Consider the following 115343-nt stretch of genomic DNA (forward strand, 5'->3'; position numbering starts at 1 on the left):
CCTTTACACCAGGAATTTCTTGTCTAATCGCATCACCTGTCAGCTCATGAATGAGCTCTCCAAACGCAGTATCCTCCTGCGGCGGGCGGCCAACAACGGTAAATGGCCAAATCGCTCCCGGCTTCGCGTACACTTTATGAACTTTCATGACAGGGAAAGGATGAGTAAGACTGTAATACCCCAAATGATCACCAAATGGTCCCTCGGGTTTCGTCTCGCCTTGATGAATTTCTCCAGTTATAACAAAATCAGCATCGTTGCTAATACAGAACCCATCCAAATAACTGTAGCGAAAACGGTGCCCTGACAGCATTCCGGCAACAGTCATCTCTGTCAGCCCTTCCGGCAGCGGCATAACAGCTGCCAGCGTATGTGCTGGTGGGCCGCCTACAAAACAGCTCACTTTTAAAGGGATACCCTTTTTATTCGTTTTATCTTGATGCACGCCGATGCCGCGATGAATCTGATAATGTACGCCAATTTCTTTGTTCATTTCATAATCATTGCCGCTCAGCTGTACACGATACATACCCAAATTGGAGTTCATTATCCCTGGCTTGTCCGGATCTTCCGTGTAGACTTGAGGCAGGGTTACAAATGCACCGCCATCCATTGGCCAGCTTTGAATAAGCGGCAAATCCGAAATTTGTATTTCCTGCGCGGTTACTGGCAGACTGCCCGACTTCTTAACCGGAAGAGCTTTCCAAGCGGCTAAACCGGTTCTGACATGCTTAAACGGATTTTTTAATGCCTTCATGGGATCATTGCGCAGCTCCATCACACTTTGCACCGATTCCCAAGTGTTGCGGAATATGAATTTGCTGCGCTCTACCGTTCCGAACAAATTAGAAACTGCCCGGAATTTAGAGCCTTTTACATTTTCGAATAGCAGCGCTGGACCGCCAGCCTCATAAACTTTCATATGGATAGCAGCCATCTCAAGATACGGGTCAACTTCTTCTTTTATACGAACCAAATGTCCGTTTTTCTCTAAATCAATGACACATTCTTCTAAATTGCGATACATTTGAAATTCTCCAATCTCAGCCTGGTAGGGTGATCAAAACTCACGCTCTTTTTATTAAAATTAATTCATATTGTTGCCTATTGTCAAACGCGATCAAAAACCAAATGTTACATACGGCCACGCTTTCGCAAATAACAAAAATACGCCATAAATGGCGTATTTTTATCATCTTATTAACGAAGTTTATAGTATTGATTATATACTTACTCTACTACAAAAGTATAGGCAGGCATCCTTTAACAGGCGCCTCTCTTGCCTTACAATTCGCTTTTTGCAGTATACAATACAGGCCATGCTTCGCCCTCGTATATTTCTCCCTCTCTGCCGTTCATCATCTGTGCATTAAAATGATTATTGCCTTTAGCGTCGTATTTATATTTGGTTTCACCCGTCATGAGATGAACCGCCATTGAGCGGCGTGCTTGATCACTCGTATTAGGCCCGCTTCCATGAATGGTCAATGCATGATGAAAGCTTACTTGTCCGGCTTTCATAATAACAGGTACTGTTGAAAACTTTTCGTTTTCCGGAATGTCCATTGCTTGCTGCTGCTTCTCCAAATTTTGCTCGAAGAAATCATTTACATTCAACAAGCCCCACTTGTGGCTGCGCGGCACCATCTGCATACAGCCATTCGATAGATCCACATCCGTAAATGCAACCCAAGCCGTAATGAGCGTCGGCCCCGCGCAGCATTGCCAGTAAGCGTAATCTTGGTGCCAGCCTACATTTGCTGTTTCCTTACCTGTACCTCTTCCTGGTTTATACAGCAGCTGATCATGAAACAACCTTATCGTTTCCGTCTCCATCAGAGCAGCGGCAATTCCTCCGATCGTAGCGTTTACTGCTACGTTACGCAAAGTCAGATCTGACCAATGCGAATTATCTGTTTTCCTCAGAGCCCGCGGATTATCCTGTCCCTCCAGCCAATTGCATACCGGCGCTTTTCCAGTCTCGTATTCGCCGCGATATAGACGATCCTGATGTGCAACGATTTCCGCTAGCTCATCCTCAGAGAAAATAATAGGCGAAATCCAGTAACCATTTTCAGCAAAAAATGTGACATCTTCTTGTGCAGGGAGACAATCTTTACGCAGTTGACCATTCATAGACATATTATGCACCTCATGCATTCATATTTTAAACATATGATCATTATAAACCGGTTAAAATACGTTGTATTTTGCAATTCCATGCATAGATTTAAAGTTTTTGATCATCATTGCTTGTTGTGATTTTGTGCTGAAAAGGTATAATCGGAGGTAATTGTTTTGAAAAGGAGAAGAGGTCATCGCATGAAGGAAATTAAATCATTAAAGAATGAGGTACCCAAACAACATCTTGTTATTGAGAACGAAAGTGAGTTTCGTATTGAATTGCCCTTCGATTCTGATGCGAGCCATATTTATTATCTCGGTGTGAACCATTATGAAAACTGGAGCACATCGATTCATTATCATGATCATTTCGAATTGTGCTACGTGGATGAAGGGTACAGCCAGTACAAAATCGATAAAACGGTTTATGAAATTGAGAAAGGCCAGCTCCTGCTTACTAAGCCTGAAGAAATTCATTTTGGATTAGCAGGAAAACATAAGCCTTTCAAGCTCTATTACATCGGGTTTAGGCTGGAGCGGCTACATTCCTTGTTTCCTGAATTTTACCGGATTGGACTTCAACGAATCGCTCATGATCAAGATAGCCGAGTAAAAGCACTATTCGAGCATATGATTACCGAAATTAAAAATAAAGCTTATTTAAGCTTGCCTATGGTGGAAGGGTTGTTTCAACAGCTGCTTGTGACGACGCTGCGAAATTTTCTTGATCCAGCATTAGCAGCAGAGGCCCCTCCGAGGCCGCTTAACGACGCGATTACTGAAGTAATGAATCAGCTGCATCGTGAGGTTCGTTATAACTATGATCCCGAGCAGCTAGCGAAATCTATCCATATTAGCCGCTCCCATCTCGCAAGGGAATTCAAAAATGCCGTTGGCATTCCCCTTGGTGAATATATTCGTCACTTATGCTTGGATAAAGCGAAGTCTGAGCTTCGAAGCACGTCGAAAGCGATCTCGCAAATCGCAGAAGAGCTGCAATTCTCATCCATTCATACGTTTAGCATATTTTTCAAACGTTTTACTGGGCAAACGCCAACTCTCTATCGTCAATCTACAAAATCTAATCTATAAATAAATGCAGGACTTTTAATCTCATGTCCAGCCCAAAGAAGCCTTCCCGTCGGCATGACAGGAAAGCTCCATCTGGATAAATAAAAGGGACAGCATACAAGTTTATTTCATCCTTACACTATAAAACCTCATTGCACGAGGCACTCCCTTGATTTCTAATTTGCCTGCGTAAATAAGCTCGCGCAATCTAAATTCAAAATATTGATCCCCTACATATTGTTCACAGTAGCCGAGTGCCTGTCCGACTACTCTGGCAGCTTTAATAAATTCGCCTTTAGGCTTTTCACTCAGCAGCTGCTCTACCGTCTCTAATAAATAGGCATCAAAATAATGTTCGTCAACGCCAACCAGTTTGTTGTCGTGCCAAATGCGCAGCACCTCTTGCTGCTCGGCAAGCGTTAACCATTCACGCTCCAGCTGCTCTCTTGTTTCACGGGATAACGGACCATTTTCCTCCGACTCGCCAAATACAGCCTGCAGCTTTTCTATCGGAACTTCTCCTAAATGAATATAATCGATAAATCTATCCGGTGTATTAAACCTTCTGCTGCAAGCATCCTCCGCATTAAAAACAAAAACCTTATTCAAGCAATTTCTGAGCAAATAAATGGTATAGCGCAAACCAGCATAATCATGAGCATTGTTACCAACCCAAAGTACAATGGAGGCTTCTGCTGGAATTTGGGCAATTATACTTTTAGGATAAACTTCCTCTTCTACATCATCTTCTGGACTATCGTAGCCATTATTAATATGATCTCTCAGCCATTCGTATCTTTTCTTTCTTCCCTCCTCCTCATGAAGCTGCCAAATCGGTCCTATCGAGTATCTGTCATTAAATGAGACTACTTTGTTTGTATCCGATAATCCCATCTGCTTTACTGCATATCTCAAACTACCAGCAGCTGAGTCCCCAAATAAAATATGAATCTTAGCGGATTCTGCACTCCATTCTCCAGTCTTCTCATTGTTTTGAGCAAGGAGCAAATCATCGTAAAATCCCTTCAAGTTATGGAAGATATTCTCTTCCAATTGTTTATTTCCGTTAGCTAAATCAATTTGAAACATAACCAGCTTAAGAGCCGTCCTTACATCCTCCGATGACAGCTCATCGATCGCTTTACGTATTTCCATCACTTTTTTCAAAATGTTCAACTCCTGTTCTTCACTTTTTACTAATCAATAAAGCAATCTTCATTCCTTTATTTTGGTGATACACATGGATAAGAATAAGCCAGAAGATCAAAGCCCCTTTTCTTCAAAATAGGAAGACTCATCGGACTAGCATCTACCGTCAGCAAGCGAAATCCATTTTCCCAAGCTGCCTGTGCTCGTACAGCAAGTAAAGAAGTATACATCCCTTTGTTTCGATAAGCCGACAAGGTTGACCCGCCCCATAAGCTTCCAAAGGAAGTTCCATTATGCAAATACATCCAAGCTGCACTGACTGCTTTTCCATCTTCATAAGCTGCATAGATAAACAGGCTATCCGGATCATTTTTCAGATTTCGTATTAATTCCTCTCCAAGCTCGCGATGTGATTCTCCCCAAATTTCTTCTTCCAGTAAGACGATGTCATTGATTCCTGCTTCATCGGCGATTCGAATGATAGAGGATGGAATTTCACAGGATAACATAAAATCACCTTCTGTTAGCTGCATAACCATCAATCCCTCGGGATCTCCAATCGTAAATCCATGCTCACTAAGCTTATCCTTTAAATTGGCAGGCTGATCGTAGTCATATAGCTTCCACTCAAACCGCTGATCCAATTGCTTAAAGTAAGATAGCTGCTCATTAATCGCATGTTGAACCGTTTCATTTGTTAATGCTGAGTAGGTTACATAACCTTCACCGCCTGTAAGGGAAACCTGCCTTATCAGTCCACCTTCTTCTTCACGGCGAAAGCCAGCAATGGTCTGATCTATCCGTTGTTCCTTATTAAACAATGCTATAAGCTGTTCTTTATTCATCGAATGCCTCCGTCGTCCATTTGTCTTACCGTCTTACTTAGGTACGTGACTGCCGGCTAAAAAGATTCATGTCCGTCTTGATCAGTATGCCATAATGAAAGACCAATCAGCAAAACAAAACGAGCCTATAGTATGATTACTATGGCTCGTTTTGTTAGTTTTTGACTGAAAGTCTAACACCCTGTATAAAAAAGCTGCTTCTTATATTTATTGTGATTCACGATTTGGTAGATGAATAATCGCACTTCATTGAAGTCGTGTCTCTTGTATGCAAAGCGGCTATATTAATTAATGGTATCGATTTCATTTTGTAAAAAAGAGATATTCATAATCTGAAATTATGATTGCACTCTTTTGTAATTAGAAGAAGCACGAATGCACAGCTGAGAATCAACAACGACAATACGCTCATCATCGTCCGCCATCTCGCCTTTAATTTTTTTGATCAGCATTTCCGCAGCAGCATAGCCCATCTCAATCTTCAATTGATTAACCGTGCTCAGCTGAGGCACCAAATATCTCGAAACTCTTTCATTGTCTACGCCAAAAACAGCTAGATCCTGAGGGATTCTTACATTCGCTTCTCTGCACGCGGCATAAATGCCTAATGCCATCTCATCATTGGCAGAGAAAACAGCTGTGAACTTCTGCCCTGCATCCCAAAGGCGCTTTAAAGCTGAGTATCCGCCTCTTTTGTTGAAATCGCCATTTTCCACAAGCTCTGGCCGGAAAGGAATTCCGTGTTTTTCTAATCCTTTGATGTAGCCTTCCAGACGATCCAAGCTATCGATCGCATCATTATAGCCGCTTATGAATGCTATATCTTTGTGTCCCTGCTCGATGAGATGCTCAACCACATGCATGGCGACCTCTGTCGTATTCGTTTGGACGTTATAAATTCTGGAATCCAGGATACTGCGTCCAATAGACCCTATGACATAACCTCTTTCAAGCAGCTCCATAACCGTCTCTTTCGGCAGTAACGACTCAATCAGGATCATGCCGTCAACCGTTCTGTTCGTTAACATTTGAAGATAACCGAGCTCAATTTCTCTGCTGTTTTGGGTATCGCAGATAATGACTTTAAATTTCTCCAAATGCGCCTTGTTCTGAATTCCTTTTACTAAATTAGAGTAATAGGCAACCATTATATCAGGCACAATTATTCCAATGGTAAACGTTTTTTGCTGGCGTAGATTTTTGGCTGCAGCATTGGGAACGTAGTTCATTTGCTCAATAACCATGAGAACCTTTTCCCTCGTTTTGTTCTTAACGAGCGGGTTATTGTTTAACACGCGCGAGACAGTAGTCGGTGATACCTTTGCCGCTTTAGCTACATCCACGATATTAACATCCATAAGATTCGACCTTTGCTATAAATTTTGGCAGATATAAACAAATAAAGCGCTATCAAGTTGATATTTAATAATATAGCAAATAATGAAATCGATTTCAATAGTTATTTTGAGCAATATTTCCAGTGTTTCCAGATCCGCCATTGCCATAAGAAAGGTGATCCACACCGCATTTTACGGATAGAATCACCTTGAGCTTTTTTTATGGATAACCTTAAATGAATTATTCTTTGCCTAGAAAACGCCAGAAGTTTTGATTCAGCATATCATCCAGATCCCGCTTGATCTCCTCTTCCGTCACCGTCCATCCACTATGATGCAGCTTCTCGTATTTCGCAGCAAGAACATTGCCAATGATTTTTCTAGAATGCTCCCATTTGTAAATCAATTGTTCAAACACACGGCAATCGGAGTGCTGCGGAATCATTGAAGTGCCTAGAAGCTCTATGCGAAAACGTGTCATTTCCTCAACCATCGATTCAATATGCAGAAACCACCAGCAGCCAAATATCATTAGATTCCGGAACTTACGGGCAAGCACCGTTAATTCATGCTGATTTTCCCTGGCCAGCATCGTGATGAGAAACTTCTGCTCGGGGTAACGTCGGCATAAGGCTTCCACTGCCGATACATCAGACAACATGCTCATATCGCCTGCTAATCTGAGTGATGGGTTCACCCGTCTGCGTACGCCAATCATTAACGCAAACGGAATACTTTTTGCTTGGCATACAGGAATCATAACCTCGTCAATCATCTTGCTTCGATGGTCATCGGCTGGATATTCAAAATCACCAGGCATCGACACTGCAAGATAAAGAGCATCCATCCGAGTAATCCATTCCGAGAGAAAACGTCTCGTTTCTGCCTTTGTCCGCTCAGACCATTCCGCTTGTACTTCATAACCAAGATTTTGCAGCTCTTTCACCGCATGATCCCAATCATTAAGAAGCGCATCAACTCGCAGCGCCGCATAGAAACGGGCATCCGTTTTTCCTTTGCCTGACAGCCAAACGGGACGTTCAACAGGATCAAACGGATCGTTCGTCATGACGATCTTCTCAATTCCAGCGATCTGCATGACCGTATCTACCTGCTGTTCTACCGTACGCTTCGCAAGTGCTTGCCGGTAATCGTCCAGATTGCGTGAGGATACATCGAATCCAAGACGTTTAAGAATCGTAATAAATCCGCTTGCAGCTTCGCTTACAGGAGAATGATCAATGAACAGCAGCTTCCATATCCAGTCCGCCTGCTCGCGCTTTGTCATCGACCAGAATAGGCTGTACTCCTCCTCTGACCATCTGAACGACTCTGAAATTAAATAATGATAAGTTAACAGCTCATCGATGCCCCATAAAAGCAGTTCTCCAAATTCAGGAGCATATAGATGCGTATGCATATCCGTAACAGGCGTGCTCATAGCTAAACGATCAACCGTCGCTTTAATATCTGCTAGGCTTGCAATGGTTTGAGTGCTCATTTTCTTTTCCCCTCTCTTATTGGCTTCAACCGTTTCCCCAAAGCTTTATGCGCCTTATATGTTCAAATGCAGTCGTTGTTGTCCGTTCCTTTAGCTGTAAACGCGGTCATATCGTCATCGCACCAAATCCGCCATCCACGCGGAGGAATGAGCCGGTAACAAATGAAGACGCTTTGGATGAAGCCAAATAAACAACCGCGCCCTTCAGCTCATCCGGGTTTCCGAAACGATTCATTGGCGTATGCTGCATAATCGACTCTACTCTTTCGGGTGAAAGTATTTTTTTGTTCTGCTCCGCCGGGAAAAAACCTGGAATAATAGCGTTAACTCTTACGCGGTCTGGCGCAAATTCGCGTGCTAAAAATTGCGTGATGCTGTTAACTCCTGCCTTCGATGCTGAGTAAGTAAACACGCGAGAGAGCGGTGGTGATGAGGAAACAGAAGAGATATTGATAATGGAGCCGCCGCTGCCCTGTTCAATCATTTGTTTACCGAACACTTGGCAAGCCAGCACGACACTCTTTAAATTGATATCCATAATTCGATCCCATTCATCCATCTCCAAATCAAAAAAAGGTGTGGGGCTGTTTGTTCCTGAAGCATTTACAAGGGTATCTATACGTCCTCCCCATTGAAGAATATCGTTAAGCACCGCTTCTAGTTCATCTTTTTTTGTTGCATCTGCTTGCAAAGAGATCGCCGTTCCGCCGCTGCTATTTATTTGATTGCATACTAATTTTGCTTTCTCCATATCGCGGCCAACGATGGCTACTTTTGATCCTGCTTCAGCCAGTGCAGAAGCCATGGCACTGCCAAGGACACCATTTCCACCGATTACAACGGATACGGTATCGGTTAAATTAAACATGAGAAAACCACCTTATAATCAAAATAACAACGTTGTTATTTTTCATAATATCGCAATAAACCCATACTGTCTACACCAATTATACCGCTTTCATTTGCATAATAATTGGACTATGATAGGATGTATGACTTATGATAATAGTCGTTAAAGTTCCTTTCGGAGGGAAGCTATGGTAACCATCAAAGATATCGCAGAGCGTGCAGGCGTCAGCTTTTCTACAGTATCCAAGGCACTTAGAGACAGCCCACTCGTACAAAATAAAACGAAACAGCATATCCTTTCCATCGCCAAAGACATGGGTTATCAACCCAATATTGCTGCTCGAAGCCTCGTCTCGAGAAAAAGCGGAGCGATTGGCATCGTATGGCCATCAATAGAACGCGCAGCCCTATCATCCCTTCTTACACGGCTTAATGAGGAGCTCGAGAAATACGGCTATATCACGTTGCTGTCTATTAGCAACATCGAATCCGCGATCGAAACTTTTCGCCGCTATCAAGTGGATGCCATACTCGCCTTTGGAGACAGGGAAAATAAACCTAATCCAATCGACTCCAGCGCCATGCAAATCCCAATTCTCACCTATGGTGCCGCTGACTATACGCCCTATTCCGCAGTTGATGTTAACCGTGGTCAAGCCATTCGGCTAGCGGTTCGTCACTTGGCAAATTTAGGACATAAAGAAATAGCATACATCGGGGAACCGAAGTCGCATGACCCGCTGCAAGCTGTAAAAATCGAAGCCTTTCAAGAAGAGATTAGACATCATGGGTTGCTCTTAACGGATGATTCCATTCTCCAAATGAACGGTTTAGAATTTCACGATGGTTATATTGCTGCACGAATGATGATGGATCGTCCTCTTCGACCAACAGCTGTCATAAGCGGCGGAATCGATCTCACTCGCGGCATCCTTCGCGCCGTCAGTGAACTCGGCCTCTCCGTCCCTCATGATGTTTCTGTCGTTAGTTACGACAATCTTCCACAGATGGAGAATCTTGAGGTTCCAATGACCGTCGTAGGTGTTGCCCTCTCCTCCATCGCAGCGGCAATAGCCAAAACTATTCTTGAGCTTATCGATGCTCCAAACATGATTAAGACAGTTCACTTGGAACCCGAACTTGTTTTGCGTGCTTCTACTTCTAAACGGTTTTCAAATGCTGAATAGGGCTGTCCCATAAAGTAGATAACACTACTTGAGGATAGCCCTGTTGTTTGAATATGTATAAACTTTTTCCTCATTCCTCGGCTTAGCGAAATACCGGCAAGCTTCTTAACGCTTTTGCCACAATTCTTTTCGTTTCCTTCGCCTTTGAGCGCTCCAACCAGTCATTACAAATAGCTCTTACCCACTCAGGATTAGTTTTGCTAGCGTCATTCATCCAGTTGCCTACTGAATCCTGAACATATTTGGCTTCATCGCTGTTCACAGCTTCTAATAGGGAAAGAGCCATAGCAGGATTTTCTTTCAGCTCAGCAATATGTTTGGCCCATACGCCTCGCGGTCGAATGGATTCAATGGCAAATCTCCTAATATTCGCATCATGATCACGCACCCAATCTTCGAGTAAATGAAGTGCTCCCACTAAATCATTGGAGATGGATTCCCTTAGAGCCATCCAAGCCATCTCGCGAACGCCAAAATGGTGATCTGCCGCAAAAGGACGAATCGATGCAAGCTTCTCTACTAAACTTAAACGTTGATCCACTCCGATAATAAAAGCAGCCCAGCAGCGAACACTGTCTGAAGGGTGAGCAGCTACTATGTCGTAAAGTTTAGACTGCTCTTCTTCTGCTAGTCGAGCGAATAAGCTAAGCCATTCCTTTGCGATAGCAGGTATGATTTTCATAATTTTTTTCTCGTTCAAATGTTTCAGCCTATCCAGAATGGGATCGGATTCTTGATCCAAACCAAGCTCGTTTAGTACATTTTGCAGCAGTACAATTTGATCGACAACGAGCCATTCCGTCAAATTGACCGTCTCCAGTTTCCCCATATGAATCAGATCTATCACTTCATTTGGAATATCGCTCAACTTTCTTGCACCTTTGCGGTATAAAATGGAGTCAGAAATAACCATCGCTTTCTCATTATTCATAACACGGTTCCCTCGCTTATACGACATTTAAAATTGGAAGTACGCCAATCATACTTCTTATTTATAAGCGAAGATGTAATCTAGTTTACAACTCTTTCGACATGCCCTAGCTTTGCAACAACATTTCTTTATGGATGTAGATGGTTTTAAAACCTGTCTTAATGCGTTTTTGTTCCGAAAGCTCTTGTAAGGCTACTGTTACCGCTTCTCTTGTCGCTCCAACCAGATTTGCAATTTCTTGATGTGAAAGTGGAAAATCAATTTTGCAATACTCATCCCTATCCATGCTCGTAAGTCCAAATTGATTAGAAAGCTTCATGAGAATATGCAAAATTTTATCATGAAGACCTCCTAGAGCTAAATTTTGTGTTAAACGACTCATCGCACTAATTCGATCACTAAGAACCTGTAATAAATTCATCATGAAGCGAGGCCGCTGCATTAGAAAATTTTCAAACCTATCTTTACTCATCAAACAAATATGGCTTTCTTCAATCGTTTCAATATAGTGATCCCGCGTACCAAATGAAATGATATTCATCTCGCCAAATACATTTCCTACACCCAATATATCCGAAGTAAATTGCTTGCCTTCCTCACTCAGCTTATATAAACGTACCTTTCCCTTTTTCACAAAATAAAGCCCTTCTGAAAAAGATTCCGGTGTTTGAATAAACGTCTTTTTCGGGATAACGGTAATAGAGGTCATTTCATCCATCTCTATCAAGTCTTTTATTGTGAGTGATTGAAGCAAATTGAATTGCGATAAATATTGAATATTATCCATTTCTCCTCCAGTTCGTTAAACGAGATGAAAAAATAAAGATTTTAAGACAGCTTCTTTTTAACAAAATGACCAATATGGTCGATAGCCTGCTGCGCTTCCGGAAGCATGTAGGCGAGAAAATGAAATACACTCCACATCTGAACCCATACTTCCAGCGTAACAGCGACACCTGCTGCTCTTGCTTGATCCGTAAACCGTGTAGAATCACTTAATAGAACTTCATGATCGCCTACTTGGATAAACAAATCGGGCAGTCCGCTCAAATTCATCCTAAGGGGGGATAATAGCGGGATTTCATCCGTTCTACTGCCTAAATACATGTCCAATAGCCTGCGATTTCCCTCCAAGCTCCCTGTAGGATCAAGCTCCGATCGAGTCGTATAGGATTCACCATCCAAATGAACTAGATCCGTATGGGCGGAGATGAGAAAAGCACCTGCTGGAAGCGTCTCTCCTTGATCTCGAAGTGAAAGCAAGGTCATAAGCGCAAGGCTTCCGCCTACCGAATCTCCGCCAAATAAGATATTAGCAGCGGAATAACCGTTTTCAAGCAACCAACGATAGGCAGTGAGGCAATCCTCGTTTGCAGCTGGATACGAATGCTCCGGTGCAAGTCTATATTCAATAACAAGCACTTTCACCCCACTGGATTTCGCTATTCTTGCCGTCAAATCACGATAGAATGCACAAGTGCCTGCTATAAAACCACCGCCATGGAAGTAAAGAATGACCTTATTCACATCTACAGTCAAATTGACAGGAGTAATCCATTCACCATATAGGTTTCCGATTACTACCTCTTGGACGATAATATCCGTATTCATTTGCATTGCAGCTGCGGTATTGTTCATTTTAGCTCGTATTTTCTCCACAGGCATTTCGCTAAAATTGCTCGATTGTTTTAAAAATTGTTTAATCGCTGTAAGCTGTTCGGTACTCGTTTTTTCCATGTAATACTCCTCCTACAGGCTTAATAACGTAAGTTTACAGCCTGTAGCATAGTACAACGTCAAGCTAAGATTCCATATGAAGGATGTGAAGTGTTTGCTGAGTTTCCGTGTGCTTTTCTTCTGCTTGCAGATTTATTTTTAAACTTGCGAGCATTGCTAATGTTTGTTCTTGCCGTTCCATATCTAAACGGATTTTAATCATTTTTTTATCGATCACAGCCAAAAAGTCAGCGAGACTAATTTGACTGCTGCTAGACTTTGTTAATGCTTTTTTGATTTCTTTTAATGTAAATCCACAAGCCTTAGCATTTTTTATAAACGTAAGATGACTTAATACTTCCTCAGAGTACATCCGATAACCTGATTCAGAACGCATCGGCGCCGGAATTAGACCGTGATTCTCGTAGTATCTTAACGTTTCGATATTCACATTCGCCATTTTTGCAATTTGTCCTCGCAAATAACCGGTCATTTCAATCCCCCTCTTATGTTGGTTGAAAGATTATTCTGAAGAGACACACAGGTCGATCATAGGTCTTAACGTTTAATTAGAAAATAGCATTGTAGTTATGCCAAAACGAAAATGCTATAATATACTAATTGTGGAACTAAAAAGTAAAAACCGAACAAATTTCAAAGTCGATAAAGGATCAGCCATGAACAAAAAATCTCGTAAACAAAAATTAAAAATCATAATGAAAATCGTAGTGTCCGTTGTTTTCCTTTTATTAATAGGAGGGATTTGGCAATACAATATGATGAATAAAGAATCGCATATGTTTTTGCCGCCAGGAAATCGATATACGATAAACTCGCATGACATGCACGTATACAGTGTTGGTACTGCTGGTAGCCGAACCATTGTTTTTGTTGCTGGGTCTGGAACACCTAATGCTTTTACCGATTTTTACTACTTACAAAACGAACTGCAACAATATGCGAGAACCATAAGTTTTGACCATGCTGGTTTTGGTTGGAGCGAGCAAACACATATCCCTAGATCGATTGATACATTAGTTGATGAACTGCATGAACTGCTTAATAAATCAAAAGAAACCGCGCCCTACGTTTTAATTGGACACTCGCTCGCATCCTTAGAGGTGCTTCGTTTTGCACAACGATACCCTGATGAAGTAGAGCACATCATTTTATTAGATGGCGGCAGCCCTGAATATTATGCAAATGCCGGGGAGCTGCAGCCTTATTTGATAAATCGCTTTATGGCAGGCTTGCGTGTAACTGGGATAGCTAGAGCTTTAGGAAATATAGGCGTTTTACTTCCATTTACCGCTGAGAACATACGTAATCAACGGCTCCCAATCGAATGGAAAGCCATTGACTTAGCCATGTATTATAATCATATTGGAGAGTCCAATAATTTGAGTCTCATAAAAAATATAAATGAGAATGCTCGTGCTGTATTAGATGGCGGTTACTTAAAAGACACCCCGCTGCTTATTTTATCTTCAGATAGCGGAGGCGAATGGGCGAAAGTGCAGCGACAGCTTTTACAATGGTCCAGCCTTAGTAAGCAAGAAACCATTTCTGATTCTGAGCATTACATTCATTGGTCCAATAGAGAAGAAGTATTGCAAAAAATAGTGAACACAATTAATAATAATTAAAGCTATTTTTAATACTATGGCATTCCTACTAGAAACCATCTTCAACTATTTCTCGGGAAATGAATCATCCAAAGCTTCCTTATATTTATTCTCTTTGTAGCCAATAACCTCAGACATGACATCACTTATACTTTTGCCTTGTTCTCTCATCTCGTCGATATAAAAGTCCGCTTTAATTCTGCCCTTATGAACAATAATGGCACGGTCGATGACATGCTCAATTTCTTCTATTAAATGTGTCGTAAGCAGGATCGTCTCATCGCCTTTTAAATTGGAAACCATCAGCTTTAAAAAATCCTTTCTAGTGAACATATCTTTGCCCTGAAAAGGTTCGTCCATCAGCATATATTTTGCTTCCTTAGCAAACCCCGCACAAATTTCAAGCTTCAGCTTTTGCCCTTTGGAGAATGTTTTGATTTTTTGCTGCGGTTCAAGCTCATAGAAGCTGATCAGCTTGTCAAAATGTTTTCTATTGAATCTAGGGAAAAAGCCAGCCAAAAACTCTGCATACTGAACGGGTGTCAGATCAGGAAGGAAGCTGCCTTCCTCCGTAATCAATGCAATGTTGTCATATTGCTCCGTTACTGGTCTGCCTTCTACTGTTATGGTACCATTCTGAATTTCTCCAATTCCCATAATTGCCTTCAGCAATGTTGTTTTCCCGCTGCCGTTACCGCCAAGAATACCAACGATTTCACCTTTGTTTATCGTTAAGCTATCCACGTATAAGTACTCACTGCTTCCAGAATAGCGCTTTTCCACATATTTCAGCTCGATCATCCGTGCCCCTCCTGCCTGCAAACCTTTTATTCAATCTTGAGGTTATCGTAATACCTATACTCTGATTGGCTGTATCCAAACCCGCCTGGCAGCGGCGATAGATTCATCGCTCTAATATTATCGTCATTCAGATCAGTCATAAGCTCGCCTTTGTAGAGCAATGTAGAGGCTTGATACACATAAATTATAAATCGTTTAGGAAGCACAATATCATATTGAAACTGACTTCCTTCTTTAGGCTTGCTTCTCATTGTCTTGACGACATATAACTTATCGTTACGATAGCTCATCGCGAGCATACCGCTGAAATTGTCCTCTTCTCCGTCCGCAAAGCTTTCTTTTATCGTTTCGTTTAATTTCATTTCATTCGATAAATGAAAACTAAACATTGTTTTGTTATTATTATTGGCAGCAGCATCCTCTGCGGAAGAGGACCGGCTAAAACTCAGATTTAGCATGTTCTGATCGTGATCGCTAAATGCTTCATAGTTTTCATAATAGGTATCCCCGCTCGGATTATTGAATGAGCTCGCTCGATCCCGTCCTGCCAAGTAAAAATGAGGAACTATTGTCTCACCTAATTGCTTCCCGCTGACGCTGTCATATACACGAATAATAAGCTCGTTATCTTCAACTGCAATTAATGCCAAGCTGCTGCCAACGGCTTCTAATCCAAGAATTTCAATGCTTGAATTCGGATTATCTTTGTTTTTATCCAGGCTGAAGGTTGCCACGGTACGCGGCTCCTGCCCTTTGTCTCCGGTTATGCCTCGATAACCCCAATTATCTGAAAACTTTAACTCATAGATTCCGTTCTCTCCTGTGTAATGCGTTGTCGTTGGCAATGTAAAATATACGTTATCGCCAATTTTGGCAAGTCCATATTCAAGAGCATTCGTATAAGTGACGCTGTTATCCTTCTGATCCGCTCTATTATAATGAACAGGCGGGTTAACCGTTGCCGTACCGGTAGGAATGGGAATCGTGTTCCTTCGATCACGAGCAACAATTTCAAAAAGCGGACCAGTATTTGAAATATCATATTCAATGCCATTCATTAATTTAGCATTTCCCGGAATAAATCGTTTTGGGGTTTGCTGCTGCATCTGCTCAAATAACACGGTACTCGTATTCACTTGGCCTTTCTCAATACGGAAGCTAGTCCGATGGCTCCCATCCTTCAGCTCTCCACTTATGACTGTATCCTCAATCGCTTGGCGTGAACCCTGCAAATCTTTTAAATAAAATGTCCCTTGATCCTTCTTCGCGTAGATACTGCCGGACATTATCCCTATGACAGCTACCGCTGCAATTAATGCAACGAGAACTGCATGATTTTTCAGCTTTTTCATAGCGATCCCATCCCTTTCTTAAGCGATAGCTGCTTTTTTTATCAGCTTGATGCTGTGCCATATGAAAAATCCGCTTAAAATAAGCATAATTGAACTGCTAATATACAAATGACTTGGTGCTGCATAAGAGTAGGATTCACTCATTCGATAGCTCAGTACTTTAATTGCCACGATAACCGCGGCTCCAATAGCGACAAAACCCCAGTACCTTTTGCTTCGTTCGCATAAAGCACCATAATATAGAGCTGTTGTGATCATAATTAAAATACTTGCTGTTGATAAGATTCTGCTTAGGTTTAATGGCATGATGATTCGAAAAAAATCAGAACGGATAACCGCTAAAAAAAGTCCATTTGTCATCGAAAAGCGGCCTTCACCATAGCTTGCAAACTTCGCCGATACCACATCGTATCCAAGCTTTATGCTAATTAGCTGCGACCCGAGCAGCATGAGCAAGCAAATGACAAAAACAACGATTTTGCTAAAATAAATCGATTCACGCCTTACAGGCAGTGATAAAAACATGTATATACTTTTACTGCCCCAATAACCTGCATAAATCGTCTTTAAGAAAAATCCGCATGCTGCTGCTATGCATAGAAGGAATATGATGATGCAGCCTGAAGAGGCATAAATATTTTCATAACGCTCGTGAACGGTATATTCACCATAGTCTTTGACAAACATGTGGAGCAGATAAAGTGGAATAACGATTACAGCTGTGCAAAGCAGCAAGATCGCTTTCAGCCAGGTTGAAAATTCATATTGCAGCAGTCGATAAAAGGTTCTCATGATACCACCTCAATTGTATTATAGTAGTAGTACAGATACGCCAAAAAAACTATTCCCAACGCTCGCTAATGAGGGAGATGACTTGTTGGAACGACAAATGAATCTCCTTAGCGGAGCCAATAAACGCTTTCACTAACTCATCTGTCAGCTCAGCTTCAATTTGCTTTAAGATCGCCTCATCTACATAAATGACACTGCCGAGCGTACTGCTCGTGCGAACATAACCTTCATCCTCCATAAGCTTAAAAGCCTTTTGCACTGTATTCGGGTTGATGTTCAGTTGTGCAGCTATTTCTCGCCTAGACGGCAGCTTATCTCCCGATTCAGCCTTCCCCAGCAATATTTGCCTCTTCACATACAATGCGGCCTGCACGTATACGGGCTCTTTGTTGTTAAGCTTTAATTCATAAAAATGTAGCACGTACACATCACCTGCCTTATCTCTTGGTTGTATTATTGCACTAGTACAATTTAATTGTCAATATGTAACAAAAAAAGGAGCATGATTTTGAAATCTGCCCCTCCTCTTCAATGATATGAAATAAACCTTTCTAAACCTTTTAAAAATGAAACCGTTTCTTTATTTCCTCTTTAAATTGCCGATCCGAAAAAATAATCATGCCGATGATCGTGAGCAATGAGTACACAATCGCGGCCACACTAGGCCAGATAACATCCGCTAATTGAAAAATAAATAAAATCGCAGGACATAGACTGATGAAAAACATCGCTAATAAATAACCGATATCATTATGCCATAACGATTTTTTTATAATGGCGAGCAGAGTCATCATAAAAGTCGCTGCCATGCCAAAGAGCGGAATGGCATAGGTGGTTGACCACTTCATAAACCCAACAAAAATATCGATTACGAGTAAAAAAAGCGCTAAAATCGCGTAATGAAACAATATCTTTTTTCCGATATGTGCCTTTGACAATATCGTATCTTTTACGATCACCCATGCATAGATTAACCCGGTCGTCACAATCGCAAACCACAATGTAGGATTAAGCTGCAAGGTTAATAAATTAATCGTAATCGAGAGTACAATAGCCGATATCGTTAAAAATAAAAACAGCTTTGTACGTGTAAATACGGCTGTTTCTTGATGTAATTTTGCATAGGAGGGGTACTCTGACGCACTATTCCCGCGATTCCCAAGAGGCCTCGAGCATAACGGACAATAGTCGTGCTGATCGTCAACACTCACATTGCATCGATTGCATAACCTCATCCCTTCCTCCCCCAATCATTTGAATATACTCTCACGTCAAGCCCAGCCTGATCCGCTAAATAAGAGAAAAAACATTGCAGTATATCGGCTTCTACAATACTTCTTGTAAACGTAATCGTCAGCTTATCATTAACCGTACAGACGCCGCAGCTTACTGGGCTTTTATTCGATGGATAGACTACAGCCTCAATAACGTCGATATAGTCATACATTTGCTGCGGCAAAATGATGTTGCCAACATTGGATAACGTCATCGTTCTTCTGCTTTCTCCTAGTGTGCGAAAACCAAAATCAACAAACCAGCTTTTGAGAAACAAAGGAATAAAAAGAGTAGCTTTGTTGCGTTCGAGCGCTACATTGTTATAAATGATATTTTGCAAATTTTCTTTTCCTGTTTTCTGCTTTAACATTTCATTCACTCGAATAATGAGCTCATCAAATGAAGCGTCCTCGGTTACTTTTATTCCGATATTTACAACGCCAAAAAAATTTCGAAGCGTCCGCGACGGGAAGGCTTTGCGTAAATTGGCTGGAATTGATATGACCACCGGCGCATTCTGCTCACTGAATTTAATCCTCGTTTGATAAATAGAGTAAATGAGCAATGTCGTTAAATACGCTGTTATCGTACAGCCCTTTTGCTTGGCAAGTGCATTCAATGCAGAAGCGCTAACAACGCCGTGCACCACATTGTTTCCGAAGTGCTCAAAGCGTGTACCTTTAACATGATAAGATTTGCTCGTTATCACTCGTTCAACATAACAATCCTTGTAATACCTGCGAAAGCTGTCCTCCATATCAAGCACATCCACTCCAGTATCCGCGAGCAAAATTTTTCCTTCAGGATCGATGTTTTTCCCCAAATATATGAGGTAATAGTATAAAAGTGACTTTAAAAATTCAATGGTTCCATTGCCATCCGTAAGGGAATGAAAAACTTCAATCGATACTCTATTTTGATAATATAAAACCTTAAATAAGTAACCGTTATTCGTATTCGGATCAATATCCCGGCATGGATACTGCTCGTCCTCTTCGATCACAATTTTCTCCGTATTTTCATCCAAGTAATTCCAAAACACACCTTTACGTAGTTTAACGGTAAACATCGGAAAACGATCAAATACGGTATCAGCCGCTTTCTGCAAGGCGTCAGCATCTATTCTATCCTTCAATACGGCTGAAATGCGATAAACAGAAGTGTTTTTTGTATTCGTAACGGATGGAAAAAGCTTTGCAGCATTATCGAGCTTATACCATTTGTTCAATTGGAATTTCTTCCTTTCTAGATTCATGCTGTTTAGCTCTTGTTTGTATAATCAATCGAATTTATTTACAATGAAAATCATAAACTCTTGTGTAACATAAGAGTCAATAGGAGCAGATTGACATGAGGACATACTACTCTATCGGAGAAACTGCCAAACGAAGCAGCACGACCATAGAAACCTTACGGCATTATGACAGAATTGGCTTGTTGAAGCCTGCAAAAGTAGATGTTCTCACGGGTTATCGCTATTATTCAGATGAGGAATTGGTTTATCTGAACGTGATCAACTTTTGCAAACAACGAAGTATGCCTTTGAACGATATTAAAGAGTTGTTCGCAAATGACCATTATGAATATATTATTCCTTGTCTGATAGCGACTGAAGATAAAATAGACCAGGAAATCAAACAACTACAACATACTAAAAAATTGCTTTTAGCTTTAAGAGAACAGTATGAAACGCGCACGACACTAGTACCCGAGCAGCTTTCCGATCATATTTTTTCGTGCAAACAAATTCCGAAAAGAATGATCTTAACGTTTCCTTCTATCCAGCAGCCGAGCATTGAAAATTTCCAGCAGCTGCAAGATCTGCTCCTGCAATATAGCAGTGACGGCGAGGGAGATTCATTTATTTTCGAACATACAGCGTTTATATTGACGACTTTAGAGAAAAAGCAGTCTGAAAACCATTCTGTTCTATTTGCTGTCTGTGAAAAGTGGCCTGCTGAGGCAGACAATATGGCCGTATTGCCAGCCGGAACGTATATTTATGGTTATTGCTCCGAAGATCAAAAAGCATTGGCCATGCAAAATATGATAACCGATGCAAAAACGAAATATGATGCTGAACTAGCATTTATTGTCCAATCCGTTATTTTTACAGGCATTTTTCAATGGGTATATGAGCTTCAAGCGTTATTGGTGCCCTGTTCAGAGTAAAAAGCAAACGGGACTGTCTCTCAAGGTCATAGACCTTAAGGGACAGTCCCGTTTTTTGTAAGATTAAATATAGTCCATAATAAGTCCAGCCGTTTCTTCTATCGCTTTGTTCGTCACATTGATAATGACGCAGCCTAATTGCTTCATTAACGCTTGCCCGTATTCCAGCTCTTCTATGATACGCTGAAATGTTGCATATTGAGACCCCGTAGGAAGTCCAAGCACTTTCAACCGCTCCGTACGGATATTAAGAATATGCTCAGCATCCATCGTAAGTCCAATGATGCGGCGGCTTGGAATTTTGAATAGCTCCATAGGTGGGTTGACCTCTGGCATGATGGGCAAGTTCGCGGATTTTATGCCTTTATGCGCCAAATAGATACTTAACGGCGTTTTTGATGTACGGGATACGCCAATCAGAACGACCTGGGCTTGCAGCATGCCGCGGGCATCCCGACCGTCATCATATTTGACCGCAAACTCCATCGCTTCTATTCTCCGAAAGTAATCCTCATTCATTTCATGGAGCAAGCCCGGTTGTCGTTTAGGCGTATTTCCATACGTGTCCACGAACGCCTGAAGCATTGGACCCATAATGTCCACTGCGCGAATTTGAAATCGTGTAGCTTCTGCTTTCATCATTTCCCGCAGTTCAGGCTGGACTAGCGTATAAGCGATAAAACCACCTTTTTCTGCCGTTTCCTTAACAACTTGCCGAACCTCATTTACGCTTCGAATATTGCTGAACCGCCTGACCGTAACTTGCTCTGGGTTAAATTGACGAATGGTCGCCTGAGCAACCGCCTCGGCGGTTTCGCCAATTGAATCAGAGCAAATGACTAAATATTGCTGCTCATTGTGCATCATTGTTTTCCGAATTTCAGCTTGGCTTGAGCCGCAGCTATTCTTGCCAGAGGCACCCGGTAAGGGGAACAGCTGACGTAATCTAATCCCGCGTTGTGGCAGAAAAAGATCGATTCCTTATCCCCGCCATGCTCCCCGCAAATGCCTGTTTTGAGATGCGGTTTAAGCGATCGGCCTTTCTGAACAGCCCATTCGACTAAGAGGCCAACCCCTTCGGTGTCCAGCACCTGAAATGGATTTACGGGTAATATCTCATGGTCAACATAGTAACTGAGAAACTTGCCCTCCGCATCGTCCCGACTATAGCCGAAGGTCATTTGTGTCAGATCATTTGTACCAAAAGAGAAAAAGTCAGCATGCTCGGCAATTTTGTCTGCGGTTAAAGCCGCTCTAGGCACCTCAATCATCGTCCCTATTTTATAGGATATATGTTCATTATCTGGGCCTAGTACCGTTTTAGCGGCACCTTCAACGAGCGATCGCATCACTTTCAGCTCGTTCGCATGCCCCACAAGGGGAATCATAATTTCAGGTAAAACTTGAATGCCTCTATTTTTACAATTCAGTACAGCATGGAATATCGCAATGGCTTGCATTTCGTAAATCTCGGGGAAAAGAATGCCTAAACGACAGCCTCGTTGTCCAAGCATCGGGTTCATCTCTTGCAGATTGCGCACCTTGCGTATAAGAGCATCCAATGCTTGCTTTTCGCTGACATGCTCGTGAACATTTGCAGCTAGGAGTATTTGCTGCTGTCTCACGACCAGCTCCTCCAAATGCGGTAAAAATTCGTGTAAAGGAGGGTCGAGCAGCCTTATTGTTACAGGAAAACCATCCATCGCGGTAAATATACCTTCGAAATCGCTTTGCTGCATCGGGAGAAGCAGATCGAGTGCTCGTTGCCGCTCCTCCTTCGTATCCGCCAGGATCATGGCTTGAACGACAGGCAAGCGCTCCGCGGACATGAACATATGCTCCGTTCTGCATAGACCGATGCCTTCTGCGCCGAATGCTCTTGCTTTCTCCGCATCCTCCGGTGTGTCGGCATTCGTTCGAACAGCCAAATCGCGCACTTCATCCGCCCATTCGAGCAGTTCCTCCAGCTCGACGCTAATTTCTGGTTCTTTGAGCGTCACTCCGCCCAAAATTACGCGTCCAGTGGAACCGTCCAGCGTAATCCAATCGCCTTCACGTACCGTGATTTCACCGGCAGTGAATAACGCCGCATCTTTATCGATGCGAACTTCTTCGCAGCCGCATACACATGGCTTCCCCATTCCCCGAGCCACAACGGCGGCGTGGCTTGTCATCCCCCCACGGCTTGTTAACACGCCTTCGGCAGCGATTACACCGTGAATATCTTCCGGACTTGTCTCTGCGCTGACAAGCACAACCCTTCTGCCTTCGCGCACCCATTCCTCTGCTTTGTCAGCATCAAAAACAACTTGCCCCGTAGCTGCTCCCGGCGATGCTGGCAGTCCCGTTGCCAGCACATCCAGCTTAGCATCCTCATCAATCGCTCGGTGAAGCAATTTATCCAAATGCTCCACCTCTATTCGAGCGAGCGCCTCCTCCCGCTTCAGTATGCCTTCCTTGGCAAAATGAACAGCTAGCTTTACCGCTGCTTGTGCAGTTCTTTTCCCATTCCGTGTCTGCAAAATGAACAGTGAGCCGTTCTCCACCGTAAATTCAATATCCTGCATATCCTTATAATGAGCTTCCAGCTTAGCGGCTGTTTCTACAAGTTGTTTAAATACTGCTGGCATTTCCTGCTCCAGCTTGGCAATCGGCAGAGGTGTTCGCACGCCAGCAACAACGTCCTCACCTTGGGCGTTGATCAAGTACTCCCCGTAGAGCATCTTGGCGCCCGTTGAAGGATTTCGGGTAAACAATACGCCTGTTCCGCAATTATCCCCCATATTGCCGAATACCATCGATTGAATATTTACTGCTGTTCCTTGATAATCTGGAATGTTATATGCTTTCCGATAGACGATTGCCCGGTGATTGTTCCACGAACGAAATACGGCTTCGACGGCTAGCTCAAGCTGGGTGTAAACATTTTGCGGAAACATTTTGCGTGATTTTGCTTCTATTAACTGTTTATAGGAAACAATCAATTCCATCCAAGCTTCTGCCGGCAAATCCTTATCATCTTCTATAGATCTGCTTAGCTTCAATTGATGCAGCAGTGATTCAAAATATAAACCTTCAATATCAAATACGACGTTACCGAACATTTGGATGAGTCTTCTATAACAATCATAAGCGAAACGCGGGTTTCCCGTTTGGCGAGCAAGCGCCTCTACCGTAACATCGTTAAGCCCTAGGTTAAGAATAGTGTCCATCATTCCAGGCATTGAATTAACCGAGCCCGAGCGGACTGATACCAGCAGTGGATTCTCATCCCCGCCGAATGATTGTCCTTTCAGCTTTTCCACTAACATTAAAGCATTCCGAATTTCCACGAATAGACCTTCCGGCAAAAGCTGCCCTCCAGCATAATAAGCTCTGCAAGCCTCCGTTGTAACTGTGAACCCAGGAGGAACTGGAAGTCCGGCATTCGTCATTTCTGCTAAATTCGCACCTTTTCCACCGAGCAGATGCTTCATCCCTGCGTTGCCTTCATGAAAGAACAGCACTCTATTGCTCGTCATCACTCGTGCCTCCTTGTTTTCTCCCGGAATTGTAATTCGTGCAATTGGCTTGACCGCACTCCAAGTAATAGACCGTTACTTTTTCAGTATCCAAGGTATCAATGACTGAATCGCAATGCTTACAGAGTATCACTCCCATTTTCACCTTGCAGCGGTTTGTTTCCATCCCTCTACACCTCCGATAGAATGTGGATTGCATGCCAATTGCGCCAAATCCATTACTCTGCAGGAATAAGCCCACTCATTGTCATACCATGCCAATACCTTTAATTGGTCTCCGCTCACCATAAGAGATGAACCATCAATAATAGCTGAAAACTCATTTCCAATGTAATCCGATGAAACAAGCGGTATATCGACTACATCAAGATAAGATTTTAAGTTCGTCGCAGCGGAAAATACAAAAGCTTGTTTTACTTCCTCATATGAAGTCTTTTTGGCTAAACGAATAGTCAAATCAACTAACGATACATTAGGAGTCGGAACACGTACCGAGATACCTTGAACGAGCGGAGCTAAGTGCGGCAGTACATCAGTAAGCGCTTTACCTACTCCCGTTGAAGTGGGGATAATGGATTGTGCACATGCGCGCGCACGTCTAAGATCTTTGTGAGGATTGTCCATATGATTCTGATCACTGGTGTAGGAATGTATCGTAGTCATCCATGCCTGCTTTATGCCGTAAGCTTGATCTAACACATCTAGTACTGGAGCAACGCAGTTTGTCGTACAAGAGGCTGCGGAGATAATGCGATGTCGATTCGAATCGAATCGATGCTCATTAACCCCCATCACAACCGTAAGATCGGCTCCCTTGCAAGGAGCAGTAATCAGTACCGTCTCGGCACCTGCCGCAATATGTTTTGATGCACCTTCACGATCTGTAAACTTACCCGTCGCATCAATTGCCATCGTTACGCCCAGCTCCTTCCAAGGAAGCCGCGACGGATCTTTTTCCGTAAAATATTTAATCTTATTATTGTTAATCAGGAGATCTCCATCTTGCACACATACATCTGCATCCCAGATGCCATGTACGGTGTCATATTTTAATAAATGTGCAATGGTCTCAACAGGATAGGTTGAGTTGACCGCTTTAACCCTCAGACCTTTCATTTTTTTGGAAAAAGCTCTGCGTATAAGTAATCTGCCAATTCTACCCGTGCCGCTAATGCCTACTCCAACCTCCATTACCATTACCCCCTGTTATGATTTGAATCTATACAATACATAACATATAAATAATTAGTGTGCAATATATAATTATATAAGACGCATAAATCGTATATTATTTACTTAAATTTTATATATGCGTCATATACTGGAGTGAGTATGAATGTTAAGACGATTTACGCCAGCCACTTGATCGACTCGTTTTGTTGATTGTACACCATTTTGAATAATATTGACACCATGTCATAATTATAATATAGTTATCTAAACAATAGTAGAATTTACTCAAGAAGAGGTGACATAATTGAAAGCGATTACGCAGGATTATTCGTTAGAGTACGCCAAACAATTAGATCATATGGATAAGCTGGCACATTTGCGCGAAGAGTTTTATGTTCCTGATGGCATGATTTATTTAGACGGAAATTCGCTAGGCCTCATTTCCAAACGCGCTGAACGAACGATGCTTGAGATGCTTGAGTCATGGAAAACACAAACGATCGATGGTTGGACCCAGGGCGAGCGCCCATGGTTTTTCTTACCTGAATCCCTTTCCAAGCAGATGGCTGCTCTTGTCGGGGCAGATGCGGAGGAAGTAATTATTACAGGTTCTACATCGACGAATATTCATCAGCTTGTGTCAACCTTTTATCAACCATCAGGCAATCGCACGAAAATAATGGCAACTGATCTCGATTTTCCGACCGACATTTATGCTCTTCAAAGCCAGCTTCGCCTAAAAGGGTATGATCCCGAGACACATCTGATTCGTGTAGCCAGTCGTGATGGCCGGATGATTGAAGAAAATGATATTATCGCAGCAATGTCCGAGGAGATCTCTGTCATTCTGCTCCCTACCGTTCTATATAGAAGCGGACAATTGCTAGATATTAAACGTCTAACAGCAGAAGCACATGCTCGTGGTATTATAATTGGGTTTGATGGCTGTCATTCGGTAGGCTCTATTCCTCATTATTTCAGTGATTGGAACGTGGATTTTGCGCTGTGGTGCAATTATAAATATTTGAATGGCGGACCGGGCAGCGTTGCCTCTCTTTATGTGAACAAGAAGCATTTTGGCCGTGTTCCTGGTTTAACGGGTTGGTACAGCTCTAATAAAAGCAAGCAATTCGATATGGAGCACAATTTAACAGTCGAGCACACTGCAGGCGCTTATCAAATCGGAACGCCGCATATATTCAGCATCGCACCGCTCATTGGAGCATTGGAAATTTTTGAAATGACTTCGATCGAACAAATTCGCGAGAAGTCACTGCATATATCACGCTACATGGTTGAGTTAATTAATCATGAGCTGCCGGGTCTTGGTTATGTGCTTGCAAATCCACAAGAGGATGACCGCCGCGGCGGCCATATCAGCTTGGAGCACGATGAGGCGATTCGAATATGCAAAGCTCTGAAGCAAAATCATGTCATCCCCGACTACCGTTCTCCGAACGTCGTACGTCTTGCACCAGTTGCTCTCTACACGACCTATGCAGACGTTTGGCAAACCGTACAAATTCTCAAGAACATCATTGTAGAGAAGCAGTACGAAGCATTTGATGCCAAACGCGGCGTTGTTGCTTAATTGACTAGTTGACTAGCCGTTAACAAATATTACGCAGCCCCCTCTCCGCAAATAGTGGAACGGGGGCTTTTGAAGAAAGACGGTAGACAATTTTACGGAGTTTATTAATAGTTTTGAAGGAGTTTCAATATCCCTATAAAAACGCAACTGGTCAGCCTACTCCCCCATCCCTCCTCCTACAGGTTGTAATGAACTCCACATTTCCTGCCAAATAGCATCTACTGAGTTCGTTAGGAATTGCTAGACTACGCTCACAACTCATCCCCTACCTCGACACATTCTAACGAACTCCACACGCGCTATTTGATCAAATCAGGCTTGTTTTATTTTCTAACGAACCCCACACTCCCTATTTACCTAAGTTACCTCGCATTTGGACATACTTTTGAGCAATAACGCCTCTGGAGTTCGTTAGCGTACAAAAAACACAATTTCCTGCCCAATAGCGTCTACTGGGTTCGTTAGGAATTGCTAGACTGATCTCGCAACCTAGCTCCTACCTCGACACATCCTAACGAACTCCACAAGCGCTATTGGATCAAATTAGGCTTGTTTTATTTTCTAACGAACCCCACACTCCCTATTTACCTAAGTTACCTCGCATTTGGACATCATTTTGAGCAATAACGCCTCTGGAGTTCGTTAACATCCACAAAACACAATTTTCTACCCAATAGCGTCTACTGAGTTCGTTAGGAATTGGTAGACTAATTTCGCAGCCTAGCTCCTACCTCGACACATTCTAACGAACTCCTAAGGCGCTATTTGATCAAATTAGGCTTGTTTTATTTTCTAACAAACCCCACACTCCCTATTTACCTAAGTTACCTCGCATTTGGACATCATTTTGAGCAATAACGCCACTGGAGTTCGTTAGCGTTCAGAAAACACAATTTTCTGCCCAATAACGTCTACTGAGTTCGTTAGGAATTGGTAGACTACGCTCACAGCTCATCCCCTACCTCGACACATTCTAACTAACTCCACAGGCGCTATTTGATCAAATTAGGCTTGTTTTATTTTCTAACGAACCCCACACTTCCTATTTACCTAAGTTACCTCGCAGTTGGGCATCCTTTTGCGCATTAACACCACTGGAGTTCGTTAGCGAACAAAAAACACATTTTCCTGCCCAATAGCGTCTACTGAGTTCGTTAAGACTGAAAATGTAATGTGAGCATCCCCTCAACCAAAACAAACCAAAAATGACACCCAAACTGTTATCAGTTTGAATGTCATTTTCATTTCCAAGCCATGCTTATACGCAGCTTAAAGATACGCTTCCCAGATGAGCAAATTGTGCTTGAATTGTATCTCCCGGCTGAAAAGCAATCGCTTCCGTAATCGCTCCGCTCAGCACGATATCGCCTTTGCGCAGCCCTAAGCCGCGCTCGCCTAACTTATTAACAGCCCATGCGACCGACACAGCGGGGTCGCCCAGCACCGCGGCACCGGCGCCAGTAGCCATCACTTGATTGTTTTTCGAGAGCACAACGCCGATTTCAGGCAAATTCAACTCTCGCACGGGAACCATTTTGCTGCCAATTATAAATTTAGCCGATGAGCAATTGTCCGCTACAACATCCGCAAGCGTAAACTTGAAATCCAAATACCTGCTGTCTATTACTTCAATCGCTGCAGCAACATACTGCGTTGCACGCAGCACATCTTCACCGGTTATATTCGTTCCTTGCAAATCCTCGCCTATAAAGAAAGCAATTTCCGGCTCTGCCTTCGGATGAATCAACTGTTTGAAATCGATAGATTCCCATTCCAAAACTAGCATATCGCTAGTCAGTTCACCGTAAATCGCTTCATAGACACCCATCATTTCCTGCTTTGCTTTGCTAGTCAGCCCCAGCTTATAGCCAATCGAGCGCGTGCCAGCTTGAATCTTGCGCTGCAACAGCTGCTTTTGCACATCGTAAGCCTTCTCTATCGTTAAGTCTGGATATTGATCTGTAATTTTAATTACTTCTCTGCACTCTTTCTCGGCATCGTACAAATACGTAACGATTTCTTGTTCCATTTCTCGTGTGATCTCCATCGTTTACTTCACCCCGTTCTTATTTCTGTCCGCCAGTTCTGCGGCAACATCAACAATCATGTCTTCTTGTCCGCCGATAATGCCCCTTTGGCCAAGCTCTATTAGAATGTCCCGCGAGTCAATGCCAAATTTTTTGCTTGCGCGATCCGCATGCAGCAGGAAGCTGGAGTATACACCCGCATAACCCATCACGAGACTGCCCGTGACGATTTCTTGCGGACGCTGAAGAAGTGGACCGACGATGTGCTCAGCCAAATCCATCATTTTATACAAATCGATCCCGATATTCAGACCTAATCGATCTAACACAGCAATTAAAACCTCTGTTTGAGTATTGCCCGCTCCTGCTCCCAAGCATCGCACGCTGCCATCAATTCGAGTTGCCCCTTCTTCGATAGCCACAAGTGTATTTGCAACTGCTAAAGACAGATTATTGTGCGCATGGAAACCAATTTCAATCGACAAGGCTTGTTTTAACGCTTCAATTCGCTCACAAACCTGATGCGGCAGCAGCGCTCCAGCTGAATCCGTCACATACACAGCCTCAGCGCCATAGCTTTCCATCAATTTGGCTTGTTCCACCAGTTTCTCTACGGGAGCGGAATGCGACATCATCAGGAAACCAATCGCTTCCATGCCGAGCTCTCTAGCCATATAAAGATGCTGGGCTGACACATCTGCTTCCGTTACATGAGTTGCTACTCGTACTAGGCTTGCCCCTAGAGCTCTTGCTTGCTTCAACTCATGAACCGTCCCTATGCCTGGCAGCAGTAAAACGGCGATCTTCGCTTGTTTGCTTTCATCTACGGCTGCTTCAATCAGCTTCATTTCATCAACGAGCGAACGGCCATACTGCAAAGTTGACCCGCCTAAACCATCGCCATGGCTGACTTCAATATTGTGCATGCCCGCATCATCAAGCGCACGAACAACGCTCCGTACCTGTTCTTCTGTAAATTGGTGTGCAACCGCATGGCTGCCATCCCGCAAGGACACTTCCGTAATTTGGACCGGCTGATTACTTTTTCGGTTCACCCTTTACACCTCGCTATTCGTTTCGCTAGACTGGTTTGATAGGCGGTTTTTTGCATAATCTTCAGCTACTCGGACAGAGGCAGCCGTCATAATATCAAGATTGCCTGCGTATGGCGCGAAGTAATCTCCTGCTCCCTCTACCTCGAGAAGCACCGATACTCGATTTCCATCAAAAATAGGCTCCTGCTTCAAGCGATAGCCTGGCACGTATTCTTTTACGCGTTCAACCATGTCATAAATCGCTTTGCTTATAACAGCCTCATCCATATTTTTCACTTCGCAATAGACGGTGTCTCGCATCATAAACGGTGGATCTGCTGGATTTAAAACGATTAGCGCTTTTCCACGATCTGCACCGCCCACCTCTTCTATGCCGCGGCGTGTTGTAATCGTAAACTCATCGATGTTAGCCCGCGTGCCTGGTCCCGCGCTTTTGCTTGCGATTGTCGCTACAATCTCAGCATAAACGACGTCCGCCGCTTCATTTATAGCATGAATGATTGGGATCGTTGCTTGCCCCCCGCATGTGATCATATTGACGTTCGTCGCTTGCAGATGATTGCCCATGTTTACGACAGGGGATAGGAATGGCCCAACTGCTGCCGGTGTTAAATCAATGACCATTTTGCCCATCTTTTGCAGCACTTCATTATGTTTAACATGAGCTTTGGCGGAAGTAGCATCAAAAATAATGTCCGCAAGCTCAGGATTGTCGATAAGCCCCTGAATGCCATTCGAAAAAGTCGCATATCCGCGTCCTTTGGCCCGCTCAAGTCCTTCCGAATTCGGATCGATGCCGATTACCGCTGTAAGTGTAAGCCAATCGCTTCTTTCCAGCTTGTACATTAAATCCGTACCGATGTTGCCAGATCCTATAATAGCTGCTTTCAATTTCCCCATATGGTTTGTCCTCCTACTCGAATGCTACGGATACTGACCCGATAGAACCAAATCGTGCTTTGATGTGGTCTCCGGCCTTAACCTGAACCGCTCCTGACAAAGCACCCGGCAAAATAATTTCTCCAGCCTTCAATGAAATATCAAATTCACTAAGCTTGTTCGCAAGCCATGCTATCGCATGGGCTGGATGTCCGAGTGCTGCCGCTCCCGCTCCCGTTGCGACTTGCTCGCCATTTTTAAATAAAATCATTCCAAGATCGCGTAAATCTATATTGTCGATAGACGTTTTTTTCTTCCCGATTACAACTTTTGCCGATGAACCGTTGTCAGCTACCGTATCGATCAGCTTGATTTTCCAGTCTGCAATTCGGCTATCAATAATTTCTAATGTAGGCACAATATATTTTGTAGCTAGGAGCACATCGAGGAACGTTACATCCGGCCCCTTCAGATCCCGATCAAGGATGAAGCCGATTTCCGCTTCAATGCGCGGCGCGATCATTTCATTTGCTTTTACGATGCTTTGATCTTGCACTTCCATATCATCAAGCAAATGTCCATAATCCGGCTCATTGACTTTCAGCATCGTTTGCATTGCTTTGCTTGTTAGTCCAACTTTCTTGCCTATAATGTGACGACCTGCCTCCAGCTTTTGCTTGACGACCTGCAATTGTACGTGATAGGCATCGGTTACAGTTATTTCCGAGTAACGTTCTGTAAAAGGTGCGATAGCCACTTTTGTCGCTTCCGCTTCCAATAGTTCACTTGCTAGCGTATTGATGATTGGGTTCATATTAAATGTCCTCTCTTTCCTCCTAAAAATAAAGCGGATGGTGACGATATCGTCACCATCTTCCTTATAGCTTCATCGTGATCGATTTGGCTTCTGTATAGAAATCAAAGCTATGACGACCGCCTTCACGGCCGATTCCACTTGCTTTCGAGCCTCCAAATGGGGTGCGCAGATCGCGGAAATACCAGCAATTAATCCAAAACAATCCTGAGTTTACAGAAGCGGCCACACGATGTGCGCGGCGCAGGTCATTCGTCCAAACGACGCCAGCTAGTCCATAAATCGAGTCGTTTGCTATTCGAATCGCATCTTCTTCTGTTTTGAATGGAATGACCACAAGAACCGGTCCAAAAATCTCCTCCTGCGCAACTCGCATCTTGTTGTCTACATCATAAAGCACAGTTGGCTTATAGAAGTTGCCATTTCCAAGCCCTTCGACGCGTGCGCCTCCGCAGCCGAGCTTCGCACCCTCAGCGAGTCCTATCTCCACATAGCTGTGAACCTCTTCGAGATGTGATTTGGATACGAGTGCCCCCATATCCGTCTCTTCGTCAAGCGGCATACCTACTTTTATTTGATTAACAGCTGCAATAAATTTTTCTAAAAACGTATCGTATACGCTTTCATGAAGCAACATACGTGAACCAGCAAGACAGATTTGTCCTTGGTTACGGTAGATGGCATCGATTGAGCCTTTCACAACTTCATCCAAATCAGCATCTTCAAAAACGATATTAGCTGATTTGCCGCCCAGCTCGAGAGAAACTGGAATCAATGATTCTGCTGCATTTCGCATGACCGTCTTACCTGTACCCGACTCGCCGACGAATGAAATTCGGCGAACATAAGGATGGGAAGCCATAATTGTGCCAACCGTGCTGCCTGATCCGGCAATAATGTTCAATACGCCCGGAGGAAGCCCAGCTTCATTTGCAATTTCCCCAAGAACAAAAGCACTGAGCGGTGTGTTCGAAGCTGGTTTAACAACAACTGTATTGCCAGCTGCAAGTGCTGCCGATACCTTCCAGGTCATTTGCATGAAGGGCAAGTTCCAAGGAATAATGATGCTGGTTACGCCCGCTGGTGCATATTTGGTATAGGACATCATGCCTTGCTTTTCAAAATTTTCAGCATGATGATAGAGTGCCATTTCGGCAAAAAATCGCATATTCGATGCCGCTCTCGGTATATCAAAGCCACGGCTTTCTTTAATCGGTTTGCCGACATCAAGTGTTTCTAGTACCGCAATTTCTTGATGCCTTTGCATAATCAAATCGGACATGCGGCATAAAATTTCGGCTCTTTTCTCTACTGTCATATGGCTCCAAATGCCGCTTTCGAACGTTCTCTGCGCTACCTCGATCGCCCTGATCGTATCTGCTTCATTCGCCATTGCCACTGAGGCCAGCTTCATATTCGTTGCCGGATTAATCGTATCGAATGTAGCACTCGAAATGGAATCTACGAATGCGCCGCCGATAAATAGCTTCGCATCTTTTACAGCAGGATTTGCTATAATGTCATGATTCATCTACAGCCCTCCTACTCTTCAATTTCGAGAGTCATTTCAATTTCAATGGCTGTATTGTTTGGCAGCTGCGCCATTCCAACCGCGGATCTTCCATGCTTGCCCTTATCTCCGAAAACATCAACCAGCAAGTCAGATGCGCCATTCATTACTTTCGGCTGCTGTGTGAAATCTTCTGTGCTATTTACGAAACCTAAGATTTTGACCACACGTTTCACTTTGCTAAGCTCGCCGAGCTCCTGCTTCACGACTTTTAATAAATTAATCATCGATTGCCGTGCAGCCAGATAACCTTCCTCGACGGTTAAATCCCTGCCCAGTTTTCCATGATACTCATCTACTCCCTGACCTGCTGTGAAGAGCAGGGTCCCCGCCCTAACGCAGGTTACATAATTTCCTACCAGCGGACGTGAGGAGCCAAGCGTGATGCCAAGCTTTTGCAAGTTTTCTTCCGGTGTTGCCAGCGCTTGATTTTCCACCTAAGTCACCTTCTTATTCTGGTTTCCATTCCTTAACTTCTTCAGACATTACATGTCCGCATGATTTGCAAGTACGCACTTCTATATTTGAATTGAAGCTGTGGATCGCTCCTTTTACTTGTGTTTCAATATCGGTTAACTGTACGGTTACACGGTGCATCTCGTGGTTGCAGCTCTCGCAAAACCATACAAAATCCTCTAGCTCCCCTTTGTCGCGTTTACGCTCAATAACGATGCCAAAAGTGTCAGCCACACGATGCGGTGAATGCGGTACCATTGCCGGCAGCATGAATACTTCGCCTTCATTAACGGCAACAACCTTACGCTCGCCAGCCTCGGTAATACATTCCACATAACAAGAGCCCTTTACTTGATAGAAGAACTCATCAGACGGATCAATGTGAAAGTCTCTGCGTCTGTTCGGTCCGCCAAGCACCATGGCAATAAACTCAGAATCTTCCCATATTACCTTGTTATTAACGGGTGGTTTGAGCTGCTCCTTGTTATCTTCAATCCATTTCAAAAGATTAAAAGCGGTTAATGATTTAGCAGTTGCCATAATAAACCCTCACCTTCAAATCGATATTTTTTGGATAAAAGCTGATCTTGTTTTCACTATAAGATAATGTCGACATCATGTCAATATTAATATTGACGATATGTCAGTTTTATTTGAAAGCGCATTAAAAAAGGGAAAAGACCGCGTCGCCATTCGGCACTACTGCGGTCTTTTCCCTATTAAATCCACTTAAATATTAGTAACAACAATCGCCTTATCATCCTGATTCCAAACGGCTTTACTTCCGGTTGCTAGTTCAATAAAGGAGATCGGAATATACGTTGTACCGCCTACCATGACTGAAGAAGCAGCCATCGGTTTCTTCACTCCATTCACCGTTGCTTCCTTCTGCCCAATCTGCAGTTGAATGGTAACGCCGTCTTTTGTCCCCGTTACCGTCTTGGAAGCACCATTCCATTTCACTTCATAACCTAATTTCTCAAAAATAGTACGCAATGGAACGAGCGTTGCACCATCTTTGCTAAACGGCTGTGCCGCCAAAGGAAGTGCCGCCTCACCGTTAAGCTGCAGACTCGCCTTAGGCAGTCCGCTAACAGGATCACCAAGAAGCGGCGAAGAAAGGACATACATCCCATGGCCAGAGAACACCCAAATTAAATGGCGATCCCATTCTACAAAGGTGCCATGCACAGGATCAGATTGATCGCTCATATATTTTTTACCTTCATCGTCAGTCAATTCGCCTGACATTTTCGGTACAAAATAAGCTGCAATCGTTGGTTTTAACGGATCTTTAAGATCAAACATTTGAATGCCTGCATTGTAGAATGCATAAGGCATATATTGTTGGCTTGGTGTACCTGGCTGAATTTCAGCATAGCCGGTACGCTTCGGTCCGAAGCTGCCTCGACGCTGGCAATAGTCCGTAAACGGCGCATCTGCCGGCGGTGTTGGACGAGGCATAATCGTTGCTATTTTCGGATTAAGCGGATCTTTAACATCAATCGCATAAATTTCTTTATACGGCTCGTGGCAATCCTCGCTGAGAGGATAACCGCTGTAATAAACCATGCCTGTCGTCTCTACTTTACTGACGTCGATATTATCGCCCTCAGTTCCTGCAAAGCTCATCGGCATTTCAAGATGCGATACCGTCTTCATATTGTTCGGATCAGAAATATCTACAATGTAGAAGCCTAATCCCCCCATCGCTGCATAACCGTATTTTCCGCCTTCTTCTACTGTTTTGGGAATAAACAACGGCATTCGCGATCCCATCCAGCTTGTTTTATTACCTGCTCGCGGATTTAGATTATATTGTGCTTCTTCGCCGGTGCGTTGTCCAGGTACTGACCAAATCGATAGCTGCTTTGGTTTTGTTGGGTCAGAGATGTCATAGACAAGCTGTGCACCTGAATAAAGATAGGTTTTATATTCTGTGTTCGCGTAGCTGTCGTCTGGAGCACCTGCAACAAATAAATATTTATCGCCGGAATAGACTGGGATGTCTTGGCAGCCAGATCCTTGCTGCGGCTTATCTTTGGAGTAAGTACTTGAATCAAGCGGCGTCTCGGAAAGAATTTTCCAATCCGTCCAGTTCGGGCCGTTCACCTCATAAATTCGGAAGCCGCGCAGCATTTCAAAGTCGCGAATTGCCTTTACTTCGTCTGGATTCGTGTACTTATTCGTTATTTTGCCGTAGCGCGGAACCTCATAGCACTGAACAGCTAAATTTTTATCTAATTCCTCGTTGTACTTCACGTTAAATGGGCCAAATTGATGTTCACCCGCTTGTTTATCGATCCATTTTGTCGTAATAAGTTCGGCCTTTAGCGGGTCCGTTATATCAAACAAATTGTATTGATTGGTCTCATAGTCATACAAATAGCGACGTCCATCCAAATCAAAGGATGTTTGCCAGCTGTGTCCGTACCCCGCTACGAATGGATAAAAGGCTTCAACCTTCATGTTTTTAATATATTGATTCAAGTCTAGATAAGGCAAGCTGCCGTTGAACGGCTGTGGTCCTTCATTTTCCGGCATGACCGTCGGATGAGTAAACACGCCAGTCTCTACATTGTAACCCCAGCTGCCTTCTGCTGGTTCGGCAGGCTCACCCGGCAATCGCTTATGCGTTTCGTCTACTGGATACGGTTGCCCGGCATCAGGTGCATTCACGTTGACGCCTGTGCGCTCCGCAACATAGGTGCCTGAATTGGATTCTGCCTTCACGGCAGTTGTATCTGAGGATGCAAAGATAGGTAAAGACGGAAAGATGAGCGTACTAACAACAGTTACGAGGAGAACACTACTAAAAATTCGCTGCCTGACCGCTTTTTTCATCAGTTCAAAACCTCCAGGAATAAAATATTCATTACCTTTTGGAAACGCTTGCAATTGATCTGATCGAGCAACCCTGACAAAACATTCATGCTGTTCTTAGCTCGAACGTATTCAGCCCCTTTAACAGCCTCCTTCAAAAACATCAGATGTAATTCCAGATTCAACCTAACAATATATTGAACATGACACGGTGTCAATATGATTAATTTCATTTTTTTGTCATTCTTTTATTCTGAAAAAAGGCTGCAACGACAAATAAGAGTCTGTCGAAATTACCATTCGCCAAGACTCATTTTCAGTCATCATACCCCTATCGATCACACAACATTAAATCGTTAAACGTCTTTCCAATCTGCGTGCAAGTAAAGAAAGCGTATAATTTACGATGAAGTAAAGAATAGCGACTAGCATTAAAATTGGAATAACAAACTTAACATTATAGTTATAAATAATTTGTGCACTTCGCATCATTTCTGGGAGTGTAATTACGATAGCAAGCGATGAACCTTTGAGAATAGAAGTACACTCGCTGACGATAGGCGGAATCATCCGTTTTAGCGCTTGCGGGAGAATAATATGCCATATCGTTTGGACATAGGTTAAGCCGGAAGCTCTTGCAGCCTCCACCTGTCCCTTAGAAATGGAATTTAAACCGCTGCGGACAATTTCACATAACATAGCTGACGCATAAATCGTCAAGCCCGCAACTGATGCGGTAAACACGTCCAGCTTTAAGCCAATTTCCGGCAGTGCAAAAAAGATAAAGAAAAAGACGAGCAGAAGCGGAATGTTGCGAATTAAACCTACATAGAGAGCAATGATTCTCGCAATAATAGGAATTTTGGCATATCTAATAATACCCATGATCGTACCAAATACGAAGGCTAATACAATAGAGAGAGCTGATACTTCAATCGTTACTAAAAATCCTTTAAGTAAGTAAAGAAGATTATTCGCTGAGTAAGCACCTATGAAATCCATGACAGCTCTCCTTTCTAATCGCTCGCCGATAATTTCCGTTCTAGATAGCCGATAAAGAGACTGAGCGGAAGCGTCAATATTAAGTAGAAAATAGCTACAAAAATGTATACATCAAATACAATAAACGTATCCGATGAAATAATGTCCCCGTAGTACATAAGATCCTTGCCAGATATCGACCCCAAAATAGCAGATCCCATCACCAAATTTAGAAATTGATTGCCAAGAGGCGGGATAACAACTTTAATCGCCTGCGGCAAAATAATATGTCGCATCGTTTGAATGTAAGTAAGTCCTGATGCCCGCCCCGCCTCAACCTGCCCATGAGGTACTGCTTGAATTCCTGCCCTAATTGCTTCTGCAATATAGGCACCCGAATATACGGCTAATCCAAGCGTTCCGCTTACAAAGGCATTTAATTGGATCCCTACCGCCGGTAAACCAAAATAGAAGAAAAAGATTTGAATGAGCAAGGGCGTATTTTGAATAAATTCAATATACATCGTTGCCAAGCCTTTAACGGGCTTCACGGGAGAAATCTTCATGACGGCAACGATCGTTCCAATCACTAAACTTAATAGCAGCGCGAGCAGACTGACCTGAAGCGTTGTTAGAAAACCAGCCCAAAATTGTTCCCTGTATTCAAGTAAAATTGAAAAATCCAACATCTAACTCAGTCCTCTCCGCTTCTAGATGTCTAAGGAGATAAAGGGACGAATGAACGCATTCGTCCCCTCCTGCCATTATTCTGGTTTTTGTTTTAACCATTTTTCATATATTTTGTCGTACTCACCGGTTTCTTTTAATTTTTTAAGCGAAGCATTAACCTTATCCAGCATTTCTTTATCGCCTTTTCTAACTGCGATTCCCCATGGCTGATCTTCAATAACACCGCCAACTAGTTTATATCCCGGGTTTTCCAAGGCAAGTCCCATTAAAATAGCATTGTCAGTCGTTAGCACATCGCCTTTGCCCGTGCTAAGCGCCGTAAACGCTTCGCCAAGGTTCTCATATTCAGATACGACTGCTTCCGGTGATTTCTCTTCAATTACTTTGCCGTCTCTCGTTCCTTTAACAGCGATAACCTTCTTGCCTTTTAAATCTGCAATGCTTGTAATCGTTGAATTCTCAGGCACGAGCAATGATTGCCCTGCGCTGAAATACGGATCAGAGAAATCCACTTCCTGCTTTCTCTCTTCTGTAATTGTCATCGTGCGAACAATCAGATCAATGTCGCCATTTTTCAGCATCGGTATTCTTGTTTTACCATTCACTTCAACATATTCAATATTATCTTCTGAGCCCGTGATGTCTTTTACGATAGCTGCTGCAATATCGAGGTCAAAACCTTTGGTTTTGTTATCTCCCGTGTCAACATAACCAAATGGAAAAGCATCTGCGCCAATTCCGACGGCAATTTTTTTCTGATCCTTGCCTGATGCCGGTTCTGCTTTACCTCCACACCCAGCCAGACTAACAGCAAGCAACACCGATGCAACCGTTATACTTAGATTCTTCTGCCATTTCTTCATACGTAAATCCCCCTTATTCCCTTTTATTAATGAACCAGAATTCGACTAAGAAACAATCTCGTTCTGTCTTCACTTGGACTGGAAAAGAAATGTTCAGGTTTTCCTTCTTCAACGATCTGACCTTGATCCATGAATATAACGCGATCGGCTACTTCACGTGCGAAGCCCATTTCATGCGTAACCACAACCATAGTCATGCCTTCACGTGTTAGCGCTTTCATGACGTCTAAAACTTCACCAACCATTTCAGGATCTAATGCAGAGGTTGGTTCGTCAAAAAGCATGACTTTCGGCTTCATTGCGAGTCCCCTTGCAATAGCCACCCTTTGCTGCTGACCACCTGATAGTTTGGAGGGGAAAACATTTGCTTTCTCCGTTATCCCAACCTTATCAAGGTAATACATAGCCAGCTTCTCAGCCTCATTCTTTGGCATGCCTCGTACTTTGATAGGAGCAAGCGTAATGTTCTCGATCACTGATTTATGTGGATATAGATTAAAATGCTGAAACACCATTCCAATCTCTTGCCGCATGACATTAATATTCGTGTGCTTGTCATTCACTTTATGGCCGTTCACAACAAGTTCTCCAGAAGTAACATTCTCCAATCGGTTAATGCAGCGCAGAAGCGTGCTTTTGCCAGATCCTGATGGACCAATGATGACAACCACTTCTCCTTCTTTGATGTTTAGATCAATATCTTTCAGGACGTGGTTCGAGCCATAATGTTTATTTATTTTGCGAAATTGAATCACGCGGTGAACCTCCGATACGAAAGAATTTTGCAGCATTTCCGCCAAATAAAGCGGTCTTTTCTTCTTCGGTTAAGTTGAGGCTTTGTTCGATGACCTGCCCTGGAGGAACTTCCCTTAGCAAAAAGGGGTAATCAGAGCCCATCATAATTTGTTCATGACCAAATCTATCTATCATGAATTTGAGGTTAAGAGGATCGAATACTAAAGAATCATAAAACATTTTTTTGGCATAATAGCTGGGCGGATACGTTGTTAAACGAAGCTGAGGCCAAACGTTCCACCCTTGATCAAGCCTTGGCAGAATATAGGGAAACGATCCTCCGCCGTGAGCAAAACAAACCTGCAAATCTGGGAATCTCTCCATCAGGCCGCTCCAAACAAAAGTAGCTGCTGCTAGAGCCGTTTCACTTGGCATGCCTATCGTATACATGAAATTATGCCTTGGCGTTCTATCTTTTCCGAGTGTCTCCCATGGATGAATGAACAAGGGGACCTTCCATTCTTCAGCCATTTGGAAAAATGCAATAAAGGAAGGATCGTCTAAATTTTTACCATTTATGTTGGAGCCGATTTCAATTCCATTTAAATGAAGCTCATGCATGCAGCGATCCATTTCACGTATAGCGGCATCAGCGTCCTGCATCGGGACGGTACCGAGACCGGCAAAACGGTTTCTATGCTGCGCGACCGTTTCAGCTATAAAGTCATTCTGAATGCGTGACATCTCTATTGCTTCATCTAATGGTGCCCAATAAGAAAAGGTAACCGGAATTGGGGACAAAACCTGCATATCAACGTTTTCCCTATCCATATCCTCTATTCTTTTTTTGGGGCTCCATACTTGATCCGTTACTTCACGAAATGATTTGCCGGCTACCATAATCGTAGCACCGCAAGTACATGTTCGATTTAATATCGGCCATCGATCTCCCCCGTATTTCTGATAAAAATCGGGAAGCTGCTCAGGTATAATATGCGTATGCGTATCGATTCGCAAGATTTGAAACCTCCTTATAAAAGGGATATCATTCTAAGTAGAAAAGCATGAGCTGGGAATAAAGATGACGAGATGTCAGTTTTTTTGAAAAAAAACACCATCGAATCCCAAATGAGGTATACTATTTAAATAAACCGCTTACAAATTGTGCATCCTTTGTAAACTTTCAGCTTGGATATCTATCATATTATGATGATTATGACATCATGTCAATAAGAATTATACAAATTTGATTTTGAATGATACCCGATGAACCGCCATTCTTTTTTATATTTACAATAGGGATGTCATTCGACTAGAATGTATAGTACTCTACAGCCAATATTCTCTTGAAAGGTTGAGATCCTATATGGAAAACGAAATAAAAGATATCGACGGTCGACACCTTAGATCGCAGCAAACGAGGCAAAAGCTTTTAAAAGCAGCCAGAACCGTTTATTTAAAAGAAGGCTTCCAGAACAGTACAATAAATCAAATTATTAAATTGGCAAAAACCGGTTATGGTACAGCCTATACCCATTTTACCGGAAAAGATGATTTTCTAATCGTATTGATGGAAGACGTCATGCAGCAGTTTTTTGATATCGCGAATATCTCCTTCCAACCGACATCCAAAGAAGAGGCTAAAAAGGTCATTATGAGTCAAGTACTCACCTTCTTCCAAATAGCCGAATCAGAACGAGACATGATGAAAGTATTTGCTGAAGCTATGGGACTCTCATCCGCGGTAAATACAAAATGGGAAGAAATACGACACAAGCTTATTCAAAGTATAACGACTGACATCACCTACTCTCAGAAGCATGGTTTAGCTCGAACAGACTTAAAAGCAGAGCTCGTTGCATGCCAATGGTTCTATTCGAATGAAATGTATCAATGGGATATTGTTCATAACAGACACCAATATTCTCTCGAAGAAATTGCGAATACCATCACAACTATGTATACCGACGCTCTTTACTTATAAGGGCTCGGTATGCCTTTTTGGCATTCTCGCACAATAATATTGACACTTTGTCATATTTATTTTATATTGATGCTGCGTCAACTTGTTTGCACAAAATTGGTTGAAGGGATGGAAAAGCAGATGATTATCGGGGTTCCAAAAGAAATCAAAAACAATGAAAACCGTGTCGGAATTGCACCAGCCGGAGTAACGGCCTTCTTGAACAATGGTCATGAGGTTTGGATAGAAGCGCAAGCAGGAGCAGGCAGCGGATTCTCGGATGATGACTACTTAGCCGCAGGAGCTAAAATTGTGTCCACTGCTCAGGAAGTCTGGTCTGCAGAAATGGTTATTAAAGTGAAAGAGCCGCTTGCAGAAGAATACGTTTATTTTCGTGAAGGCTTATTATTATATACCTATCTTCACCTTGCTCCAGAAGCAGAGTTAACGAAAGCTTTGGTCGATCGCAAGGTCGTTGCCATCGCCTATGAAACAATTCAATTCGATAATGGGGCTTTGCCGCTGCTCATGCCGATGAGTGAAGTTGCCGGACGGATGTCGATCCAGATCGGTGCCCAATTCCTTGAGAAGCCGCATGGCGGAAAAGGTGTTTTATTAGGCGGCGTGCCTGGGGTAGCACCTGGTGAGGTAGTCATTATCGGCGGCGGAATCGTTGGTACAAATGCGATTAAGATCGCTGTCGGATTCGGTGCTTCTGTTACCGTACTCGATGTAAGTCCAGATCGGCTTCGGCAGCTTGACGATATGTTTGGCGGGCGTATTCGAACGCTAATGTCCAATAGCTATAACATCGCAGAAGCGGTGAAAAAGGCTGATCTTTTAATCGGTGCTGTTCTTATTCCAGGAGCTAGGGCTCCTCGCTTGGTTACGGAGGAAATGGTTAAAACGATGCAGCCGGGGTCTGTCATCGTCGACGTTGCCATCGATCAAGGCGGTTCTATTGAAACGGTGGATCGTATTACTACTCACAGCAATCCTACCTATGAAAAACATGGTGTCATCCACTATTCCGTTGCGAACATGCCTGGTGCCGTCGCTCGAACTTCGACGATTGCTTTAACTAATGTAACGATTCCTTATGGCGTACAAATTGCCAACAAAGGCTATAAGCAGGCTGCTCTAGACAACAAAGCCATAGCTAGAGGAATTAATATTGCTGAGGGCAATGTAACCTATAAAGCGGTTGCCGATGCACACGGATACGATTACATTGACATCTCCGACTATTTGAATACCCCTTCTAAGCAAGTTGCCGTGTAAGGGAGAATCATTAGATATGCCAATCGTAACGATTCAGATGATGGAAGGAAGATCAACCGAACAAATAAAGTCTCTTATTGCCAGCGTAACAGAAACCATTGCAGCAGAATTGAACTCTCCAAAGGAGCGAATTCGCGTTTTAGTTACAGAAATCCCCTCCACCCATTGGGGAATTGCCGGTGTTCCAGCAGCAGAAATTATCGCTCCGCCTAAACATACGTAGTGACTTCCACCCGCATAAATTCAGCCACTTTATTGGACGGTGAGATCGGTACCGCCAATGATGGTGGCTATTTGTTTTGATAACTGTGGCTTAGAAAAGGGGTTTATCTAACGATGAAACAAATCAGCAATTCTAAACAAATGAAACTATCTTTTTTTGGAAAAAACCTGCTTCTCTCCGGTTTGAACATCGTCTTGATTGCGCTTATCCTCATTACAGCCAGCTATTTTATCCAAGAACGAGTTTTAGTCAAAACTTTAAATCAACAGGCAGAAGGTTTTGCAGCGCTTGCTGCAAGTGAATTCGAATTAACCGAAGTTAAAGAAGCTTTCCAAAATCATGACGTAAACAGTCCGCTCCACAAAAAACTTATTGGGAAAATAGCTCATTTTCAAAAAACGAACAACAGTGTATCCCAATCCTATCTATACTCTGTTGATATCGCACAAGGAAAAACGCCGATCCTGCTAGCCGTCCCGCAAGACTTTATTGACTCCGGCTACACGCCGGGCACCGCTTATGAGCAATCCCCCGTTATGCTGAAGGTCATGAAAAAGCTGCTCGAAAGCAAAAAAGCAGCAACAACAGACATTTACACCAACAGTTATGGACAATGGATAACCGTCGTTCATCCCATCATGGATGAGCAGAACAATGTCATTGCAGCATTTGCGATTGATCTTCATGCGGATATCGTCTCCGAAGGAAAAAAAGAGCTGCTCCTATGGACGGTATCCGTTCTGATAGCAGCGCTTCTCGTCATTTTGTTTATCCAAATTGTTGTACTGCGCAAATTGCTTTCACCTATTAAAGAGTTGAACGGTGCTTTTCGTAAAGTTAGCGAGGGTCAGCTTGATGTGAGCCTGCCTACAAATCGTCTGGATGAATTAGGCTTATTGAATGCCCGTTTCAATGAAATGATATTAAGCTTACGAGACATGATTAGTGGTGTGCAGCAAAATGCCCATCAAGCAACGATTCAAGCGAATGAACTAGCAACGAATGCAGAGCAAAATTCGAAGTCGCTTAGTGAGGTTTCACACCGCATTCGCCAGGTTGCTGCTGGCGCAGAAACGCAGGAACAGGTAGCCTTCGAAAGCTCTCGTGCAATGGAGGAAATGGCAGCAGGCATACAGCGTGTAGCCGAATCCGCAGCTAGTATGGCGGTTGCCTCTGAGGATATGTCTGAGGAAGCCTCACAAGGCAATCTCTATATTACAAAAGTTATCCATCAGATGGATGGCATTCATCAATCCGTTCAACACTCGTCCGCTTCCATCAACTCGCTAAGCGATCGCTCTAACGAAATTGTGCAAATTGTCGAGGTCATTGCTGGAATTGCATCACAGACCAACTTATTGGCACTGAATGCCGCCATTGAAGCAGCCAGAGCCGGCGAACAGGGGAAAGGATTTGCAGTTGTCGCAAGCGAAGTTAGGAAGCTTGCTGATCAATCCCATCAGGCTGCCACTCAAATTGGCGTATTAATACTTGAGATTCAACGAGAAATAACGCAGGCGGTACATGCTATGGATGAAGGAACGAAGGAAGTAACACAAGGCATGTTAATCGCGGAGGAGACGGGAGACAAATTTCAAACCATATATGCGGCCACGCACAATGTTGCTCAGCTGATTCAAGAGGTTTCAGCCATATCTGAGCAAATGTCAGCGGGCTCTGAAGAAGTCGCATCCTCTGTTCAAGAGCTCTCAACTATAGCTGAAAGCTCTTCAAAGGCTGCTATTGACGTCGCTAATGCATCGGATGCACAGCTCGATTCTACGAAGGAAATTAGCGCTTCCGCTGTATCACTTAATGAAATGTCCAAGCAGCTGCAAACATTAATTAGCAAATTCAAACTATAAAATAAAAAAATGCGTCGGCAGATATAAACCATACACTCTGCCGGCGCATTCATTTTCTCCCCCCAAAATGGGGAAAGCTTATTTTGTTCAGTGCGTATAAAAAAATCATAGTTTTACCTTGTTTTTCACGACTGCACTCTTATGAATTTTCAGTTCATCGCGGTATTCCACCGTCTCAATTTCGCAGTCTATACCTATAATTACATTCTCTCCTCTAACGATACCAGCCTTCGTATAATGAAGCTCGATGTTATCGCCCTCGATCAACCCGGCATTGAATATGACCCCGTCCATCGATTTCATCAGCCTCAGCAATGTTCCCACTTTGCTTCTTTTAATTTTGATTTTGCTGCCTCCGACCTCTTTGGCAAAGCTAGGTCCGAACATACTAATAGCCAGCTGATCTGAGCTTAATAATCCATCAATATTTACTGCGCCACTTATGTGCAGCTCTTCCGCTTCACAATCACCTGCTGCATCCAATTGACCTGTTAATTTAATTTTGTCTACTCTAACTCTTCCTTTTGACTTCATCTCACCTCGTCCTTGCAAGCTAAGCCCGTTTAAGCTGCCGTCAACGGCACATACGCCCGTTATCTTCATATCTTTCGCAATTAAATTTCCAGCGATCTTGACTTCTCCCGTCAGTCTGAGCTTCTCACAATCCACATCGCCGTTAAATTTACATTCGCCTGTTATATTCACATTTTGATAAAACCCGCCCGCTGACGTTGTTTCACCTAATACTTTCAATGGATTCCGTATAGGCTCAGTCACTAACCTTCTCCTCCTTCATAATTGCAGCGCCGGGATGTACGGACAGCTTCGAGCGATATTCTACTCGTCCTATCGAGCAGCCCTGACCAATGATGACAACATTACCCCTAACGATATCTGCAGTTGTAAATTCAATATCAATATTGTCGCCTTCAATGACCCCAACACGCAGCTCAGGCTTTAGCTTCGGAATAATTCCACTGAATAATTTATTCCACATTCCCACGTCTGCCTGCCTGATGACCAGGTTTTCCACGCCAATCTCATTCGCTTTTCCTTGGCCTTGCAGTTGAAATTCCAGCTGGCCCGCACTAAGCAATCCGCCAACCGTGAAGCCGCCCTTACCTGTAAAATGCTCTAGCTCACAATCACCTTTTATGCTCATCATGCCATTTAACTCACAGCTTTCGCCGCTAACTCCGCCCGCGATAGTAAGCAAACCATCCGCCTTCAAATTCCCAAATTTCATATTGCCTTTTACATCCATCGTACCATTAACTTCAAGCTCATCTGCCGTAAGATGCGCCTTCATTCGTATATGTCCATTTCCCTTAAATCTACGCGCAACAATAGGCCCGCTTACTTTGCCAACACCATCTATAGATACGTTATCGTAATTTCCACCTGCAGCACCGCTAACTCCGCTAATCTTTAAATCTGACAGCTGATATTCCGTCATCGCTCTTCCCTCCATTAAGAAAGCTTCCCTTTTAATTGTTCAATCAAATCACCTAAGCTTAGCTTGGCAACAAGTCGGACGCCTTCGTCAAACACTAATTCAGTTGGGGAGTGCGCCATGATAAAGGAAGTCATCCCCATTTTTCGAATAAAAAATAGATCCCAGCTCTTCCCCTCGAACTTCCTGACCTTCTCGTTCAAGGTTTGAAACAACAGTTCTGCTTCCTCTAAGCTCAGCTCTCCGAGGCCAAGCAGATAGTCAACTGCAAATAAATGCACAAGCTCGTCAAAAGAATATTGTCCACCAATTCCAGATAACGCTCCGAACCTGCTTAGGGTCATAGACGAAACAATGTTACGTTCTCCGACTTCTGCAGCAGTCAGTGTCATATCGTTAATAGCGGACGTATCAGATAACTTACCCGCTAGATCATCTAACGAAAGATCATCCTTCATATTAATGATGTTATGGATGCGCGCTAATATCGTCTGTTTTGGAAAAAAGGTTTCTTGTCCTGTAAACGTTGATTTTCGAATAAACCATTCCTCAGGAATAAGCTTCTTTCGTTTCCAACGATATAATTGCCCATACGAAATGCCGGTTAAATCCAGCAGCTCCTTTTTCGAAATTAAATCCTTATCCACTATAATCACCTCTCGAAATGATCGTAACATAACACTGTTACGTTGTAAATGAGAATATCGCAATAAAGAATGGTTAGGCTGGTTTGCTATTCTTCATTTATATAAAAGAAAAAGGCAGCTCCCGATTCCATTACGAATCAGAAGCTGCCTTTTTAATGAAAAAATTTTAGGAATTTATGCCATGTTCATTTTGGATGTTATACATGCCTTGAATCAGCAGCTCCGCAGGATCCCGGTTCAACTGCAAATGTGTCAACAATAGATGTAACGGAATAGCGCAAACGTTGTTTCCGTCTTTAATCGTTGGAAATCCCGCTTCAAAGACTGGACCGTGTTCTTCGTTCCAAGCTAGACCCGCATGTACCTGTTCCGGAGCAAACTCTTCCGTCACAGCTGTTATACATTGCGGAACGAGGATTTTGTCGATTACCGCTTTAGCCTCCTCTTCGCTTGCAGCTGCTTGTGAGAGAGGTTTCCCACCCTCGATCTCCATAAGATCGACGAAGAAAGAAGCCATCCACACCGCAGGATCATTGCCTGATTGGAATCTGTTGACCAACTCATGCAGGAAAAATCCGCAGGAATATACGCTGTCCGACTCATCCTTCACATGAAATACAAAAACTGGGCCATAAGCTTCGTGGTTCAACACTTGTCCTTCAACATCGTTAAATTGCATTTTTAAAGCTACGATGCCATTATGGTGAACAGCCTTAATAAGCTCCGCCCATTTCTCCTCGGTCATCGCCGAATCCTTACTGTTTACTTCCTCATTTGTTGTCTCATTGTTTATTGTCATAGTTCTACTCGTCTCCTATAACAGCATCATCTTGTAAATCTCGTTTTTATCACTAGCCTATCAATCAGCAAGCTTTCTGCTCATTGATTATAGATTACCACAACTGCTTACTTTGTTTATATGCAAGTATTTTCCATACTCATAATTGCCCACGAAGAAACTCAGCCACATTATGGTTTCCTTGCTTGACTGCAAGAGACAAGGCGGTATGCCCTTCTCGATCTTCAGTGGTTATATTTGCTCCATGCTCAAGCAATACGCGAATGATTTCAATATTATCATCATGAAAAGCTGCAGTATGCAAGCAAGTATGACCATTGCTGTCCAGAAGATTAGTATCGGCATGATGTTTCATAAACAAATTAATGAGATCTATATTTCTTTCGCCTGCTATTGCAGCATGCAAGGCTGTATTGGAGGGAATGAAAGAAATTTTGGAATGAGAAACTGCATTAATGTCAGCACCATAGTCAAGCAATACCTGTGCCGCTTCTTTATTGCCAAAATGTGCTGCGAAACCGAGTGGTGTAAGACCATCCTTATTTTCGGTTTTTGCAAGGCTCGGATTCGATTCTAATAGGCTATTTAGCTGAGTTCCTGACTGAATCGCTTGAAATAAATCTTCGAGTAGCGGACCATTCATTTATTTCCACCCCATTTCAACTGGTTTCATTCTACAACATTACCAAACTTTAATAGATGATTTCAAATATAATAAAATACACTTATAAACTATTCTTTACTGCTTCTGCTTCGAACAAATGTGATAGATTAAAATAGATAGGCATTTCTGCTTGCATGATGTAAATGCAGGGATTAGAGAGGCGAGTGAAGTATGGAATTATATATATCAAATGAATGGAATAACGATGATAAATCGTATGTTAGCAGCAATATGTTTGCTTTTAATTTAAAGCATTTTCCAGATGACCTTAAAGGTCGCTATCAAGAGGTGAATTTGTTTCTAAAAAATGCAGATGGGCAAATTTTCGGCGGGCTTCTTAGCGAAATATGTTGGAACTGGATGCAGATCGAGTATTTATTTATTGCGGACGAAATTCGCAAATCAGGCTACGGCAAGCAGCTTTTAGACGAAGCCGAAAAAATAGCTAAAGCGAAAAACTGTGAATTCATAAAGCTGGATACATTAAGCTTTCAAGCGCTCGATTTTTACAAGAAGCAAGGTTTCGAGGTGTTTGGATCGATACCTAATGCTGGCGGTTATACCCACTATTATTTAAAAAAAGACCTTTAACCGCTTTGCTTTTCTAATTAGAGCGCCATATAAAAAAACCTCCATCGAAGGATGGAGGAAACCTTATCGATACTGCTTATAAGAAACAGTTGGTTCATGCTCCTTCCTCATCTTTACTGCTTACTTAATAAATGAAGAATTGAAACGTTTATGTCCACTAGTGAGCGAGCTGCTTCCATGTTTTATTGAGCCACTCCGCAAATAACTCCTTCTCCTCGAATTGCGGATAATGAGCAGACTGTTCAAACAGAACAAAATCTTTCACAGGAGCATGCAGCACGTCAAAATATTGTTTTGCAGCATTCACCGATGTCATATAATCATATTTCCCCATCACAAAATAACAAGGAATATCCAGTGTCTTCACTACATCAATAATATTATTGCTCGCTTCCTCAGCCAGCAGCATCTTTTGCGTTACAGAAATTCCTCTTAAATAGCGAACAACATCAAGCAAATTATACTCAGGCTGAAACAGAAACCCTTTGTAATAATCCATGTTGTCATCAATTAACCTTGCTGCCCCGCCATATTTTCGAATGATCGATCTAGGCGTCGTTTCCTCCCCTTTTTCGATTGGTTCTCGAAGAGACTCTAATCGTTCCACTTCCTTGGTATTGTCAGCCAGCTTCGCCTGTTCTATAACGTATTGCAAACTATCCAATTCGCTCGTTACCGTATCAGCCACTTGCCCAATACCGATATAAGCCGCAAACTTGTCAGGTGCCTTAGCCGCAGCTTTCATTCCAATGTATGTGCCAAAAGAATGACCGATCATCAGCACTTTCTGTTGTCCAAATTTCGCGGTAACATAATCGGTCAACGCAAGCAGATCATCCACAAGCACGTCAGTCGTTAGATTAGAATAGTCTTCATTAAAATGATAAGATTTCCCGCTCCCGCGCTGGTCATAATGCACGATCGTATAATTTTTCTCAAGCAGATCTTGATATTTCCTTACATACGGAATTTCAGAACAACCCGGACCGCCATGCACAAAAATAACAATCGGATTGCGTTTGTCTACTCCTCTAATCATCACTTCATGCCCAGTACCATTGATTTCAACTTGCTCTAACGTACTAATGCTGTTGTCACCTTTAATGCGAGGTGTCCACGTTGGGAATATCAATCCGACCAGAACAATCACAACGATGATCATAATAGTGACCTTCCCTATTTTTATTATTTTTCTATTCAAGAGCTGGCTCCTTCAAAACGATATTATCCTTTCATTATAAATGATTTCATTTTGACTTCATAATTATCGAATTCCTCGCTAAACTTTGCTGCTGTATGAAGAAATGAAAAAAACGACATCGCTGTCGTTTCTCATGGCTATGATGATATAGAGGTATCGAATTGAAAAAACTGATCACTATTATGATGCAGCTTCATCTGATGCAGAGAGCCTTTTTCCATAAACCCGATATAGAATGAGACCAAACAGCATGCCTACAAAAGATATGGCGGAAATAGACAAGTACAATGTTTTGCCTCCAAAGCTACCATACACGGCTCCACCTACATAGGAGGCTAAAATGCCTGAAACACCAAAAAACAGCAGCGCAAGCACCGTTTGACCTGTGGCGCGCCATTCGGTTGGTACTATTCGATAAAGATACTGAATAGCTGCTGAATAGAACACAGGGAAAGTCAACAGCTGTAAAATTTGCAAATAAGCGAGTATGTGCGGATCGGTAATCCAAGCTGACAGGAAAAACCGAAGGAAATAGAACACGGCTGAAAACGAAATAATAAGCAGCTCTTTACCTTTGCGCATCCACCAAAAGCTAAGAGCGAACACTACAATTTCACTGCCTGCTGCCAAGAAGAATGCTTGACCAACCAATTCGGTACTCCCGCCAAGCTCACGAATGTATACGCCAAGAAAGGTATCATTCATCCGTGCAGGGACCGAACAGATAAACACCAAGAGCAGAAACATTAGTGTCTCTTTGTTGCTAATAAAATGCTTGAGACTCTTTAAGGTAACCGGCTTGCCTGTTACAGGCGCATCCGGCATGATCCAACCTATAATAAAACTGATTAACCCGATTCCTCCAAAAAGCAGTGCCAAGCTATGTTCACCAAAATAAGAGATAACATAACCTGTAAGCAGCGCTGCTAAGGCATAACCCAATGCGCCATAAGTACGAATAGAGCCATAGCTGGTTCCTGAAGATTCGGCAATTGTAAAATTCAAGCTTTCCGTTAATGGATCGATGGACATGAGAAAGAAGTACAACAGCATAGCGTACAGAATGAGCTGCGGATAACTGCTGGAATCATAAAGCAAATAACCAATGATGGTTGAGAAAAATAACAGTACCAACAATACTTTACGAATGGACTTGGTTCTATCGCTTATCATCCCCCATAAAGGTTGAGCGATGAGCGTAACAAATCCGCCTGTTCCTATAATGAAGCCAATTTGCGAAGGACTTAGTCCTTGTACATCTAAATAAACCGGAAGGAATGAAATAAACATAGCCAGTAGTGCAAAATACAAAAAATTAAAGCCTCGTAATAAGTTTGATGCCTTCATAAAAGTTTAGTTCCTCCACTTGTTTCTTAAATATAGCTATCTCAATCTTTTATTCTACCATGAAATGAACTTTTATATGTGGATCAAAATCAAAAAACGGCATCTCTGCCGTTTTTGATTACCAACTTATACAGTTGAATACATTTTCACCGCGACTTATATCTTTGATCATGCAAGCTCTAGATTAAACGGTTCCCCAGCTACAAGCATCTCACGCAAAAACTTACCGGTAAGTGATCCTTGTGTCTGTGCTACCTCCTCAGGCGTACCGCATGCAACGACCATCCCACCGTTATTTCCACCTTCCGGTCCCATATCTATGATGTAGTCCGCTACTTTAATCATATCCAAATGATGTTCAATAACGAAGACAGAATGGCCAGCGTCTACGAGCTGATGAAGACAATCGATCAGCTTCTGGATATCCTGCAGATGCAAGCCCGTTGTCGGCTCATCGAGAATATAAAGATTATGGGATCCCCTAGATAATTTACTTAGCTCCGTGGCGAGCTTTATCCGCTGAGCTTCTCCACCAGACAGCGTCGTTGACGATTGCCCGAGTCGTAAATATCCTAGACCCAACTCATTTAAAACATTCAATTTATGCAAAATATATGGTTGGTCCGAGAAAAACAAAGCCGCCTCCTCTATGCTCATTTCCAAAACCTGAGCAATGTTCTTCTCACGAATGCGAACATCAAGAACTTCTTCGTTGAACCTAGCTCCTTGGCATACCGGACAAACGGATTCTACATCCGGCATAAACTGAAGCTGTGTCGTTACCATTCCTTCACCTTGGCAATTTTCGCATCTCCCCCCATTTTTCTGATTGAAGCTGAAGTCATTTTTGGTCAATGTATGTCCGCTTGCGCTAGCCGCCTTCGCATATAAATCACGAATTTTATCAAAGAAACCTACATAAGTTGCCGGATTGGATCTTGTGCTTCTTCCGATCGGAGATTGATCAATGTTGATCGTGCCAGTTAAATGCTCATGCCCCGACAATGAATCATGCTCTCCAGGAACAATTCGCGCATCACGGATGACAGCATGAAGCTGCTTGCCGATTACTTCGTGGATGAGTGTGCTTTTGCCTGAACCAGAGACGCCTGTTATACAAACCATAACACCAAGCGGAATATCGACATTAACATTGCGCAAATTGTTCGCCCTCGCTCCTCGCAGCGATAAGGTCATCCCACTTGGCTGTCTGCGTGTTGCCGGCACCTCAATACTCCGTTTGCGCGTCAAAAAAGAACCTGTGATGGAGTCTGGGTTGTCTCGCAGCTGTTCTGCCGTGCCCTCTGCCACCACATTTCCTCCATGCAAGCCTGGACCTGGGCCGATTTCGATAATGTGATCGGCACTGCAGATCGTATCCATATCATGCTCCACGACAATAATCGTATTGCCGATATCACGAAGCTTTCTCAAGGTGTCGATGATACGAATGGAGTCTCTCGCATGCAGGCCGATACTCGGCTCGTCCAGTACGTAAAGCATTCCCATAAGCCCCGAACTAATTTGCGTAGAGAGACGAATTCGCTGTGCCTCACCGCCAGAAATCGTATCGGAGCGGCGTCCAAGGCTTAAATAATCAAGCCCAATATCAAGCAGCAAGTTTAATCGCGATTGGATTTCGGAAGCAACCTGCTGACCCACATTAGCCTGCTGCTCCGCATACTTAACGGATGACAGAAATTCATTCAATTCGACAAGCGAATAGTTGCTCAGCTCATGTATGTCTGCGCCTCCTACCTTCACACGGAATCGCTGCGGCCGCAGCTTCTTCCCTTCACAGTCGGGGCAAGTATGCTCGACCATCACACGCTTGTAAAACTCATCCTCACCTGTGGATTGTGTTTTGCGTTTTAAGTATAGCTTGTACCACCAATTGATAATATGAACTAAACCAGCAAAGCTCATTAGCTTGCCAGCATGACGGAATTGTGACTTCGAGGCTTCCTCTCCTGGTAGGAAAGGGAATTTCTCACCTTTGGTACCGTACATCAAGATGTTCTTGATCTCCTCCGGCAAATCCATGTAAGGTGTATCCAAGCTGAACCCGTAATGGCTCGCAAGACTCCTTACGCTTGACCAATGCCAAGTGCCGGTGCTCGGACCAAGAAGCTTCGCATCAATTGCTCCTTTGTTAATGCTTTTGTCCGAGCTCTTAATCAGGAACCTAGCTTCGGCTCGCATAAATGTTCCAATGCCGCCGCAAGTGCGGCAAGCGCTGCTTGGATCGTTAAAAGAAAAGTAATTCGCGCGCAGTTCTCCCATCGTAAGCTGATGTTCTGGACATGCAAAGCCCTGGTAGAACCGCTCACGGTCGAGCTTCGTTTCATCTGAAGTATTTGCGATATCGAATCGGATAAAACCTTCCCCGACCAGCTTTAAGCTGTTCTCAATTGTCTTCACAAGCGCCTTAAACGAATCCGTCTGGACAATAATCTTGTCGACAACAACTTCTATTCGGTAATCTGCCTCTTCATCCAGCTCGATCGTATCACTGAGACTATGCTTATTCCCGTCTATACGAATCATTCGAAACCCTTTGGAACGAATTTCATCGAAGGTTGTTTCATAATTTTCACCATAAATTTTATAAACCGGAGCAAGCACCTCAAGTTCTGTTCCGATTGGCAGCTGACGGATATGATCGATCATTTGTCCTGCTGATCTAATCGGTACGGGATGCTCACAGAAAGGGCAGCAGGCTTCTCCAACCGATGCGAAGAGCAGTCTCATAAAGTCATAAATATCCGTCATCGTACCAACGGTTGAACGCGGATTAACAATTCCTTTTTTTTGCTCGATAGCAATAACAGGGGACAGTCCAAACACAAAATCAACATCCGCTTTCTTAAGCTGGTTCATCCGGCTCTTAGCAAACGTTGAAAGCGATTCCAAAAATCTGCGTTGCCCTTCTCCATAGATCACCTCAAACGCCAGCGACGACTTCCCAGACCCGCTGACACCCGTGATGACCGTCAGCTTGTCCCGCGGAATGTTCACGTCTATATTTTTCAAGTTGTTTTGTCTTGCACCCTTAACTTCAATAAACTGTCTCATAAGTTAATCACATCCCCCAGATTGGTTCATCGAATTCCTCATACAAATAAGCGGGCTCGAGCAGCATGATTCGGCTTTTCGGCGTCGCTTTTCTCTCCGATTCCAGCTTCATTAGAAGCCCTTTCTCAGCCAGCCAATCGCAAGCTGTTGCTATGGAGCCTGCATCAATATCAATAACCGTGCTGAACTTCATGACGATATCCGTCACAGTGCGAACGTCGCCTTCCTCTTTCAAGTAAGCGAGCACTGGCTGAAACAATAGCTCCGCTCTTTCATCTAAATACTGGTTAACAAGCTCTATAGCTGCACGAACCTTCGGTTCGGTAACCTGTTCGCATACTAGCTCCGTGTAGACCTTGGTAAAGAAATCCGGATGATGTACCAATGCCTGCTGAACCGCCTCTCGCATCGGGACTTCCGCATGAAGCAGCACTTCGATTTGCGCCAGTACATCAACCATTTTGATCAACCAGAAAGCGCTGTAAGCTGTATCTTGCTTCACATACAGCCATTTCTCCGATTTGGAAAGCAGGCTGAGCACATGACAGCCAAGACGCTGCAGTTGAAGCTGCCTGTCGCGATCGCCAACATAACGAATTTGTTCAAAATATTCCGTTATAGACTCATCCTTTGTGAACAGCAGTGTACTGCGTACAAGCATTGACTGCTGAAATGAGCCGCTGACGGAACGTTCCATCCACCTTTTAAACTCATTGCGCGTCTGAATGCTGGTGTTGATCGGAACATCATTTTCTACAAAACAAACATAACTGTTCTTTAGCTTCTGGTCGTGAACGATCAGCTTGAGGTCAATGTCTGATTTCTCCCATACTTGATCATAGGACAGGCTGCCGAAGAGTATTGCTGCAATGATCTGCTCATCCTGCTTAATTTTTTCGACAAATTGACTCAGTGACTCTATAAGCAGCTTCCTTTTGTCCTCGCCGACTTTTTGCAATTCCATGAGCCTCCCCTTTCCGAGCTTTCGACTATCTTCTATTAATATATACCAGAAATAGGATAAATCTATCAATTGTAATATGTTTGTTCCATTTATTTGTTGGTCAGTCTCCGAACATAATTTCGAGAATGTTAATGTGGATTTTATATTTTATTAATAACTGGTTTCTTGGGCGTTTAACTCTATCCTCTATTATAGAAACAGGCAATAACAACCGAAACAATCTGAGGAGGATTTACAAATGAGAAACTATAAGAAAAAAGCAGCAGCCCTTTTGGTTGCAGCAGCATTAGGAGCATCGACCATTCCGTATGCTGTTATGAACGTATCCGCAGCACCAGCAGTCATTACAAAAGTTTCTGCATCCTCACCATTATCCAATAAAGATATAGAAGCAGCTGTTAATGAGCTCGTAAAGCTTGGTGTTATGCAAGGTTATCCCGACCAATCCATGGGCACCCTAAACCCAATTAATCGTGCCGAACTTGCCAAAATGATCGTAAAAACTTTCCTTCTCGAAGACACTGCTCCAAATGCAGTAACCTTAACGGATGTGAGTCCGAATGCTTGGTATGAAGATTATGCTGCAACGGTTGTAGCGCTTGGCATCATGCAAGCTGAGAACGGTCAATTTGGGCCCCGAGCTGTGGTCTCAGATGAAGAGCTGATTCAAGCCGTATCCAAAGCATTAAAGCGTGATCTCAAGTCCGTGAATGCATGGGCCAGTCCGTTCAGCTCTACGAATAATAACTTAACCCGCGGCGAAGCTGCTTATTTGTTGCAAACCGCTCACAAGGCTATTCCTTCAGACCAAGCTAAAATTACAAACGTCCAATCGTTAAATGCCATTACCCTCATCGTGACTTTCGATAAACCGCTTACGACAACGGATGAAGAATTCACGAAGGCAAAAACAGATTTTGCATTTAACGATGGTCTTACTTTAACCAATATGCCGCGTCTAAAAACGGGCTCCATCGCAACCTATATTGTCCCTACTTCCGTTCAGCAAGCAGGCACAACCTATAATCTAACATATAAAGGACAACATGCTGCTTCTTTTACTGGAAATGCAACGAAAGTAAATATGACAACAGCAAGCCAAGTAACAAATGATACGTTTGAGGTAGAAGCGCTGCAAGCAAACGGAGTAACTGACTATGGCTATATCATCTCAGCCTATAGCGGCGGTCGAGGTGCGAATGCATTCATCCTCGATGAGAACAACCAAGCAGGCGGCAAGACATTCCAAATCATTTCTTCAATGCAAGCTCGCCAAGTGACGATTACACCTGAAGGCGGTCAACCGATCATTGCGAAATATGTACCATTCACACAATCAACAGATGGCAAGCAGGAGCCTAAATTCCGCCTTCCCGAAGGGCAAGCATTGAAGCCGGGCGTGACTTATATGGTAACATCAGATTGGGCTGCTATCGCGAACGCTTCCTTTGTAGCAAAAGAAATACCAACCTTGCAGTTAACTGGTGCTGAAGCTGCTAGTGAAACTTCGATTCTCTTGACTCTAGCACAAGACCCTGAAGATGAACTATTCTCTGGCCGCAGTGTCGAGTTAACGGCGCCAACTGGCGAGAAGATCATTGCTTCCTATAAATATTCCAGCCGTAAAGGCGCTGTTGGCGTATTTGATTTGGCGAAAGACACAAAATTAACGCCAGGAACAACGTACACAGTAAAACCAATAGGCTCGTGGGCAACCGCTCAAGATGTTACAATGTCCTTAAACTAAATTAATTTCTAAGAAAGGATGGGTGTGTGATGTTGCGATTAATTATAATCATGCTGGCTCTTATCATTTCGGGCTGTCAGGAAAATAATGATCAGGAATTAACAAATGATGAGCAGCATGCAGCCCAAGCGGTGAACAACGAAATGGACAAGTTGAATAAAGCTTTGTTAGCAGCAGCAAAACAAGGAGATCGAGCGTCAATAACTGAGTTGCTAGCCGAAGGTGCCGACATCAACGCGACCGACGATCAAGGCAGAACCTCTGCAATGATCGCCGTGCATACGAACCAGCTCGATGTGTTTAACCTCTTCATAGAAAAAGGAGCAAATATCAACATTCAAGATAATCGCTCTGACAACCCGCTCCTTTATGCAGGCGCAGAGGGGCTGATGGACTTCGTTCAAGCATCGATAGCTGCCGGCGCAGATACTACCATCACCAATCGCTTTGGCGGTACCGCACTCATTCCAGCTGCAGATCGGGGACATGTTGAGATTGTAAAGGAGCTGCTAACCACATCCGACGTTAATATCGATCATGTGAATCAGCTTGGATGGACCGCACTTCTTGAGGCTATTATTCTCGGGGATGGCGGAGCAGACCATCAGGCGATCGTGCGATTATTAATCGATCACGGCGCTAATGTAAATCTTGCGGATTCAGAAGGCGTAACCCCACTGAAGCATGCCCAGAACCGGGGTTTTAAAGAAATGATTGAAGCCTTGCAGCAAGCTGGTGCACAGAAATAGCGGAACGATAATTTATACAAGAACAACCCACATGAAGTGGGTTGTTCTTTTGTTTATTTTGCAATCATTAAGTAAACAGATATTTCAATTTCCCATTTTTTGAATATCTCTATTACTTCAACGAACATGTTTATTACTTTTAAATTTCTGTACTTTGTAATCATATGAATGTAGTATCTTATCAATTATTGGCTTTCGTTCTGATTCGAATTTGTGATTCCATACAACCATGCTATACAAGTTCTTAATCGTTTGGTTGTAATTCCCTTTTTCCAATCCGAGTTTTTGTTTGAAATATCGTTTAACATTTGAATATCTCGTATAAAAACATTTGTTTCTAGATAGATGATTATGTCTGCAGACTCGAAGCATCGTTGAACCCATTTGTAATGAACACCCTCAATAATCCATTTCTCTTGATTTACAATATCCCCAAGAATCGCATCACGCACTTCCTGAGAATTTCGAGTATCGCTTTCTTCTCCTCTTCTCCAAACAACGTTATCCAGTTGATAATAATTAATGTCTAATTGCTTTGATAACTTCTCTGCTAGATAAGTTTTACCACTCCCAACTTCGCCAATGATATGTATCTTATTGCAGTTTTTCAAAGCAAGTATCCTCCTTTCCCCCTATACCTAAGTATCATTCAATCCAGTGTTTTATTTTCATTCAACGCTTTAATACTAAGTGAAGGATCGGAAATGGTCGTCCTGAACTGTCTAGTTCAGATCGTCCATGCTGCACAAAACCATATCGTTTGTAAAAGGTGAATGCTCCTTCGTTTTGCTCATTGACATCGACTTGGAGATTGCTGCCTTTTAATGCTTCGGCATGTTTTATTAATCGACTGCCTATTCCCCTTCCGTGGTTATCGGGGTGTACGAAAAGCATCTCGATCTTTGTTCCGTCAAGCCCAATGAACCCTGTCGGTACTTGGTTTTCATTCAGCTCTACCCAAATCTCAACTTCCTTTAACGCTCCGTTTTGAAGCATCTGATGATAGAATGCAATATCCTCATCTGTCAAAAATGTGTGGGTTTGTCGCACAGCATGATACCAAATATTCACTAATTTATCGTGATCTTTTTCTTGATAGGGAACAATTTTGTTTATCATAACTCATCCTCCGTATTCATTCACTCATTTGTCAGAGAGTTGTTTTATCCAGGAATAACTAATACTAACCTGCGAGAATCCAAGTGATTTATATAAACCTGCATCCGATGCGACATATACATTTTCAGCACCTAAAAGCCTGCATCTCCGCATTCCTTCCATAAGTGCAACGCTTGCTAGTCCCATTCGCCGGTAATCCGGATCTACACAAACCGGTTCAATATAGGCTGCTCGACTAAGATGATCATACCAGAACCCTGCATAAGCAACAAAATTCCCTTCTGCATTTTCAATCACGATATTTATAAAAGGATCATATCCAGGTGCACTCTGCATATAGTCTGACTTCCATAAATCATTGGGGTCTGGTTCGCCAGCATGATCAAATCCGCGCCATAAAACGCGCAGCCTACGTCCATCATCTTCTTTTTTTCGAATATTTCTTACCTGAAGTCCTTCAGGCAGCTTCAGATCAAGGAGCTCGTCTAAGATTGACCTGCCGGAGTAAACCTCATAGAGGGCAGCATCCCGTAAATATCCTCTTTCTTCTAATAAAGCTTTCAATGTTTCATTGCTCTCATCCGCATGAAACTCTATACTTTTCCGGCCATCTTCTTTTATTTCATATAAATTCGCTTCCGCGTATTCAATCATTTCCGAATACAGAAATGTATAATTCGGGTCTACAACCAAATATACCTCGCCCAGTTCGCTTTCAAAATGAGCAACTGCTACTATTTCTCCATCTTCTTCCCACAGTCCGATTTGTTCGAACACTCCAGCTTGTTTCAGCGGAACGATATTGGGATGAAAAACGATATATTCCCACCGGGCTGGCATAAATACATGGCCAACCGACCATTTTCCAAATATATTTTTCAGAAAATCTCTAACCCTGATAAAATCATCTTCTTTATAATGCCTGCTCTGTATTCTCATTTGCATACATTCCTCTCAAGCTGCAATTCAGTTGCACCTTTGACAATCTACAACTATTTAAGCATAGTTACTGCAAAACAGAGATACTAGGGATAAAATAGATATAAACAAATAATCCTGCGCAATAGTTATCAAATCCCTTTCAATCCTTCATTTTATGCAAGTTTACATAACCCTCGTTTTAGCTTTTAAACAGCAGGAAAAATATTTTTAAATTGTTTATGAAATGGTGTCGATATTCCCATCAGCGGTTCGTCGTCTTAATAAAGACATAAGGTTATTTATTCTAAGGAGGCAATCAAATGTATACCGCAACTTCTAAAGACGGAACCAAAATCGCATATGACAAAATGGGTAAAGGGCAAGCACTCCTATTAGTAGCGGGTGCTTTCAGTTACCGAAAATTCCCCGCACAAGTACAGCTAGCACAATTATTGAGTGAGCACTTTACGGTTTTCAACTACGACCGCCGCGGCCGCGGCGATAGCGGAGATACACAGGCATATGACACAATCCATGAAATCGATGACCTTAAGGCGATGATTGAAGAGGCTGGCGGCTCAGCATATGTTTGGGGACTGTCATCTGGAGCAGTTCTCGCCCTACAGGCCGCTTCAAATGGAGCTAATATCACGAAACTGGCTTTGCATGAGCCGCCATTTGTGGTCGATGCAGCAGATCGCAAAGCTCCGAAAGACTTTGCACAACAGGTCAAGAAGCTGATTGCACAAAATCACCGTGCCGATGCCATCAAATATTTTATGACTAAAGGCATGGGAGCCCCCTCCTTCATTGTTGCCATGATGCGCATGATGCCAAGCGTTTGGTCTAACCTTATGGCTGTCGCTCATACACTCCCCTACGATGCGGCATTATTGGATGGCTTTATGGATGGAAAACCACTTCCTGCCAAGCTTTGGAGTACAGTTACTATGCCCACGCTGGTAATTGAAGGAACCGAAAGTCCAGCTTCACTGCGACGGGGTGCCCAGGCCACTGCGAAGGTGCTCCCACATGCCCAGCTCGTTAGTAAAAAAGGGCTTGGACATACCAAGAAGCTCGACGCCAAACGTATTTCTGCGGAGCTTATCGATTTTTTTAAGAACAATCACTAAATACAAATGAAAATAATAACGAATAGTTGTAGATACGATGTCGATCTAATGAAGATTAATTCGTCGAATAAGTAGAAGCTGAATTATCGGACTTTCTTCAATCGGCATAAGCTTCACTAAAAAATAGGAGGAATACACATATGAGATTTATGATGATTATAAAAGCTACAACGGATTCAGAGGCTGGGGTTATGCCGAGTTTGGAGCTCATTAATGCGATGCAGAAGTATAACGAGGAATTGGTAAAAGCCGGTGTCTTGCTTGCTGCTGATGGACTGCTGCCGAGCTCCAGCGGCATTCGAATTTCATATCCGGAACCAGGCGGCAAGTCGAAGGTCATAGACGGGCCGTTTACGGAAGCCAAAGAATTAATTGCCGGTTACACGTTAATTGAGGTCAAATCTAGAGAAGAAGCTGTTGAATGGGCGCTTCGTTTCCCGGACCCCCATGGATTTGGCCAAGGCGTAATTGAGCTGCGACAAGTATTCGAGGCAGAAGACTTCATGAACAATCCCGAAACCCTTGCAAAGGAAATGGAGCTTCGTAAACAAGTTGTCGAGCAGAAAAAAGCGTGAATTCATCCTCTCTTCACCACATTATTGATTAGTTAAAAACGCTAAGTTTTGAGAAAGGAGATCCTTGTCGATCTCCTTTTTCATTTTCCAACTAACAATAGTCTGGATTCCCTTTGTAAGCATAACAATTTTTGTCCTTTTTTCGTTCAAGGGTCTACAGGACATACTAATTTCATATAGATAGACAAGCTAGATGCCTGTACTAGTTGGGCGAATCATATTAGAAAGGATGCGATTGTCGTTATATGGAGCATCTGTTGCCTTTAAAAGTAGAGTTTCTTCTCATGTTTGGGGTAGCACTATTTTGGACGATCGTCTATATTCTCGTTATTTACAAAGGGTTTAAGGATCAAGCCTGCGGAATGCCGCTCGCCTGCATATGTGCAAATATTACTTGGGAATTTCTATTTACCTTTATAATGCCGTTTCACCCGCTTCAGCAAATCGGGACCTTAGTATGGTTCCTGCTTGACTGCATTATTCTGCTTCAATTCCTCTACTATTCCAAAGGCACCTATCCTAAACGCGTTATTCACGCTTCTGTTTTCGCGCTGCTTGTGATCGCATTTCTGCTGCATTATGGTATGGCGGTTGAATTCCATGATAAGATGGGCATTTATTCGGCCTTTGGCATCAATCTGCTCATGTCGATTCTCTTCATCCGAATGCTGATGATTAAAGACTTAAAGGGGCAATCCCTGTCTATCGCTTATTTCAAAATGATAGGTACCTTATTCGCCTCGATCCTCTGCTTCTCGCTCTTCCCGCAATCACTATTATTGTTTATTATGTATGTTCTGATCCTTGTACTGGACATTGTTTATATCCTACTTGTTTATAGGCTTTCAATTAAAACCGTTCACAAACATACAATCAATAAAACACCTCATATCAATGCCTGATGCCTGTTAGCGAAAGCTTAGAAAGCGTAAACTTTCGCTAGCGGATTTCTATACCGGCTGCTTATTCTGCTGTGTAACCACCATCAACCATCTCATCAAATTTCCTGCTAAAACCTCCAGCATCATAAGTCCTTTCCTTCTGAACAGCCCTCTTTATAAACTCCCTCCATTATGCAAGCTACCTGAGAGTTGCATATTAGCCACTGGGTGAATACCCTATTGCAATGAACTCAAATGGAGGATACCATGATGATTCCGTATTATCCCTATTATGGCTACGAAACAAAGTGCAAACAAGAGCCCCTAACCTTTCCGCCCCAGCATCAAGACAGGCAGCCTGGCCTTGAATACAAAATGAACCCGCTTCCGATTTCCGACAACCCCGCCTATAAAGGAAGTGGAAAGCTGTCCGGCAAAGTAGCGATCATTACTGGTGGTGACAGCGGGATTGGCCGAGCTGTTGCCATTGGTTTCGCCAAAGAGGGTGCTGATGTCGTTATCGTTTATTTGTACGAACGTCAAGACGCGCTTGCAACTCAGCAAATGGTAGCGCAATACGGTGGTCGCTGCCTGCTAATTGAAGGTGATCTTCGCAGGCCAGAGCTCTCCACAGAAATCGTGAGAATAACACTCGAGCATTTTGGAAAAATCAATTGCTTGGTGCTTAACCAAGGAGTCCAGTTTCCTCAGACGAGTATTTTGGACATCTCGAATGAGCAGCTCGAAGATACTTATCGAACCAATATTTTTCCTCATTTCTATTTGACGAAAGCCGCACTTCCTTATCTTCATCCAGGAAGCACCATCATCAGCACAGCCTCCGTAACGGCTTATGCAGGTGCCCCGCTTCTGGTCGATTATTCTTCAACAAAAGGAGCAGTCGTATCTTTTACTCGCTCGTTATCGCTGCAGCTCGTTAATTGCGGGATACGCGTTAATGCTGTTGCACCGGGTCCGATATGGACCCCTCTGACCGTCTCCAGTTACCCAGCTGAATATGTGCAAACATTTGGCGCCAATACGCCAATGAAACGCGCAGGTCAGCCATTCGAGCTTGCTCCAACCTACATTTATTTAGCTTCAGACGATTCATCATTCGTTACAGGGCAGGTATTGCATGTCAATGGCGGAGTTATGACAGAGACTTAATCCTTCGTTGCCTGCTTGCCTTTCCGCAAAACAAGGGGCTGTCTCAAAAGTCATTTTGCGATTTTTTGAGCACTACTTAGAACTTATTTTCATCGAGAAAAAGGACCTTAAGCTCCACTATACAGTGGAATTTGAAGTCCTTTCATTTGAAAACGGGGATGTTTCCCTGATGCAAAGACTTTTGCGGCAGCGCCTGCAGCATCTTCAACTAAGTGCAGAAATGCACTTATTTAACCAAATTTTCTTCAAATCTGATCAATTAGAGGTATTAGTACACCTATTTGCAACATTCCAATCTTATTTGTTAAAAACAGGTGCACTTTTACACTTATTTACTCTCCACTATCGGTTCGCGCACATTACAATCATACGACGATCATCGCTGATGCTGGATATGGTCAGTCTGAGTTATTATGCGCTACAAACAGCAAGCAAGGGAAATAGCGAGGAAGGATATTCGCTGTCGGTAAGACGAATGATTGAACCCGAAAGTATTTTAGGGCAGATAAAGAATAACCAAGGATTCCGGCGTTTCTGCTTCGCAGCTTACCTAAGGTAAGTCTGGAGGTCGGGTGGCTTTCGCTTGCCCATAATCCTATGAAGCATAGCATAGACCAGAATAGAAAAATAGCAGTACAGGAATAGCTCTCCTGTACTGCTACCAATACTCCCGTTCAAAGCGAGCTATTCCTCAGCGAGCTGATGCTTATGGGACAACCCCTTAGCATTTATGAATGCTTTAAATAATAGGAAGCCGTCATGGGACGTTTCTCACATTTCTTGCGATAGGTTACTGGGCTAAGTCCCGTCACCTTCTTGAAAATTCGGCTGAAATGCTCAGGATTAACATACCCTACACTTTCCGCTACATCGTAAATTTTCAACCCGTTCTCTAGACCTTCTTTCGCTTTTTCAATTCTTAAATTGGTCAAATAGTTGATAAAATTAATACCGATTTCTTTCGCAAACTGTTTGCTAAGATAACTGTCGCTCACACCGACCATGGCGCAAATCGTAGACAAATGCAAATCTTCATTAAAATGATTATCTAATATCGCTTTAGCTTTCGCTACAACAGGACTCAGCCAAGCAGCAGCTTTGTCGAGCTTAGGATGCAGCTTATCATGCAATGCATCAAGAAATAATTGCAGCCATTCCATGGTCTCATCCCATGTCTCTATACTCCGGACATGCTCAACCGGTTGAGGAAATCTTTCATGCAGCTTATCCCACGACATTCCTCGCTCATGCATCAGCGTGCCCGTTTCCCAGATCAAATCGCTGAGTGCTTTTTTGATAGGCTCAGGCGAGGATGGAAAGTATTCAAGCAGAAGCTTGAATCCGTGCTGAATAGACTGTTTCCATCGCATAGGGTCGGCATCTTTTAGCGCTTGCAGCAGCTCGAGCTTAAATGGCGCCCATGCTTCTTTCCAATTGTCCTTCTCTGCACCCATTGATCGTTCGGCTTCTGGATAGATCAAGTGATCATATCCTTGATAGTAACTAAGAAGGGAAAGCCGTTCAGCTTGACGGAACAAACGATTCCACTGCATCACTCCATTGGCAGAGTCACTGATACCGATAGATAAATGAAGATTCAAAAACTGCCGCAGCCTTATTTTCACATCCGTCAAGACAGCTTGGGTCAAACTTCGAATTGCCATCGCACTGCATTGCTCAGGAAAGGTGAAATATAGGATATAGTTCCGTTCATCATGACGACAAACGCGGCATATTCCTTCATTCCTATCCGTGTTCGTTACGGTTCTAATGGTTTGCATAATAATTTGCTTCGTATGTTCGAAGTGAACCACTTGAGATAGTCTAATAAAGGCTACCTTCTGATTTTTCTCGCCCAACTGTTTCCGAACGATATTCAATCCTAATTTCAACTGCACATCGAGTTCACAATCAGATGAGCTCAATCCATCTGACACCGACAGCTGGTGGAGCATGGAACAAACCATTTCGTCTTCATCTAAGGCAGACAATTCAGGTTCCGCAGCCTTGCTCCTCTGTCGCCTATTCAATTCCTCCACTGTCTTATTCAGCACTGGAGCAATATATTGTTCATCCAATTTCGCCTTTAGCATATAATCAAACGCCCCAAGCACAAATGAGTCTCTTACATAGCCATAGTCGCCGTATGCACTAAGCATAATAATAAGCGGCGGGCTCTCGAACGACACATCTCTAAGTGCTGCAAGAAGCTCCACACCATTCATGCGCGGCATCTTTATATCTGCGAAGATGATGTCGATATTCTGACGATCCTTTAGAAGATGCAATGCTTCTTCTCCGTCGCCCGCCTCTCCTGCAATTTCAATATCTGTTGAAGTTAAAGCAATATATTCCCGAAGCGCTAATCTGGCTAAAGGCTCGTCATCCACGATAAAGGCTTGGTATTTCGGCATCTTACTCCCCCTCATACATCGATAGGCTTTAATTATGCTGAACATATTGCACCGCTTTGCTCCAGTTTTCATTCATCTTGTTCTGAATGCCTGCCACTGACTCGCCTGCAAAAATTTCTTGCGCCAGCTTTTTCTCATCATACTGCGCTGCGTTTTTCACTTGTACAAATTTCTCATCTAACGCGGAATACATAAAAGGCACAAATGGATGCTCTTTATTTTCCTCATTAAAAAAGGGAAGTATGGACTGTACATCCGTTAACGTCGATGAGCTTTGTGAGTTATTTATAAAAGCCTGATAAACCTCGGGGCTGAATACCCATTCCAGAAATTGTATCGCTTCTTCTTTGTTTTTGGAGTTTTTGTTAATCGCCATATACTGGTCCGGCATCGTTACAGAAAGCAGCGGTTCTTTGGTCGTTTCCCTCCACGGCAGCGCAAATGCACCTATATCCTCATCATTGCTCACTATTGCCACATGATCCGAGTAATACCATTGACCGAGTGCGATCATTGCCGCTTCTTTGGACTGAAACAATTGTTTCGCCTGATCAAAGCCAATTTCAAGCGCGTTTGGGCCAGCTAATTTATTTTCAGCGATCGTCTTGAGCATAGCGGCTGCTTTGCCAAAGGCTGAGCCTTCTCCGAATGGCTTCAATTCGTTTGATATATTGGCCAAATAGTTCTCTTCCTTCGCAAAGATTGGCGGTCCAAATTCAATAAATGGATAGAAGGTCCAATCATCTTTGCCCCCGATAGCAATCGGAATATATTTGCCGTGCAATTTAATTTGATTCAGTACATCCATAAATTGTCCTAAGGTTTGCGGTACGCTAACGCCCACCTCTTCAAAAATACTTGGTCGATAATACACATACTCAGAGAAGGATATGAGCGGCAAGCCAAGTGTTTTGCCCTCTATTTCAGCTGGGTACTTATTCCTGCTCGTTGCTTGCAATTGATTAAGAGACAGCAATGAATTTTTATAAATGGGCAAGTGACCCGGTTTCAAATAAAATAGGTCAGGCAAATCATTTGCCGTCAGACGCACCTTTAAATATTGGCCGCTATTATCTGGAATCGTCTCTACTTCCACGGTTACATTTGGTTTGAGAGCCGAATATTCCTTCACCTTCTCCGTCCAAAATTCGATATCCGTCTTCGATTCCCATATTCCAAATTTCATTTTTACCGGCTGATTTTGATTGGAGGTTTGTTTCTGTGGTGTATTCACAACTAAAGAATAAATCGTATCATTGGTATCAGCCTTAAACATACCGATCCATCCTGCAAGCAAGCCCACCGATATTAAAGTAACGACTAAGACAGAGACAATATTTTTGTTAAATTTCATTTCCACTTCTCCCAGCAAAACTTGAAGCCGCAAACGAATGATTGCGCTTTCAAGTATATGGCATTTATTATACAGCGTTTATGGTTAGAAAAGTTGACATTTTTAGCTCAAACATGATCATTTATGCTGAAAAATCAGCCATTTCCTCATCCGGTTCATTAATCAAAGGCAATCGAATGCTCACCTTTGTTCCTTGCGGCAAATTAGATTCGTATTGCAATCCATACTGCAAGCCGTAGTGCAGTTGTATCCGTCGATGTACATTTCGATTGCCCATTCCGCTAAACGTATAGGAGGCCGTTCTGTCTTCAAGCTGATCAATTACGTCTGACGTCATTCCCATCCCATTGTCTGCGATCGTAATGAGTAAATTTTTATCATCCCTTACGATTGTGATTGTGATGATTCCAGGGTAATCAATATCCTTCAGACCATGAATGATGCTATTTTCCAATATAGGCTGCAGCAATAGCTTTAACAAATAATGTCCTGAAACCTCAGAATCGATGTTCCATTCCATTTGGATCGGTCTGCCGAAACGAATCTCCATAATGTACAAATAATGCTTCAAATGGTCGACTTCATCCGCTATCGTAGTTAGAAGCCCGCCGCGGTTAAAAGAGGAAGCTAATAGCTGTGTCAACGAGTGAGTCATGTTGCGGATATTGTCCGCTTTGCTTATTAAGGCCATAAACTTAATTGCGTTTAACGTGTTGATTAGAAAATGCGGATTAATTTGCGACTGCAGCGCGGCAAATTCTGCTTTACGCTTTTCGACCTCCTGCTTCTCACGCTGGCTTATTAACTGGCGAACCTGTTCAGTCATTAGATTAAAGGAATGGCCCAGCCTCACCATCTCCAAGCTGCCTGAGCCTGTAAATTTCGCATTTAAATCTCCACCCGTTACACGAACCATTTGGTGGAGCAGCACACGAATCGGCTTGGTCACATTGGAAACAAAATAGAAGGAAACGAGCATAAACGCTAAAATGATCAAAATAGCGAGAAACCACACAAATGAATTTACATTCCGGTAATTGGCTAGCAAATCTGCGAATGGAATAATTTGAACAATGTACCAATCCGTATTGTCTACTTTTGCATACGTTATTAATTTCTTATTGTCCTCTGAGTCATCTACGAAGGACCCTTCTACCCCGCGGCTTATCTCTTTCGACCAATTGTTTACAACCTGGCTTCCCCTGTCGATAACTGTATTCGAAGCGATGATTTGACCTTTGTCGCTTACAATATGCAGAACTGATTCCGAATTATCGCGTGACTGCAAAATATGATCGAAAGTTCCGCTTTCAAATGTAAATAGGATTAATTCCATTTTGGACATCCGATTCGTCGTGCTTGGAGAGAGCGCAGCGGCCATCATGTACGGATTGTAATTCCCATAAAGAGCGTTGGGAAGCATGCCTTGAAACCGGATGACGTCAGGCTTGCTAATTGTGTCTCGGTACCAATCTTGCTCGCGTACAGCAGAGTCATCCATCATCATGTTTTTCAAATAAGAATATGATTTTCCGTTATCAAAAAAAAAGTTAACAGAGAGCACGCGGCCAGAGACCGATGCGGTGTACTTCTCGATCATTATTTTCAGCTTATTGGCAGCCTTCTGCTTTTCGATGCCGCTCAAACGATTAATATCAAATATGGTGAAAATGACATCCTGATCTACGCCAATCGAAGCAAACAGACCAGACATGCGGTTGATTTCTTGACTTACCGAATATGAAAGCGCTTTCGATATTTGCAGCGAGCGCCCTGTGTTTTGTTCGAGAATATCCCGTTCGTAAATGTTCAATATGACGGAGCATATTAAAAAGACAGGTACGATAACAACCGAAATAAAAAATAGTTTTAGTATGGTAGACATGCGCAAGTTTTTTTGCATATTGGCTCCTTGATTAGATGTTAGGCTTACTCCTCGTATATAACCACCTCAAGCTCATCGCTGTCAATATTCATTTTGGCAAAACCAGTTTTCTTTCTATTAATAAAGTAATGCACCCGCTCGCTGTTTGCTGTAACCGCTTCCTTATCAGCAATAACCAAATATAAATTGAGTACAAAATATGACGGATTCAGTTCAAAAATGGTCATGTACCCGGTTGCATTCCCAGCGGTATACTTACCAAAAAAAGGAGGAGTCAACAATGCAAAGAAACAAAATATTTTCGATTTTATTAACAGTAATGATGATCTTTTTAGCCGTCGGGTGCTCAAACTCGAAGAGCAACAACCCGGAGGTTACTGAGTCTACCGCTCCTGCTGCAACAAACGAGCCCACTTCTGCTGCCGAGCCAAGTCCTAATGCTGCCGGCCTTGAAGGCAAAGTTGTCTTCTGGTCCATGTGGAGCGACACCGAACCGCAAGCGAAAGTGATTAAAGTGGCAGTCGATGAATTTAAAGCTGCTAACCCAAAAGTTACTGTCGATCTGAAGTTTACAGGACGGGATATTAGAAAGCTGATTAAACCAGCACTCGACGGCGGTGAACAAATCGATATATTCGAGGATGATCCTTCCGTTACGATGGCGATCGTTAAGGACCATTTGCTGAAGCTGGATGAATATTTGGCTACACCATCTGTAGGTATGGAAGGAAAATCATTGCAAGATTCACTTATGCCAAGCTTAATGGATTGGACAAAATCATTGTCAGTAACAGCAGGACTTGAAGAAGGCCACTATGCGATTCCACAGCAGCCGTTCGCTGTACTATTTTTCTACAACAAAGAAGTGTTTGAGAAAGCAGGAATTACGACTCCGCCTAGCTCATGGGAGCAGTTTATGGAATATTGTGAGCTGATTAAAAAATCTGGCGTTGCTCCGATCACATTCGATGATGCATACCGTGATTTGTTCATCGGCGGATACCTCAGCAGCGCAATGGGCAATGAATGGGTCGACGCACTCGTCAATGACAAAACAGGCGAGATGTGGAAAGATCCGATCATCCTTCAATTCGCCAAAGATATGGTCATGATGAAAGAGAAAGGTTACTTCTCTTCTAAGCTTGCAGGCAGTAAATACCCAGCTGCGCAGCAGGATCTCGTATTCGGTCAATCCGCTGCTTATCTGAACGGCACTTGGCTTCCGAATGAAGTTTCTGCCACAGCAGGTCCTGATTTCAAATGGGGCTCCTTCCAATTCCCAACTGTGCCTAACGGCAACGGAAAAGGCCAGAATGAGCTGACATTTGGCGCACAAGCTCTTATGCTCAACAAAAACAGCAGCAATAAAGAAGCAGCTATCGAATTGGTTAAATATCTGGTAAGCCAAAAAACACAAGCTGAAATGGTGAAGCAAGCTCAAGCTATTCCCGTTTCTATCGATACAGAATGGCCTGCAGCACTCGCTGAAGCAGAAACAGCAATTAACAACGCTAAGGTCAATGCGCCTTGGGGCTACGGAATCAACAACTCCGCTGACTTCTCCAAAGGTGTAATCGTACCCGTATTTATGGAGCTTGCCGCTGGTAAATTAACGGCAGACGCTTACGTCAACAAAATGAGTGCAGAAGCCAAAAAGTTTTATGGCACAAAATAACGTTAATTAAATACTTCGATCATTGTGCAGCGATCCTTCGGATTGCTGCACAATGACGTTATAACGGATTATGAATCATATCCGGGAGGGAAATTTACATGCAAATTAAAAAACCGATGATTGCCCTTTTCCTTTTGCCGGCGGTACTCATCTATCTTGCAGTCTTTCTATATCCAACGCTTAGAGCTTTGCTGATGAGCTTCTATTCCTTGCCGTCCATCTCAAGCAAAATGTCAGAGTGGTCATTTATCGGATTCGAAAATTACACAGACCTGTTCCGCAACAGCTATTTTATGGAATCTGCATGGAATGTATTGAAAATATGGCTGTTTGGCGGCATCATCACGATTTGCTCCGCCTTCCTATTTGCTGCTATTTTATCATCCGGCGTCCGCGGCAAAACGTTCTGGCGCTCGCTCGTTTATTTGCCGAATACCGTATCTGCAGTCGTGTTATCCGTTATTTGGATTCATTATATATTCAATTCAAGCTATGGCTTCTTAACGAAGCTGTTCCGTTTCCTTGGACTCGATATGCTTGCCGATATTCAGTGGACGAGCGACAGTTATTTGTTCCTCTCCATGCTGCTGGCGTACTGCTTTGGTTCCATCGGCTACTTTATGCTTATCCTTAATGCCGGGATGGACCGCATTCCACGCGATTATTACGAAGCTGCCCTGCTCGAAGGGGCTAATCCATTGCACAAGTTTTTCCGAATTACGCTGCCGCTGCTTCAGGACATATTCCGTATGACGCTCGTTTTATGGACGGTAACAGCCGTGAATTTCTTTGTCTGGTCCGCTACCTTTGGCGGTGCGAGTGAAAGCGTCGCTACGATGACGCCGGGCTACTTTATGTATCTCAAAGTGTTTGGCGACGGCACTTCAGTTTATACGCAGGATGCCTTTAATGTAGGAGCAGGCGCGGCAGTAGGCGTTAGTATTACGATATCAATTCTAATCCTATCCGCCATCATCAATCAGTTCTTCCGTAAAGAACGTCTTGAATATTAAAGATGAGGTGTTAGCATGGTTAATAAAATTCGGTACGTCCCACTCTATTTGTGGCTGCTGTTCACGATTGTTTTGTTCGGTTTCGCCATTCTAGCCTCACTGAGCACAACAAGAGGCATTTTTACAAATTCATTATTTGAGAGCGGCATTCATTTCTCCAATTATATTGATTTATTCAAAACCCAAAAGATGGGACGGTACTTTCTGAACAGTGTCATTTATACCGTTTCAGCTTGCGTCGGTGTTCTCGTATTCGCTGCTCCTGCCGCTTATGTTTTGGGCAGAGTAAAATTCCGCGGCAAAAAAATAGTCAATCTAATGTTTTTATCCGCAATTTCCATCCCTGGCCTGCTCATATCCATCCCGCTTTTTTCATTGTTCGTTGAGCTGAAGCTTACGGGTTCTATTATTACGCTCGTATTAATCTATATTTTCACTAATATTCCGTTTAGCGTATTCCTTCTCACTGGATTTTTCGCTTCAATTCCTAAGGAATTGGAGGAATCAGCAGCTGTTGACGGCTGCGGCCCTATTCAAACATTTATCAAAATTATATTGCCGGTTGCCCAGCCTGGCCTCATTACAGTTTCTATTTTCAACTTTATGTCGATATGGAATGAGTATTTGTATGCGCTTATATTTGCTGGTGATCCGAAATATCATACGCTCGCGCTTGCATTGCAATCCATCGTACTCGGCTTTACCAACACAGGAAACTATTCCGGTATTTTTGCAGCATCCATTATCGTATTTTTGCCTACATTCATTTTGTATTTGTTTATTTCCAAGCGCATTGTTGCAGGCATTACGGTTGGATCAGTAAAAGGATAGAAAGGAGTTCATTCACCATGCGTGTATATCAATCTACCTTACGGATCGAAGGCTCAAGCATTGGCGGTCAAAATCCACTGCCGATGTTCCGAAATCGTCAAAAACATAGAGAAGTCAGCGATAACGGCACTCTTCCAAGCGAGCTGCGATCAAAGCTAGGATATGAAGCAGGGGAACGTTATTTACCCTACCGAATGCAGGATCGTTATACTAGAGATCGGAAAAATCTATTGCTAGAAACTATCGTGCTGGAAAATGAACATTTGCAGGCTGTTTTTTTACCTGCTTATGGTGGAAGATTGTATTCTCTTACGGAGAAAAAAACGAATCGCAGCCTTCTCTATACGAATCCGGTGCTGCAGCCTGCCAACCTAGCCATATTGAACGCTTGGTTCTCTGGAGGAATCGAGTGGAATATCGGTCAGCTCGGACATACGTTTACCACATGCTCCCCCGTTCATGCAGCCATTCTGCAAGATGAGAAAGGAAACGATTTTCTAAGGCTGTATGATTACGAGCGCTGTAAAAACGTATTTTGGCAAATTGACTTTCATCTGCCCACTGGTTCAAACAAGCTCATTCTTTATGTGCGGATCATTAATGACAATGACAAGTCGGTTCCGATGTACTGGTGGACGAACATCGCTGTAGAGGAAACACCGCAAGCCCGTCTTTTTTCGTCAACAGATGAAGTCATTTATATTGACCATAAAGTGAAAGGCTTTGGCCTTGGCAAGCTGCCGTATCTGCCGACTGTACCGGGCAAAGACGTCACCTATCCGCTGAACTTTCCTTTCTCGAATGAATATTTCTTTCAAACGCCGGCAAGCTGTGATGCGCCTTGGGAAGCTGTCGCTTATGAGGATGGACGATTGTTTTATGAACGCTCCACCTCTCTTCTCCGTTATCGCAAAATGTTTTGCTGGGGAAACCATGCCGGAGGAAGACGATGGTGCGATTATCTTGCTAACCCCGGTGAAGGAAATTACATTGAAATTCAAAGCGGCTTAGCGCCTACGCAGCTGCATGGACTTGATATGCCTGCTCAATCGGAGTGGGATTTCACGCAAGCAATCGGCATGACCGATATTAAAATCGACAAAGCCCACCAACAGGATTGGAATCAGGCGAATCAATACATTCGAGATTGTGTCGATCATCATATCGATGCCGAAGAAATGGAGAAGCTGCATGAGTCCATGCGAATTCTCGCACAACAAGCGCCTGAGCAAGTCCTTTATACGGGTTCTCCATGGGGTGCGCTAGAGCAGCTGCGCCGAGAACTGAAGGAAAATCGAACGATTCCTGAAGGCTTTTATTTTACGAAGCTAAGCACAGCGCTCGAAGCCGAGCATAGCGATTGGCTCGCCCTTCTTGAAACAGGAACGCTTCCAGACCACGACGTGCAAGAAGTGCCAAAAGCATGGATGGTTCAGGATGAGTGGCTTGCCCTGCTTGAAGAGAGCCTTGAGCACCAAGAGAACCAATCATGGAACGCTTATATGCATTTGGGCATCATGCTTTATGAGCGAGGAATGGAGCAGGAAGCTATCGATGCATGGGAGAAATCGATAGACATTCAACCCTCCGTATGGGTATATCGAAATCTAGCTGAAGCGATGAAATATGTAGGACGAATCGATCTGGCGCTTGCCTACTGGAAGAAAGCCTATCTCGTTTCCAACTCGTTCCCTGATCGTGCTTTGGCTGAGGAATACTTAAATTTGCTCATAGCTAACAAACAGTACGAAGAGGCGTGGCAAATGTACAAAGAATTGCCTGAAGCCTATTCGAGCAGTGACCGCATTCAAATTATAGTAGGCGTTGCCGCACTTGAGCTTGAACAGGATGCATTCGTTAAGCAATTGTTCCTTAAGGAATTTGCGGTCATACGTGAAGGTGAAATATTAATCATAGAGCTATGGTATAAATACAATGCCAAGAAGCTTGCACAATCAAGGAATGAATCCTATTCCGAAATACATCTTGAAGAGGCGAAAAACAAATTTCCGCCGCCAACCAATATTGACTTCAGAATCATAGGTGAATAAAAAGATGACGGTGCGTAGTAACGTACCGTTTTTCTGTGCTTTGAGAAAGCTGCCTCGCCCTCTTCTGTTCCGTTTTAGGCATAATATAAAAATTGAAATTGGCTGTAGACATATACAAATTTTGTGTGTTACATTGATTAACATAGAGGCATGAATGAAAAACAACCATCAGGAATGGATGGCTAGAAGTAAATTGGTTGATTCTATAGTGTGTCCTGCACCTTTAGTCTCATCTGAATTACTTTTTTTATAGGCCTAAAGTTAAAGCGCTTAAATGTTTTATTTTTTTGTATTTAAATTAAAGCGCTTTAATTTTGTTTGAGCTTGATTACATGCAAAGGAGGCTGCGAATCTGTCGACGGTTATACGACTATAATTTTAGGAGGAGTTTTAATTGCGCACTTTAAAAGCAAATAAAAGTATGATGAAATGGATGGGCCATGTCTTTCTCTGCTCAGCAATGCTTCTAACTTTATTGGGTGCACCCGCTCCACTTCAAACGAAGGTGCATGCTGCAGGAGAGCTTAAACCGTTTCCGCAGCAGCTGAGCTATCCTGGCATTATAAAACCTAACCATGTCACTCAGGCAGCTATGAATACAGCAGTTTCGAGTTATTATACTTACTGGAAATCAACCTATTTAAAAAATAACCTCTCCTCATTGCCAGGCGGCTATTATGTCAAAGGGGATATTACCGGCGACGCTGATGGTTATGATCCGCTTGGCACTTCAGAGGGGCAAGGCTATGGCATGGTCATTACAGCCTTGATGGCAGGTTTTGATTCAAATGCCAAAACCATTTATGACGGCCTATTCAAAACCGCTAGAGCTTTTAAAAGTTCGGGCAACTCAAATCTTATGGGCTGGGTTGTTGCAGATGCTGCTGGAGCGCAAGGACATTTTGGCTCCGCTACCGACGGTGATTTGGACATCGCTTATTCCTTAATACTTGCTGACCAGCAATGGGGATCAGCTGGTACGATAAATTATTTGGCAGAAGCCAAAAAAATGATTACGAACGGTATCAAGGCGAGCAATGTCACGACGAATAACCGCCTGAACCTTGGCGATTGGGATGCTAAGAGTGCATTAAATACCCGTCCCTCCGACTGGATGCTCTCGCATTTAAGAGCCTTTTATGAGGTGACAGGAGATCAAACCTGGTTGAATGTCATTAACAACTTGTACACGGTTTATAGTCAGTTCTCAAGCGCCTATTCAGCTACCACGGGGCTGATTTCAGATTTTGTTGTCGACAATCCTCCAAAGCCAGCTCCACAAAACTACTTAGATGAATTTCCAGAAACTAATGAATACAATTACAATGCAAGCCGGGTTCCACTCAGAATCGTAATGGACTATGCTTTCTACGGCGACACGAGAGGCCGGGATATTGCTAACAAAATGGCCGTATGGATCAAAGGCGCTACAAGCGGCAATCCGAATAACATTAAAGATGGATATAAACTAAATGGCGGAGTTAGCGGTTCCTACGCAACAGCTGTTTTTGTATCGCCGTTTATTTCAGCAGCAACCACGAGCAGCACGCACCAAGCATGGGTAAATGCTGGATGGGATTGGATGAAAAACAAAAAAGAATCCTATTTCAGCGATTCCTTCAATTTGCTTAATATGTTATTCATTTCAGGTAACTGGTGGATACCAACTGGTGGTGGAACAACGGATACACAAGCGCCTACAGCACCAGCAAATTTGACTGCATCTTCTGCATCCAGCAGCCAAATTAACTTGAGCTGGTCAGCTTCTACCGACAATGTTGGCGTATCTGGTTATCAAGTATTTCGCGGCGGCACATTAGTAGGCTCGCCTTCCGGTACGACCTTTACTGACACAGGCCTAAACGCTTCCACGTCATATAGTTATACAGTGAAGGCCATTGATGCTGCGGGCAATCTTTCTGCGAGCAGCAATACAGCCAGCGCAACAACGAGTCCGAATTCAACAACAACGAACCTTGCTTTAGGCAAGACCGCTATAGCAAGCTCAATTGAGGGCGCAGGTTTTGAAGCTTCCAAAGCGACGGATGGCAATTCGACGACAAGATGGGCGAGTGTTGAAGGAAGCAACAACGAGTGGATTTACGTAGACCTTGGTTCCATTCAAAACGTCAACCGTGTGAAATTAAACTGGGAAGCCGCTTACGGTAAAGGCTATAAAATCCAAGTTTCCACAAATAGTACAACTTGGACAGACGCTTTTACAACGACAACGGGCAATGGAGCCATCGATGATATTACGTTTGCATCCAAAAGCGGAAGATATGTAAGAGTGCTTTGCACGGCACGAGGTACTGCTTACGGATACTCGCTTTTTGATTTCGAGGTATACGGCTCTTAATAGGTAAACACAAACAAAGCCTGACCGATAACTGTCGGTCAGGCTTTGTTTTGTTTGTCTCTCATTTAACGAAGGCCGTCTAGAAGCTTACGCAGCGTGTGCAAACATTCCTCCATCGCTTCAGCAGCCTCAGCAGTATCCGATATTTGTGCGAGCCAAAGCGCCGCTTCATTCATAGCTCCCGACAACAAATGAGTGGCCGCATCCAGACGAACACCCTTAAGGTAGCCCTGCTGCTGCATCATTTCCAGCTGTTCAAGCAGCAATTTCATCGACTGCTGCTCATCCAGAAGCCGCCACTCCTCCCAGCCAAGCACAGCAGGACCATCGATTAACATGATCCGCCTGTTTTGCGGCTCGATTGCGACAGTCACAAATGCCCTGCATCCCAGACATAATTGCTCCCACAAATCGTCGCTAAGCGAAGCCTCTTCCTCCAGCCGCTGCGCTACTTCAGATTGAACAAGTGAAAGCACCGCTCGGAATAAACCTTTTTTACTGCCAAAATGGTGATAAACAGCCCCCCGAGTGACCTCAGCATCTTTGGCTATTTCCTCTAGTGAACTCTCCGCAAATCCGAAAGTGGTAAAATGATGCCTCGCCACTTCCTCTAGCTTATGAATCGTCTCTTCCGTATCTTTTTTCGTTTTCCTCATCCAGTTGCTCCTATTTTCTTAAAAGCTCAGAAGGAGCTTCAAGCAAGCTCATTTAATTATCAGCTGCTGCTCCCTCTTGCTGCCACACGGATTGCACATAGTTCATGCTTTCTTGTTCCGAGGGCGGAATAATTGCAATGACATCTATTAATACGCCGCCGGGATCAGAGAGAATAAAATGTCGTTGCCCAAAATCCTCATCGCGAATATCCTGCTCCAAAGACAGCTTCGCGTCAAGGACCAAGCGCTTGTACTCACTATCTACATTATCAACTTCCATGTTAAGAATCAAACCTTCCGCTTTCTTACGATAGCTCGCGGGAACCGTGGAATGACTTGCTGATAGCAGCGCTAATTCATAAAAACATTGCCCTTCACCCGTCTTCCGCAAGCTCACATACCAGTCAGACTCGTACACAACTTCAAAACCAAAGTAACGTTGATAAAAATCAGCACTTTTCGCTACATCCTGTGACATCACAACTGGATAAAAACTGTTCATTTTCAAATGGAAGCTCTCCTTTAGTATTTATAGGATTGAATATAGTTGGATATTAACATACATACTGTATGTATGTAAATAGTTTTGTTATTTACTCTAGGCCGATCGCAAAAAAATGACCTTCCGGAAATAAAGAAGGTCATTTCTTATGTCAGGCTAGCGATAACTCAAGCCAAAGTTTCTTGAGTATTCGTTATTTAAGGTCACAGGCAGCTTCCCCTGTGGTTTGGAACTGAATATGACCTTCACAGCAGCTTCCCACGATATTGGAATCGGCGTTATCCAGTACCAATTATCAAGCGCATAGGTTGAAATATATGCCTTCACATTCGGATATCCCAAAATATCGCTTGGGTTTCCGAGGGAGACAGCTGCTACCGGCTTTCCAGTTGCAAGTAATCCGTTCACCAGATCCACTTGCCCTTGTGGTATTTGCTGATCCGACTTCGTAAACACAATAATTCGATCTGCGTTTTCAGCCTTCTCGACCGCCTTCTTAACCGCTGACTTTGTAGCATCTAACACTTCTCCCGCAGCTTTTGCTGCCTGATAAGAAATGACTTTGCCTTTGCTTATTTGCCTAACTGCTTCTGCAATCTGATCTGCATAAGCCATACTTACGACAAGCGTTGTCTGATTTGCTTCCGCATCAAATGGAAGAACATTGTCATTTTTGATGAGCGTTATAGAATTCAGTGCCATTCGCTCAGCTAACTCACGGTGTTCTTTTTTCCCAACTACTTGGCTCACATGATCAATGTCTACCAAACGATGATCAAACATGTCTAGCTTGAATTTATAGGTCAGTATCCGTTCCACCGATTCATCCACTCGGCTTCTCTCGAGCTTGCCGGCCTGCAATGCTTCATAAAGGGACTCCAACGTATCGAATTGATCAGCTTCAGTGCCATTTGCCATGACGATATCTGCTCCTGCATTGATGGCCATAACCGCAGCTTCGCCCGTTCCCCAATTGTCGGATATCGCTTGCATCACCATAGCATCTGTGACAATGATCCCTTTAAATCCCATTTCCTTTCTCAACAAACCTGTAAGAACTTTCTTTGAGAGTGTCGCAGGAAGTTCAGCATCAATCGCTTCAATAATAATATGTGAAGTCATAATAGACTCGATTCCTTGATCGATTACTGCTTGAAATGGGGGGAGATGCACGGTTCGCAGCACTTCTTCGCTGTAAGACACTTTGGATAACGACATATGAGTATCAAAACCTGTATCCCCATGCCCTGGAAAATGCTTGGCGCTAGATATCATTCCTTCGTTTTGATAACCCCTCACCTCTGCAACAGCCATATCGCTTACAAGCTTCGTGTCTTCTCCAAAAGACCGAACACCAATCACTGGGTTCATCAGGTTCGAATTGACATCAACGACCGGCGAGAAACTCCAGTGAAAACCCATTGCTTTGGATTCAACAGCCGTCAAGCGCGCAGCTTGTTCCGCATAATCCACATTTTGTGTAGCTCCAATTGCCATCTGTCTTGGCAATACCGTTGCCTCATCAGGTACTCTTTGAGCAGCGCCGTATTCCAAATCGCCAGAAATAAATAGAGGGATACCTAATCTAGATTCAGATGCCAGTTGCTGGAGCGCATTAGTAAACCGGGCAGTATCGGCAGCAGAATTCATTCGTCGATTCAAGAGGGCACTGCCCACACCATATTCCTTGATCATTTTATTTGAGAATGAATCCGCTTGACCCGTAGGTGTATACATCACAAGCTGGCCTATCTTTTCCTTGTCCGTCATTTGACTTACAAGCTGTTTAGCTTTACTCGCATTGGTTATCTCTTTGTCTGTAGATTCCGAAGGTAATGGTGTTTGAACCGTTTCGGGTTCTTTGCTCCTTTTTTGGAAGTCAATCGGTGCTATTACGAATATTACAGCTATGGCGATAACCATTACAAATGTAAATAACATAACTGATCGCTTCTTCATCGTTACCTTCCTTTGCTTATTCATTTCGGATGATATGAGTTAATACTGCCCATATGTTCCGAATAAATCCCCTTCATTCACATTTCTTGCCTAGTGTAGCACGACCATTTTTAGGAGAACAATATTGGAAATTCATTATTTATTATAGTTATCCATGCTTTTAAATCCGCTCAAAAAACAACACTTGTCAGACAATAACTAACGAACCCAGCAATGCTTATTTGAAGCATTCATAGTTTAATAAAATTGTAACGAACTCCAGAATCGCTATTTCGAGAAGAACAGCCCATTAGACCCTGTAAACCTTGTAATAGCGCCAATAAGGTTCGTTAATACGTAAAAAAGGGTATTTTTCGAATAATAAGCATGATACAGTTCCTTAGAGATTCGACTTGGGGAGGTCTGGAGGTCTGGCGATGTTTGAGGCAAAGCGGCACTTACATTTCAGTATCGCAACTTCGCAGCATACCAAAGGTAAGACTAGTGCTTCGCTTGTATTCGCTTGCCCATAATCGGTTTAAGCAAGCAACCATGCACCAAATTGAAAAAATAGCGCTGAAGGGATAACCCTTCACCGCTATTTTTTCATGTTCTATAATATCTCTGCTCAAAGCGAGCGCTCACTCTGGCGAGTTCAATACTACTGCAGGAACAGCATCCCCTGTTCACAATTACTCTACTGTGATTTCACCGATCAAGCCCTTCTCGGAATGAGGACCAACCATCAGTTGAAAAATACCAGGCTCAACTGACAAACGGTCGTCTGCCCCTATGATTGCAAGCTCCGAAGGGGTTACCGAGAATGTCACCGTCTTCATCTCGCCGGCACTTAAGCTCACCTTGGCAAAACCTTTTAGTTTTTTGAGAGGCTGTGTTACGCTTGCCGCTGCATCACGAATGTACAGCTGCACCACTTCTTCACCCGTAACGCTGCCTGTATTCGTAACATTTACAGAAACAGATACGGAATCCGAGCTGCTTATGCGAGCTGAGCTCACGACAAGATTGTCATATTCAAAGTCCGTATAGCTCAGACCGTACCCGAACGGATACAATGCTTGCACTGGACCATCGATATATCTTGAAGAATACACGCCTCCTGGAGGACGTCCTGTGTTCTTCCGGTAATAATAAAGCGGGATTTGTCCTACACTCCGCGGGAATGTTGCTGTCAGCTTGCCGCTTGGGTTATAGTCTCCAAACAAGACATCAGCTATTGCATTGCCGCTTTGAATACCTAGGTGCCATGCTTCTACTATTGCTGTTGCCGTGTCATCCAGCCAAACCGTTGTCAGTGGACGGCCGTTGAACAAAACAACGATAACCGGCTTGCCCAGCTGTATTGCTGCTTCTACGAGCTCACGCTGCTTACCAGGCAAGTCCAGTTCTGATCGGGAGTTTCCTTCACCGCTCATCGTCAGACTTTCGCCTACTGCAATAATAGCAGCATCCGCCCCAGCAACTGCTGCCAGCGCCTGTTCAAAGCCGCTCTCGTCTTCACTTTCAATGCCGCAGCCTTCCGCATATAGCAGCTTTGTGTCTGGTGATATTTTCGCTTTAATGCCTTCAAGCAGTGAAACGACATCATCCGCATTGCCATCCGCTGCCCAGCAGCCTAGCGGGTCTTTCGTGTTCGCTGCCAACGGTCCGATAACAGCCAGCGTTTTCAGCTGCTTAGAAAGAGGCAGTATGCGATTATCATTTTTAAGCAGAACGATAGACTCTTTTGCTGCCTCGCGCGCCAATGCCACATGCTCCTCTGACAAAATAACGCTTTGGCTTCGTTCTGGATTTACGTATGCATTCTCGAACAATCCAAGTTTCATCTTTACAGCTAAAATTCTGCCTACAGCAGCGTCGATCAGGCTTTCGGCAACCCGTCCCTCTTGAACGAGCTTCGGCAAGTATTTGTAGAATATGCCTGAATGCATATCCATATCCGTACCCGCTTTAATCGCAATTTCACACGCTTCCTCTGCGTCTCGGGCAACCCCATGAGTGATTAATTCGCCTAGAGCATTGTAATCACTAACGATGACGCCTTCAAAGCCCCATTCCTCCCGTAAAATAGTCGTAAGCAAATAACGGTTGGCACATGCAGGAATGCCATTCAATTCATTAAAGGAGGCCATAATGCTAAGCGCTCCTGCTTCAACCGCTTTACGAAACGGAGGCAAAATAACTTCACGCAGCACGCGGTCCGAGACGTCTACCGTATTATAATCTCTGCCCGCTTCCGCAAATCCATATCCGGCAAAATGTTTAGGACAGCTTGCTACAGAGAGGCTTTCGCTTGAAGCATCTTCGAGCTCGGCACCCTCAACCCACGCTTTTGCCATAATCTCGCCTATATAAGGGTCTTCTCCCATCGTTTCGGCAATTCTTCCCCATCTAGGATCTCTCGTAATATCGATCATCGGTGCAAACACCCACGAAATACCGTCGGAAGCTGCTTCCTTAGACGCTGCTGCTGCTGTTCTTCTAATCAGAGCTGGATTCCAGCTTGCCGATTGCGCGAGTGGAATAGGGAATACTGAACGGTAGCCGTGAATAACGTCTCTCCCAACGATCATCGGTATGCCAAGGCGTGACTTTTCAATGGTTTGTTTTTGCAGTGTATTCGCTTGTTCAACGCCCGATAAATTAAACAACGAGCCTAACATTCCTTTATCGATGAGATCCTTCATGATTAGATTGATCTCACCGCCGGCATCCGGATTTATCGCATGAAAGCCCCAGTCAAATTGCGACATTTGGCCAATTTTTTCTTCTAATGTCATTTGGGAAACCAAGGAAAATACTTTCTCCTTTATTTCCGACGAGAACAACTTTTTGTTTCCTGCCATCGATAACAACTCCTTCATGTATATACTGTCCATTATGAAGGAAATAGACAGGCATGTGTAGAAACAAACTAATGATAAACATCAACGATCTGCTTATGAAAGAGGAGAAAAAGTAATGAAGGAAACTGGAATAAAGCTCGACTATTGTGCCTTTATGTACCATAATACGCCTTTTAGGCATACCTATAAATCCGGCCTCGAAACCTATATCATTCGATTGCAGACTGAAGGCTTATGCCAAGCATTGATTGCAGGGCAGGTCGATATCATCGAGCCTGGCGACCTTCTTCTATTTGCCCCCGGTGAAGTTTATGATCTGAGAATTGGCGAGCTTGGGCCAAGCGGAGACTATTATGTGATCTGCAGCGGTCCTTGGCTTGATGAATGGTGGAAGCTTCAGCGAAGACCTCAAAAAACAAAAATAGGTGAGAACGGCAGAATAGCGGCTTTATGGCAGCAATTAATATTAGAAAGCAGACGGCATGACGGCGGGAATCCTGAACTATTATGTACGCTGATGCAATCACTTTGCTATTTGCTCGATAGAGCCATAGATGAAGCAACCTCCTACAACTCCGGTCCAAAGCTGCTGGCATATAAAATAAAGCTTTATATCGAGGAGCATGCGGCGATTCCGTTTACTTTAACCGATGCTGCAAAACATACGGGACTAAGCGTATCCCGCTCGGTTCAGCTGTTCAAAGCTGAATTCGGCATGTCCATCATGCAATATGCGCAGAAGGTGCGTCTAGCGATGGCGCTTGAATTAATGGGCAAAAGTCCGCTTACGCTCGAACGCATTGCTGAAGAAACCGGATTCGGCAGCTATACTTACTTCCATCGCGTGTTCCAGCGGTATTACGGCATCTCACCTGGCGCATACCGAAAACAAATGACAGAAAAACAATAAGCCACGTCCAGAGGACGTGGCTTATTGTCTCATTACCTTTTATATAAAATGGATTACATTCTTATTAGGATTGTATGATTGCATCTTCTGAATTGTTTTTAAAATATTGCTTCAAACCTTCAACAATAGCTTTCGCAGCACGGTCTTGTCCATCTTCTCCAAGCAATACTGCCTCTTCAGCGGGATTTGTCAAATAACCTACTTCGAGCAAAATCGCCGGCACCTTGCTTAGTGAAAGAACCTTTAACTCTTCATTCCGTATTCCGCGATCCCGAAAACCCATTGCCTTTACAACTTGATTGTGCATGGTCTGAGCTAATTCAATATTTTCATCAAAACGATAAAATGTTTCAATTCCACCAACATTCTCGTCCTTATAGGTATTTGCATGAATAGATAGAAGCACATCTGCTTCCATTTGATTCGCTATATCAGGACGTACGTCCAGATCAATAAACGTATCATCATTCCGGGTTAGATGCGGCTCAAACATGTTTTCTTGCTTTAACAGCTCGTACACTTTCTGTGATAGCGATAGTGTAAAATGTTTTTCCCTTTTTCCGCTAGCTCCTTCCGCTCCAGGATCTTTGCCACCATGTCCTGCATCAATGACAACTTTGTATATCCTATCTGGTTTTCCATCCAAGGATTGCTGCTTCGTTGGAACAATTGGCGGATTGGCTGACAGAGCTTGCGACTTTTCTTCTTTGTTTGCGGCAAAGCCAATTAAAGTTATACTAATTAAAATTAGAGTGAATAAAAACACAATAAGCCTGACTATACGTGGTTTTCGTTTTTTCGTATACGAGTACATGTTGTCCTCCTAAGTAATAGATGTTTAGCAGCTTCTTTATTTATACATAATCCTCATTTCGAGCACTTCTCCAATTTGTAAACAAGTTGTATCTAAAAATGTTGAAATGCGTCGTCTTATGAAACACAAAAAAAACAGCCATCACCGATGGAAGCAGTGATGGCTGTTTGGAAACATGTTTTATTTAAACTCAATAATGTAATTCATCGGTAACTGTACGGACAATTGGCTTTTAACTTGAGCGTCAAATGACTTCCAGCCGCTCAAATAGAGCTTGTTGCCCGATGGACTCCACTCCATTTGACCCGGATTTATTCCTTTGAACACCTCCTGTTCATTTAAAAGATTGTTTCCTTGCAATTTGGCAATATAGATATTCAGCGAGTCTTTCGAATAGGCAATATATTTGCGATCCCTTGTTAATTGGAAATTACCCACTTGCTCACCTAAGATCGTGGTAGCTTTATTGCGACGATCATATGCAAACAGCAAATTGTTCTCGCTGACAAACAATATTTGATCATTATTGAGAAAGTCTACCGTCCCATCACGATTCAACAGATGATTATACAAACTGGTAATTACAGTCCCGTCTATTTTACCGAACAAGATCGATTGTCCATCATACATTTGTTTGATGATCAATACCGTTTCCCCATTATCAGACATTTTCGCATATCTCGACCAGCTTTTATCGCTATCATTCGGAACATCATATTTCTTCATCTTTTTAGTCGTAACGTCGTAAACGGCCAGCTTTTCTACTTTCTGATCATCCCATATGAAAAAAGAGAGATATCGGCTGTTGTTAGACCAGATCATCGTAGCCGACAATGGGCTCTGCATATCTTCGGCAGTAATCGTCTTGCCATCAATCAGGCTGTAGATCTTCAGCGTTCTGTTTTTGTTGTTATCCCAAACGTAAACAGCGATATATAACCCATCTGGGGAAACCATGCTTGCTTCTGCATTTTGAGGGAAGCTCAAAACCTTATTCATCGCTTGTTTCTTATAATCGAAGCGATGCAGGGTTTGAGTTGAATCAATATTGTTGAGCAAGCCAAGAACTTGATCATTGTCTGTCCATCCGAGAATTCGGATATCGCTCTCTTCTTCCTCAAACATGCGATATATTTTGCTTACTTCAAAATCACCGTTCGAATGGGCCAATTCCGGTGCAGCTTCTGTATCTGGTATTACGACGGTTCTTGAATTAAATTTCGTAGATGCGCAGCCCGACAAAATAACGAGGATAAGCAGAGCAAATACTGATTTTCTAATCACGAGGTCACCTGCTTGATATCAAATTGCGGGATTTGAACAATAACGCTTGTTTCTCTATCCGCGCTTTGGATTTGAATGGTTCCTTGATGTTCTTCTACAATGGCTTTGCAAATGCTAAGTCCCAATCCACGGCTCCCGACTTCTTTCACAAGACGACCATTTTCTCTATAAAAAGGTTCATAAATACGGGCTAAATGTTTTGGTGCAATGACATCTCCCTGGTTCTTAAAAGTGAATTGTATGACCTCGGAGGTCAGATCTGCTTTCACTATAATTTCAGAGGAAGCATCGCTGTATTTAATCGCATTATCAATCAAGTTGATAAACAGCTGTCTTAATTTAGTTGGACTGCCTTCAATGATGAGATGATCTTCTAATTCGCAAACAATATTTTTGCTATACTTTTGTGCTTTGAACACCATACCTTCACAAACGCTTTGCAAAATGAACCCAGCATCAACCATTTCAAAGGATGCTTTAGAGTCTGTTTCCTTGGACAACTCCAACAGCTGCAAAACCATTTCGTGGAGGCGAGCACTTTCATCCGCTATATGCGCAATACCTTTCTCGAAAAAAACCTCATCATTTTGCCCGTTGTCTTTAATCATCTGCGCATAACCCATGATAGAGGTGAGAGGTGTTTTCAGCTCATGGGTAACATTGTCGTAAAATTGCTTGCGGTGCTGGTTTAACTCTTTAAGGCGGTCACGGTCCTTTTCTATTTTGCCGATTTGAAGCCTAATTTTCTCAATCATTTGATTGAAGTTATGAGCAAGCTTGCCCAGCTCGTCCTTTCGGTTTAAAGAGATATGGACATTAAGATTACCGTTTATCACTTCTGTTGAAACTTTGGTCATCTTGACGATGGGCAGTGTAATGTTCCAGAACAATGCATAACAAAGCAGCAAGCCCATAGCAAAGATAGCGATCGTGACATACAAAATGACATCTAATATTTGCCTGCTGTTCTCATAAAGCATCGATACGTCTTTGGAAAATCGTAAAATACCTATTTTTTCACCGTCAATGACAACAGGATATGAAAAATAGATCGTAGATATTTTTTCTTGATGGGAGATGGTATAAGCGGTTTCTCCCTTGAGCGCATGCTTGAAATCGTCTCCAAGAGGACTCATGAAGGGAGCACTGTCCGATGCAGCAAGCTGCTTGCCCTTTAATGAATAAACAGCCACTTGGCTAGACGTAATGTTTTTTAAATCAACAACCAACTCTTTAGACATTTGCTCGAAATAAATTTCATCATGACTGTAATGATTAATCATAAACGTCTGTTTAACATAAACATTGCTGTTTTTCTTCATCGTATTCAAATCCTGCGTAATGATGGTTTCGTTGCTTGATTCAATAATTTGCATGACAAAATGATGCAGCAGCAATAACGAGCTGAAAAAAATAACTAACAATCCGATTAAAAACTTAACCTTGATAGACTGTACCATATTCATTCCACATTCTTCTCGAATTTGTACCCGACACGAAATACCGTAGTAATTATGTCATTGGCATCAAGCTTTTTACGCAAACGCTGAATATGAATATCCACGGTACGAGTATCACCAAAATAATTGTAGCCCCATACTAAATCAAGCAAATTTGAACGAGTAAATACGCGTCCTCTAGAGCTTGTCAAAGTCATCAATAGGTCAAATTCTTTTGGTGTCAGCTCGATGAGCTCATTGTCTTTTTTGACCATTCTTTCGGGTACATTAATTTCTATCGTTTTGAATTTGATGATTGCTGGCGCTGCTTCTTCGTTCACAGCCGTTATAGGATTGATTCTACGCAGTAATGTACGAATGCGGACGATTACTTCACGCATATCAAATGGTTTTGTAATATAGTCGTCGGCGCCAAGCTCCATTCCGATAACTTTGTCGGAAATATCAGACCTAGCCGTAATCATGATGATCGGAAGCATGTATTTCCCCATAATTTGCTTGCAAATATCTAGTCCGCTTTGATCGGGAAGCATCCAATCAAGCAGCAGCAGATCAGGCTTGAACTCTTCGATTTCTCTTAAGCCATCCTTGCCGTTATGAGCAAGCTTGGTCTGAAATCCCTCTTTCTGCAAGCCATATGCAAGCAAATCAGCTATTGCTTCTTCATCTTCTATGATCAAAATTTTGGTAAGCTCCATTCGTTCATCTCCATTCACCCTTGATCGTATCACAGCCTCGTTTTCACAAACAACTAAGCCCACAAAAGTTTACAGTATTGAAACAAGTCGGGTGCATAACAGTTGGATATACTTAGCATGTGCAAAAAAGCAAATATCGACTATTAAAATTTGAAGTTGCTCGCTGCGTACGAATAAAAAAAACGCAACCCTTATCGGGTTGCGCTAAATACATTGATTCATAAATGTTAGCCTATGCCATGTTCTTTTCGAATGTTGTACATTTCTTGAATCAACAGATCTCCTGGATCCCGGTTCAACTGCAAATGAATCAACAAAAAATGCAAAGAAATCGCGCATACATTATTTCCGCCTGTGAGCGCCGGAAATCCAGCTTCAAAGACTGGACCGTGGTCTTCCTTCCAAGCCAGACCTGCATGTACCTGCTCCGAAGCAAACTCTTCCGTTACTGCTTTTATACATTCCGGAACGAGTATGTTGTCAATTATCGCTTTAGCCTCAGCTTCATTCGTTGCTGGTTTTGGGAGGGGCTTGCCACCCTTCGTCTCCATAAGTTCAACGAAAAATGAAGACATCCATACTGCAGGGTCATTGTCCGATTGGAACCTGTTAAGCAACTCATGCAGAAAAAAACCGCAGGAATATCGACTACCCGATTCATCCTTCACATGAAATATAAAAACTGGGCCATAATCATGGAAATTCGAAACCTGTGCCTCAACATCGTTATAATGTATTCTTAAAGCTGCAAGGCCATTATCGTAAACAGCTTTTATAAGTTCCGCCCATTCCTCCTTGGACATCTCTTTTTCCTCGCTATTTACTTCCAAGTCAGTTGTCTCATTGTTTAAGTTCATAGTTCCACCTGTCTCCTATCATACTATCATCCTGTAAAGTAGGCTTCATTGCGATCATATCATACGGCAGCTCTACTGCAAATCTATTATAGATTACCACAAATGGTTTCAGTCATCCAACAACGATACGGCAGCTCTGTCTTCGTCCTCTTAACAACAAGGGGAACAAATCCATTGGACTTGTTCCCCTTGTTTCTGCAACCTGCAATGGTTCAGCGGCGATCTATTTTTCCCCAGCTAATAGAACTTTAACAATCTTGTCTAGTTGCAGCTCCAGCGAATAGGGATCCTCCATTACAAACTCATCTTCTTTCTCACCGGAAGAACCATAATTGTAAACCTGTCCTTTTTTAACAGCAGGAACGCCCTTCCAGACATTGCTGTCCAAGATTTTTTCTGCTCCTTCATCTTCTGCCCCATACAGAAACACATGATCACCCATATATTCTGGCAACACCTCAAGAGAAATTTTCTCAAATCCGTTTTTCATATTGAGTGCATGTTCAGTAGGCGGCAGCTGCAGCATTTGATAGATGGTTGAACTACCATAATTACCGCCTTCGGCAGCCAGTACATACAAACCATCCCAACCAATTTGTACAATGGATACGGTCTCTCCTTCTTTGATGATTCCGGATATTTTATTTTTAGCTTCATCTACTTTTTGCTCATATTCTGCTATCCATTGCTCTGCTGCCTGTTCCTTACCGAATAATTCACTAATTCTACGGAATTTATCCAACGGTCCCGCTGTCGATTCGCCTTCCCAGTAAGGCAAAAAAACTGTCGTTCCGATTTTCTCATAAAGCTCAATATTTTCTTCAATTGAACCTATAATTAAATCCGGCTCTAGATAGGTTAATTTCTCCAGATTCATAGGAAAATCGCCTAGATCCTCAATGCCCGCAATCAAATCATTCGATATGCCTGATTTGCTGATCCATGCCTCGTTAAGCATGTAGCTTCTAACCCCGATAGGTACTATACCAAGTTTCACTAGATAACCTAAATATTGATCGGATGCCACTCGTTTAGGCTCGGCCGGTATCTCTACATCACCCTTCTGAGTAGATACTATTCTTGTTTTCACTGTAGCCGCAGCTTGCTGATTAATCTGTTCAGCATTTGTTCCTGCAGTCTTATTCGCTTGCACTTCTAAATTTACATTTGTATTTGCTGTACTCCCGCAAGCACTCACCAATAATGAAACACACATTACCAAAGCCATGATCGCGATCTTCGTTCTTCTTTGCATCAATAACTCTCTCCCTGTCTTATATTGAAAATGATTTTCATTATCATTATAAAGGTGATTATTATTTAGCAAAACGGCAATTCTATTCATCGATAAGGGCAATTCCTGATCTCTCCAATCATGAGCATGCTTCTTCCTAAATCGGGCAGGAGATATTCCGATATATTTCTTGAAGCTGCGACTAAGGGAGTGAGCATCCGGAAATCCCACCTGTTCAGCCACTTCCTGTAATGTTGCCTCCGTTCGCATAAGCAGTTGTATAGCTTGATTCATCCGCACTTGACTCAAATAATGAATCGGACTATTTTGCATCGTGTTCCTGAACTGCCTGGATAAATGTCCCTCACTGCAATCGAGCGCTTGGGCTATTGATTCTAATGTTATCATCTCAGAGTAATGCTCATGTATGTAATGAGTTGCCAGTGAAGCCAGGTCCGGCCTTATCGGTTTAACATCCTGATGATTCAGCTGCCTTAACAGCTCATAGACGAACTGATAAAAAATCGACTTCACATGCAGCTTACCGAGTGCAGTAGTTTGATTCCACTCTTTCTCCAACCGTGTTAGCTTATCAAATAAAGCTAAAGGATAGCTTGGAGCAAAAGCATATTGATATTGGAAGGGATTATTCTGTCCTATTCTGTTCACAAATTCCTCGCGATTCGGCAACGTTAGTGTCGGCTTGTACAAAATCATATAATATTCCAGCTCGTCTATAGCCAGAATAGTCAGATTCATTCCTTTCCCGCCATGAAAAATAAACGATTGTTTGGCAACATAGGCGTTCCCATCTAGCCATACCTCAGCACTTCCACGTATTGTATACAAAAATGCACTGGCAGGCAAACGATAAGCTCGCAGTGCTTCCCCATGCTCCATTGCTGAATGGCGAACATCGATTACCTGTATAAAAGCATGATTCCATATTAGTATGTGATCATTTAATTTCAATCGTTCCACTCCCCGTCCGGCTGCACATTATTACATTGAGAACAATTCTCGATTAAACTCCATTATAAATGATAGTCCTTCTGAGTGACAATTGCCTTTTTTACATTTGCCCATTCCGTCCACTCTGATCAATGCTTCCAATTCTTCTCGCATCTCAAAACAGAGAAGTAAGTTGTACCTGCACCAGAGATTCAAGCCAAACAAAAACAACGTGCACCGATTGAATATCGGTGCACGCTGGCTGCATAACTTTTTTCAATTGTCTACTTGACTGGGGTTTGACCCATGATAGGTTTTTTCACCTATTCCATGCTTACAACTATTTTGCAAAGCTATGATTGTCGATTGTCACAATAACATCTAAGCTGGACCAAAACGATCCTTTGGAAATATCGGGATTGAAGAAATAAACGGCATTCTCCACATTATTTTTGCCGTTAAGCGCATCTTTCGCTGCACGAAGTGAGCTTGCGTTTGGCTTACTTTTATCTAAAAGTCCATTATGCGCTGGAGGAAACTGCTTGCCTGAATAAATGACGTCGCGTATCGTATCCGGAAACCGCTCATCCTTCACTCTGTTTAATATAACATTCGCTAATCCAAGCTGTCCTTCATAGGATTCATTACCTGCTTCAACCATCGTAATCTTAGCTAGCAGCATATAATCCGCTTCCGTGAACGGTTTTGCTATTTGATCAACATTTGAAGGAATGACGACCTTGAGCTTTGTTCCCGGCTTGATCTTCGCCTTGCTATCGAGTCCATTCCATTTGAGCAGCTCTGATTTGGTGCTGCCAAACTCCTTGCTGATTTCATCCAAGCCATACTCTTCTGTTATTACAGCAGGCTGTACTTTTATAAGCTCAATAACGTTTGATTCTGCATTCAATACCACATTAGCATGCAGCATTTCTGACAATTGGCGCAGAGGAGCATACAGCCTATTGTCCTTTAAAAATGGCGCCGCATCCAATTTATAACGGGCTTCGTTAAAATATACGACTGGTACTCCATTTCCCAGCACGACTTTATCTTTTAATTCTGTATGTATGGTTACTTCTTCGTTCACATTATCCCAGCTCGACTTTGCACCGAACATATCAGCAATGCGGGCTACCGGAACAAACAATCGTCCTTCTGACACATAAAGCGGATCCGTTATCTTCACTATTTTCCCATTAAATTTAATCGTCCAATCTTCCGCAGCAGCTGCATTCCCTGCGTGGACACTCGACATAGGTCCGATACAAAGCAGAAACAAACCCAATATCATGGTGATGATAAGACCTCTAATCCGCTTGGCATCTCTGATCATGCGTACCTCCCAGTTAATTAAGTTGGTGTAAAATCCAACGTTCATCTTCTGGGCAAAATTATATCACAGTTTATTGGGACTTTAGCATTAACATTTTCACAGAATTAACCACAAACGATACAAAAGGACAAAAAAATGAAAACCCTTACTTCATTAAGATACAGGAAGGCGGTATAAAATCAGAAAGCCAAACGCCATTATTAGCCAAATAAAAGCTGACGCCAAGAGATAATGCAAGCTCGGTGTTAACATGCAGGATGACTAGTTCTCCTCGCCTTTTTCCTGCAAGTGTAGCAAAATCAAGCGATTCCGAAAGATGAACATATTGTCTTCCCATTGGCTTTAAACCTTCGGCTAAAATAATATTCGAAACCTTAGTGTTCGTTCCATGAAACAATAGGCCAGGGGGCTTCGCCTCTTTATAAGTTATTCTTTCAACGCTATGTCCATAGTTTGCACGAATAGAGTCACCCGTAATTTCATATCGCTGCTTCTTACAATGACGGACGACTTGCTCAATATCACTATTTTGAATGCTGCTCCATCTTGCTTCATTCCGAATGGAGGAAACGAAATCATCCAGTTTACAAAATCCCTCTTGGTCTAATGTAATGCCAAAAGCATCAGGCGAATGCCTCAAAATTTTACTCATGAACTTACTTAGAGATTCTTCTTGTTTTTCCGTTAACATTTTGTTGTCCCTCCTTTTTCAGAAATTTATGTTATTGGAACCTGCCTGTCTCACTAATGGAAAGTGCTTGCCGAATCGTCTCCGCAACGATATCCTCCGCAGTTTGACCAGAAGTAAGCATCCTTGTCCCTTGACCAGCCCATAGGGACATATATTCTGAATTGTTTTGGCTGCTTGCAGCGTTTCTTATATCACGAGTCACGGTGTTTTGAGTAGGAAACGGAAGGGGCTCGATCCCGTTCTCTTCCCATTGCTTAACAAATGAATTGCGTATGCCTCTAGCTGGTCGACCCGAGAAAGCTTTCGTAATAACTGTGCTCTCCTCTGTACTTTTCAGCAGAGCCTGCTTATAAACCTCATGCGCACCAGATTCAATCGCTGTAAGAAATCGCGTCCCCATCTGGACACCCTGTGCTCCTAAAATAAGTGACGCTACTAATCCTCGTCCATCCATAATGCCGCCCGCAGCAATGACTGGAATGCTCACACGATCTACAATTTGCGGTACCAAAGCAAATGTTCCAATATTTGCACCCAGCTGATGCTCGGTTATGTCAAACGTTCCTCGATGTCCGCCCGCTTCGCTGCCTTGGGCAACTATCGCATCGCAGCCTGCTTGCTCCGCCAGAAGCGCTTCGTTCACCGTAGTTACCATCGCAACAACAAGAAGATTAGCCTCTTTAGCTTGCCGCAAGAAAGGCTCCGGAAGAATACCGAATGCTGTGCTGATGACAGGAACCTTCTCTTCGAGCAAAACAGCAATTTGTTGGTCAAAACGATCGGGAGTCGTCACATGTTCCGCACTCGCAAGAGAAATTCCAAGCACATTCCGCATAAGGTTTAGCTCTCGCTGAACTTCTCCAATTCGAGTACTGTCATCCGAAGTTTGCGTCGCAAAAAGATTAACTGCAAAAGGCTTATCTGTCAGCTTGCGGATTTCATTAATCGTTTCTCGAATGGCAGCCGGCTCCATATATGCAGCGCCAACCGTTCCTAGTCCACCTGCATTCGATACTGCTGCTACCAATTTTACAGTCGATGGCCCGCCAGCCATTCCAGCTAAAAAAAGCGGATAACGAATATTAAACAGTTGGCAAACCTCAGTATGTAGATTTATATTCATGTTTTCTTCTCCAATTTGTTATGATTTTTTGAATCATTAGAGTCAACCCAGTTATTATTCTTATTCTCTTAAATTGTACACTTTTTATTTTCTTAGATCGATTTTATCATATAAAAAAAACGCAGCCTAATCAGGCTGCGTTAAATCTTATCTACGTTATTTATTCTAAGCCATGCTCATACCGAATGTCATACAATCCTTGAATCAGCAGCTCTCCTGGATCACGATTCAACTGCAAATGTGTTAACAATAGATGCAAAGAAACAGCACATACGTTATTTCCATCTATGATTGCTGGAAAACCCACTTCAAAAATCGGACCGTGGTCTTCCTTCCAAGCCAGTCCCGCATGTACCTGTTCCGGAGCAAACTCTTCTGTTACAGCTTTTATACATTGCGGTACGAGTACTTTGTCTATGATCTCTTTAGCCTCATCTTCATTCGTAGCCGGTTTAGGCAAAGGCTTGCCACCTTCTGTCTCCATAAGATCGACGAAAAAAGAAGCCAACCATACTGCTGGATCATTATCCGATTGGAATCTAGCAATTAACTCGCGCAGAAAAAATCCGCACGAATATACACTACCCGATTCATCCTTCACGTTAAATACAAAAACCGGGCCGTAATCTACGAAATTTGATACCTGTGCTTCAACCTCGTTAAAGTGCATTTTTAAAGCTACAAGACCATTATGGTGAACAGCCTTTATAAGCTCAGCCCATTTCTCCTCGGACATCGCAGCTTCCTTATTATTTACTTCCTCGTTAGTTGTCTCATTATTCGTTGTCATCGTCTCACCTGTCTCCTATCCTACTATCATCTCGTAAAGCAGGCTATATTTAGCTATCTCGTAGGGTAACTCGTCTTCAATGCGATTATGGAATGCCACAAATGCTGCATCTATTATTATAGGCATGTGTCAATCAGACTAGCAAACACTAGACGATAGCAAATAGAGGATATTCAACGGATTACGACAGAGGGAATGATGCAATTTTTAATCAGAGGCCATATATCACGAGGTTTGTTGACGATTTTGGAAGCTATAGCTACTATCAAATCTTTGGCCGGAATGCAAATAATAGCATTGCCTCCATCGCCCATTGCCATATATGCATAATTCCCATCCTCTTCATGCAGCCACCACAAATAACCGTATTTGTTCGCATTCATTGTGATCGACTCATCATGCCACTTTGTGGAGATTATCTGTTTATCTTCCCAAATGCCGTCATTTAAATATAGAAATCCAAAACGCGCCATGTCTCTGAGCGTTAGACAAAGCCCCCAACCCCCTGTCGAATTTCCGTTAGGGTCATGAATCCATCCTTTTAGGCTTTTCCCAAATACATCTTCGAGACCAAACGATTTCATTTGACGATCAGCTATGATTTTCATCCCAATTGGCCCAAACAACTGCTCATTTGCAAACTCACGAGCGCTTTTACCTGTCGTGCGTGTCAAAATAACCGACAGCAGATGTGCACCCGCAGTACAATACTGAAACTCGCCCATTCGCCCTTTTTGTCCCAGTAGGTCAAGCGTATATTTGGTCCAATCCTTTTGCCTCCGCAGTCTGTCCAGCGGCTCCTGCGCTCCCCCTCCTGGTTTCCATGTAAAAGGAAACGGCGCCGTCATCGTGAGAAGCTGCCGGATCGTTACCGCCCGCTTCTGAATGTCGCTGGCAACGGAAACATATTCGGGGAAGAAATCCAGTACCTTTTCGTCTACACTTTTGATATATCCTTTGTCTATAGCGATGCCGATGAGAGCAGATGTGATGCTTTTTGTAACCGAAGCTACATGATGGGTATCACTAGCGATAAAGCTGTTTTCATATTTTTCAAAGGCGATATAACCCTTATGCACAACAACAATACCATTTAGATTACTATATTGTGTCTTTATTAGTTGGTTAAGTTCGGAAAACTTTTCTGTGTCCATGCCGAGAGCTGCTGGCTCCCTCGTCCGCCACTCTGTTGTTGGCCAGTAATCTCTTTGCATTATAGATACCTCCCGGTTAAGGACTGTGGATTTCCTTTCAGCACATCGGGTGAACCTTCTGCAATAATATAACCTCCTTCTGGGCCGCCGCCTGGTCCAAGTTCTATCATCCAGTCGCAGGAAGCGAGAACAGCCGGGTTATGCTCAATAACGATTACAGAATTCCCATTTGCTATAAGCTCGTCTAACAATTCGATGAGCTTTGCGGTATCATACAGACTAAGACCAGTGGTAGGCTCATCCAGTATATACAGGGTATTCCCTTTCCGTCTTCGGCCAATCTCTTTAGCGAGTTTTATTCTTTGCGCTTCTCCGCCGCTTAAAGAGGGTGTGGGCTGACCCAGTTTTAAGTATCCGATCCCCATTCGATCCATTACTTTCAAAGCTGTCACAATCACCTTGTTGTCTTCAAAGAAAACAACCGCTTCCGAGACGCTCAGTTCTAAGATGTCCAAAATATTTTTACCTTTGTATTCGATCGATAACGCGTCATCGTTAAACCTTTTCCCACAGCATGCTGTGCATGGTTTTTCTATTTTCAAATTGCCGCCCAGCCAGATTGCCGTATGTCCACTGCCGCAGCATTCCGAACATGCGCCTTTCGAGTTGAATGAGAAGTGGGCTGAAATAAAATTCCGCTTCACTGCTGCCGGCTGTTTGGCAAACAAGCTGCGAATTTTATCCCAAATGCCGATATAAGATGCAGGATTGGAGCTCGAGCTCCTGCCTATAGGTGCCTGTGATATTTCGGCGTAGCCACTAATATGCTCCAAGCCCTCCAACCTGTCCGCAGCCATTTGAGTCATCATGGCTTCTACCTCATTGCCCATTTCGGTTTCTTCGTTGCTGTCCTGCTTATTACGAAAATGGTTTTTCAGGAGAGGGAGCAGCGTATTTGAAATCAGCGAGCTTTTACCGCTTCCCGACATACCTGCAATCCCGACCATTACACCTAAAGGAATAGCTGCTGTCACATCCTTGAGGTTGTTCGTTTTGGCATGTCGAATGGTTAGACAAGGTACTGTTTCAATACACGGATGTTTAGTTCTGAACGGCATGGTCATTTTGCCTGAAAGATATTGGCCAGTGATAGACTCTTTGCACTCGAGCAATCCTTCTAAATCACCCTCATAAATAACCTCTCCACCTTCAATACCCGCCATGGGTCCTATATCTATGATATGCTCTGCTATTTTAATTGCATTATTATGGTGCTCTACAACAATCACCGTATTGCCCAGATCTTTGAGTGCGCGTATAAATTTTAAAACATCCGATTTTTCAGACTCATGCAGCCCTGCTGTAGGTTCGTCGAGAACATAGATCATCGCATCCATTTTTGCATCCAAATGTGAATGCAGAAATAATCGCTGTATTTCTCCACCACTCAAAGTTGGCATTTCTCTGTAAAGGGAAAGATGGCCGAGGCGTGCTTTAATCAAGTTATTCGTTTTAAGCAATATTTCTTGCAGCAAGTTTTTCCCCATCATTGTGAATGTGTTTTGCTGGAACAAATCTTCAAGCACATCATTCACTTCTGAGATTGTCATCCGCCCAAGTTGACCAATATGCTTGCCATTTAACAGCACTGCCCTTGCCTCTTCACCCACTCTAAATCCATGGCACTCGGAACATACAATATTAGCATACACACCATTTAACGGTTCTCCTCTATGAAGGCGAGTATGAAATATGTTCGTTAAACAGGCGCTGCGTTTTTCAGAATTGCCGTTTGCATAATGCCCATAGATGATTTCTCCCCTTACTTCTTCTGGCAGTTGTAAGAAAGGAATAGCTAAATAGGAATGGAACTTCCTTTGAAATAATCGCAAATAACCTGGAGTTAAGCCGACTCCATCAAGAACCTGCTCCAAAGTCATACGGCTATCTGAAACAAGTTTTTCCATATCAACTTCAAAATACGATCCTCGCCCAGAGCACTTGATACACATTCCATTTGGAGAAAGGTTGGAAAAATAACTTGGCGACAATCGCTCCTCGCTATTCCCGCATTCTAAGCAGAATAGGTTGTCATTCACAGCTGTTCCGCAGGTGGAGCAACGAATTGACCCTTCTCCAGCATAGAGCAGTGCCACCCTATTCATAATATTGGTCTTTGAGCCTACGGTTGAGCGCGTGTTGCTTTGACGGATCGTATTTTGCTGCACGGCTATGGCTGGGCTTAAACCTTCTATACTGTCGAATTTGTCTTCATTATCAAGCCCAGCAACAATACCTAAGGATTGCAAGTATTGCTTACGTCCTTCCTCAAAAATAATATCAAACACAAGGCTGGATTTACCTGATCCGCTGACGCCAGTTGCTGCCACCAGCTTGTTTTTTGGAATTGAAATGTCTACGTTCTTGAGGTTATGCACTCGTGCCCCTTTTATCGTTATGTTTTTCTGCTCCATCTCATCGCCCCTTATTCTAGATTTGACTATGCAAGAGGTCCTATCGGCAAATAAATATCTACGACATGTTTTGTTTGTGGGTTTGGGTCTGGTTCGCTGACATATACTTCAAAACTTGAGGTGTCACGAGGAAGATAACCGCTTTGGGGCAGCCATTCGCCGCATAAATAGTCCCAAGCTTCACTATACTCATTTTGGTATATTTCAAAATGACCTACAGCGTATTTGCTGGAAGGAATAATCATGATTCCGACATCACTATCCCCTTTTTCGATGACCTTGGCAGCACTGCTTGGGATTGTCACACAAAGGCTGGTTCTTCTATGATGATCCTCTGTAATTTCCGGATGATCATGATAGATCGTCAACACTTTTATGCTGCTCGAATCGATGAGGTTCCATTTGCTTAAATAAGTGAACAGCTGGTGCATGAGTGATTCAAAAACAAGCTTTAATTGTTCATAGGTGCCAAGATGCCTCACATAGGCAACATTCATGTCGCCAATCGTCTTAATGGTTACCTTTCCTTTTACCTTATTTTCATCATCCTTTTTTGTCATTTTCAGCATACTTTCATGATAAGGAGATATTTTTATCAAGTCTTTGCAATTCTTGCGATATTGGTTTCTATAATAGCTTGGGCTTACACCATAATAATTTTTAAACGCCCGTGAAAAAATCGCAGTATCCGTAAAACCAAATTGATAAGCGATAGCCGTAACTGTCATATCTGGCCGATGAATGAGAAAATTTAATGCTTTCTCCAGCTTCACTCGGTTTACGTATTGCAGCAATGATTCATTCACGATCCCTTTAAAAACTTTATGAAAGTGATACTTTGAAAACCCAGCAATGGAAGCAAGCTCATCTAGTGAATGAGAGTCACATACATTTGCTTCTATATAATCCTGCACTTTATGAATGCGACGCAAATACTCTTTTTTACTTTGAGAAATTGTCATATATGATCCCTCCGCACCTTTTGGAGCAACATTAGTCCATTACAGAATACAGAATAACATATGTTAAAATATGTTTTTTCAAAAACAATTCAATAATGTATTACATTTGTGTATTGTTCTGGCATCTGATGAAGTTTAGAATGAATAAAACTTCAAGAGAAGCGAGTGAGGACTAAAATGAAAATGTGGATTGAAAAATGGAAACACCTGTTAGGTATTCTTTCCATTCCTCTTCAGGGGTTTATTTATATGGGGATTGCCAGCAATATTGGACCGGACATTATTTTGGATTATTTTTGGATAGATACGTTAATTCCTTTTGTAAAATGGTTTATCTTCCCTTATATAAGCTGGATGCCTGTTTTATATCTAAGCTTTTTGTATCTAGCTGTTAAACATCGCCGTATTTATTGGCGTACTCTATTGATCTATAATATTTCCGTCATGGCATGCAATGTTGTTTTCTGGTTTTTTGCTACCCTTGTCCCTCGGCCCGATGTTGATGGCGCTGACTTGGCGAGCAGGCTTGTTAATTTTATTTACGAGTCTGACGCACCCTTTAACTGTTTTCCTAGTGTCCACTGCTTAACAAGTTATTTGCTATTCATAACTTTGAAACGTGAATTAATTGTCAAACTGTCTGTTAGAGTCTTTATGTACATTTTGTTGTGGCTCATTATCATCTCCACTGTCTTCACCAAGCAGCATGCACTCATTGATGTATTTGGAGGAATTCTCTTCGCTGAAGTGACATACCAGGTTGTCCATTATATCTCATCTCGAAATCAACGGCGTGACAAGCAGGCTACTACAAGTATGTAGCAATGGGATCTATGATCATTACAAAGGGCTGGAAAGTAGAGGTAACAAAAGGGAGGACCATCTCAGAAATCAGAATTGGTCTTAACTGGCAGACTTACATAATGAGGAGTGGGTTTCCTGCAAACTTGCTTCCACCAAAGAAGACCGTTCCCCTATTATGTATAGGAAAACGGCCGCCGCTTAATTTACTACTTCTTCCCGTTCTCCCCAAGTCGTCACTCTGACGCTAACTAGAGGTTTCGGATCGCCTTCGAATTTGCAACTGAATGATAGCGGCTGTCCACCTTTTCTTACGATTGGCGCATCGGCGGAAGCATGAATGGTTCTTAGCAGATTCCAGTTCTGATCATAAACTTTACCGATTCTGTCACCTTCACAAACGAGATATTGGTTCACGAAAACTTCTGTATCAAACGTCATGTATACACCATTCGTATAAAAAGTTGGACGTTTAATCGAAGCATCATCGTTTCCATATGAAGGAATGACACGCAGCGTAAATTTTAGCGGTTGATCCGCATATCGGTTGAAATGCGTCCAATCTGCTCCTCCTGGCTGGCCTGGCTGCAGCTCCGCCGGGTTGCATACGAGCGGTTTTGAGATATGAACAGGGTATAAATTCCACTTTCCTTCACCTGAAGCTTCCAAATGCCAATCGCTTTTCGGGTCCTTCAACCGTTCCCGTTGTTCGGATGTGAAGGCGCCGGCTTGTCTTGCTGTCTCCCACTCGCGCACGGATGTAAATACCGACTCAATGTTACCGTTTCGCCCAAGCACCTGCATATCGGCAACTAAAGCAAAACCAGCGTTAAAACCTGCCGCTTTCGATAATACCCACTCTATTTCATCAGGTGACGTCGCTTCGAACTGATCGGAAGCAGAACGAACAAGAAACCATCCAAGCATTGACGGAATGAAGTTACGGGCAAAATACCGCTGGTTGGTAAGCCGCCATTCTAGCTGCCCTTCACGTGTTGCAGCACCCCAAGGCTCGCCCCAGTTGAACCTTGTGAATACATGCCACAAATAGTTTGGAACGACAATGCTAGCATCGTTAATGACTTCTTCTCCCCAGCCGTCATAACACATTTTCACAAAACGATTCACTCCATACCCGTCATGACCTGTTGCATAGCAGCCTTCCAAACCATCAAATGATATTTGCTTCAAGCCCGTTTTCATAAATAGCTCGTTGATGCGAACGCAATATTCGTCCTGCAGCTCAATGTTCGGGAAAAATACATCGTAAGGGTGATCCCATAGTCGACCTATAATCGTACCGATTTCATGCGTCGCGATGGTTGTTCCATTTACTCCACGCTTAACGCCTGTCAGCTTCCACGGCGCGCTTTCTGTAACTCCATCATATTCGATTTGTTCACTTCCGATTTGTGCTGTATGCCGGAACAAATGTAGTTGAAACGGCGCGGGATCATCAACCTCGATACAATCTGCTTCTAAGTCAACCGTTGCAACTAATTGCGACATGCCTGCCATTTGCAGCCTTTCATCCGGAACTGGCGTTACATAGGAATCATTTAATGTCGTAAAGTTGGATAGTGTATGCACGCCGACATGAACACCCTCACCTTCTGCCATCGCCACAGAAGACTTTAAACCCTCATCGCCATTCGGGAAGCTTTTTGGCTTCAGAGTGAAATGTCCCCAATTGATGAATGGATCGGGATGATACACGTATTTGAGACCAGCCATTTTCGTAAAACGTACAGCTTCGGACATTGTAGATTCGGAGAAATCCGTAATCAGGTACGATTGGTTTGCCATAGGCGATATTTTACCCCAGACCCCTTCGATCATAGGATGAGGCAGCCCTTCTCCAATCTCAATCGCTTCAATCGTCGCAAGCACATGCTGTAACTCACAACCGAACAGAGCAATACTTGTTCCAACGATAGATGCGTCGTCCCCACTTATGGGCGCTGTTTGAACAAGCGGTAAGTTCCATGCCGGGCGACGAAAGCTCTTCGACCGATTTCTAGCAAATGCCTGCAGCAGGCTTCCTTCGCTTGTTGGCCATGCTGCGCAAACATCATACTCGAATTTACTATCGGATATTTGCTGACTGTCAGGATCCGGTTTTACGTTCCCGTTGTCCGAATAACTTTGCTGCACATTTTCCAACCGATCGAGCTCGATCGGCCACCCCCCGACAGTCTTGATATTCAATGCCTGAAGGCCAATCGCGAATTGTCCATTATGAACGACACCAACCGATTCACCGATCGAACCGGCAACCGTTGTCATATACGGTCCCCATATGACCCCATCCACGTCGGCACCTTCAATACGCTGAATCTCAAATGTCGCATACTGCGATTTTTCTGCTATCAATACATCGACCACAGCACCGCTATCTGCAAATTCAAATGTTATTAGCCCCAGTACCGCGTTCAAGGATGCCTTCGAAGGCACTTCCATTCGACCATCGATGACAATGCGTATAAGCACAGTAGTCTGCGAAGTTGATGCATACGCATGATCCCCGCTATCGTTCATAGCTGTGATTTGACCTTTTTCGTTCAACTGCAATTTTAAGACACCAGCGTTTATGGTATACATAGTTCTCCTATCTCCCTGCTGCATAATTTTTCATTTAAGCGCATTCTTAGATCGATAATTAGCTTAGCAAAATGATTATGATTTTAAATTGTCGTCATATACTTGTTGCGCTTCTTTTAATACATCATTGCCGCCCATCTTTTTCCATTCAGCTACAAAACTATCGAATTCGCTCAGCGGTTTGCGACCCGTAATAAAATCTATAAAATTTTGCAGTGTATACTGTTTCAACTTATCCTGCGTTTCATTGTAGATGGGCTTGTTGAATGGTGCTAGAATATCAATATTTCTCGTTCCCTTGGCACGTGTATCTTTCGCAAGCTGACGCAGACTTTCTTCAGATGTATATGACGTTTGAAATTCGTAGTCATTGAACGAGCCTGCCATCGAGTAACCGCCAAGCCCTATTTTTTTGCGTTCTTTCTCGTCTGTATATGGAGCGATGAATTCAACCGTTCCTTTGTCGCTCTTATTCCAATGGACACCTTTCTCTCCAAAGTTCATTTTTTCATAAATTTCCGGATCAAATTGGGTAGCTTCGAAAATTTGCATGTATTTAATCAGTTTTTCCTGGTCTTTTTCTAAATGCTTACCGAACATAACACCCGATGCAAAGGCTGGGTTGTACTGTGATATGCCGTATTTCCCATCGGGTCCCTTAATTCCGCCTTCAATTGCAAAATTAAAGCCCGGGTACTTCTTAGCCAGCTTGTCATACCACTGTTCTCCACCAAGGAATGCGTTGCCCGGCAAGAACGCCCACCAATAATATTCAATCGCTCCTATTTTGTCCGTAAGCACTTTGTCTTCAACATTATTACCTTTATTAACGACAAATTCGGGATCAATCAATTCATTTTTATACCAACGGTTCAGAACTTCAAGCGCTTGCTTGGCGCCTGGTTCAATTTCTCCACGGACGATTACTCCATCTTTCTCACGGAATATATTAGGATAAGCATCATATGCGCCAAACACGGAGCTGAAAATAGATTCGATATTTTCACCTGCTGCTGTGATGCCATACGTATCTTTTTTACCATTGCCGTCAGGATCCTCGTTCCGGAATTTCGTCAATGCAGCTTCCATCTCATCAAGCGTTTCCGGTGTTTTTGTTATGCCTACTTTTTTCAACCAATCTTCACGAAAACCAAGCTGTATACCATCGATACCAATATCCCAGATGACCGGTAATCCATAGATTTTCCCATCTCTTCTTATATACTTAAATGGATCTTCCCCAAGGTAACGTTTAAGCCACTCCGTATATTTCGGCATATTTTGTTCAATTAATTGTTGCGGAATTTCAGCGGCAACATCCTGTTGGAGAAATTTATCGTAATCCGTAAACGATGGCTCTTTCCACCAATCTGGAATTTCACCAGAGGATATGAGAAGGTTCAGTTTTTCTTTCATCGCTTCCCTGGTTGATGCTATACTTTCCAAATCGACGTTGTACTTCTCTTTCAGTGCATTTAATCCGACAGAATCTGTCGTTTGATTCTCATCTAAATTCCAAAACATCAATTTCATTTTTTTATTCGTCGCTTCTCCATTGACTGCCGATTGTTTATTCCCATTATCAGTCTGATTACCCGAGGAATCATTTTTGCCGCATCCCGCCATGATCGACATCAGCATAACTGCGGATAGCCCTCCTAGCAATACACGCTTCTTTATCATTTCAACCAGCCCTCTCTGTTTATGAAATATTATCTATTAGGGGAGTTACCCTTTAATAGCGCCAATCATAACGCCTTTGACAAAATACTTCTGGATAAATGGATAAACGACCAGCATTGGAATGATCGAGAACATGACAACCGTGGCTTGCAGCTGTCTTCCCGAAAACTCTGTTGTTTTACCGATATTTTGAATGACGCTGTTAATATCCGCCATGTTGTTTTGAATAATAATTTTGCGTAAAACAATCTGCAGAACTTGCTTATTCGGATCTGAAATGTAGATCATGCTGTCAAACCATGCATTCCAGTGGCCTACACCTACCCATAAAGCAATCGTAGCCAGCACTGGCTTCGATAAAGGTATGACGATCTGAGTAAATATCCGCAAGTAACCTGCACCATCCACTCGTGCCGACTCTTCCAGTTCTTCCGGAATCGAACGAAAAAAATTTCGCATAATCAATACGTTAAACGCACCAATCATTCCCGGAATAACAAGCGACCAAATCGTATCAAGCATATTCAGTTCCTTAATAAGCAGGTACGAAGGAATCGTCCCCCCAGCAAACAACATCGTGAACAAAATCATGCTTGTAAACGATCGGTTGAAGGGAAGGTCTTTTTTTGCTAATGGATAAGCGGTTATGGCCGTGAAAAATATAGATAATATAACACCCAGCACGGTTCGAATAATCGTATTCCAGTATCCCGTCCATAGCGCATCGAACTTAAAGGCCAGCTTGTAGCTCTCGAACGTGAGCTGTGTCGGCAACCATATGAAGCCTGATGAATAGGCAGCACTGTCTGCTCCTGCTCCATCTAAAGAAATCACGACCTGCGTCCAAAAGGGATACAATGTGATAAAGATAATACCTGCCAGAATGAGATACAAAAAGACGTCGACTATTTTGTCTGCCGTTGATTTTTTTATGTTAATCATCGCTCTCGCTCCCTCGTCTAATTAAGAAAATTACCATATGGCATGCTCCTTGCCGCCAATCCATTTCACTATCTTATTTACGATAACGATCAGGATCAGAGCAACCACGGATTTGAACAATCCAACGGCCGTCGCGTAGCTATAGTTCATCTCAATTAAACCTTTGCGATACACATAAGTATCGATTATGTCTGAAACGTTATACACTTTGACATTATACATATTGAATATTTGATCAAAACCCGCATCCAAAATACCGGACATTGATAGAATAAGCATAATGGCTATAACGGGCGCAAGCATCGGAATAGATATATAAACCATCCGTTTAAACCGGCCAGCTCCATCGAGTACAGCAGCTTCGTACAACTGCGGATCGATGCTCGAAATGGCTGCGAAATAAATAATTGAACCCCATCCGAAGCCTTGAAAAATACTCGTCGCCACAAGTATGGTGCGGAAGTAACGATCATCCGCCAAGAATAACATCGGATCGCCGCCTAATAGTTTTACAATGCCATTGATAGGACCGTCCAAGGAAAACAACGTAAAAAATATCCCAGCCATGACAACCCATGATATAAAATGGGGTAAATAGGATACAGTCTGAGCTAACCTCTTGAATTTCATATTTGAAATCTCACTCAATAACAATGCAAAAATGATGGGTACCGGGAAACCAAAAACCAGCTTGCTTAAACTGATAATTAGTGTATTTTTCAACACAGTGTAGAAATACGTGTCGTTCATAATCTTCTCGAAATGATGAAGTCCAGCCCATGGACTTCCGATGATGCCCTGTGTAATTTTAAAATCTTTGAATGCCAACAATACGCCGTACATGGGGAGATAATGAAATAGAATGTAATAGACAACTGCCGGAATCATCATAATCAGCAGCACACGGTATTGTTTATATTTTTTTATCTTCTCCCTCCTCAGCACCTGTTTCGTGCTAATTGCCCTAATCGTATTGCTCATTGCTTTATTCCCTCCTTTTTGTAAGCGGTTCCATTGTGCTAAAGAGAATATAACATAGGAAACTTATTTAATAATTATCAAATATTTTAGAAATGATGCAGTTTATTACGGAGTTTAAAAAAACCCGTCCGGCTAGCCGGCGGGCGAAGTTGAATTTGGGAGAATAAGTTGTTTATAGTGTGGAACTATACAAGCTTTTTGGAATAACGATGGTCATAACTGTACCATAGCCAAGTCGACTTTGGATGGAGATGCCGTATTTAGTGCCGAACCGCAGTTGCAGACGCTCGTTGACATTTTTGAGGCCATATCCTGTCGATTGCATCGTAAGTATCGTATCGATCGTCTCCTTCTCCATACCTGGACCGTTGTCTTCAATCGCGAAATTGACCGTCCCTTTACCAAGCCAGGCACTAACATACAGTAGACCCTTTCCATTATTTTTCTGTTTGATACCATGCTTGATTGCATTTTCTGCGAGCGGTTGAAGAATTAAATTTATTGTTGAATAATCGTTAACCTCCTCATCGATCTTATAAACCACATCGAAGCTATAATCACCCATAACCTGAATAATCTCAATATAGGATTTGATATTCTCCAATTCGTTGCGCACAGTAATAATATTGTTGCCTTGATTAAGAGCCGTTCGATAAAATTTCGACATCGATGTAACGACATGACTAATTTCCGGCGCTTCGTTTTTGAGCGCCTTCCAATTGATGAATGAGAGCGTATTGTATAGAAAGTGAGGATTGATTTGCGATTGCAGCGCTTTCAGCTCGGCCTCTTTCTGAATGATTTTACTTCGATAGGTTTCATCGATCTGTTCATTAAGCCGATTAAGCATCTTGCCGAACCGATTAGTCAGTTCGCCGATTTCATCCCTGGCCTCACTTTGAACCTGTAAATCCAATTCTCCCCATTCGACCCGCTTCATTATCGCATTAAGTGAGAATATCCGTTTGATGAATGTTTTGGAAAAAATCGAAATAATGATCAGCAAGCTGACAATACAAGCAAGGATCACGATTAGCGTCGCATTAATGATTGAACCTGCGTTATGGGACACAAGCGCTGCGGGTACGAAACAATAGACCGTCCAATTAGCCTGAACGATCTTCTTCTTGACAAGAAACATTTCCGTTTGACCGGTGCGTACCGTCCCCTCATTCATTTTCATCATGTCTTTGAAGTCAAAGGCAATCAACTTTGCACTTTGATTCGCATATACGATTCGGTTATTGTCATCAGAGATAATGACAGCATACTCCTGATCGAGATCGGTAATGTTTTTGAAGAAACTGTTCTCATTAATTCGCATATAGACCATATTCGTATTGGGCTCTTTTAGAGTTTTTGGGAATTTATGAATGACAAACAGTTCGTTATCCTCATATTTCCATAGCGGTTCTATCCCTTTCATAGCTTCGTTGTACCATGGCTTCTCGTTAACCCGTTTATATGAAACTACTGAATCGCCGAATTCTGGAACAGTGCTTTGCGTGTAAAAGGTTATTTTCTCAATGTCCTTGTCAAGGTTCATCATCATGATAAAATACGGATCTAAGAAATCTTTCAAATCCCGTGAAAGATTGACTAAGTCGATATAATCGTTGGCTACAATCTTCTGAAACATCTTAGTAAATACAATCGATCGAATCGCATGATTGTAACGTTCAACCGAATTGTCAATATTCTGAGTAACGGTATTCACATTCTTATCAATCCCTTGCAGTGCCTGCAATTTGAGCATGTCCTTTGATTGATTGTAGGCGTATATGCCAAGCACCATAATAGGAATGATAATAACAATTAAATAAGATAGAAACAGTTTTTGATTAAACCGTAAACGATTGAACAAACCATAGATCAGCCGTTTCATCGTTTATGCCTCTTCTCTGTATTTGGAAGGCGTTCGACCAAAATGATTTTTGAATAACGAGCTGAAGTAGGAGAAGTTGTTATAACCAACATCCTGGCCGATATCGATAATTTTACGATTGGTTGTTATAAGCAGTTCCTTTGCCTTTTCCATTCGGTGCACGGTCATGAACTTATTAAGACTTATCCCTTTCTGTTTCTTGAATAGATGGCTCAAATAACTAGGAGATAAATAAACCCGCTCCGACAATAATTCCAATGACAAGTCAGTCTGATATTCGTTCTCGATGATTCGGACGACTTCATCAATCGCTTTGGAGGTCGCTTCCAAATTCGTTTCGCAGAAAGACTCGTTTTCCTTTAGAATACGCAGTACTACTTTACGCAAATCGCTCAACTTTACCGTTTTATAGATGTCCTCCAAACTATGCTTGAATCTATCGTTATTCTTTTTTATAGAGGCATTGAATGCAGCTTTGACAATTTCGGTGCACACATATTTTACATAGATAACCGTTAAATGCTCACTGTTTTGTAGAGCATCAAACAGTTGCTCGACATACAGTTGCGCGATATCATATCGGTTGTGCTGAATATTTTGCGTCAATTGCGTTAACACATCATTTACTACTGCTGTCATATCGCCCTGAGCAAATAATGTGCGGTTTGCCAGCATCACCGTACCCTCATCGAAAAAGAACTTGTTTTCCAGCATCGTTTCCATTTCGTGAAATTGTTTGTGGAGCTGCTTCACATCATCCATCAATCCGCTGATCACAACACAAATATCATTATCGTACATATCCTGGAATATCCGGATCAATTGCTGGCCAAGCTCCGTTATAGCTTCCAGCGACTCGTCGGGGGTTGTTTCCAAGAACAGCAGCGCTTGAAACTCATTCAAATGAATAAAATCGATATTGCGATGAATGAGTTCGCCCAACTGCTCTTCGATATCGAGATCAAGCCGATCGAAAAAGCGTTTACGAGAATCCAGCATCAGCATCCGCATGTAAGGATAATTTTCGAACCTGCCGGTAGGCACCTTCAGATCCCGTTTGTCATCCGTCTCCTCTGCTTTGCTGAGTATAATATCAGTAAGCTGCTTCTGCTTTTCGTATCTGACTTCCTTCAAATAGGCAGCTTCGAGCCTTTCCTGCTGAACCTTTAACTTCAACGCTTCCTCGCACAGTTGGATGATCTCGGTCATATTCTTAATAAATTCGCTAACCTGCACAGGTTTTAATATATAATGGATTGCCTTCAGATCGATTGCCTTCTGTGCATACTCGAACTCACCATAGGCGCTCATAAACATCGTTTTGATAGGCTTACCTAGTTCACGAACCTTCTCTGCTAGCTGTAATCCGTCCATCCCGTTCATCCGGATATCGGTGAGCAAGATGTCAATATCATGGCTTTCGATATACAGGAGAGCGCTTTCACCACTGTCAGCTTCAAAGATCTCCAAATGCAGTCCGTATTTATCAACGAGAAACCTAACGCCATCCCGTTCGAACTTGTCATCATCAACAACAAGCATTTTTAACAAGTACATCACCACATTTCGCCAGAAATATTTTCAATGGGAGTTTACCACTAAGTCAAGCTATTCATATACCAATACAGTACTATACTTTTCAGTTCTTTAACAAACACATCTTTACCAACCTGATATCCTGCAAAGGCAACTGCTACAATAACGCCGTCATCGAGAGCTTCTTTGGCACAATGAAACCTAAATTTCTTTATATTAATGAATTTGAAAGTATTGAACATTTTAATCATGAGCTATCAAAATATATTGATTATTACAATAACAAGCGTATTAAGACAAAATTAAAAGGAATGAGTCCGGTACTGTACCGGACTCATTCCCAGAAAATCGCCTAATAAAATAAACTGTCTCACTTTATGGGGTCACTTTAATACCTCTACTCAGCTTTTTAATGATCATTTCATTCCTTAATGCTTAATCCTAAAAAATTATGCAAAAACAATAATGCTAATGCATTCCTAGCTTCACATGATTAAAGAGTCAGCCTCCGAATAAGCCAAACAAGCTGACGCCGTTAAAATACCGGAGCCAGCTTTCAGCACATTACGCTTTTTCAATTATATTTTAGCTGCGGCTTTGTCCCCTATCTACTTATTTATCTGTTTTTAACTGCTTCTAACTCTTTTACAATTTGCGGGAATTGCTTATCTAATTTATAGAAATAGAGAATGACGACCATAAGCGCACTAATAATCATCGGCAAATAAATGTACATGAACAGGATCGAAGAACGAGCGGAATCGCTAATTTGCTCCTGACCACCGACATAACCTCCAAATGCGAGCATCCAACCGACTATCGCGGCGCCAAGCCCGCTGCCTGCCTTTGAGCCGAAGCTTCCAGCGCTGTAAACTAAACCTTCTGTTCGCATGCCTGTTTTCCATTCTCCATAATCTACGGTGTCTGCAAGCATCGCGAACATCGTTGCAGCTAATGGAACGCCGCCAAGTGATTTGATCACCGACGCGATGATTACGATTTTAATGCTAGTTGGATCAATAACCGTAATCGTTGCTCCCAAAATCGTGAGGGCTAAGCCTAGGAGTGAGGAATTACGTTTACCGAACCTTTTAATAATCGGAGCAACAAACAGCAAGCCAATTAACAACGGGATAAAGGAAATAACGCCGAGAATGGACATCAATTCAGCATTTCCTAAAATATACTGCGCGTAATAAATGTTAACCGCTGTATTTACCGACGTCATAATAAAGCTTAGAATCATGAATACCACGAGCAGCGCCCAATATTTATTGCGGAAAAGCGCTTTCAAAGAGCCACTAAGCGGTACCGTATTTTGGGCTACTGCTGGCTTAACTCTCTCTTTCGTCGCACGGAAAGTAATCAAGAACAACACCGCTGCAATCGCACCATAAATAGTAAACGTCATCATCCATCCCTGTTTGCCGCCACCGAATGCATTTACGATGGGAACCGTCATGGTGGAGACGAGCACCGCGCCAAAGATTGCCATCAACATACGGAATATGTTAAGTAAAGATCGCTCATAAGGATCTTGTGTAATGAGTGAGTTCAACACACCATAAGGAACGTTCGCTCCTGAATAAATAATGTTGAGAATGAGATAGGTCACGTAAGCGTAAATAAGAGAGCCTGTTGTACTTAAGTCAGGAGCTGTGAACAGCAGCACGCCAGATAGGCCAAAAGGAATGGCCAGCCAAAGCAGCCAAGGACGAGCCTTGCCGTGTTTGCTCCTCGTTTTATCAACTAACACACCTACACCAATATCGACAAAAGCATCGAAGAAACGAGCAATTAATAACAACGTACCTACTGCTGCAGCAGAAAAGCCGACGATATCGGTATAAAAGAAAGTGAGGAACGTTGCAGCGGACGTCCAAATGAGATTGCTTGCCATATCTCCAACGCCATACCCAAGCTTCTCCGAAAATGAAAGTTTAGTCTGTTCCATAGTAGCAACCTCGATTGTATGATTTTTTTTGTCCGTTTAGTTGGAGGAGAAGTTGTTCGACCATTTCATCTGAAAAAGCACCTTTAAATGCCCAACATCCAAGCCAAAGTACATATCTGCTTTTTCTTCCAATGTCATTTGTGTAACCATTTTCTTTATGTCACGATTCATTTTGAATCCACCTTAAATAAACTCACAAACTGTAAAGCGTTTTCATTTTTTACTACACACTCATTATAGATGATCAAAAAATCGAAAATATGGTATGATTATTTGAATAAAAGTAAATTTATTTGGAGGCATTAGATGGAATTTAATCCTTCCTTTTTAGCTAAATTACTTCATGAGAGCTTGCAGCTGCCTGTTTATTGGTTGAGTGCGGATGATCCAAGCGGGCAGGAATATTTCGAATCCAACGCTCCTATCCCATTTTCCGCCTTACAAAATCCTGAATACTTCCAGCAATTAATAAAACGAACCTGGGATAAAACTTTTCCAGTTATACAGACAACGGAGTTTGAGGAATTTTTTATCGTACAACCCGTTTATTCGGATTTGAAGCGAGCAGGAACCATTATTATAGGTCCCTCCATTGATTATGTTCCTTCCGAGGAAACCGTTCGAAATCTCATGAATGACAATAATATTCCCAGAAAAATCCATCCAGCTTGGGTTGAATATTTGCGCAGTCTCCCTCTTGTTTCCAAGCAGAGATTATATCATATTGGCATCATGGCACATTGGATTGTCAATCAAGAGGCGTTAGAATTGACGGATGTTCTTGAATTTAATTTCCGGTTGGGCCAACGGTTTTTGTCAGAGGAAGCTATTGAGCTATCGATGTCTAATATGAAGGAATTTTCTAATCTTCACACGAGCCGGGAATTTGAACAGATATTATTACGGCATATTAAGAACGGCGATAAAGCTGCACTTAAGAATCTATTCGTAATGGGTGTAATTGGGGAGGCAGGCACACTATCCAAACGAAGTCATTTGAGAAGCCGCAAAAACATTGCCATCTGCGCAATTGCTGTAGCCATTCGAGCGGGTATGGAGGGTGGACTGTATACAGAGCTGGCATATCGCTTAAGCGATACTTACATTCAGCATATCGAGGATTTAACGGATGTTCGCTCGGTTGAAACCGCGATGATAGACGCCTTCTTAGATATTACGGATCGCGTTAGCGAAAATCGGAAAGGCACCGTTTCTAAGCCAATTGCGAAATGCCGCGAATACATTTTTAATCATTTATATGATGCGATTTCTATCTCTGAGCTGGCTGAGCTGACTGGACTTAACGGTACCTATTTATCCACCCTTTTCAAAAAAGAAACGGGACTCACGATCAGTCATTTCATCCATCAGGAGAAAATAGAAGAAGCTAAGAAGCTGCTCGATTTCACAAGTGAGTCGGTCTCCACCATCGCTACTCGTTTGAACTATTATGACCAGACTCACTTTATTAAATCGTTTAAAAAACATGCCGATATCACACCAAAGCAGTATCGTGATCGAAAACGGAATGGAGATAAAAAGCCCATAAAAATATCCCCTTCAAGTTCGCTCTCTTGAGCGACCACTTCGCGGGCTGCGCAGCCAACCCGCGTGAATGGATCAGCTTGCGCCATTGCAGCTATGGAAAGAGAACTGCTCTACGTTATTGAGTTTAAGATAGGGCAATTTAAAATCGCTGAGGTTCATTTAAACTCGATCCTCTCTCGAACGGATTCTTGCCTTTATGGTCAAAAGCAGTTTGCCCCTCTTCACTGCCAGCAACTCGTTTCGTTTCCAAAACTCTGCTGTCGGTAAAAAATAAAGTATTAGACTGGGTGTCTTTATTCCACGCTGATTCTCAACTGCCATATCGTCAGACTTCATAAAATAAGTTTTAGACTGACCTCAGAAATTGAAACAGCGACAGCCAAGGACAAAAAATAAAGTCCTAGACTATCGCTGTTTCATTGAACTAACGTTCCTCGTTAGTTGAATAAAGTATTGTTATTACGATCAGTTATTTTAAATGCCTGATTTAAGCAACTTAGATGGTCTAGCTTCACACCCATCATATCATTGAACACTCTGTATATAAGTTTTGCTAATTCTATTTCATTTGTACATGTTATAGACTTTTGTGCAATCTGATTGATCTCAATATCATACTCGTTCTGTGGAGCACCTCCAGCTAATAGACCGATAGGATCCCAATTGTTAATCACTTCTGTTAAAAGCTTGGTACTTATTTCCACCTTTTATCACACCTTATTTGGCAATCTATCTAGTAAAAATATTCTATAATTTGCTCTACAATCCTGCCCGTTAGTTAAGTAGGCATCCCTTCATTTTAGTATGTCTCCTTTCAGAGCACCATGTGTCAGTTCATTTGTGATCTCCAATGCAT

Annotated in this window: 101 protein-coding genes and 3 pseudogenes (2 of these 104 running past the window's edge); 27 read left to right on the forward strand and 77 right to left on the reverse strand. The window is 42.8% G+C overall.

Features of this window, described 5'->3' with window-relative positions; all coding sequences use genetic code 11:
• A protein-coding gene (locus AC0VYE_RS23070; RefSeq protein WP_475442990.1) for a UbiD family decarboxylase crosses the window boundary here: on the reverse strand, positions 1-1027 show its 5' portion. 806 nt of this gene lie to the left of the window's left edge; 1027 of the gene's 1833 nt are visible here — the first part of the coding sequence; the start codon lies at positions 1025-1027; its stop codon lies off the left edge, out of view.
• A gap of 257 nt (positions 1028-1284) precedes the next feature.
• Complete coding sequence (locus tag AC0VYE_RS23075) at positions 1285-2142, reverse strand: phytanoyl-CoA dioxygenase family protein (protein ID WP_475442991.1); 858 nt, start codon at positions 2140-2142, stop codon at positions 1285-1287.
• 180 nt (positions 2143-2322) lie between these two features.
• Here AC0VYE_RS23075 and AC0VYE_RS23080 point away from each other — a divergent pair, with 180 nt between their 5' ends.
• Positions 2323-3216, forward strand: coding sequence for an AraC family transcriptional regulator (locus tag AC0VYE_RS23080; RefSeq protein ID WP_076270918.1), 894 nt, complete (start codon positions 2323-2325; stop codon positions 3214-3216).
• A gap of 102 nt (positions 3217-3318) precedes the next feature.
• On the opposite strand, the gene AC0VYE_RS23085 is transcribed toward AC0VYE_RS23080, so the two are convergent.
• The 5 genes from AC0VYE_RS23085 to AC0VYE_RS23105 all read right to left on the reverse strand — a co-directional run bounded on the left by AC0VYE_RS23085 (position 3319) and on the right by AC0VYE_RS23105 (position 8895).
• Positions 3319-4353 carry a DUF1835 domain-containing protein gene (locus tag AC0VYE_RS23085; protein WP_475449698.1) on the reverse strand — a complete coding sequence of 345 codons (1035 nt, stop codon included), beginning with the start codon at positions 4351-4353 and terminating at the stop codon, positions 3319-3321.
• A 65-nt stretch (positions 4354-4418) separates the two neighbouring features.
• Positions 4419-5189: a GNAT family N-acetyltransferase gene (locus AC0VYE_RS23090; RefSeq protein ID WP_076270920.1), complete on the reverse strand. Its 771-nt coding sequence runs from the start codon at positions 5187-5189 to the stop codon at positions 4419-4421.
• Between the two features lie 338 nt (positions 5190-5527).
• Positions 5528-6532: a LacI family DNA-binding transcriptional regulator gene (locus tag AC0VYE_RS23095; protein WP_475442992.1), complete on the reverse strand. Its 1005-nt coding sequence runs from the start codon at positions 6530-6532 to the stop codon at positions 5528-5530.
• Between the two features lie 235 nt (positions 6533-6767).
• Entirely contained in the window at positions 6768-8027 is a 1260-nt protein-coding gene (locus AC0VYE_RS23100; protein WP_475442993.1) for a glucuronate isomerase, read from the reverse strand.
• A 106-nt stretch (positions 8028-8133) separates the two neighbouring features.
• Positions 8134-8895: an SDR family oxidoreductase gene (locus AC0VYE_RS23105; protein ID WP_475442994.1), complete on the reverse strand. Its 762-nt coding sequence runs from the start codon at positions 8893-8895 to the stop codon at positions 8134-8136.
• Between the two features lie 169 nt (positions 8896-9064).
• Here AC0VYE_RS23105 and AC0VYE_RS23110 point away from each other — a divergent pair, with 169 nt between their 5' ends.
• Positions 9065-10063 carry a LacI family DNA-binding transcriptional regulator gene (locus AC0VYE_RS23110; protein ID WP_475442995.1) on the forward strand — a complete coding sequence of 333 codons (999 nt, stop codon included), beginning with the start codon at positions 9065-9067 and terminating at the stop codon, positions 10061-10063.
• 82 nt (positions 10064-10145) lie between these two features.
• Here the strand turns inward: AC0VYE_RS23110 and AC0VYE_RS23115 are convergent, their stop codons facing one another.
• From AC0VYE_RS23115 to AC0VYE_RS23130, 4 genes are all read right to left on the reverse strand, one after another.
• Positions 10146-10994: a HEAT repeat domain-containing protein gene (locus AC0VYE_RS23115; protein ID WP_475442996.1), complete on the reverse strand. Its 849-nt coding sequence runs from the start codon at positions 10992-10994 to the stop codon at positions 10146-10148.
• A 106-nt stretch (positions 10995-11100) separates the two neighbouring features.
• Entirely contained in the window at positions 11101-11781 is a 681-nt protein-coding gene (locus AC0VYE_RS23120) for a Crp/Fnr family transcriptional regulator (protein ID WP_475442997.1), read from the reverse strand.
• A gap of 41 nt (positions 11782-11822) precedes the next feature.
• On the reverse strand, positions 11823-12731 hold the full coding sequence (locus tag AC0VYE_RS23125; protein WP_475442998.1) for an alpha/beta hydrolase: 909 nt from the start codon (positions 12729-12731) through the stop codon (positions 11823-11825).
• Positions 12732-12795: 64 nt separating this feature from the next.
• Positions 12796-13203 carry a MerR family transcriptional regulator gene (locus tag AC0VYE_RS23130; protein WP_475442999.1) on the reverse strand — a complete coding sequence of 136 codons (408 nt, stop codon included), beginning with the start codon at positions 13201-13203 and terminating at the stop codon, positions 12796-12798.
• Between the two features lie 184 nt (positions 13204-13387).
• On the opposite strand from AC0VYE_RS23130, the gene AC0VYE_RS23135 reads away from it, so the two are divergent.
• Positions 13388-14356 (forward strand): alpha/beta fold hydrolase, encoded by a 969-nt coding sequence (locus tag AC0VYE_RS23135; protein WP_475443000.1) that lies wholly within the window; start codon positions 13388-13390, stop codon positions 14354-14356.
• Between the two features lie 45 nt (positions 14357-14401).
• Here the strand turns inward: AC0VYE_RS23135 and AC0VYE_RS23140 are convergent, their stop codons facing one another.
• From AC0VYE_RS23140 to AC0VYE_RS23165, 6 genes are all read right to left on the reverse strand, one after another.
• A complete protein-coding gene (locus tag AC0VYE_RS23140; protein ID WP_475443001.1) occupies positions 14402-15136 on the reverse strand; it encodes an ATP-binding cassette domain-containing protein in 735 nt (244 codons plus the stop codon).
• Positions 15137-15162: 26 nt separating this feature from the next.
• Positions 15163-16488 (reverse strand): hypothetical protein, encoded by a 1326-nt coding sequence (locus AC0VYE_RS23145; protein WP_475443002.1) that lies wholly within the window; start codon positions 16486-16488, stop codon positions 15163-15165.
• Positions 16489-16506: 18 nt separating this feature from the next.
• Positions 16507-17280 carry a hypothetical protein gene (locus AC0VYE_RS23150; RefSeq protein ID WP_475443003.1) on the reverse strand — a complete coding sequence of 258 codons (774 nt, stop codon included), beginning with the start codon at positions 17278-17280 and terminating at the stop codon, positions 16507-16509.
• Between the two features lie 49 nt (positions 17281-17329).
• Complete coding sequence (locus AC0VYE_RS23155) at positions 17330-17701, reverse strand: GntR family transcriptional regulator (protein WP_076270941.1); 372 nt, start codon at positions 17699-17701, stop codon at positions 17330-17332.
• Between the two features lie 139 nt (positions 17702-17840).
• Positions 17841-18515, reverse strand: a complete 675-nt coding sequence (locus AC0VYE_RS23160) for a DUF6320 domain-containing protein (protein ID WP_475443004.1) — start codon at positions 18513-18515, stop codon at positions 17841-17843.
• Complete coding sequence (locus tag AC0VYE_RS23165) at positions 18512-19783, reverse strand: alcohol acetyltransferase (RefSeq protein ID WP_475443005.1); 1272 nt, start codon at positions 19781-19783, stop codon at positions 18512-18514. The genes AC0VYE_RS23160 and AC0VYE_RS23165 overlap by 4 nt, the downstream gene beginning before the upstream one ends.
• A gap of 122 nt (positions 19784-19905) precedes the next feature.
• Here AC0VYE_RS23165 and AC0VYE_RS23170 point away from each other — a divergent pair, with 122 nt between their 5' ends.
• Entirely contained in the window at positions 19906-20727 is an 822-nt protein-coding gene (locus AC0VYE_RS23170; RefSeq protein ID WP_475443006.1) for a MerR family transcriptional regulator, read from the forward strand.
• A gap of 63 nt (positions 20728-20790) precedes the next feature.
• Here the strand turns inward: AC0VYE_RS23170 and AC0VYE_RS23175 are convergent, their stop codons facing one another.
• From AC0VYE_RS23175 to gap, 4 genes are read right to left on the reverse strand one after another with little or no spacing between them, the layout of a single operon-like run.
• Positions 20791-21591, reverse strand: coding sequence for a pyruvate, water dikinase regulatory protein (locus tag AC0VYE_RS23175; RefSeq protein ID WP_475449700.1), 801 nt, complete (start codon positions 21589-21591; stop codon positions 20791-20793).
• Positions 21591-24248 (reverse strand): pyruvate, phosphate dikinase, encoded by a 2658-nt coding sequence (gene ppdK, locus AC0VYE_RS23180; protein ID WP_475443007.1) that lies wholly within the window; start codon positions 24246-24248, stop codon positions 21591-21593. Before ppdK ends, AC0VYE_RS23175 begins: the two co-directional genes overlap by 1 nt.
• A complete protein-coding gene (locus AC0VYE_RS23185) occupies positions 24235-24447 on the reverse strand; it encodes a GapA-binding peptide SR1P (protein WP_475443008.1) in 213 nt (70 codons plus the stop codon). The genes ppdK and AC0VYE_RS23185 overlap by 14 nt, the downstream gene beginning before the upstream one ends.
• Positions 24390-25439 (reverse strand): type I glyceraldehyde-3-phosphate dehydrogenase, encoded by a 1050-nt coding sequence (gene gap / locus AC0VYE_RS23190; RefSeq protein WP_475443009.1) that lies wholly within the window; start codon positions 25437-25439, stop codon positions 24390-24392. The genes AC0VYE_RS23185 and gap overlap by 58 nt, the downstream gene beginning before the upstream one ends.
• Before the next feature lie 286 nt (positions 25440-25725).
• On the opposite strand from gap, the gene kynU reads away from it, so the two are divergent.
• Complete coding sequence (gene kynU, locus AC0VYE_RS23195) at positions 25726-27012, forward strand: kynureninase (RefSeq protein ID WP_475443010.1); 1287 nt, start codon at positions 25726-25728, stop codon at positions 27010-27012.
• A gap of 1258 nt (positions 27013-28270) precedes the next feature.
• Here kynU and AC0VYE_RS23200 read toward each other — a convergent pair.
• The 13 genes from AC0VYE_RS23200 to AC0VYE_RS23260 all read right to left on the reverse strand — a co-directional run bounded on the left by AC0VYE_RS23200 (position 28271) and on the right by AC0VYE_RS23260 (position 40922).
• Positions 28271-29059, reverse strand: a complete 789-nt coding sequence (locus tag AC0VYE_RS23200; RefSeq protein ID WP_475443011.1) for a 2-keto-4-pentenoate hydratase — start codon at positions 29057-29059, stop codon at positions 28271-28273.
• A gap of 3 nt (positions 29060-29062) precedes the next feature.
• Positions 29063-30094 carry a 4-hydroxy-2-oxovalerate aldolase gene (gene dmpG, locus AC0VYE_RS23205; protein ID WP_475443012.1) on the reverse strand — a complete coding sequence of 344 codons (1032 nt, stop codon included), beginning with the start codon at positions 30092-30094 and terminating at the stop codon, positions 29063-29065.
• Between the two features lie 3 nt (positions 30095-30097).
• Positions 30098-30994 (reverse strand): acetaldehyde dehydrogenase (acetylating), encoded by an 897-nt coding sequence (locus AC0VYE_RS23210; protein WP_475443014.1) that lies wholly within the window; start codon positions 30992-30994, stop codon positions 30098-30100.
• A gap of 13 nt (positions 30995-31007) precedes the next feature.
• Complete coding sequence (locus AC0VYE_RS23215) at positions 31008-31787, reverse strand: 2-keto-4-pentenoate hydratase (protein ID WP_475443015.1); 780 nt, start codon at positions 31785-31787, stop codon at positions 31008-31010.
• Between the two features lie 64 nt (positions 31788-31851).
• Positions 31852-33318: an aldehyde dehydrogenase gene (locus AC0VYE_RS23220; protein ID WP_475443016.1), complete on the reverse strand. Its 1467-nt coding sequence runs from the start codon at positions 33316-33318 to the stop codon at positions 31852-31854.
• Positions 33319-33329: 11 nt separating this feature from the next.
• Positions 33330-33794: a RidA family protein gene (locus tag AC0VYE_RS23225; protein ID WP_475443017.1), complete on the reverse strand. Its 465-nt coding sequence runs from the start codon at positions 33792-33794 to the stop codon at positions 33330-33332.
• Positions 33795-33807: 13 nt separating this feature from the next.
• Positions 33808-34353 (reverse strand): 3-hydroxyanthranilate 3,4-dioxygenase, encoded by a 546-nt coding sequence (locus AC0VYE_RS23230; protein ID WP_339203835.1) that lies wholly within the window; start codon positions 34351-34353, stop codon positions 33808-33810.
• 189 nt (positions 34354-34542) lie between these two features.
• Complete coding sequence (locus tag AC0VYE_RS23235; RefSeq protein ID WP_475443018.1) at positions 34543-36657, reverse strand: stalk domain-containing protein; 2115 nt, start codon at positions 36655-36657, stop codon at positions 34543-34545.
• Positions 36658-36984: 327 nt separating this feature from the next.
• A complete protein-coding gene (locus AC0VYE_RS23240; RefSeq protein ID WP_441961877.1) occupies positions 36985-37638 on the reverse strand; it encodes an amino acid ABC transporter permease in 654 nt (217 codons plus the stop codon).
• A 14-nt stretch (positions 37639-37652) separates the two neighbouring features.
• The gene (locus AC0VYE_RS23245) at positions 37653-38306 is read right to left on the reverse strand and encodes an amino acid ABC transporter permease (protein WP_441880947.1); all 654 of its coding nucleotides are present in this window, start codon (positions 38304-38306) and stop codon (positions 37653-37655) included.
• A gap of 75 nt (positions 38307-38381) precedes the next feature.
• Complete coding sequence (locus AC0VYE_RS23250; protein ID WP_475443019.1) at positions 38382-39170, reverse strand: transporter substrate-binding domain-containing protein; 789 nt, start codon at positions 39168-39170, stop codon at positions 38382-38384.
• A 26-nt stretch (positions 39171-39196) separates the two neighbouring features.
• On the reverse strand, positions 39197-39925 hold the full coding sequence (locus tag AC0VYE_RS23255; RefSeq protein WP_441961881.1) for an amino acid ABC transporter ATP-binding protein: 729 nt from the start codon (positions 39923-39925) through the stop codon (positions 39197-39199).
• On the reverse strand, positions 39900-40922 hold the full coding sequence (locus AC0VYE_RS23260) for an amidohydrolase family protein (protein WP_475443020.1): 1023 nt from the start codon (positions 40920-40922) through the stop codon (positions 39900-39902). Before AC0VYE_RS23260 ends, AC0VYE_RS23255 begins: the two co-directional genes overlap by 26 nt.
• Positions 40923-41271: 349 nt before the next feature.
• On the opposite strand from AC0VYE_RS23260, the gene AC0VYE_RS23265 reads away from it, so the two are divergent.
• The 4 genes from AC0VYE_RS23265 to AC0VYE_RS23280 all read left to right on the forward strand — a co-directional run bounded on the left by AC0VYE_RS23265 (position 41272) and on the right by AC0VYE_RS23280 (position 45237).
• Entirely contained in the window at positions 41272-41889 is a 618-nt protein-coding gene (locus AC0VYE_RS23265; protein WP_475443021.1) for a TetR/AcrR family transcriptional regulator, read from the forward strand.
• Positions 41890-42009: 120 nt separating this feature from the next.
• A complete protein-coding gene (gene ald, locus AC0VYE_RS23270; protein WP_475443022.1) occupies positions 42010-43149 on the forward strand; it encodes an alanine dehydrogenase in 1140 nt (379 codons plus the stop codon).
• A gap of 16 nt (positions 43150-43165) precedes the next feature.
• Positions 43166-43372: a 4-oxalocrotonate tautomerase gene (locus AC0VYE_RS23275; protein WP_339203843.1), complete on the forward strand. Its 207-nt coding sequence runs from the start codon at positions 43166-43168 to the stop codon at positions 43370-43372.
• A gap of 113 nt (positions 43373-43485) precedes the next feature.
• Positions 43486-45237: a methyl-accepting chemotaxis protein gene (locus tag AC0VYE_RS23280; protein WP_475443023.1), complete on the forward strand. Its 1752-nt coding sequence runs from the start codon at positions 43486-43488 to the stop codon at positions 45235-45237.
• 105 nt (positions 45238-45342) lie between these two features.
• Here the strand turns inward: AC0VYE_RS23280 and AC0VYE_RS23285 are convergent, their stop codons facing one another.
• The 5 genes from AC0VYE_RS23285 to AC0VYE_RS23305 form a co-directional block, all read right to left on the reverse strand.
• A complete protein-coding gene (locus tag AC0VYE_RS23285; RefSeq protein WP_475443024.1) occupies positions 45343-46014 on the reverse strand; it encodes a hypothetical protein in 672 nt (223 codons plus the stop codon).
• On the reverse strand, positions 46007-46693 hold the full coding sequence (locus AC0VYE_RS23290; RefSeq protein ID WP_475443025.1) for a hypothetical protein: 687 nt from the start codon (positions 46691-46693) through the stop codon (positions 46007-46009). The genes AC0VYE_RS23285 and AC0VYE_RS23290 overlap by 8 nt, the downstream gene beginning before the upstream one ends.
• A gap of 14 nt (positions 46694-46707) precedes the next feature.
• On the reverse strand, positions 46708-47337 hold the full coding sequence (locus tag AC0VYE_RS23295; RefSeq protein ID WP_475443026.1) for a DUF4004 family protein: 630 nt from the start codon (positions 47335-47337) through the stop codon (positions 46708-46710).
• A gap of 166 nt (positions 47338-47503) precedes the next feature.
• Positions 47504-48136, reverse strand: a complete 633-nt coding sequence (locus AC0VYE_RS23300; protein ID WP_475443027.1) for a hypothetical protein — start codon at positions 48134-48136, stop codon at positions 47504-47506.
• Positions 48137-48275: 139 nt separating this feature from the next.
• Positions 48276-48779, reverse strand: a complete 504-nt coding sequence (locus AC0VYE_RS23305) for an ankyrin repeat domain-containing protein (protein WP_475443028.1) — start codon at positions 48777-48779, stop codon at positions 48276-48278.
• Between the two features lie 192 nt (positions 48780-48971).
• Here AC0VYE_RS23305 and AC0VYE_RS23310 point away from each other — a divergent pair, with 192 nt between their 5' ends.
• Positions 48972-49391 (forward strand): GNAT family N-acetyltransferase, encoded by a 420-nt coding sequence (locus tag AC0VYE_RS23310; RefSeq protein ID WP_475443029.1) that lies wholly within the window; start codon positions 48972-48974, stop codon positions 49389-49391.
• A 157-nt stretch (positions 49392-49548) separates the two neighbouring features.
• On the opposite strand, the gene AC0VYE_RS23315 is transcribed toward AC0VYE_RS23310, so the two are convergent.
• From AC0VYE_RS23315 to AC0VYE_RS23330, 4 genes are all read right to left on the reverse strand, one after another.
• Positions 49549-50553: an alpha/beta fold hydrolase gene (locus tag AC0VYE_RS23315; protein WP_475449702.1), complete on the reverse strand. Its 1005-nt coding sequence runs from the start codon at positions 50551-50553 to the stop codon at positions 49549-49551.
• Positions 50554-50772: 219 nt separating this feature from the next.
• Positions 50773-51939 (reverse strand): MFS transporter, encoded by a 1167-nt coding sequence (locus tag AC0VYE_RS23320; protein ID WP_339203852.1) that lies wholly within the window; start codon positions 51937-51939, stop codon positions 50773-50775.
• Between the two features lie 168 nt (positions 51940-52107).
• On the reverse strand, positions 52108-55014 hold the full coding sequence (uvrA, locus tag AC0VYE_RS23325) for an excinuclease ABC subunit UvrA (RefSeq protein WP_475443030.1): 2907 nt from the start codon (positions 55012-55014) through the stop codon (positions 52108-52110).
• A 7-nt stretch (positions 55015-55021) separates the two neighbouring features.
• Positions 55022-55978: a nucleotidyltransferase domain-containing protein gene (locus AC0VYE_RS23330; protein ID WP_475443031.1), complete on the reverse strand. Its 957-nt coding sequence runs from the start codon at positions 55976-55978 to the stop codon at positions 55022-55024.
• A 238-nt stretch (positions 55979-56216) separates the two neighbouring features.
• Between AC0VYE_RS23330 and AC0VYE_RS23335 the strand changes: the two genes are divergently transcribed.
• On the forward strand, positions 56217-57725 hold the full coding sequence (locus AC0VYE_RS23335) for an S-layer homology domain-containing protein (protein WP_475443032.1): 1509 nt from the start codon (positions 56217-56219) through the stop codon (positions 57723-57725).
• Between the two features lie 29 nt (positions 57726-57754).
• A complete protein-coding gene (locus AC0VYE_RS23340; RefSeq protein ID WP_083682587.1) occupies positions 57755-58474 on the forward strand; it encodes an ankyrin repeat domain-containing protein in 720 nt (239 codons plus the stop codon).
• A 185-nt stretch (positions 58475-58659) separates the two neighbouring features.
• On the opposite strand, the gene AC0VYE_RS23345 is transcribed toward AC0VYE_RS23340, so the two are convergent.
• The 3 genes from AC0VYE_RS23345 to AC0VYE_RS23355 all read right to left on the reverse strand — a co-directional run bounded on the left by AC0VYE_RS23345 (position 58660) and on the right by AC0VYE_RS23355 (position 60532).
• Positions 58660-59085 carry a P-loop NTPase family protein gene (locus AC0VYE_RS23345; protein WP_475443033.1) on the reverse strand — a complete coding sequence of 142 codons (426 nt, stop codon included), beginning with the start codon at positions 59083-59085 and terminating at the stop codon, positions 58660-58662.
• Between the two features lie 61 nt (positions 59086-59146).
• Positions 59147-59593, reverse strand: a complete 447-nt coding sequence (locus AC0VYE_RS23350) for a GNAT family N-acetyltransferase (RefSeq protein WP_076270955.1) — start codon at positions 59591-59593, stop codon at positions 59147-59149.
• A gap of 24 nt (positions 59594-59617) precedes the next feature.
• Positions 59618-60532 carry a GNAT family N-acetyltransferase gene (locus AC0VYE_RS23355; RefSeq protein WP_179089918.1) on the reverse strand — a complete coding sequence of 305 codons (915 nt, stop codon included), beginning with the start codon at positions 60530-60532 and terminating at the stop codon, positions 59618-59620.
• Positions 60533-60834: 302 nt separating this feature from the next.
• Between AC0VYE_RS23355 and AC0VYE_RS23360 the strand changes: the two genes are divergently transcribed.
• The 5 genes and pseudogenes from AC0VYE_RS23360 to AC0VYE_RS23380 form a co-directional block, all read left to right on the forward strand.
• Positions 60835-61647, forward strand: coding sequence for an alpha/beta fold hydrolase (locus AC0VYE_RS23360; RefSeq protein WP_475443034.1), 813 nt, complete (start codon positions 60835-60837; stop codon positions 61645-61647).
• A gap of 140 nt (positions 61648-61787) precedes the next feature.
• Positions 61788-62222, forward strand: a complete 435-nt coding sequence (locus AC0VYE_RS23365; RefSeq protein WP_475443035.1) for a YciI family protein — start codon at positions 61788-61790, stop codon at positions 62220-62222.
• Positions 62223-62467: 245 nt separating this feature from the next.
• On the forward strand, positions 62468-63124 hold the full coding sequence (locus AC0VYE_RS23370) for a transmembrane-type terpene cyclase (protein ID WP_441880929.1): 657 nt from the start codon (positions 62468-62470) through the stop codon (positions 63122-63124).
• Between the two features lie 249 nt (positions 63125-63373).
• On the forward strand, positions 63374-64273 hold the full coding sequence (locus tag AC0VYE_RS23375; protein WP_475449704.1) for an SDR family oxidoreductase: 900 nt from the start codon (positions 63374-63376) through the stop codon (positions 64271-64273).
• A gap of 397 nt (positions 64274-64670) precedes the next feature.
• Positions 64671-64918: pseudogene (locus AC0VYE_RS23380) on the forward strand (transposase); the annotation flags it as partial.
• An 83-nt stretch (positions 64919-65001) separates the two neighbouring features.
• Here the strand turns inward: AC0VYE_RS23380 and AC0VYE_RS23385 are convergent.
• From AC0VYE_RS23385 to AC0VYE_RS23400, 4 genes are all read right to left on the reverse strand, one after another.
• Positions 65002-66687, reverse strand: coding sequence for a response regulator transcription factor (locus tag AC0VYE_RS23385; RefSeq protein ID WP_475443036.1), 1686 nt, complete (start codon positions 66685-66687; stop codon positions 65002-65004).
• A 28-nt stretch (positions 66688-66715) separates the two neighbouring features.
• Complete coding sequence (locus AC0VYE_RS23390; protein WP_475443037.1) at positions 66716-68041, reverse strand: ABC transporter substrate-binding protein; 1326 nt, start codon at positions 68039-68041, stop codon at positions 66716-66718.
• Between the two features lie 121 nt (positions 68042-68162).
• Positions 68163-69944, reverse strand: a complete 1782-nt coding sequence (locus AC0VYE_RS23395) for a sensor histidine kinase (protein ID WP_475443038.1) — start codon at positions 69942-69944, stop codon at positions 68163-68165.
• 26 nt (positions 69945-69970) lie between these two features.
• Positions 69971-70153: a hypothetical protein gene (locus AC0VYE_RS23400; RefSeq protein ID WP_475443039.1), complete on the reverse strand. Its 183-nt coding sequence runs from the start codon at positions 70151-70153 to the stop codon at positions 69971-69973.
• Positions 70154-70206: 53 nt separating this feature from the next.
• Here AC0VYE_RS23400 and AC0VYE_RS23405 point away from each other — a divergent pair, with 53 nt between their 5' ends.
• The 6 genes and pseudogenes from AC0VYE_RS23405 (at position 70207) to AC0VYE_RS23430 (ending at position 77855) form a co-directional block, all read left to right on the forward strand.
• Positions 70207-71601, forward strand: a complete 1395-nt coding sequence (locus tag AC0VYE_RS23405; RefSeq protein ID WP_475443040.1) for an ABC transporter substrate-binding protein — start codon at positions 70207-70209, stop codon at positions 71599-71601.
• 98 nt (positions 71602-71699) lie between these two features.
• Positions 71700-72614, forward strand: a complete 915-nt coding sequence (locus AC0VYE_RS23410) for a carbohydrate ABC transporter permease (protein ID WP_475443041.1) — start codon at positions 71700-71702, stop codon at positions 72612-72614.
• Between the two features lie 15 nt (positions 72615-72629).
• On the forward strand, positions 72630-73445 hold the full coding sequence (locus tag AC0VYE_RS23415) for a carbohydrate ABC transporter permease (protein ID WP_076271505.1): 816 nt from the start codon (positions 72630-72632) through the stop codon (positions 73443-73445).
• Positions 73446-73462: 17 nt separating this feature from the next.
• Positions 73463-75496, forward strand: coding sequence for a DUF5107 domain-containing protein (locus AC0VYE_RS23420; protein WP_475443042.1), 2034 nt, complete (start codon positions 73463-73465; stop codon positions 75494-75496).
• Positions 75497-75998: 502 nt separating this feature from the next.
• A pseudogene (locus tag AC0VYE_RS23425) lies at positions 75999-77162 on the forward strand (family 8 glycosyl hydrolase); the annotation flags it as partial.
• Between the two features lie 84 nt (positions 77163-77246).
• Complete coding sequence (locus AC0VYE_RS23430) at positions 77247-77855, forward strand: discoidin domain-containing protein (RefSeq protein WP_475449706.1); 609 nt, start codon at positions 77247-77249, stop codon at positions 77853-77855.
• A gap of 65 nt (positions 77856-77920) precedes the next feature.
• Here AC0VYE_RS23430 and AC0VYE_RS23435 read toward each other — a convergent pair whose 3' ends face one another.
• The 4 genes from AC0VYE_RS23435 to bglX form a co-directional block, all read right to left on the reverse strand.
• Positions 77921-78511, reverse strand: coding sequence for a TetR/AcrR family transcriptional regulator (locus tag AC0VYE_RS23435; RefSeq protein WP_475443043.1), 591 nt, complete (start codon positions 78509-78511; stop codon positions 77921-77923).
• 52 nt (positions 78512-78563) lie between these two features.
• Positions 78564-79019 carry a VOC family protein gene (locus AC0VYE_RS23440; protein WP_475443044.1) on the reverse strand — a complete coding sequence of 152 codons (456 nt, stop codon included), beginning with the start codon at positions 79017-79019 and terminating at the stop codon, positions 78564-78566.
• A gap of 150 nt (positions 79020-79169) precedes the next feature.
• The gene (locus tag AC0VYE_RS23445) at positions 79170-80972 is read right to left on the reverse strand and encodes a glycoside hydrolase family 3 protein (protein ID WP_475443045.1); all 1803 of its coding nucleotides are present in this window, start codon (positions 80970-80972) and stop codon (positions 79170-79172) included.
• Positions 80973-81643: 671 nt separating this feature from the next.
• Entirely contained in the window at positions 81644-83818 is a 2175-nt protein-coding gene (gene bglX / locus AC0VYE_RS23450) for a beta-glucosidase BglX (protein ID WP_475443046.1), read from the reverse strand.
• 115 nt (positions 83819-83933) lie between these two features.
• On the opposite strand from bglX, the gene AC0VYE_RS23455 reads away from it, so the two are divergent.
• Positions 83934-84728 carry a helix-turn-helix domain-containing protein gene (locus AC0VYE_RS23455; RefSeq protein WP_475443047.1) on the forward strand — a complete coding sequence of 265 codons (795 nt, stop codon included), beginning with the start codon at positions 83934-83936 and terminating at the stop codon, positions 84726-84728.
• 64 nt (positions 84729-84792) lie between these two features.
• Here the strand turns inward: AC0VYE_RS23455 and AC0VYE_RS23460 are convergent, their stop codons facing one another.
• The 13 genes from AC0VYE_RS23460 to AC0VYE_RS23520 form a co-directional block, all read right to left on the reverse strand.
• Positions 84793-85542, reverse strand: a complete 750-nt coding sequence (locus tag AC0VYE_RS23460; protein WP_076271511.1) for an N-acetylmuramoyl-L-alanine amidase family protein — start codon at positions 85540-85542, stop codon at positions 84793-84795.
• 180 nt (positions 85543-85722) lie between these two features.
• The gene (locus tag AC0VYE_RS23465) at positions 85723-86826 is read right to left on the reverse strand and encodes a hypothetical protein (RefSeq protein WP_475443048.1); all 1104 of its coding nucleotides are present in this window, start codon (positions 86824-86826) and stop codon (positions 85723-85725) included.
• Positions 86823-88292, reverse strand: a complete 1470-nt coding sequence (locus AC0VYE_RS23470) for a HAMP domain-containing sensor histidine kinase (protein ID WP_475443049.1) — start codon at positions 88290-88292, stop codon at positions 86823-86825. Before AC0VYE_RS23470 ends, AC0VYE_RS23465 begins: the two co-directional genes overlap by 4 nt.
• Positions 88289-88984: a response regulator transcription factor gene (locus AC0VYE_RS23475; RefSeq protein WP_076271513.1), complete on the reverse strand. Its 696-nt coding sequence runs from the start codon at positions 88982-88984 to the stop codon at positions 88289-88291. The genes AC0VYE_RS23470 and AC0VYE_RS23475 overlap by 4 nt, the downstream gene beginning before the upstream one ends.
• Before the next feature lie 227 nt (positions 88985-89211).
• Positions 89212-89841, reverse strand: a complete 630-nt coding sequence (locus AC0VYE_RS23480) for a hypothetical protein (RefSeq protein WP_076271514.1) — start codon at positions 89839-89841, stop codon at positions 89212-89214.
• 223 nt (positions 89842-90064) lie between these two features.
• Entirely contained in the window at positions 90065-92047 is a 1983-nt protein-coding gene (locus tag AC0VYE_RS23485) for a helix-turn-helix domain-containing protein (RefSeq protein WP_475443050.1), read from the reverse strand.
• A gap of 319 nt (positions 92048-92366) precedes the next feature.
• Complete coding sequence (locus AC0VYE_RS23490; protein ID WP_475443051.1) at positions 92367-93362, reverse strand: cell wall hydrolase; 996 nt, start codon at positions 93360-93362, stop codon at positions 92367-92369.
• Positions 93363-93507: 145 nt separating this feature from the next.
• Complete coding sequence (locus AC0VYE_RS23495; RefSeq protein WP_475443052.1) at positions 93508-94053, reverse strand: RNA 2'-phosphotransferase; 546 nt, start codon at positions 94051-94053, stop codon at positions 93508-93510.
• Between the two features lie 31 nt (positions 94054-94084).
• Positions 94085-95176, reverse strand: a complete 1092-nt coding sequence (locus tag AC0VYE_RS23500) for an NAD(P)H-dependent flavin oxidoreductase (RefSeq protein WP_475443053.1) — start codon at positions 95174-95176, stop codon at positions 94085-94087.
• A gap of 160 nt (positions 95177-95336) precedes the next feature.
• Positions 95337-95966: a hypothetical protein gene (locus AC0VYE_RS23505; RefSeq protein WP_076271519.1), complete on the reverse strand. Its 630-nt coding sequence runs from the start codon at positions 95964-95966 to the stop codon at positions 95337-95339.
• A gap of 173 nt (positions 95967-96139) precedes the next feature.
• Complete coding sequence (locus AC0VYE_RS23510; RefSeq protein ID WP_475443054.1) at positions 96140-97180, reverse strand: serine hydrolase domain-containing protein; 1041 nt, start codon at positions 97178-97180, stop codon at positions 96140-96142.
• Positions 97180-99594 carry an excinuclease ABC subunit UvrA gene (locus tag AC0VYE_RS23515; protein ID WP_475443055.1) on the reverse strand — a complete coding sequence of 805 codons (2415 nt, stop codon included), beginning with the start codon at positions 99592-99594 and terminating at the stop codon, positions 97180-97182. Before AC0VYE_RS23515 ends, AC0VYE_RS23510 begins: the two co-directional genes overlap by 1 nt.
• A 26-nt stretch (positions 99595-99620) precedes the next feature.
• Positions 99621-100556 carry an AraC family transcriptional regulator gene (locus AC0VYE_RS23520; protein ID WP_475443056.1) on the reverse strand — a complete coding sequence of 312 codons (936 nt, stop codon included), beginning with the start codon at positions 100554-100556 and terminating at the stop codon, positions 99621-99623.
• Between the two features lie 177 nt (positions 100557-100733).
• Between AC0VYE_RS23520 and AC0VYE_RS23525 the strand changes: the two genes are divergently transcribed.
• Positions 100734-101378, forward strand: coding sequence for a phosphatase PAP2 family protein (locus AC0VYE_RS23525; protein ID WP_076271523.1), 645 nt, complete (start codon positions 100734-100736; stop codon positions 101376-101378).
• Positions 101379-101558: 180 nt separating this feature from the next.
• On the opposite strand, the gene AC0VYE_RS23530 is transcribed toward AC0VYE_RS23525, so the two are convergent.
• The 6 genes from AC0VYE_RS23530 to AC0VYE_RS23555 all read right to left on the reverse strand — a co-directional run bounded on the left by AC0VYE_RS23530 (position 101559) and on the right by AC0VYE_RS23555 (position 111006).
• A complete protein-coding gene (locus AC0VYE_RS23530) occupies positions 101559-103958 on the reverse strand; it encodes a hypothetical protein (RefSeq protein ID WP_475443057.1) in 2400 nt (799 codons plus the stop codon).
• A gap of 75 nt (positions 103959-104033) precedes the next feature.
• A complete protein-coding gene (locus AC0VYE_RS23535; protein WP_076271525.1) occupies positions 104034-105641 on the reverse strand; it encodes an extracellular solute-binding protein in 1608 nt (535 codons plus the stop codon).
• A gap of 45 nt (positions 105642-105686) precedes the next feature.
• Positions 105687-106583, reverse strand: a complete 897-nt coding sequence (locus tag AC0VYE_RS23540; RefSeq protein ID WP_475443058.1) for a carbohydrate ABC transporter permease — start codon at positions 106581-106583, stop codon at positions 105687-105689.
• A gap of 30 nt (positions 106584-106613) precedes the next feature.
• Positions 106614-107564 (reverse strand): ABC transporter permease, encoded by a 951-nt coding sequence (locus tag AC0VYE_RS23545; RefSeq protein WP_441909353.1) that lies wholly within the window; start codon positions 107562-107564, stop codon positions 106614-106616.
• Between the two features lie 172 nt (positions 107565-107736).
• Complete coding sequence (locus tag AC0VYE_RS23550) at positions 107737-109449, reverse strand: sensor histidine kinase (protein ID WP_475443059.1); 1713 nt, start codon at positions 109447-109449, stop codon at positions 107737-107739.
• A 3-nt stretch (positions 109450-109452) separates the two neighbouring features.
• On the reverse strand, positions 109453-111006 hold the full coding sequence (locus AC0VYE_RS23555) for a response regulator transcription factor (RefSeq protein ID WP_475443060.1): 1554 nt from the start codon (positions 111004-111006) through the stop codon (positions 109453-109455).
• Positions 111007-111125: 119 nt separating this feature from the next.
• On the opposite strand from AC0VYE_RS23555, the pseudogene AC0VYE_RS23560 reads away from it, so the two are divergent.
• Positions 111126-111341 (forward strand): annotated as a pseudogene (locus AC0VYE_RS23560) (IS3 family transposase); the annotation flags it as partial.
• Positions 111342-111601: 260 nt separating this feature from the next.
• On the opposite strand, the gene AC0VYE_RS23565 reads toward AC0VYE_RS23560, so the two are convergent.
• Positions 111602-112939, reverse strand: coding sequence for an MFS transporter (locus AC0VYE_RS23565; RefSeq protein ID WP_475443061.1), 1338 nt, complete (start codon positions 112937-112939; stop codon positions 111602-111604).
• 36 nt (positions 112940-112975) lie between these two features.
• On the reverse strand, positions 112976-113110 hold the full coding sequence (locus tag AC0VYE_RS23570) for a hypothetical protein (protein WP_475443062.1): 135 nt from the start codon (positions 113108-113110) through the stop codon (positions 112976-112978).
• 135 nt (positions 113111-113245) lie between these two features.
• Here AC0VYE_RS23570 and AC0VYE_RS23575 point away from each other — a divergent pair, with 135 nt between their 5' ends.
• Positions 113246-114517, forward strand: coding sequence for a helix-turn-helix domain-containing protein (locus AC0VYE_RS23575; protein ID WP_076271538.1), 1272 nt, complete (start codon positions 113246-113248; stop codon positions 114515-114517).
• Positions 114518-114924: 407 nt separating this feature from the next.
• On the opposite strand, the gene AC0VYE_RS23580 is transcribed toward AC0VYE_RS23575, so the two are convergent.
• Complete coding sequence (locus tag AC0VYE_RS23580) at positions 114925-115191, reverse strand: hypothetical protein (RefSeq protein ID WP_475443063.1); 267 nt, start codon at positions 115189-115191, stop codon at positions 114925-114927.
• A 90-nt stretch (positions 115192-115281) separates the two neighbouring features.
• Positions 115282-115343, reverse strand: partial view of a hypothetical protein gene (locus tag AC0VYE_RS23585; protein WP_475443064.1) — the end only. The gene runs 484 nt beyond the window's last position; the window shows 62 of its 546 coding nt (coding positions 485-546); its start codon lies off the right edge, out of view; the stop codon is at positions 115282-115284.

This window comes from Pristimantibacillus sp. Z349TD_6 (assembly GCF_056173205.1).

What these genes read in the sequence shown, in the direction of transcription:
- AC0VYE_RS23075 (WP_475442991.1), bottom strand. Translation starts at nt 2,142, where the DNA reads ATGTCTATGAATGGTCAACTGCGTAAAGATTGTCTCCCTGCACAAGAA.
- AC0VYE_RS23080 (WP_076270918.1), top strand. Translation starts at nt 2,323, where the DNA reads ATGAAGGAAATTAAATCATTAAAGAATGAGGTACCCAAACAACATCTT.
- AC0VYE_RS23090 (WP_076270920.1), bottom strand. Translation starts at nt 5,189, where the DNA reads ATGAATAAAGAACAGCTTATAGCATTGTTTAATAAGGAACAACGGATA.
- AC0VYE_RS23100 (WP_475442993.1), bottom strand. Translation starts at nt 8,027, where the DNA reads ATGAGCACTCAAACCATTGCAAGCCTAGCAGATATTAAAGCGACGGTT.
- AC0VYE_RS23105 (WP_475442994.1), bottom strand. Translation starts at nt 8,895, where the DNA reads ATGTTTAATTTAACCGATACCGTATCCGTTGTAATCGGTGGAAATGGT.
- AC0VYE_RS23110 (WP_475442995.1), top strand. Translation starts at nt 9,065, where the DNA reads ATGGTAACCATCAAAGATATCGCAGAGCGTGCAGGCGTCAGCTTTTCT.
- AC0VYE_RS23115 (WP_475442996.1), bottom strand. Translation starts at nt 10,994, where the DNA reads ATGAATAATGAGAAAGCGATGGTTATTTCTGACTCCATTTTATACCGC.
- AC0VYE_RS23120 (WP_475442997.1), bottom strand. Translation starts at nt 11,781, where the DNA reads ATGGATAATATTCAATATTTATCGCAATTCAATTTGCTTCAATCACTC.
- AC0VYE_RS23125 (WP_475442998.1), bottom strand. Translation starts at nt 12,731, where the DNA reads ATGGAAAAAACGAGTACCGAACAGCTTACAGCGATTAAACAATTTTTA.
- AC0VYE_RS23130 (WP_475442999.1), bottom strand. Translation starts at nt 13,203, where the DNA reads ATGACCGGTTATTTGCGAGGACAAATTGCAAAAATGGCGAATGTGAAT.
- AC0VYE_RS23135 (WP_475443000.1), top strand. Translation starts at nt 13,388, where the DNA reads ATGAACAAAAAATCTCGTAAACAAAAATTAAAAATCATAATGAAAATC.
- AC0VYE_RS23140 (WP_475443001.1), bottom strand. Translation starts at nt 15,136, where the DNA reads ATGATCGAGCTGAAATATGTGGAAAAGCGCTATTCTGGAAGCAGTGAG.
- AC0VYE_RS23145 (WP_475443002.1), bottom strand. Translation starts at nt 16,488, where the DNA reads ATGAAAAAGCTGAAAAATCATGCAGTTCTCGTTGCATTAATTGCAGCG.
- AC0VYE_RS23150 (WP_475443003.1), bottom strand. Translation starts at nt 17,280, where the DNA reads ATGAGAACCTTTTATCGACTGCTGCAATATGAATTTTCAACCTGGCTG.
- AC0VYE_RS23160 (WP_475443004.1), bottom strand. Translation starts at nt 18,515, where the DNA reads ATGAGGTTATGCAATCGATGCAATGTGAGTGTTGACGATCAGCACGAC.
- AC0VYE_RS23170 (WP_475443006.1), top strand. Translation starts at nt 19,906, where the DNA reads ATGAGGACATACTACTCTATCGGAGAAACTGCCAAACGAAGCAGCACG.
- AC0VYE_RS23175 (WP_475449700.1), bottom strand. Translation starts at nt 21,591, where the DNA reads ATGCACAATGAGCAGCAATATTTAGTCATTTGCTCTGATTCAATTGGC.
- ppdK (WP_475443007.1), bottom strand. Translation starts at nt 24,248, where the DNA reads ATGACGAGCAATAGAGTGCTGTTCTTTCATGAAGGCAACGCAGGGATG.
- AC0VYE_RS23185 (WP_475443008.1), bottom strand. Translation starts at nt 24,447, where the DNA reads ATGCAATCCACATTCTATCGGAGGTGTAGAGGGATGGAAACAAACCGC.
- gap (WP_475443009.1), bottom strand. Translation starts at nt 25,439, where the DNA reads ATGGAGGTTGGAGTAGGCATTAGCGGCACGGGTAGAATTGGCAGATTA.
- AC0VYE_RS23200 (WP_475443011.1), bottom strand. Translation starts at nt 29,059, where the DNA reads ATGGAGATCACACGAGAAATGGAACAAGAAATCGTTACGTATTTGTAC.
- AC0VYE_RS23210 (WP_475443014.1), bottom strand. Translation starts at nt 30,994, where the DNA reads ATGGGGAAATTGAAAGCAGCTATTATAGGATCTGGCAACATCGGTACG.
- AC0VYE_RS23215 (WP_475443015.1), bottom strand. Translation starts at nt 31,787, where the DNA reads ATGAACCCAATCATCAATACGCTAGCAAGTGAACTATTGGAAGCGGAA.
- AC0VYE_RS23220 (WP_475443016.1), bottom strand. Translation starts at nt 33,318, where the DNA reads ATGAATCATGACATTATAGCAAATCCTGCTGTAAAAGATGCGAAGCTA.
- AC0VYE_RS23230 (WP_339203835.1), bottom strand. Translation starts at nt 34,353, where the DNA reads ATGGCAACTGCTAAATCATTAACCGCTTTTAATCTTTTGAAATGGATT.
- AC0VYE_RS23235 (WP_475443018.1), bottom strand. Translation starts at nt 36,657, where the DNA reads ATGAAAAAAGCGGTCAGGCAGCGAATTTTTAGTAGTGTTCTCCTCGTA.
- AC0VYE_RS23240 (WP_441961877.1), bottom strand. Translation starts at nt 37,638, where the DNA reads ATGGATTTCATAGGTGCTTACTCAGCGAATAATCTTCTTTACTTACTT.
- AC0VYE_RS23245 (WP_441880947.1), bottom strand. Translation starts at nt 38,306, where the DNA reads ATGTTGGATTTTTCAATTTTACTTGAATACAGGGAACAATTTTGGGCT.
- AC0VYE_RS23250 (WP_475443019.1), bottom strand. Translation starts at nt 39,170, where the DNA reads ATGAAGAAATGGCAGAAGAATCTAAGTATAACGGTTGCATCGGTGTTG.
- AC0VYE_RS23265 (WP_475443021.1), top strand. Translation starts at nt 41,272, where the DNA reads ATGGAAAACGAAATAAAAGATATCGACGGTCGACACCTTAGATCGCAG.
- ald (WP_475443022.1), top strand. Translation starts at nt 42,010, where the DNA reads ATGATTATCGGGGTTCCAAAAGAAATCAAAAACAATGAAAACCGTGTC.
- AC0VYE_RS23275 (WP_339203843.1), top strand. Translation starts at nt 43,166, where the DNA reads ATGCCAATCGTAACGATTCAGATGATGGAAGGAAGATCAACCGAACAA.
- AC0VYE_RS23280 (WP_475443023.1), top strand. Translation starts at nt 43,486, where the DNA reads ATGAAACAAATCAGCAATTCTAAACAAATGAAACTATCTTTTTTTGGA.
- AC0VYE_RS23290 (WP_475443025.1), bottom strand. Translation starts at nt 46,693, where the DNA reads ATGACGGAATATCAGCTGTCAGATTTAAAGATTAGCGGAGTTAGCGGT.
- AC0VYE_RS23300 (WP_475443027.1), bottom strand. Translation starts at nt 48,136, where the DNA reads ATGACAATAAACAATGAGACAACAAATGAGGAAGTAAACAGTAAGGAT.
- AC0VYE_RS23305 (WP_475443028.1), bottom strand. Translation starts at nt 48,779, where the DNA reads ATGAATGGTCCGCTACTCGAAGATTTATTTCAAGCGATTCAGTCAGGA.
- AC0VYE_RS23310 (WP_475443029.1), top strand. Translation starts at nt 48,972, where the DNA reads ATGGAATTATATATATCAAATGAATGGAATAACGATGATAAATCGTAT.
- AC0VYE_RS23315 (WP_475449702.1), bottom strand. Translation starts at nt 50,553, where the DNA reads ATGATCATCGTTGTGATTGTTCTGGTCGGATTGATATTCCCAACGTGG.
- AC0VYE_RS23320 (WP_339203852.1), bottom strand. Translation starts at nt 51,939, where the DNA reads ATGAAGGCATCAAACTTATTACGAGGCTTTAATTTTTTGTATTTTGCA.
- uvrA (WP_475443030.1), bottom strand. Translation starts at nt 55,014, where the DNA reads ATGAGACAGTTTATTGAAGTTAAGGGTGCAAGACAAAACAACTTGAAA.
- AC0VYE_RS23330 (WP_475443031.1), bottom strand. Translation starts at nt 55,978, where the DNA reads ATGGAATTGCAAAAAGTCGGCGAGGACAAAAGGAAGCTGCTTATAGAG.
- AC0VYE_RS23335 (WP_475443032.1), top strand. Translation starts at nt 56,217, where the DNA reads ATGAGAAACTATAAGAAAAAAGCAGCAGCCCTTTTGGTTGCAGCAGCA.
- AC0VYE_RS23340 (WP_083682587.1), top strand. Translation starts at nt 57,755, where the DNA reads ATGTTGCGATTAATTATAATCATGCTGGCTCTTATCATTTCGGGCTGT.
- AC0VYE_RS23350 (WP_076270955.1), bottom strand. Translation starts at nt 59,593, where the DNA reads ATGATAAACAAAATTGTTCCCTATCAAGAAAAAGATCACGATAAATTA.
- AC0VYE_RS23355 (WP_179089918.1), bottom strand. Translation starts at nt 60,532, where the DNA reads ATGAGAATACAGAGCAGGCATTATAAAGAAGATGATTTTATCAGGGTT.
- AC0VYE_RS23360 (WP_475443034.1), top strand. Translation starts at nt 60,835, where the DNA reads ATGTATACCGCAACTTCTAAAGACGGAACCAAAATCGCATATGACAAA.
- AC0VYE_RS23365 (WP_475443035.1), top strand. Translation starts at nt 61,788, where the DNA reads ATGAGATTTATGATGATTATAAAAGCTACAACGGATTCAGAGGCTGGG.
- AC0VYE_RS23370 (WP_441880929.1), top strand. Translation starts at nt 62,468, where the DNA reads ATGGAGCATCTGTTGCCTTTAAAAGTAGAGTTTCTTCTCATGTTTGGG.
- AC0VYE_RS23375 (WP_475449704.1), top strand. Translation starts at nt 63,374, where the DNA reads ATGATTCCGTATTATCCCTATTATGGCTACGAAACAAAGTGCAAACAA.
- AC0VYE_RS23385 (WP_475443036.1), bottom strand. Translation starts at nt 66,687, where the DNA reads ATGCCGAAATACCAAGCCTTTATCGTGGATGACGAGCCTTTAGCCAGA.
- AC0VYE_RS23390 (WP_475443037.1), bottom strand. Translation starts at nt 68,041, where the DNA reads ATGAAATTTAACAAAAATATTGTCTCTGTCTTAGTCGTTACTTTAATA.
- AC0VYE_RS23395 (WP_475443038.1), bottom strand. Translation starts at nt 69,944, where the DNA reads ATGCAAAAAAACTTGCGCATGTCTACCATACTAAAACTATTTTTTATT.
- AC0VYE_RS23400 (WP_475443039.1), bottom strand. Translation starts at nt 70,153, where the DNA reads ATGACCATTTTTGAACTGAATCCGTCATATTTTGTACTCAATTTATAT.
- AC0VYE_RS23405 (WP_475443040.1), top strand. Translation starts at nt 70,207, where the DNA reads ATGCAAAGAAACAAAATATTTTCGATTTTATTAACAGTAATGATGATC.
- AC0VYE_RS23410 (WP_475443041.1), top strand. Translation starts at nt 71,700, where the DNA reads ATGCAAATTAAAAAACCGATGATTGCCCTTTTCCTTTTGCCGGCGGTA.
- AC0VYE_RS23415 (WP_076271505.1), top strand. Translation starts at nt 72,630, where the DNA reads ATGGTTAATAAAATTCGGTACGTCCCACTCTATTTGTGGCTGCTGTTC.
- AC0VYE_RS23420 (WP_475443042.1), top strand. Translation starts at nt 73,463, where the DNA reads ATGCGTGTATATCAATCTACCTTACGGATCGAAGGCTCAAGCATTGGC.
- AC0VYE_RS23435 (WP_475443043.1), bottom strand. Translation starts at nt 78,511, where the DNA reads ATGAGGAAAACGAAAAAAGATACGGAAGAGACGATTCATAAGCTAGAG.
- AC0VYE_RS23445 (WP_475443045.1), bottom strand. Translation starts at nt 80,972, where the DNA reads ATGAAGAAGCGATCAGTTATGTTATTTACATTTGTAATGGTTATCGCC.
- bglX (WP_475443046.1), bottom strand. Translation starts at nt 83,818, where the DNA reads ATGGCAGGAAACAAAAAGTTGTTCTCGTCGGAAATAAAGGAGAAAGTA.
- AC0VYE_RS23455 (WP_475443047.1), top strand. Translation starts at nt 83,934, where the DNA reads ATGAAGGAAACTGGAATAAAGCTCGACTATTGTGCCTTTATGTACCAT.
- AC0VYE_RS23460 (WP_076271511.1), bottom strand. Translation starts at nt 85,542, where the DNA reads ATGTACTCGTATACGAAAAAACGAAAACCACGTATAGTCAGGCTTATT.
- AC0VYE_RS23470 (WP_475443049.1), bottom strand. Translation starts at nt 88,292, where the DNA reads ATGAATATGGTACAGTCTATCAAGGTTAAGTTTTTAATCGGATTGTTA.
- AC0VYE_RS23475 (WP_076271513.1), bottom strand. Translation starts at nt 88,984, where the DNA reads ATGGAGCTTACCAAAATTTTGATCATAGAAGATGAAGAAGCAATAGCT.
- AC0VYE_RS23480 (WP_076271514.1), bottom strand. Translation starts at nt 89,841, where the DNA reads ATGAACTTAAACAATGAGACAACTGACTTGGAAGTAAATAGCGAGGAA.
- AC0VYE_RS23490 (WP_475443051.1), bottom strand. Translation starts at nt 93,362, where the DNA reads ATGATCAGAGATGCCAAGCGGATTAGAGGTCTTATCATCACCATGATA.
- AC0VYE_RS23495 (WP_475443052.1), bottom strand. Translation starts at nt 94,053, where the DNA reads ATGTTAACGGAAAAACAAGAAGAATCTCTAAGTAAGTTCATGAGTAAA.
- AC0VYE_RS23500 (WP_475443053.1), bottom strand. Translation starts at nt 95,176, where the DNA reads ATGAATATAAATCTACATACTGAGGTTTGCCAACTGTTTAATATTCGT.
- AC0VYE_RS23505 (WP_076271519.1), bottom strand. Translation starts at nt 95,966, where the DNA reads ATGACAACGAATAATGAGACAACTAACGAGGAAGTAAATAATAAGGAA.
- AC0VYE_RS23510 (WP_475443054.1), bottom strand. Translation starts at nt 97,180, where the DNA reads ATGCAAAGAGATTACTGGCCAACAACAGAGTGGCGGACGAGGGAGCCA.
- AC0VYE_RS23515 (WP_475443055.1), bottom strand. Translation starts at nt 99,594, where the DNA reads ATGGAGCAGAAAAACATAACGATAAAAGGGGCACGAGTGCATAACCTC.
- AC0VYE_RS23520 (WP_475443056.1), bottom strand. Translation starts at nt 100,556, where the DNA reads ATGACAATTTCTCAAAGTAAAAAAGAGTATTTGCGTCGCATTCATAAA.
- AC0VYE_RS23525 (WP_076271523.1), top strand. Translation starts at nt 100,734, where the DNA reads ATGAAAATGTGGATTGAAAAATGGAAACACCTGTTAGGTATTCTTTCC.
- AC0VYE_RS23530 (WP_475443057.1), bottom strand. Translation starts at nt 103,958, where the DNA reads ATGTATACCATAAACGCTGGTGTCTTAAAATTGCAGTTGAACGAAAAA.
- AC0VYE_RS23535 (WP_076271525.1), bottom strand. Translation starts at nt 105,641, where the DNA reads ATGATAAAGAAGCGTGTATTGCTAGGAGGGCTATCCGCAGTTATGCTG.
- AC0VYE_RS23540 (WP_475443058.1), bottom strand. Translation starts at nt 106,583, where the DNA reads ATGATTAACATAAAAAAATCAACGGCAGACAAAATAGTCGACGTCTTT.
- AC0VYE_RS23545 (WP_441909353.1), bottom strand. Translation starts at nt 107,564, where the DNA reads ATGAGCAATACGATTAGGGCAATTAGCACGAAACAGGTGCTGAGGAGG.
- AC0VYE_RS23550 (WP_475443059.1), bottom strand. Translation starts at nt 109,449, where the DNA reads ATGAAACGGCTGATCTATGGTTTGTTCAATCGTTTACGGTTTAATCAA.
- AC0VYE_RS23555 (WP_475443060.1), bottom strand. Translation starts at nt 111,006, where the DNA reads ATGTACTTGTTAAAAATGCTTGTTGTTGATGATGACAAGTTCGAACGG.
- AC0VYE_RS23565 (WP_475443061.1), bottom strand. Translation starts at nt 112,939, where the DNA reads ATGGAACAGACTAAACTTTCATTTTCGGAGAAGCTTGGGTATGGCGTT.
- AC0VYE_RS23570 (WP_475443062.1), bottom strand. Translation starts at nt 113,110, where the DNA reads ATGAATCGTGACATAAAGAAAATGGTTACACAAATGACATTGGAAGAA.
- AC0VYE_RS23575 (WP_076271538.1), top strand. Translation starts at nt 113,246, where the DNA reads ATGGAATTTAATCCTTCCTTTTTAGCTAAATTACTTCATGAGAGCTTG.